Annotated in this window: 113 protein-coding genes, 2 tRNA genes and 2 riboswitches (1 of these 117 running past the window's edge); of the genes, 56 read left to right on the top strand and 59 right to left on the bottom strand. The window is 62.2% G+C overall.

Annotated elements, in window-relative coordinates:
- From KBX18_RS01655 to KBX18_RS01670, 4 genes are all read right to left on the bottom strand, one after another.
- The coding region (locus KBX18_RS01655; RefSeq protein WP_255994579.1) for a hypothetical protein at positions 1-223 on the bottom strand (223 nt) is incomplete at its 3' end.
- Between the two features lie 396 nt (positions 224-619).
- On the bottom strand, positions 620-1684 hold the full coding sequence (locus KBX18_RS01660; RefSeq protein ID WP_255994580.1) for a hypothetical protein: 1065 nt from the start codon (positions 1682-1684) through the stop codon (positions 620-622).
- 2 nt (positions 1685-1686) lie between these two features.
- Positions 1687-2511 (bottom strand): ABC transporter ATP-binding protein, encoded by an 825-nt coding sequence (locus KBX18_RS01665; protein WP_255994581.1) that lies wholly within the window; start codon positions 2509-2511, stop codon positions 1687-1689.
- A complete protein-coding gene (locus KBX18_RS01670; RefSeq protein WP_255994582.1) occupies positions 2508-2882 on the bottom strand; it encodes a GntR family transcriptional regulator in 375 nt (124 codons plus the stop codon). Before KBX18_RS01670 ends, KBX18_RS01665 begins: the two co-directional genes overlap by 4 nt.
- A 206-nt stretch (positions 2883-3088) precedes the next feature.
- Here KBX18_RS01670 and KBX18_RS01675 point away from each other — a divergent pair, with 206 nt between their 5' ends.
- Positions 3089-4297, top strand: coding sequence for an NYN domain-containing protein (locus KBX18_RS01675; RefSeq protein ID WP_255994583.1), 1209 nt, complete (start codon positions 3089-3091; stop codon positions 4295-4297).
- Between the two features lie 7 nt (positions 4298-4304).
- On the opposite strand, the gene KBX18_RS01680 is transcribed toward KBX18_RS01675, so the two are convergent.
- Both KBX18_RS01680 and KBX18_RS01685 read right to left on the bottom strand, forming a co-directional pair.
- Positions 4305-5165 (bottom strand): PspA/IM30 family protein, encoded by an 861-nt coding sequence (locus tag KBX18_RS01680; RefSeq protein ID WP_005287902.1) that lies wholly within the window; start codon positions 5163-5165, stop codon positions 4305-4307.
- A gap of 132 nt (positions 5166-5297) precedes the next feature.
- Positions 5298-5672: a co-chaperone YbbN gene (locus KBX18_RS01685; protein ID WP_255994584.1), complete on the bottom strand. Its 375-nt coding sequence runs from the start codon at positions 5670-5672 to the stop codon at positions 5298-5300.
- 95 nt (positions 5673-5767) lie between these two features.
- Here KBX18_RS01685 and KBX18_RS01690 point away from each other — a divergent pair, with 95 nt between their 5' ends.
- The 4 genes from KBX18_RS01690 to KBX18_RS01705 all read left to right on the top strand — a co-directional run bounded on the left by KBX18_RS01690 (position 5768) and on the right by KBX18_RS01705 (position 10130).
- Positions 5768-5971: a hypothetical protein gene (locus KBX18_RS01690; protein WP_005287897.1), complete on the top strand. Its 204-nt coding sequence runs from the start codon at positions 5768-5770 to the stop codon at positions 5969-5971.
- A gap of 66 nt (positions 5972-6037) precedes the next feature.
- The gene (locus tag KBX18_RS01695) at positions 6038-6235 is read left to right on the top strand and encodes a heavy-metal-associated domain-containing protein (RefSeq protein WP_255994586.1); all 198 of its coding nucleotides are present in this window, start codon (positions 6038-6040) and stop codon (positions 6233-6235) included.
- 319 nt (positions 6236-6554) lie between these two features.
- On the top strand, positions 6555-8765 hold the full coding sequence (locus tag KBX18_RS01700; RefSeq protein WP_255994736.1) for a cation-translocating P-type ATPase: 2211 nt from the start codon (positions 6555-6557) through the stop codon (positions 8763-8765).
- Positions 8766-8819: 54 nt separating this feature from the next.
- A complete protein-coding gene (locus tag KBX18_RS01705) occupies positions 8820-10130 on the top strand; it encodes an MFS transporter (protein ID WP_255994588.1) in 1311 nt (436 codons plus the stop codon).
- A gap of 5 nt (positions 10131-10135) precedes the next feature.
- Here KBX18_RS01705 and dnaB read toward each other — a convergent pair whose 3' ends face one another.
- Positions 10136-11608, bottom strand: a complete 1473-nt coding sequence (gene dnaB, locus KBX18_RS01710) for a replicative DNA helicase (protein WP_005287885.1) — start codon at positions 11606-11608, stop codon at positions 10136-10138.
- 424 nt (positions 11609-12032) lie between these two features.
- On the opposite strand from dnaB, the gene KBX18_RS01715 reads away from it, so the two are divergent.
- On the top strand, positions 12033-12809 hold the full coding sequence (locus tag KBX18_RS01715; RefSeq protein ID WP_005287883.1) for a hypothetical protein: 777 nt from the start codon (positions 12033-12035) through the stop codon (positions 12807-12809).
- 129 nt (positions 12810-12938) lie between these two features.
- On the opposite strand, the gene rplI is transcribed toward KBX18_RS01715, so the two are convergent.
- The 7 genes from rplI to KBX18_RS01750 all read right to left on the bottom strand — a co-directional run bounded on the left by rplI (position 12939) and on the right by KBX18_RS01750 (position 19500).
- Complete coding sequence (gene rplI / locus KBX18_RS01720; RefSeq protein ID WP_255994589.1) at positions 12939-13391, bottom strand: 50S ribosomal protein L9; 453 nt, start codon at positions 13389-13391, stop codon at positions 12939-12941.
- Between the two features lie 42 nt (positions 13392-13433).
- Positions 13434-14027, bottom strand: a complete 594-nt coding sequence (locus tag KBX18_RS01725) for a single-stranded DNA-binding protein (RefSeq protein WP_255994590.1) — start codon at positions 14025-14027, stop codon at positions 13434-13436.
- 125 nt (positions 14028-14152) lie between these two features.
- On the bottom strand, positions 14153-14443 hold the full coding sequence (gene rpsF, locus KBX18_RS01730) for a 30S ribosomal protein S6 (RefSeq protein ID WP_198002210.1): 291 nt from the start codon (positions 14441-14443) through the stop codon (positions 14153-14155).
- A 148-nt stretch (positions 14444-14591) separates the two neighbouring features.
- Positions 14592-15065 carry a hypothetical protein gene (locus KBX18_RS01735; RefSeq protein ID WP_156774794.1) on the bottom strand — a complete coding sequence of 158 codons (474 nt, stop codon included), beginning with the start codon at positions 15063-15065 and terminating at the stop codon, positions 14592-14594.
- 143 nt (positions 15066-15208) lie between these two features.
- Complete coding sequence (locus tag KBX18_RS01740) at positions 15209-16747, bottom strand: glycosyltransferase 87 family protein (protein ID WP_255994591.1); 1539 nt, start codon at positions 16745-16747, stop codon at positions 15209-15211.
- A gap of 10 nt (positions 16748-16757) precedes the next feature.
- The gene (locus tag KBX18_RS01745; protein ID WP_370686988.1) at positions 16758-18986 is read right to left on the bottom strand and encodes a transglycosylase domain-containing protein; all 2229 of its coding nucleotides are present in this window, start codon (positions 18984-18986) and stop codon (positions 16758-16760) included.
- 151 nt (positions 18987-19137) lie between these two features.
- Positions 19138-19500 carry a DUF5318 family protein gene (locus tag KBX18_RS01750; protein ID WP_255994593.1) on the bottom strand — a complete coding sequence of 121 codons (363 nt, stop codon included), beginning with the start codon at positions 19498-19500 and terminating at the stop codon, positions 19138-19140.
- Between the two features lie 109 nt (positions 19501-19609).
- On the opposite strand from KBX18_RS01750, the gene KBX18_RS01755 reads away from it, so the two are divergent.
- The 3 genes from KBX18_RS01755 to KBX18_RS01765 all read left to right on the top strand — a co-directional run bounded on the left by KBX18_RS01755 (position 19610) and on the right by KBX18_RS01765 (position 21655).
- On the top strand, positions 19610-20068 hold the full coding sequence (locus KBX18_RS01755; protein ID WP_005287862.1) for a MarR family winged helix-turn-helix transcriptional regulator: 459 nt from the start codon (positions 19610-19612) through the stop codon (positions 20066-20068).
- 157 nt (positions 20069-20225) lie between these two features.
- Positions 20226-21137 (top strand): universal stress protein, encoded by a 912-nt coding sequence (locus KBX18_RS01760; protein WP_050748772.1) that lies wholly within the window; start codon positions 20226-20228, stop codon positions 21135-21137.
- Positions 21138-21169: 32 nt separating this feature from the next.
- Positions 21170-21655 (top strand): hypothetical protein, encoded by a 486-nt coding sequence (locus KBX18_RS01765; protein WP_255994737.1) that lies wholly within the window; start codon positions 21170-21172, stop codon positions 21653-21655.
- Here the strand turns inward: KBX18_RS01765 and KBX18_RS01770 are convergent.
- The 7 genes from KBX18_RS01770 to KBX18_RS01800 all read right to left on the bottom strand — a co-directional run bounded on the left by KBX18_RS01770 (position 21643) and on the right by KBX18_RS01800 (position 28566).
- Positions 21643-22536 (bottom strand): rhodanese-related sulfurtransferase, encoded by an 894-nt coding sequence (locus KBX18_RS01770; RefSeq protein ID WP_005287854.1) that lies wholly within the window; start codon positions 22534-22536, stop codon positions 21643-21645. The genes KBX18_RS01765 and KBX18_RS01770 overlap by 13 nt on opposite strands.
- A 49-nt stretch (positions 22537-22585) precedes the next feature.
- Positions 22586-23263, bottom strand: a complete 678-nt coding sequence (locus KBX18_RS11845; RefSeq protein ID WP_255994594.1) for a response regulator transcription factor — start codon at positions 23261-23263, stop codon at positions 22586-22588.
- Positions 23264-23265: 2 nt separating this feature from the next.
- Positions 23266-24501 (bottom strand): histidine kinase, encoded by a 1236-nt coding sequence (locus KBX18_RS01780; RefSeq protein ID WP_255994595.1) that lies wholly within the window; start codon positions 24499-24501, stop codon positions 23266-23268.
- 22 nt (positions 24502-24523) lie between these two features.
- Positions 24524-25279, bottom strand: a complete 756-nt coding sequence (locus tag KBX18_RS01785) for an ABC transporter permease (protein ID WP_255994596.1) — start codon at positions 25277-25279, stop codon at positions 24524-24526.
- Positions 25272-26030 (bottom strand): hypothetical protein, encoded by a 759-nt coding sequence (locus tag KBX18_RS01790; RefSeq protein WP_255994597.1) that lies wholly within the window; start codon positions 26028-26030, stop codon positions 25272-25274. The genes KBX18_RS01785 and KBX18_RS01790 overlap by 8 nt, the downstream gene beginning before the upstream one ends.
- On the bottom strand, positions 26030-26956 hold the full coding sequence (locus tag KBX18_RS01795) for an ABC transporter ATP-binding protein (protein WP_255994598.1): 927 nt from the start codon (positions 26954-26956) through the stop codon (positions 26030-26032). Before KBX18_RS01795 ends, KBX18_RS01790 begins: the two co-directional genes overlap by 1 nt.
- A gap of 116 nt (positions 26957-27072) precedes the next feature.
- The gene (locus tag KBX18_RS01800) at positions 27073-28566 is read right to left on the bottom strand and encodes a DUF1846 domain-containing protein (RefSeq protein WP_255994599.1); all 1494 of its coding nucleotides are present in this window, start codon (positions 28564-28566) and stop codon (positions 27073-27075) included.
- A gap of 87 nt (positions 28567-28653) precedes the next feature.
- Here KBX18_RS01800 and relB point away from each other — a divergent pair, with 87 nt between their 5' ends.
- Both relB and KBX18_RS01810 read left to right on the top strand, forming a co-directional pair.
- The gene (gene relB / locus KBX18_RS01805; RefSeq protein WP_005287849.1) at positions 28654-28866 is read left to right on the top strand and encodes a type II toxin-antitoxin system RelB family antitoxin; all 213 of its coding nucleotides are present in this window, start codon (positions 28654-28656) and stop codon (positions 28864-28866) included.
- Between the two features lie 8 nt (positions 28867-28874).
- Entirely contained in the window at positions 28875-29144 is a 270-nt protein-coding gene (locus KBX18_RS01810; RefSeq protein ID WP_005287846.1) for a type II toxin-antitoxin system RelE/ParE family toxin, read from the top strand.
- Between the two features lie 50 nt (positions 29145-29194).
- Here KBX18_RS01810 and KBX18_RS01815 read toward each other — a convergent pair whose 3' ends face one another.
- On the bottom strand, positions 29195-31411 hold the full coding sequence (locus tag KBX18_RS01815) for a malate synthase G (protein ID WP_255994600.1): 2217 nt from the start codon (positions 31409-31411) through the stop codon (positions 29195-29197).
- Positions 31412-31781: 370 nt separating this feature from the next.
- Between KBX18_RS01815 and aceA the strand changes: the two genes are divergently transcribed.
- The 6 genes from aceA to KBX18_RS01845 all read left to right on the top strand — a co-directional run bounded on the left by aceA (position 31782) and on the right by KBX18_RS01845 (position 36833).
- The gene (gene aceA / locus KBX18_RS01820; RefSeq protein ID WP_005287840.1) at positions 31782-33074 is read left to right on the top strand and encodes an isocitrate lyase; all 1293 of its coding nucleotides are present in this window, start codon (positions 31782-31784) and stop codon (positions 33072-33074) included.
- A 123-nt stretch (positions 33075-33197) separates the two neighbouring features.
- On the top strand, positions 33198-33701 hold the full coding sequence (gene rraA, locus KBX18_RS01825; RefSeq protein ID WP_255994601.1) for a ribonuclease E activity regulator RraA: 504 nt from the start codon (positions 33198-33200) through the stop codon (positions 33699-33701).
- Between the two features lie 10 nt (positions 33702-33711).
- Complete coding sequence (locus KBX18_RS01830; protein ID WP_005287836.1) at positions 33712-34515, top strand: Fpg/Nei family DNA glycosylase; 804 nt, start codon at positions 33712-33714, stop codon at positions 34513-34515.
- 50 nt (positions 34516-34565) lie between these two features.
- Positions 34566-34808 carry a hypothetical protein gene (locus KBX18_RS01835; RefSeq protein ID WP_255994602.1) on the top strand — a complete coding sequence of 81 codons (243 nt, stop codon included), beginning with the start codon at positions 34566-34568 and terminating at the stop codon, positions 34806-34808.
- Complete coding sequence (locus tag KBX18_RS01840) at positions 34805-35242, top strand: type II toxin-antitoxin system VapC family toxin (RefSeq protein WP_255994603.1); 438 nt, start codon at positions 34805-34807, stop codon at positions 35240-35242. Before KBX18_RS01835 ends, KBX18_RS01840 begins: the two co-directional genes overlap by 4 nt.
- A 19-nt stretch (positions 35243-35261) precedes the next feature.
- On the top strand, positions 35262-36833 hold the full coding sequence (locus KBX18_RS01845) for a bifunctional ADP-dependent NAD(P)H-hydrate dehydratase/NAD(P)H-hydrate epimerase (RefSeq protein WP_255994604.1): 1572 nt from the start codon (positions 35262-35264) through the stop codon (positions 36831-36833).
- On the opposite strand, the gene KBX18_RS01850 is transcribed toward KBX18_RS01845, so the two are convergent.
- The gene (locus tag KBX18_RS01850) at positions 36781-37530 is read right to left on the bottom strand and encodes a TIGR02206 family membrane protein (protein WP_005287821.1); all 750 of its coding nucleotides are present in this window, start codon (positions 37528-37530) and stop codon (positions 36781-36783) included. The two genes, KBX18_RS01845 and KBX18_RS01850, sit on opposite strands and share 53 nt — an antisense overlap.
- 113 nt (positions 37531-37643) lie before the next feature.
- On the opposite strand from KBX18_RS01850, the gene KBX18_RS01855 reads away from it, so the two are divergent.
- The 3 genes from KBX18_RS01855 to KBX18_RS01865 are packed head-to-tail and all read left to right on the top strand — an operon-like array spanning position 37644 to position 40187.
- Positions 37644-38774 (top strand): MFS transporter, encoded by a 1131-nt coding sequence (locus KBX18_RS01855; protein WP_255994738.1) that lies wholly within the window; start codon positions 37644-37646, stop codon positions 38772-38774.
- 19 nt (positions 38775-38793) lie between these two features.
- Positions 38794-39381, top strand: coding sequence for a hypothetical protein (locus KBX18_RS01860; RefSeq protein ID WP_255994605.1), 588 nt, complete (start codon positions 38794-38796; stop codon positions 39379-39381).
- Positions 39378-40187, top strand: coding sequence for a plasmid pRiA4b ORF-3 family protein (locus KBX18_RS01865; RefSeq protein WP_255994606.1), 810 nt, complete (start codon positions 39378-39380; stop codon positions 40185-40187). Before KBX18_RS01860 ends, KBX18_RS01865 begins: the two co-directional genes overlap by 4 nt.
- Here the strand turns inward: KBX18_RS01865 and KBX18_RS01870 are convergent.
- Complete coding sequence (locus KBX18_RS01870; RefSeq protein ID WP_005287809.1) at positions 40184-40513, bottom strand: DUF202 domain-containing protein; 330 nt, start codon at positions 40511-40513, stop codon at positions 40184-40186. The genes KBX18_RS01865 and KBX18_RS01870 overlap by 4 nt on opposite strands.
- Positions 40513-40890: a YidH family protein gene (locus KBX18_RS01875; RefSeq protein WP_005287807.1), complete on the bottom strand. Its 378-nt coding sequence runs from the start codon at positions 40888-40890 to the stop codon at positions 40513-40515. The genes KBX18_RS01870 and KBX18_RS01875 overlap by 1 nt, the downstream gene beginning before the upstream one ends.
- Before the next feature lie 30 nt (positions 40891-40920).
- Between KBX18_RS01875 and KBX18_RS01880 the strand changes: the two genes are divergently transcribed.
- A complete protein-coding gene (locus KBX18_RS01880) occupies positions 40921-41868 on the top strand; it encodes an acryloyl-CoA reductase (protein ID WP_005287805.1) in 948 nt (315 codons plus the stop codon).
- Between the two features lie 107 nt (positions 41869-41975).
- Here KBX18_RS01880 and KBX18_RS01885 read toward each other — a convergent pair whose 3' ends face one another.
- The 7 genes from KBX18_RS01885 to KBX18_RS01915 form a co-directional block, all read right to left on the bottom strand.
- A complete protein-coding gene (locus KBX18_RS01885; RefSeq protein ID WP_255994607.1) occupies positions 41976-42659 on the bottom strand; it encodes a DUF3800 domain-containing protein in 684 nt (227 codons plus the stop codon).
- Entirely contained in the window at positions 42659-43195 is a 537-nt protein-coding gene (locus KBX18_RS01890) for a VanZ family protein (RefSeq protein WP_255994608.1), read from the bottom strand. Before KBX18_RS01890 ends, KBX18_RS01885 begins: the two co-directional genes overlap by 1 nt.
- Positions 43192-46038, bottom strand: coding sequence for a leucine--tRNA ligase (leuS, locus tag KBX18_RS01895; protein WP_255994609.1), 2847 nt, complete (start codon positions 46036-46038; stop codon positions 43192-43194). Before leuS ends, KBX18_RS01890 begins: the two co-directional genes overlap by 4 nt.
- Before the next feature lie 2 nt (positions 46039-46040).
- Positions 46041-47582, bottom strand: coding sequence for an HNH endonuclease signature motif containing protein (locus tag KBX18_RS01900; RefSeq protein ID WP_255994610.1), 1542 nt, complete (start codon positions 47580-47582; stop codon positions 46041-46043).
- 158 nt (positions 47583-47740) lie between these two features.
- On the bottom strand, positions 47741-48550 hold the full coding sequence (locus KBX18_RS01905) for a ketopantoate reductase family protein (protein WP_255994611.1): 810 nt from the start codon (positions 48548-48550) through the stop codon (positions 47741-47743).
- Positions 48551-49013: 463 nt separating this feature from the next.
- Positions 49014-49814, bottom strand: a complete 801-nt coding sequence (locus KBX18_RS01910) for an HTH domain-containing protein (RefSeq protein ID WP_255994612.1) — start codon at positions 49812-49814, stop codon at positions 49014-49016.
- Between the two features lie 93 nt (positions 49815-49907).
- A complete protein-coding gene (locus KBX18_RS01915; protein ID WP_255994613.1) occupies positions 49908-50141 on the bottom strand; it encodes a hypothetical protein in 234 nt (77 codons plus the stop codon).
- 417 nt (positions 50142-50558) lie between these two features.
- Between KBX18_RS01915 and KBX18_RS01920 the strand changes: the two genes are divergently transcribed.
- On the top strand, positions 50559-53021 hold the full coding sequence (locus tag KBX18_RS01920; RefSeq protein ID WP_255994739.1) for a PD-(D/E)XK nuclease family protein: 2463 nt from the start codon (positions 50559-50561) through the stop codon (positions 53019-53021).
- Positions 53018-56215: a UvrD-helicase domain-containing protein gene (locus KBX18_RS01925; protein WP_255994614.1), complete on the top strand. Its 3198-nt coding sequence runs from the start codon at positions 53018-53020 to the stop codon at positions 56213-56215. The genes KBX18_RS01920 and KBX18_RS01925 overlap by 4 nt, the downstream gene beginning before the upstream one ends.
- On the opposite strand, the gene KBX18_RS01930 is transcribed toward KBX18_RS01925, so the two are convergent.
- The 4 genes from KBX18_RS01930 to KBX18_RS01945 form a co-directional block, all read right to left on the bottom strand.
- Entirely contained in the window at positions 56161-58206 is a 2046-nt protein-coding gene (locus KBX18_RS01930) for a hypothetical protein (RefSeq protein WP_255994615.1), read from the bottom strand. The two genes, KBX18_RS01925 and KBX18_RS01930, sit on opposite strands and share 55 nt — an antisense overlap.
- A gap of 12 nt (positions 58207-58218) precedes the next feature.
- A complete protein-coding gene (locus tag KBX18_RS01935) occupies positions 58219-58959 on the bottom strand; it encodes a hypothetical protein (RefSeq protein ID WP_255994616.1) in 741 nt (246 codons plus the stop codon).
- 32 nt (positions 58960-58991) lie between these two features.
- Positions 58992-59189, bottom strand: a complete 198-nt coding sequence (locus KBX18_RS01940; protein ID WP_156774793.1) for a hypothetical protein — start codon at positions 59187-59189, stop codon at positions 58992-58994.
- Positions 59190-59261: 72 nt separating this feature from the next.
- Positions 59262-60470: a dicarboxylate/amino acid:cation symporter gene (locus KBX18_RS01945; protein ID WP_255994617.1), complete on the bottom strand. Its 1209-nt coding sequence runs from the start codon at positions 60468-60470 to the stop codon at positions 59262-59264.
- A gap of 61 nt (positions 60471-60531) precedes the next feature.
- Between KBX18_RS01945 and KBX18_RS01950 the strand changes: the two genes are divergently transcribed.
- The 9 genes from KBX18_RS01950 to KBX18_RS01990 all read left to right on the top strand — a co-directional run bounded on the left by KBX18_RS01950 (position 60532) and on the right by KBX18_RS01990 (position 69055).
- Positions 60532-60960 (top strand): SdpI family protein, encoded by a 429-nt coding sequence (locus KBX18_RS01950; RefSeq protein ID WP_255994618.1) that lies wholly within the window; start codon positions 60532-60534, stop codon positions 60958-60960.
- Positions 60961-61664: 704 nt separating this feature from the next.
- Positions 61665-63167, top strand: coding sequence for an anthranilate synthase component 1 (locus KBX18_RS01955; protein ID WP_255994619.1), 1503 nt, complete (start codon positions 61665-61667; stop codon positions 63165-63167).
- A complete protein-coding gene (locus KBX18_RS01960; RefSeq protein WP_255994620.1) occupies positions 63164-63805 on the top strand; it encodes a gamma-glutamyl-gamma-aminobutyrate hydrolase family protein in 642 nt (213 codons plus the stop codon). The genes KBX18_RS01955 and KBX18_RS01960 overlap by 4 nt, the downstream gene beginning before the upstream one ends.
- Entirely contained in the window at positions 63798-64826 is a 1029-nt protein-coding gene (trpD, locus tag KBX18_RS01965; protein WP_255994621.1) for an anthranilate phosphoribosyltransferase, read from the top strand. The genes KBX18_RS01960 and trpD overlap by 8 nt, the downstream gene beginning before the upstream one ends.
- On the top strand, positions 64816-66249 hold the full coding sequence (trpCF, locus tag KBX18_RS01970; protein ID WP_005287768.1) for a bifunctional indole-3-glycerol-phosphate synthase TrpC/phosphoribosylanthranilate isomerase TrpF: 1434 nt from the start codon (positions 64816-64818) through the stop codon (positions 66247-66249). The genes trpD and trpCF overlap by 11 nt, the downstream gene beginning before the upstream one ends.
- A 28-nt stretch (positions 66250-66277) precedes the next feature.
- Positions 66278-67519, top strand: coding sequence for a tryptophan synthase subunit beta (gene trpB, locus KBX18_RS01975; RefSeq protein ID WP_255994622.1), 1242 nt, complete (start codon positions 66278-66280; stop codon positions 67517-67519).
- A 2-nt stretch (positions 67520-67521) separates the two neighbouring features.
- Positions 67522-68364, top strand: a complete 843-nt coding sequence (trpA, locus tag KBX18_RS01980; protein WP_005287761.1) for a tryptophan synthase subunit alpha — start codon at positions 67522-67524, stop codon at positions 68362-68364.
- The gene (locus KBX18_RS01985) at positions 68361-68750 is read left to right on the top strand and encodes a Rieske (2Fe-2S) protein (RefSeq protein WP_005287758.1); all 390 of its coding nucleotides are present in this window, start codon (positions 68361-68363) and stop codon (positions 68748-68750) included. Before trpA ends, KBX18_RS01985 begins: the two co-directional genes overlap by 4 nt.
- The gene (locus tag KBX18_RS01990; protein WP_255994623.1) at positions 68750-69055 is read left to right on the top strand and encodes a hypothetical protein; all 306 of its coding nucleotides are present in this window, start codon (positions 68750-68752) and stop codon (positions 69053-69055) included. Before KBX18_RS01985 ends, KBX18_RS01990 begins: the two co-directional genes overlap by 1 nt.
- Before the next feature lie 8 nt (positions 69056-69063).
- On the opposite strand, the gene KBX18_RS01995 is transcribed toward KBX18_RS01990, so the two are convergent.
- From KBX18_RS01995 to KBX18_RS02020, 6 genes are all read right to left on the bottom strand, one after another.
- Positions 69064-70542: an HNH endonuclease signature motif containing protein gene (locus KBX18_RS01995; RefSeq protein ID WP_255994624.1), complete on the bottom strand. Its 1479-nt coding sequence runs from the start codon at positions 70540-70542 to the stop codon at positions 69064-69066.
- Between the two features lie 160 nt (positions 70543-70702).
- Positions 70703-71182 carry a hypothetical protein gene (locus KBX18_RS02000; protein ID WP_255994625.1) on the bottom strand — a complete coding sequence of 160 codons (480 nt, stop codon included), beginning with the start codon at positions 71180-71182 and terminating at the stop codon, positions 70703-70705.
- A 69-nt stretch (positions 71183-71251) separates the two neighbouring features.
- Positions 71252-71605, bottom strand: a complete 354-nt coding sequence (locus KBX18_RS02005; RefSeq protein ID WP_255994626.1) for a branched-chain amino acid transporter permease — start codon at positions 71603-71605, stop codon at positions 71252-71254.
- Positions 71605-72279 carry an AzlC family ABC transporter permease gene (locus KBX18_RS02010; protein WP_005287747.1) on the bottom strand — a complete coding sequence of 225 codons (675 nt, stop codon included), beginning with the start codon at positions 72277-72279 and terminating at the stop codon, positions 71605-71607. Before KBX18_RS02010 ends, KBX18_RS02005 begins: the two co-directional genes overlap by 1 nt.
- Positions 72280-72888, bottom strand: a complete 609-nt coding sequence (locus KBX18_RS02015; RefSeq protein WP_005287744.1) for a YqgE/AlgH family protein — start codon at positions 72886-72888, stop codon at positions 72280-72282.
- Entirely contained in the window at positions 72881-74404 is a 1524-nt protein-coding gene (locus KBX18_RS02020; protein ID WP_255994627.1) for a CCA tRNA nucleotidyltransferase, read from the bottom strand. Before KBX18_RS02020 ends, KBX18_RS02015 begins: the two co-directional genes overlap by 8 nt.
- Before the next feature lie 62 nt (positions 74405-74466).
- Between KBX18_RS02020 and KBX18_RS02025 the strand changes: the two genes are divergently transcribed.
- From KBX18_RS02025 to KBX18_RS02060, 8 genes are all read left to right on the top strand, one after another.
- The gene (locus KBX18_RS02025) at positions 74467-75186 is read left to right on the top strand and encodes an NUDIX hydrolase (protein WP_255994628.1); all 720 of its coding nucleotides are present in this window, start codon (positions 74467-74469) and stop codon (positions 75184-75186) included.
- On the top strand, positions 75186-77597 hold the full coding sequence (locus KBX18_RS02030; protein ID WP_255994629.1) for a DUF6049 family protein: 2412 nt from the start codon (positions 75186-75188) through the stop codon (positions 77595-77597). The genes KBX18_RS02025 and KBX18_RS02030 overlap by 1 nt, the downstream gene beginning before the upstream one ends.
- A 13-nt stretch (positions 77598-77610) precedes the next feature.
- Positions 77611-80529 carry a murein biosynthesis integral membrane protein MurJ gene (murJ, locus tag KBX18_RS02035; RefSeq protein WP_255994630.1) on the top strand — a complete coding sequence of 973 codons (2919 nt, stop codon included), beginning with the start codon at positions 77611-77613 and terminating at the stop codon, positions 80527-80529.
- 67 nt (positions 80530-80596) lie between these two features.
- Positions 80597-81169 carry a sigma-70 family RNA polymerase sigma factor gene (locus KBX18_RS02040; protein ID WP_255994631.1) on the top strand — a complete coding sequence of 191 codons (573 nt, stop codon included), beginning with the start codon at positions 80597-80599 and terminating at the stop codon, positions 81167-81169.
- 113 nt (positions 81170-81282) lie between these two features.
- On the top strand, positions 81283-82242 hold the full coding sequence (gene trxB, locus KBX18_RS02045) for a thioredoxin-disulfide reductase (RefSeq protein WP_255994740.1): 960 nt from the start codon (positions 81283-81285) through the stop codon (positions 82240-82242).
- Positions 82239-82559: a thioredoxin gene (trxA, locus tag KBX18_RS02050; protein ID WP_005287722.1), complete on the top strand. Its 321-nt coding sequence runs from the start codon at positions 82239-82241 to the stop codon at positions 82557-82559. The genes trxB and trxA overlap by 4 nt, the downstream gene beginning before the upstream one ends.
- A gap of 65 nt (positions 82560-82624) precedes the next feature.
- On the top strand, positions 82625-83803 hold the full coding sequence (locus tag KBX18_RS02055) for an N-acetylmuramoyl-L-alanine amidase (protein ID WP_255994632.1): 1179 nt from the start codon (positions 82625-82627) through the stop codon (positions 83801-83803).
- Positions 83800-84420 (top strand): alpha/beta fold hydrolase, encoded by a 621-nt coding sequence (locus KBX18_RS02060; RefSeq protein WP_255994633.1) that lies wholly within the window; start codon positions 83800-83802, stop codon positions 84418-84420. Before KBX18_RS02055 ends, KBX18_RS02060 begins: the two co-directional genes overlap by 4 nt.
- On the opposite strand, the gene KBX18_RS02065 is transcribed toward KBX18_RS02060, so the two are convergent.
- Genes KBX18_RS02065 through rpmH form a run of 8 tightly spaced genes read right to left on the bottom strand, consistent with a single transcriptional unit; the run spans position 84374 to position 89547 of the window.
- Positions 84374-85009, bottom strand: a complete 636-nt coding sequence (locus KBX18_RS02065) for a hypothetical protein (RefSeq protein ID WP_255994634.1) — start codon at positions 85007-85009, stop codon at positions 84374-84376. The genes KBX18_RS02060 and KBX18_RS02065 overlap by 47 nt on opposite strands.
- Positions 85006-86016, bottom strand: coding sequence for a ParB/RepB/Spo0J family partition protein (locus tag KBX18_RS02070; protein WP_255994636.1), 1011 nt, complete (start codon positions 86014-86016; stop codon positions 85006-85008). The genes KBX18_RS02065 and KBX18_RS02070 overlap by 4 nt, the downstream gene beginning before the upstream one ends.
- Before the next feature lie 3 nt (positions 86017-86019).
- Positions 86020-86952, bottom strand: a complete 933-nt coding sequence (locus KBX18_RS02075) for a ParA family protein (RefSeq protein ID WP_305082889.1) — start codon at positions 86950-86952, stop codon at positions 86020-86022.
- Between the two features lie 13 nt (positions 86953-86965).
- Positions 86966-87577, bottom strand: a complete 612-nt coding sequence (gene rsmG / locus KBX18_RS02080; protein WP_255994637.1) for a 16S rRNA (guanine(527)-N(7))-methyltransferase RsmG — start codon at positions 87575-87577, stop codon at positions 86966-86968.
- A 1-nt stretch (position 87578) separates the two neighbouring features.
- Complete coding sequence (gene yidC, locus KBX18_RS02085) at positions 87579-88742, bottom strand: membrane protein insertase YidC (RefSeq protein WP_255994638.1); 1164 nt, start codon at positions 88740-88742, stop codon at positions 87579-87581.
- A gap of 29 nt (positions 88743-88771) precedes the next feature.
- A complete protein-coding gene (yidD, locus tag KBX18_RS02090) occupies positions 88772-89041 on the bottom strand; it encodes a membrane protein insertion efficiency factor YidD (protein ID WP_156774791.1) in 270 nt (89 codons plus the stop codon).
- Positions 89038-89406: a ribonuclease P protein component gene (rnpA, locus tag KBX18_RS02095; protein ID WP_255994639.1), complete on the bottom strand. Its 369-nt coding sequence runs from the start codon at positions 89404-89406 to the stop codon at positions 89038-89040. Before rnpA ends, yidD begins: the two co-directional genes overlap by 4 nt.
- A gap of 3 nt (positions 89407-89409) precedes the next feature.
- The gene (gene rpmH, locus KBX18_RS02100; RefSeq protein ID WP_005287695.1) at positions 89410-89547 is read right to left on the bottom strand and encodes a 50S ribosomal protein L34; all 138 of its coding nucleotides are present in this window, start codon (positions 89545-89547) and stop codon (positions 89410-89412) included.
- A gap of 750 nt (positions 89548-90297) precedes the next feature.
- On the opposite strand from rpmH, the gene dnaA reads away from it, so the two are divergent.
- The 9 genes from dnaA (at position 90298) to KBX18_RS02145 (ending at position 101734) form a co-directional block, all read left to right on the top strand.
- Positions 90298-91899, top strand: coding sequence for a chromosomal replication initiator protein DnaA (dnaA, locus tag KBX18_RS02105; RefSeq protein ID WP_255994640.1), 1602 nt, complete (start codon positions 90298-90300; stop codon positions 91897-91899).
- 576 nt (positions 91900-92475) lie between these two features.
- Positions 92476-93675: a DNA polymerase III subunit beta gene (dnaN, locus tag KBX18_RS02110; protein ID WP_255994641.1), complete on the top strand. Its 1200-nt coding sequence runs from the start codon at positions 92476-92478 to the stop codon at positions 93673-93675.
- Positions 93676-93691: 16 nt separating this feature from the next.
- On the top strand, positions 93692-94870 hold the full coding sequence (recF, locus tag KBX18_RS02115; RefSeq protein WP_255994642.1) for a DNA replication/repair protein RecF: 1179 nt from the start codon (positions 93692-93694) through the stop codon (positions 94868-94870).
- Complete coding sequence (locus KBX18_RS02120) at positions 94867-95472, top strand: DciA family protein (RefSeq protein ID WP_255994643.1); 606 nt, start codon at positions 94867-94869, stop codon at positions 95470-95472. Before recF ends, KBX18_RS02120 begins: the two co-directional genes overlap by 4 nt.
- 186 nt (positions 95473-95658) lie before the next feature.
- Entirely contained in the window at positions 95659-97719 is a 2061-nt protein-coding gene (gene gyrB, locus KBX18_RS02125) for a DNA topoisomerase (ATP-hydrolyzing) subunit B (protein WP_255994644.1), read from the top strand.
- Between the two features lie 57 nt (positions 97720-97776).
- Complete coding sequence (locus KBX18_RS02130) at positions 97777-98655, top strand: alpha/beta fold hydrolase (RefSeq protein WP_255994645.1); 879 nt, start codon at positions 97777-97779, stop codon at positions 98653-98655.
- A gap of 392 nt (positions 98656-99047) precedes the next feature.
- A riboswitch (TPP riboswitch) is annotated at positions 99048-99141 on the top strand.
- Positions 99142-99203: 62 nt separating this feature from the next.
- Positions 99204-100244: an ABC transporter substrate-binding protein gene (locus KBX18_RS02135; protein ID WP_005287672.1), complete on the top strand. Its 1041-nt coding sequence runs from the start codon at positions 99204-99206 to the stop codon at positions 100242-100244.
- Positions 100225-100998 (top strand): ABC transporter permease, encoded by a 774-nt coding sequence (locus tag KBX18_RS02140; protein WP_005287669.1) that lies wholly within the window; start codon positions 100225-100227, stop codon positions 100996-100998. The genes KBX18_RS02135 and KBX18_RS02140 overlap by 20 nt, the downstream gene beginning before the upstream one ends.
- The gene (locus tag KBX18_RS02145; RefSeq protein ID WP_005287667.1) at positions 100991-101734 is read left to right on the top strand and encodes an ABC transporter ATP-binding protein; all 744 of its coding nucleotides are present in this window, start codon (positions 100991-100993) and stop codon (positions 101732-101734) included. Before KBX18_RS02140 ends, KBX18_RS02145 begins: the two co-directional genes overlap by 8 nt.
- On the opposite strand, the gene tenA is transcribed toward KBX18_RS02145, so the two are convergent.
- The 7 genes from tenA to KBX18_RS02180 form a co-directional block, all read right to left on the bottom strand.
- Positions 101731-102426 carry a thiaminase II gene (gene tenA / locus KBX18_RS02150; protein WP_255994646.1) on the bottom strand — a complete coding sequence of 232 codons (696 nt, stop codon included), beginning with the start codon at positions 102424-102426 and terminating at the stop codon, positions 101731-101733. The two genes, KBX18_RS02145 and tenA, sit on opposite strands and share 4 nt — an antisense overlap.
- 8 nt (positions 102427-102434) lie before the next feature.
- Complete coding sequence (locus tag KBX18_RS02155) at positions 102435-103103, bottom strand: TenA family protein (protein ID WP_255994647.1); 669 nt, start codon at positions 103101-103103, stop codon at positions 102435-102437.
- Positions 103094-103192, bottom strand: a riboswitch (TPP riboswitch). (Overlaps the previous gene by 10 nt.)
- Before the next feature lie 197 nt (positions 103193-103389).
- Complete coding sequence (locus KBX18_RS02160; RefSeq protein WP_005287657.1) at positions 103390-103716, bottom strand: hypothetical protein; 327 nt, start codon at positions 103714-103716, stop codon at positions 103390-103392.
- A gap of 2 nt (positions 103717-103718) precedes the next feature.
- Positions 103719-104162: a hypothetical protein gene (locus tag KBX18_RS02165; RefSeq protein WP_005287654.1), complete on the bottom strand. Its 444-nt coding sequence runs from the start codon at positions 104160-104162 to the stop codon at positions 103719-103721.
- A 76-nt stretch (positions 104163-104238) separates the two neighbouring features.
- The gene (locus tag KBX18_RS02170; RefSeq protein WP_005287651.1) at positions 104239-105360 is read right to left on the bottom strand and encodes a YPDG domain-containing protein; all 1122 of its coding nucleotides are present in this window, start codon (positions 105358-105360) and stop codon (positions 104239-104241) included.
- Positions 105361-105425: 65 nt separating this feature from the next.
- Positions 105426-105698 carry a TetR family transcriptional regulator gene (locus tag KBX18_RS02175; protein ID WP_255994648.1) on the bottom strand — a complete coding sequence of 91 codons (273 nt, stop codon included), beginning with the start codon at positions 105696-105698 and terminating at the stop codon, positions 105426-105428.
- A 355-nt stretch (positions 105699-106053) separates the two neighbouring features.
- A complete protein-coding gene (locus KBX18_RS02180) occupies positions 106054-106275 on the bottom strand; it encodes a CopG family transcriptional regulator (RefSeq protein WP_255994649.1) in 222 nt (73 codons plus the stop codon).
- Positions 106276-106375: 100 nt separating this feature from the next.
- Between KBX18_RS02180 and gyrA the strand changes: the two genes are divergently transcribed.
- The 4 genes from gyrA (at position 106376) to KBX18_RS02200 (ending at position 109598) form a co-directional block, all read left to right on the top strand.
- Positions 106376-109027: a DNA gyrase subunit A gene (gene gyrA / locus KBX18_RS02185; protein WP_255994650.1), complete on the top strand. Its 2652-nt coding sequence runs from the start codon at positions 106376-106378 to the stop codon at positions 109025-109027.
- Between the two features lie 3 nt (positions 109028-109030).
- Positions 109031-109372 carry a DUF3566 domain-containing protein gene (locus KBX18_RS02190; RefSeq protein WP_005287639.1) on the top strand — a complete coding sequence of 114 codons (342 nt, stop codon included), beginning with the start codon at positions 109031-109033 and terminating at the stop codon, positions 109370-109372.
- Between the two features lie 64 nt (positions 109373-109436).
- Positions 109437-109510: transfer RNA gene (locus KBX18_RS02195), tRNA-Ile, on the top strand.
- Positions 109511-109525: 15 nt separating this feature from the next.
- Positions 109526-109598, top strand: a tRNA-Ala gene (locus KBX18_RS02200).
- Between the two features lie 487 nt (positions 109599-110085).
- On the opposite strand, the gene KBX18_RS02205 is transcribed toward KBX18_RS02200, so the two are convergent.
- Together KBX18_RS02205 and KBX18_RS02210 are read right to left on the bottom strand one after the other, a co-directional pair.
- A complete protein-coding gene (locus KBX18_RS02205) occupies positions 110086-111198 on the bottom strand; it encodes an FAD-dependent monooxygenase (protein WP_255994651.1) in 1113 nt (370 codons plus the stop codon).
- Between the two features lie 43 nt (positions 111199-111241).
- Positions 111242-112222 (bottom strand): polysaccharide deacetylase family protein, encoded by a 981-nt coding sequence (locus KBX18_RS02210; RefSeq protein WP_255994652.1) that lies wholly within the window; start codon positions 112220-112222, stop codon positions 111242-111244.
- Between KBX18_RS02210 and KBX18_RS02215 the strand changes: the two genes are divergently transcribed.
- The 3 genes from KBX18_RS02215 to KBX18_RS02225 all read left to right on the top strand — a co-directional run.
- The gene (locus KBX18_RS02215; protein ID WP_083770232.1) at positions 112210-112878 is read left to right on the top strand and encodes a CPBP family intramembrane glutamic endopeptidase; all 669 of its coding nucleotides are present in this window, start codon (positions 112210-112212) and stop codon (positions 112876-112878) included. The two genes, KBX18_RS02210 and KBX18_RS02215, sit on opposite strands and share 13 nt — an antisense overlap.
- Positions 112875-113249 (top strand): hypothetical protein, encoded by a 375-nt coding sequence (locus KBX18_RS02220; protein WP_255994653.1) that lies wholly within the window; start codon positions 112875-112877, stop codon positions 113247-113249. The genes KBX18_RS02215 and KBX18_RS02220 overlap by 4 nt, the downstream gene beginning before the upstream one ends.
- Positions 113250-113470: 221 nt before the next feature.
- Positions 113471-113636: the start of a beta-galactosidase gene (locus tag KBX18_RS02225; protein ID WP_255994654.1), read on the top strand. It continues 1367 nt past the right edge of the window; only the first 166 of its 1533 coding nucleotides appear in the window; the start codon lies at positions 113471-113473; the stop codon falls past the right edge of the window.

Raw genomic sequence — 113636 nt, forward strand, 5'->3', positions numbered from 1 at the left:
ACAGTTTCAACAAAACACAGTGAAACAGGCCGTGAAAAGCCCAAAACCCAACCAAAACAAAACCACCCACACACAAACACACAACCAACAAAAGCCATGCGCCAGTGCGTGAACTGGCAATCCTAAAATTACTAGACAAACCATACGGTTCATCCAAAACAGCCGCCCCCACATCCGACGAGGAAGAACAGGGACGACAAAAAATATATTTCCAATCAGTCACACACGACCAACCAGCACAGTGACACCCCATCAATAGGTTCAGGCACCACCGACCAGCACACACCACACACAAACACGTGCAGGCATCAAGATCGCACACAACCAACCAAAAAACATTGGCACACTATCGAGTTCTCACACAACACACGCACACCCAAACACACCCGAAACCAATCGGACCTGCTTGAAGTAGCTTGGACGACCCTACACACCCACCACCACACCAAGCAAATCACTTGATACTCAGTGAAAGTGTTTCAGATCCCTGCCAACGATTGTTTTCCTACCGCCATCTCACCAAACCACACTGTCCGGCGGGGCGTTGTCGGTCACGCTGACTCACATAAAGCTACACACCAACCACCAACAACACAAACCCCCAGCACAAACACGGTTTCTAGCTATCTCCGCCAACGCTAGACATGCTGCGAATGTTGTCGTGGGTGAGGTTGATCTTGCCTGCGATGTAGAGCGCCATGAACACGCAGCCTACGAGCGCGACAGCAGCGGAAACGATAAGCAGTCCAAGTGGGACTCGCCCCGCAGCTTCCTCGAATCGCAGGAGGTCACGCACGCCGAACCAGAGTAAGAATCCTGCCGCCGGAAAGAGTGCCTTGGCTTTGGAGACGGTGCCTGCGGCGAATACTCCGAACGCCACAACTGTCACTGCCACCAGGATGAACATCTCCGGTTGAACATCGACGTGGTCAATGGGCAATAGAATGCTTCCGGCGCTTGCAATCACGCCGAGAATTGCTCCCGCACCCACACTGACTGCAAGCACGTGCACTGCCCACGCCTTTCGGGTGAATCCGTACGAATGCGCGACCAGTGGGCTCAGACCACTCATCACTGTCTCGGTGCCGAGCCACATGAAGAAGAACAGCACGGGCAAAGCTGCGACGATGGAAGAAAACGTATCGTTTTCGATGAAACCGGCAAGATAGATTGCCAGTGAGAGCCCGGCACCGGCAATGGCGGCGCCCAACAGCGTCGGCCACCACATAGCTTGGACCAGCAGCGAACCAGACGGCCGGATATGCGTGGACTCCACTTCGCCGTAACGCGCCTGATCACCGACAGCATCGTGGGTGGCTACGAACAACACTCCGCAGGTGGCTGCGATGAGCGCACCGGTTACCCCCTTCATGCCGGGCACAAAGAGAAGGTAGATCAATGCTGCGGCAATAACGACCGGCGCCGTCACCATGAGTAGCTGGCTGCGCGCTCTAGCCGCATTCATCCCCAACGCCCGGAAGATGTTCTTTTCTGGGTATAGGCCGTCCAGCAGGGTCAACGAGCCGATGAGACTACCTCCCACCACTGACGTCCAGCTGCCCACCCAGGCTCCACCGATGAGAAAGATGAACGCGATGGGCAGGAGCAGCAGGCGCCACCGTGACCCTGCCTTGAACTGGTGCCAGAAGAATGGGGCATCAAGGGCTGTCATCGTTACAGCCATGGTTAGCTCACCTCCAGGAGAGACTCGATAACGTCGCCGAGGTCGGCAGGCGCGGTGCGCGCCGAAAGGCCTGTGGCGCTTGTGGCGGGGAGGAGGGCGCGGGACCCGGCGTCGGTGCGTCGATAAGCGAGCGCGTGCTCGGGCTTGTCAAAGGAGCCGGTCGCCACGACGTAATCGTCGGCCTCCTCTGCGAGAATGTGCGCGGCGATGCGGCCGTCGCGGCCAAGAATGATCGCGGAATCGAGGAGCTTGGCGGCGTCCTCAATGTGGTGCGTTGCCATGATGAACGTTCGGCCATTCCCGGAAAGCTCGAGCAAATGGCGGTAGAAGACGTCGGTGTTGTGGATGTCGAGGCCGACGTAGGGTTCGTCGAGAAGCGTGAGCTCTGCGCCCGACGCGAGACCGACGATGTTGCCGACCATTGCTCGCTGACCACGCGACAGCTGGCTGTACGCCGTCGTCATTGCGTCGTCGAGAGCAAAATCAGCCACAAGATCGTCGGCGATTCCGCGATCCCACCCCGGGTACCGCAACTGCGCGCCGGTAAGGATGTCGCGGACGGACCATGCGCCCGGGTAGGCGACATCGACACCGGTCAGGGAGACGCGGTCCATGACGGTCGCGTTGTCGAACGGTTTCTGGTTGAAGACATCGAGCTCGCCATCAGAGGGCTTGAGCTGGCCGGCGATGAGCGAGAGCAGAGTGGACTTGCCCACGCCATTGCGGCCGAGCAGGCCGTGGATGCCGCCGGATTCTATCGCGAGGTCGAGCCGGTCCAGTACCGTCTCCCCGCCGAAGGTTTTTGTCAGTTCCTGTGCGATTATCACTTGTACATTCCTCTACTTTCTGCAACGCGGTCAATAAGGTCGTGGAGAGTGGGTAGGTCGTGGCCGAGGCGAAGTGCTTCGTCGATAAGCGGGGCGATGTACGCGCCCGCAAACTCCGCTTGGCGCTGCGCGAGGATGCGTTCGCGCGCGTCGGGCGTGACAAACATGCCGATCCCGCGCCGTTTTTCCAGCACCCCGCCATCCACAAGGAGCGTGAGCCCTTTGCGCGCGGTCGCGGGGTTGATCTCATGGAACGCCGCCAGCTCGTTGGTGCTCGGTGCGCGGGCCCCGGCCTCTAGGTGGCCATCCACTATCTGGTCTTGAATAAGGCGTGCGATCTGCATGAACAGCGGCTCTGTGTCGTTGCCCATCGCAACCTCCGGTTCGTCGGTTAGTTAGTGGTGTAGCTAACCGTACAACTATCGGGACAGAATGGCAACGGCTCCCATCAAGCAATTCCTGAATTCACAGATTCGTGCAGGTAGACGGCGCGCATCTGACAAGCTCATCCAAGTTAAGGCAGACTGGATACCGACAAAAGTTATTAGCTACATGAATAGATACGGATTTAGGAGCCATGCTTGAGCGCACAGTCGTTTTCGTTGATACGTCATATTTACTTGCGAGTTTCTACAACTCGTGGGAAACAGGCGCGAGATCACAATTAGAAATTGACCTCCCCGAGGTCGTTGCCAACCTCGGGACCATGATTACCCAGCAACTACACCAACCCATCCACCGCCAGTTCTGGTACGACGGCATCCCAGACTCTGGCCCCCACCGCTACCAGCGCGCTCTACGCACGTGCGACGGCGTGCAGTTGCGCACCGGCCAACTCATCGAATGGGGCGAGCGGCGCACCCAAAAAGGCGTGGACACCCGCCTTGTCGCCGACATCGTGGCCAACGCCATGCGCGGCCAGTACAGCGACTTCGTGCTGGTCAGCGGCGATGCCGACATGATCCCCGGCGTCGAGGAAGCTACCAACGCAGGCGTCCGCATGCACCTCTACGGCTTTGGCTGGGACTCTATGTCCTCAGCTCTGCGCCACGCGTGCGACTCCACCACCATCCTCGATCCGCGCGAGGATTTCGCCGAAGCAATGCAGCTCCAGGTGCTCGAGGGCCCGCTTCCACCGACCATTCGCGAGCGCCCGCTTGTCGACGCGATCGACGAGACCGACACCCAAGACGGCATGTGCGGCGTTCCCCGCCCCGACGGCGAACAGCCTCTTTCTTCCCACGTCGCGCAGGCGGAGGCGGATGCCGCCGCTGAGGAACTCGCGCAGCAAAAGGTGGAGCAGGCAGACCACGCCGAACCTGAACAGAAGCCCGAGCAGGGGCGCGGCAAGCGCGAGGCTGCCCACGAGTCAACGGACCACGTGGCACCCAACCCCTGCCCCACACCTGGCCCGCCATCGCCAGCCCAACTAGCAGCCAGCTCGCCGAAACCCTCGATGATGGCGCCGCGCCGGAAACTGCGCTCCCGCTACGTTCCGCTGCCGGAAGAAGTATGGACCTCCTCCGGGTTCCAAACCCCGTTCGATGTGGGCCAGCAGTACGCAACGTGGTGGTTCGACAATGCCGCCTCTTCCGAGCAGCGCGACAAAGCGCACATTCTCTCGGGAGGCGGCCTTCCCCCCGAAATCGACAGGCCGCTGCTGCAGTTCGCCTGCGAAACCCTTCATGAGTACACGCTCAGCGAGAGCCAGCGCGTCAACCTGCGAGACGGCTTCCACTCCGGGATCCGCGGAGTGCTGATCAACATCCGCCGGACCCAGAGCTAAGCACTCACTAGCGGTTGTCGGCCTCTTCCGCGTTGAGCGGAGCTTGTGGGGCTTCATCGTCGAAACGCTCGAGGGCCTCTTCGTGTTGCTCCGCATCATCGCTTGCAGCAGCCTGGGCCGACCCCTGGGTCAGCTCGCCAGCGGACTCTGCCTGCATCGACGCGCGGATCTCCGCAAGCTTGGATGATGCAGCGACATCGGTCTGGCCGGACTCGATCTCAGCCATCGCGGCACTCGCACCAGATTCAGCCAGTTCCTGCTGGCCGAGTGCCGTAGCGTAGCGCTTCTCAATCTTCTCGCGCACCCCATCCAACGTGGGTACGTTGTCGTTCTGGCTGAACTGCCCCATGGTGTCCATCGTCTGGGCAGTGTGCTCCTGCATCTTGGCCTGGTCGACCTGCTGGCGCAGGCGGTTGACCTCATTCATCTGCTCTTGCAGGCGGGCCTCGGACTGCTTCTGCTGCTGCTCGGCCTGTGCGGCCGCTTGCTCTGCGGCGCCGTACTGCGTGGTCAGCCCCTCGAGCTCCTGCTCCGTAGCCACCAGCTGAGCTGCGAGCGTCTCTGCGGTTGTGTTGAACTGTTGGGCCTTGGCGGTGTCACCCTCAGCGGTTGCCTGGTCAGCCATCTGCAACGCAGTCTTGGTCTTGTCCTGCAAAGACGCCTGCTGTTCGCGGACACGACCCAGCTTGATCTCCAGCTGCTTCTTCTGGCCAATGATCTCCGCGGCCTGCTGCGTGATAGCGCGGTGCTGCTCTCTAGCGGCGTTCGCAGCCTGTTCGATCTGGACCTTCGGGTCGGCGTTCTCATCGATCGCCGTGTCGAAGGATTGCATCAGGTAGTTCCAGCCCTTGCTGAACGGGTTAGCCATGGTGATTCCTTAGATTTTCGTCGGGAAAGTGTGCCCCGAGTCTACGCGAACGGTTCCCGGCTCACCCGGGCACGAAAAACCGCCCGGCCGTCTGCGGCGCGGGCGGTGTGACGGGAAGCCGTCGAAAAGCGACTAGCCCTCAGTCTTTTCGTTCTGCTCTGCGATGTCAGCGCGGACCTGCTCCATGTCAACGTCGCGCACAGCCTGGATGAACTCCTCCAGCCCAGCCGGCGGCATAGCGCCGGGGGTCTGCCCCAGCAAGATGCCCTCGCGGAACGCGAAGAGCGTCGGAATCGCCTGGATCTGCAGCGCAGAGGAAAGACCCTGGTTAGCCTCGGTGTCCAGCTTGGCAAAGGTCACGTCCTCGTGCTTCTCAGACGCAGCCTCGAAAGTCGGGGCGAACGCCTTGCACGGGCCACACCAGTCAGCCCACGCATCAACGATCACAATGTCGTTGTTCTCGACGGTCTCGGTGAACGTGTCCTCGGTTACATTGATGGTGCTCATTTTTATTCTCCTGAGTCTGCTCTAGTAACGTCTGTCGATGAGTACAACCTTATCAAGGGCGCGGACATTCCCCGCGAGCGAGAAAAGGAGCAAGCGTGACCAAGAACTACCGGTTCGAGGGCCCGACAGACACCAATTCCGTGGATACTCTGCAAGCTGAAGTGAGCCAGGTGCTGGGCACCCAAGGCGTCGACATCAATGCAGAAACAAAGGTCATGCGGGTCACAGGCGAAGGCTTCACCGACGAACAGATCGAGTACGCCGTCGAGTACGCAGGCTTTTCGCTTATCGACGCTTAATGCCAACCGTCCTACCATGGGAACCGTAAGAACAACCGAGTTCCTTTTTGGAAGGTGACTACTCCCATGGCACAGACATTCACCGTAGAAGGCATGACCTGCGAACACTGCGAAATGAGCGTGTCCGAAGAGGTCAGCGAAGTCGCCGGCGTGACCAGCGCAACCGCCGACCACAAAGCTGGCACCGTGACCGTTGAGGGCGAAGGCTTCGACCGCGACGCCGTCGCTGCCGCTGTTGCAGAGGCTGGTTACAAGCTGGTCTAGAGGCCCCCGCGGTATCCCTTGCGGAAAAGTTGACAAACTCGACACTGGTTTAACCGGCGAAAACTCGCCAACCTGCACGTTCAGGTCTAGAGCGAAATCGGGTTTGTCAACTTTTCTGCATTTGGACCGCTCTGGTGAGGTGCACCACGTTGCGCGCCTCTCGGAATATCTTCCCTTACCTCGCCGTTCCATAGGGTGAGAAAGGTTCAAGCCGCGCTACCCGGGAGGAGATACATCTACAGTGAGCGCCCCCGCACCCGCCCCCACACCACAGACAAGCACCAACTATTTGGAGCACCTCGAACTGGGTGTGACCGGGATGACCTGCACCTCGTGCTCCAACCGCATCCAACGCAAGCTGAACAAGCTTGACGGGGTGGAAGCCAACGTCAACTACTCCACTGAGACGGCGACGGTCGACTACGATCCGTCCAAAACTGACCGCGAGCAGCTCATCCAGGTTGTCAAAGACGCCGGGTACGACGCATTCGCGCTCGGCGGCGGCAGCGGCGATACCGCGGGCTCCGAAGGTACAGCCGACGGCGACGCTTCCGACACCGACCGCATTGAAGCCGCCCGCGAAGCTGAAGCAAGCGACCTCAAGTGGAAAGTCATCTGGTCAGCGATTCTCGCCGTGCCGGTGACGGTAATCTCGATGGTCCCGGCCCTCCAGTTCACGAACTGGCAGTGGCTCGTTTTCACGCTCACCACCTTGATCTACATCAATGGCGGCGCGCCGTTCCACAAGGCGACAATCGCGAACCTGCGCCACGGTGCCGTCACCATGGACACCCTGATCACCCTGGGCACGACGGCAGCGTACCTGTGGTCAGTGTGGGCGCTGTTCATCGGCAACGCCGGCGAACCCGGAATGACGATGGACATGAGCCTCTCCCCCGGTGCGAACGCTGGTCATGCGATGGATGAGATCTACCTGGAAACCATCGCCGTGGTGATCACGTTCTTGCTGCTGGGAAGGTGGTTCGAAACCAAGGCGAAGGGACGCAGCTCTGAAGCTCTGCGTGACCTCGCGACAATGGGCGCCAAAGACGCCGCTGTTATCCGTGACGGCCAAGAGATCCGCGTACCCACCTCCGAGATCGCTGTCGGTGACCGTTTCGTGGTCCGCCCCGGTGAGAAGATCGCCACGGACGGCATCGTGATCGACGGTGTATCCGCCGTGGATAACTCGATGATCACCGGCGAGTCCGTGCCTGTCGACGTCGCTCCCGGCGACACCGTCACGGGCGCCACGGTCAACCAGACTGGCCGCCTCATCGTCGAGGCCACGCGGGTGGGTTCCGAAACCACCCTGTCGCGGATGAGCGAACTGGTGCGGCAGGCGCAGGCAGGGCAAGCGCCCGTCGAAAAGCTTGTGGACCGTATTTCCCGCATTTTCGTCCCGACCGTCATCGTGGTTGCGCTGATCACGCTGGCCGTGCACATGGCGATCGGCCACGACGCGCCGGCGGCATTCTCCGCCGCAGTCGCCGTGCTCATCATCGCGTGCCCGTGCGCGCTCGGCCTGGCTACGCCCACGGCGATCCTCGTCGGCACCGGACGCGGCGCACAAATGGGTCTGCTGATCAAGGGCCCGGAAATCCTCGAGTCGACCCGGCGCGTGGACACGATTGTGCTGGACAAGACCGGCACCGTCACCACCGGTGAAATGGCGGTCGACGCCGTCGCGCCTGAATCCGGTTTCACCGAAGAGCAGGTCCTGTCGCTCGCCGCCGCTGTCGAGGCCGGCTCCGAGCACCCCATTGCACGCGCCATCGTCGCCGCCGCAGACGGCGACATCCCCGAGGCGACAGATTTCAGCAACGAGGCCGGCCAGGGCGTCCGCGCGCTTATCGACGGCACCTCCGTCACCATCGGCCGCGGCCGCGGACCCGAGGCGGAAGCCTTCGAGGCTGACGGCGCCACGGCTGTCACCGTGACCGTGGACGGCTCCCCCGCCGGCACGATCGCTGTGCGCGACACCGTCAAAGACACCTCTGCACAAGCCATTGAGGACTTGCGCGAGCTGGGGCTCACCCCGCACCTGCTCACCGGTGACAACGAAGGGGCTGCCCGCGCGGCAGCTACTGCGGTCTGCATCGATGCGGATAATGTCACGGCGGGGGTGCTGCCGGAGGACAAGGTGCGTGTCGTCGAAAAGCTGCAGGCAGAGGGCAACACTGTCGCGATGGTCGGCGACGGCGTGAACGATGCCGCTGCCTTGGCCACCGCGGACTTGGGCCTAGCCATGGGGTCGGGCACGGACGTGGCCATTGAGGCCGCCGACATCACCCTCATGGGCGGCGACCTGCGCTCTGCGGCAGACGCGATCCGCTTGTCGCGGCGCACCCTGAGCATCATCAAGGGCAACCTGTTCTGGGCTTTCGCCTACAACGTGCTGCTCATCCCGGTGGCGGCCATCGGCCTGCTCAACCCCATGTTCGCCGGCATCGCCATGGCGTTCAGCTCAGTGTTCGTGGTGAGCAACTCGCTACGGCTCAACCGGTTCACTTCGGTCAGCGAGCGCTAGAAAAGTGAATTTAAAGTAGTTGACCTGCCCGGGCAGGAGCTATGCTCACTGCCCATGGACAATACTCTGACCCGCAACGAGCGTCTCGACCGTCTCCCGGTCACTTCCCAGCACCGTCGGCTGCTCGTCGGCTCGGGCGTGGGCTGGGCGCTCGACGCGATGGACGTCGGCCTTGTGTCGTTCATCATCGCCGCGCTCGCCGTGCACTGGGACCTGGATAAGGGCACGACGTCATGGATCGCGTCGATTGGTTTCATCGGAATGGCCATCGGGGCATCTCTAGGCGGGCTGCTCGCGGACAAGATCGGGCGCAGGCAGGTCTTTGCGGCCACTTTGCTGGTCTACGGCTTAGCGACGGGTGCCTCCGCCCTCGCCTGGTCTGTCAGCTCCCTCATGGTGTTCCGGTTCCTCGTCGGCCTCGGCCTGGGTGCGGAGCTACCCGTGGCGTCCACCTTGGTCAGCGAGTTCGCGCCCCGTAAGAGCCGCGGGCGAATGGTCGTATTGCTCGAAGCGTTTTGGGCCGTGGGGTGGATCATGGCGGCCGTGATCGGAACCTTCGTAGTCAGCCAGGGTGACACCGGGTGGCGCTGGGGATTCGCCCTCGGATCTGTACCCGCACTCTATGCCATCTACGTGCGCATGGGCTTGCCCGAGTCAGTGCGGTTCCTTGAATCGAAAGGCCGCCACGATGAAGCCGAGGAGATCGTGCGGACCTTTGAGGCCGCCGCCGACACCTCTGAGATCGACCACTCCCCGCCCGGCGACCCAGAGCCGGAGGTCAGCGGCGGGATATGGGGGCCAGCGATGCGCAAGCGCACTGCCGCGTTCTGGCTCGTGTGGTTCGGGGTGTCGCTGTCGTACTACGGCGCGTTCATCTGGATTCCGTCGCTGCTGGTGGACCAAGGTTTCACCCTGGTGCGGTCGTTCACGTTCACCCTCATCATCACTATCGCGCAGCTTCCCGGTTATGCCGCGGCCGCGTGGCTTATTGAAGTCTGGGGCCGCCGCATCACTCTATCGGTCTTCCTCGCCGGGTCTGCTGGCGCCGCCGTTTTGTATGGTTTGGCAGGGGCTCCGTGGCAGATCATTGCCGCCGGCTGCTTACTGTCCTTTTTCAACCTGGGTGCGTGGGGTGCCCTCTACGCGATCGGTCCGGAGCTCTACCCAACCTCGATCCGCGCTACGGGCACAGGTGCCGGTGCGTCGTTCGGGCGAATCGGGTCGATCATCGCGCCTCTCATTGTGCCTCCGGTGCTCAGCTTCGGCGGGCCCACGGCTGTGTTCGGGGTGTTCGCAGCGGCCTTCGCCGTGGCGTGCATCGCTGCGCTCACCCTGCCCGAACAGCGCGGGAAAGTGCTGTCTTAACCGGCTTAACCCCGCGCCATGTTGACGAAGCGCGAGTAGTGCAACTGGTGCGCCACCGCGATCGTGTCGATCGGGCCACCACGGTGCTTAGCGATGATGATGTCCGCCTCACCCGCACGCTCGTTGTCGCGGTCCTGGGAGTCCGGACGGTACAGCAGCATGACAATGTCCGCGTCCTGCTCCAATGAACCCGATTCACGCAGGTCCGCCAACTGCGGGCGCTTGTCGGTGCGTGACTCCGGGCCACGGTTGAGCTGGGAGATGGCGATGACGGGCACTTCTAGCTCCTTGGCCAGCAACTTCAGCTGGCGGGAGAACTCGGAGACCTCTTGCTGGCGGGATTCGACCTTGCGGCCCGAACTCATCAGCTGCATATAGTCCAGCACCACGAGGTCTAGGCCGTGCTGCTGCTTGAGGCGGCGGGCTTTAGAGCGGATCTCCATCATCGTCAGGTTCGGAGAATCATCGACGAAGATCGGCGCCTGCTGGATCTCGCGGAGGCGTTTGGTGAGCTTCTCCCAGTCAGACTCCTCCATCTGGCCCGAACGCATCGCGGAGAGCTTGATCTCGGTCTCTGCAGACAGCAGGCGCATCACAATCTCGGAGGCGCTCATTTCCAGCGAGAAGATCACCGAGGTCAGGTCGTTGTGGATCGAGCACGACCGCACGAAATCCAGGGCGAGGGTCGACTTACCCACACCAGGACGGGCCGCGATAATGATCATCTGACCAGCATGGAGGCCGTTGGTCAGCCGGTCGAGATCGAGGAAGCCCGTTGGCACGCCGGCAGCGAGGCCGCCGTCTTTTTCATAAGCAGCAAGCTCGTCGACAGTAGGCTTGAGCAGCTCAGCGAGTGCCTGGTAGTCCTCCCCCGTCTTGGTCTGCGCGACGGCGAAGATCTCCTGTTGCGCGCGATCCACCAGAGCCTCGATCTCCATGCCCTCGCCGCCGTCGTAGCCGAGCTGGGCAACACGTGTTCCCGCGTCCACAAGCTGGCGCAACGTGGACTTCTCGGCAACTATGTCTGCGTAGTAGCGCGCGTTGGCAGAGGTGGGAACCTCGGAGATCAAGGTGTGCAGGTACGGCGCTCCCCCAGCACGCTCGAGCTGTCCCATCCGGTCAAGACGGCCGGAGACAATGAGGACGTCAATCTGCGAGCCTTGGGAGTACAGGTCCAGAATCGCCTGATAAATCAGTTGGTGGGCCGGGAAGTAGAAGTCCTCCTCCCGCAGCTCCTCAATCACATCGGTGACGGTATTGGGGCTGAGCAGCATCGCACCAATCACACCCTGCTCGGCTTTCCGGTCATGCGGGGGCTGGCGGTACTCGCTCAAGTCCTCGCGCTCAGACGTGAAGCCGCGGCCGTTGCGACGGTTGCTCCTGTACCCGCCGCCGTCCTCCGGCTCAGGCGGCGGAGGAACAAGGTCCTCAAACCGGTCGTCGAAGCTGTCCCCTCCAGCGACATTGCCTGCAGTCATCGTGAACTCCCTCCAGTCATCGAAGTGATGCTACCCCGCCGGGGCACGAGCGGACCACTCTTGTGGACTCATCACGCTGGAGTTATCCACAGGTCCTTGTGGAATAAGCCCGTTATTCCCTGATTCGTGACCCACATGCCTCCCACGGCTGTGGAATCTCTGTGGAATATTCAGTTACTTTTTCACAGATTCGCCCATCGTGACTGCTTAACCCCGATACATTCCGCGTCATGCGTCTTCCACGAACAGTGAATAACTCGACCACCAGCACATTTGACAAGGTAACCAAAGTGCTATAAACCGCTCTCCTCCGCGTAAATTTCTCTCATTGGACTGGACTTTTCCACTAGTTATCCACAGGCAGTGTGGACACCAGATTGTTATGCGGCGCTTGATTGCTGGAACCACCTGCTATTGTGCTGCTATGACCTCCCGTTTTTCCCGTTTCCGCCGCGCGGTAATCTCCGCGATGGCCACAGTGGTCGCCGTTGCGTGCGGCGTTGCCCCCGCCTCCGCAGCACCGGTTTATGCCGGCGATAAGATCGAGATCCATTACAGTAACGGGGCTAAAGCACTGTGCTCCCTCAACTCCGTGGCGCACCGGGACGGCGCGAAGTACGGGATCACGGCCGGGCATTGCCTCATGCCCATCGATGGTGGCCGTCCTATCCGTGTCTACTCATCCGACGGCGCAGTCATTGCCTCCAACATGGCGGATTCCGGGTATGTCTTCGATCAGGGCGGCCTGAACGTCGGGTTGAAGGGCTTCACATCCGACTCGTTCCGTGACTACAGCTGGTTCCGCCTCGACCCGCACGTTACTGATGCCGGCAAGACGCGCGGTGGGAACCTCACGTTGGGGCTCGACTCTGGCATGGACCACAACCTCACACAGTTCGCTCGGTCCATTAACCCGGATCGCGCCATCGGTGGACGCCTTCCGGTCAGCGCCGTGGCACCGGGCCAGATTGTCTGCAAGGATGGCGCGCGCTCTAGCAGGACCTGCGGTCCTGTGGTGTCCACCAACGTTCACACTGGTGAGATCGTGGCTCTCCTGCTGAACTTCACGGGCGATTCCGGTGCCCCGGTGTGGATCACCGGCCGCGACGGCCGCGCCTACATTGTGGGAGTCATCTCCGGCGGTGTTGGGCCGTTTGAGCTGATTGACGCCTCGCTGCCACTCCCAGCCGGGCTGCGCTAACCCGCGCACAAACAGAAACAAAGCAAGAAGAAGAAGGGCGCGGGCCCCACTCCTCACAAGCGGGGCCCGCGCCCTTCGTGCTGTTGTCGTTGGATTGCTTGTTATAGAGCAATCGCCGTTAGGCGTGTGTTACGCGCCCACGACCTCGAAGTTCACCTTGCCCTCCACGTCATCGTGGAGCTTGACCTTGACCTGGTAGCCGCCGGTGCTGGTGACCAGCCCCTTCGGCATGTCAACGCGGCGCTTGTCCAGCGCCGGGCCGCCTGCAGCCTCAACGGCATCGACGATGTCGGCCGGCTTGACCGAACCGAAGATCTTGCCGTTCTCAGCGGTGCGCACCTTCACGGTGACGCCCTGCAGCTGGTCGAGCTGGTCGCGCAGCTCCTTAGCGTGGTCCAGGTCGCGCACGGAACGCTGCTCCTGTGCGCGCTTGATGTCCTCAATCTGCTTCTCAGCGCCGCGGGAGGCCGGGATGGCCAGGCCGCGCGGAAGCAGAAGGTTACGTCCGTAGCCGTCCTTGACCTCGACAATATCGCCGGGCTCACCAAGGTTCTCAACGGCAGCGGTGAGGATCAGCTTCATAATCCTTACCTTTCGTTTGAAAGTTGATGTTTGTCGATTGCTTTAGAACGGGGGCTCATCGTCCATGTCGCCGAAACCGCCGGCGGGGGGAGCAGAATTCCACGGATCATTCGCGGGCTGGTTGTTGGACTGGCTGTTCTGGCCGCCCTGGTTGCCCTGGGAGTTACCAAAGCCACCGGTGTTCTGGGCGTTCTGGCCGCCCTGGGAGTTACCAAAGCTTCCGCCCTGGTTGCCGCCGAAGCCGCCGCCACCCTGGTTCCCGCCCTCACGCGGGTTACGGTTGACGCTGGCGCTGGCGTAGCGCAGGGACGGGCCGACTTCGTCGACCTCGACCTCGAACACGGTGCGGTTTTCACCTTCGCGGTTCTGGTAAGAACGCTGCTTGAGGCGGCCGTTGACGATCACGCGCATGCCCTTTGTCAGGGACTCAGCGACGTTCTCGGCGACGCTCCGCCACACGTTGCAGGTGAGGAACAAAGCTTCGCCGTCTTCCCACTGGTTCGTGTCCCTGTTGTAGGTACGCGGAGTGGATGCAATGCGGAAGTTGGCTACTGCCAAGCCCTGCGGGGTGAACCGCAGTTCAGGGTCCGCAACCAAGTTGCCAACGACGGTGATAGGAGTGTCGCCTTGTGCCATGTTCTTTCGTCCTTACCTTGAAACCTTGAATGAATGAGCGGGAATGGGTTGTCCTTGCACGAACCAGTCTATAGTCCGCCCCGGACACAAACCCTGAGCTGGGATTACCCGTTCACGTTCGGCGCTTACTTGCTATCGGTGCGCAGAACCTTGGTTCGCATAATGGTGTCGTTCAGGTTCAGACGGCGGTCGAGCTCCTGGACGGTCTCGGCTGCGCAGTCGAGGTTGACTACGACGTAGACGCCTTCTTCCTTCTTGTCGATGGGGTATGCAAGACGGCGCTTGCCCCATACATCGACGTTTTCCACCTTGCCGTTATCCTGGCGGACAATATCGAGGAACTTGTCCAGGGACGGGGCAACGGTGCGCTCATCCTGACTCGGGTCGAGAATGATCATTACTTCGTAGTGACGCACGGACCTCATCACCTCCTATGGTCGTTTCTATGGTTTCGGCCACCGTCCTTTAACGGTGGCAGGAGGGTCGTTGCGTCAAGCAACCTCACCAGCGTACCCCAGCAGCTCACCGCGAAGAAATCAGAATGCGGCGTATCTGCGGCGCTAACTAGTCGTCTTTGTCTACGTCGAGGACCAGACCCTGGGGGTCGATATCGATGTCGATCTCACCGGAGGCGATTTCCCAGAACCCGTCGTCTTCCCACCTGGTCTCCACACCGGGCTCATTATCGTTGGCGGCGGCGAGGGCACGCTCGACATCAGCTGCGCTGAGGCCTTCGTCAGCCATTTCAGACTCCGCCTCTGGGGTGTAACCAGTCACTTCCTTCGGCAGTTCACGACCAGCAGCGTCGTCACCATCATCGGCATCGTCTGCGTCGTCTGCGTCGTCCGCGTCATCATCGCCGGCTACGTCGTCTTGCTGAACTTGATCGTCGCCTTCGGTCTCAACCTCTTCGGCCACCGTGGATTCGGCTCCGGCGTCGGTACCGGTGGTGCCGTCGTCCGTCTCACCGCACGCAGTGAGCGCGGAGAGGGACAAAGCGGAGGCAGCGATGGCAGCGGAAACCCTCTTAATGTTCATGGTTTCCACCCTACAGAAGGTTTCTGGCAGTTAACTGCCAGCGTTGGGCGCTGCGATGAACACCGCCAGGAAGACCGGCACGAACGTCATGAAGATGAACGCCGCGAGACCTAAGGCGACAGAGAGCGCCATCGGCTTCTTCTTCACGACTGCGAAGAAACACCCTGCAAAGAGTCCGAACCCGATGAAGATCGAGCAGATTCCGAGGATTGTTGCGGTTCCCACGTCTTTTTCGCCTCCTCCCAGTCCGCGGGTGTGGTCAGCAGCGGGTCGCACCCGAAGTGGGCGTCGCGCACCTTGTCGCGGCGGCGACCGTACATCTGCATGACGGTGAGCACCATGATCGCGATGATCAGACCGTCGCGCGTGACCACAATGAGGTTGAGCATCCCACCGGGCAACCCGAGGTTGTCGGTGCCCATCATGTGCCACATGAGGATCGGCCAGACCAACATGTCCACCGTCATCCACGACAGCAACAGGCGCCAGTGGGGGAGTGCGAGCACTGCCGGAATGACAAGCCACAGCGAGTACTGGGGGCTCCACACCTTATTGAACAGCAGAAAGAAGCCAACGATGAGCACGAACAGTTCCGCGACGCGCGGAGTCTGTGGTGCCATTAATCCCGCGACGAGAACGAATAGACAGCCTGCTAGGAAAAGCACGAGGGTGACCGCGTTGAGGATCACCGGCGCGCCGTCGCCGGAATCGAAGCCGTTCCACCCGAAGGCGCGGGAGGCCACGGCGTAGATCGTGGTCCACTCCCAGCCGCGCTCGGTGTTCAGGCGCTGGAACTCGTGCCAGGCGTCGTAGTTGTACAGCATGATTGGCACGTTGACTACCAGCCACGACACCACCGTGGCTACCAGCATCTGCACGAACGGCATGGCCTTCTTCTTGCGTAGCGCAATGACCAGGTAGGCACCCAGCAGGAACAGCGGCCACATCTTGAACGCCGTGCCCAGCCCGATGAGCACTCCCGCGAGCCAGAACTTCTTGTTCCGGGCGGCCAGCAAGGCCCCGACCATGAACGCGATGGAGGGAATGTCCCAGTTGGTGAAGGCGTGCATGATGAGCAGGGGAGAGGCCACCACCAACATGGTGTCCCAAATGCGGTTACCTGCCAGCTCGGCCACCATGCGGGCGGTGAAGACCCAGATGACCGCCATGACGAATGCGGTGACGTAGAAGTACCAACCGGAATCCGGCAGTGCCCAGCTGACCAGGGGATAGGTGTTGCGAGAGAGCCAGCCCATCGCGCCTTGAAACAGTCCGCCCAGTACCGGGTACTCCATGTACCGGGTGAGGTCGCCTTCCTGCCAGGAGTAGTCGTAAACGAATCCTGGCTGGTCAAGGCCGCGCCCGCCGTAGAGGGGAACGATGTCGTTGTAGCAGAAAGAGGTGTATTGGCGGTTGCCGTCCCAGTTGAGTTGCAGGGAGCCGTCGACAAGCTTGCCGCGCGCACAGTTGGACTTGCTCAGTGCACCGAGCGCCATGAAAACCCAGGCCACCGACATGATGGCACGCAGGGGTGTCCACCAACGGCCACGGCCAATCTGCGCGAAACGGCCCATGGGGCCGCCCAAGGTTTCCACGACCCCGCGCGCAACCGGCTCCGTTTTTCCGGGTTGCACGCGGTCAGCGGCGTTCGCCCACACAGCGCGACGCTTATCGACGCTCACCTCGCCCCCCTTACTGGACCAGTTCGTCGAGAATCTCACCCAAGCTCGGCGGTGGCTCCGGTGCCGGTTCTGGCGCTTGCGGCGGGGCCGGGGCCGGTGCCGGGGCAGGCGGCGGGGCCGATGCCGCCGGGGCTTGTGGCTCGGGTGCAGCGGACCGCTGCTGCGAAGGCTGGCTGTAGTTGTACGAGGTATCCTGGCTGGAGTAGCCCTTTTGTCCGCCGTAGGTGCCGCCGGAGTAGGGGTCAACTCCCCAGTTGATTGGCTTGGCGTCGGGGAACTGGCCGTATTCTTTGCCGTCGAGCGCGCCGTCGAGCACGCCCTTCCAAATCTGGGCAGGGGCCTGCGCACCGAACATCGTGCCGCCGTAAGAGTTGTAGATGGCCGTGGTGTTGTCGGCTGTACCAACCCACACCGCGACGGAGAGTTCTGGGGTGCCGCCGACCATCCAGGCGTCCTTGGACAGGCCAGTGTTGCCCAGCTGGACGGTACCGGTCTTTGCCGCCGACGGGCGGCCGCCGGCCAGGGCCGCGTGGGACCAGCCAGCGACCGGCTGCATCGCCTGGACGACGTTGTCTGCCACCTGGGAGTTCACGCGGCGTTCTTTGTACTCCGGATCAAACTCGTAGAGCACTTCGCCATCGGCGGAGGTGACTTGCTGGACGAAGTGCGTCGGGTGCCACACACCACGGTTAATCAGAGTGGACACACCCGTGGCCATGTCCAGAACGCGGGACTGGTACTGGCCCAGAATGATGCCGTCGAGTGGTTGCTCACCGTGCTCGGTCAACGTTTCCGGGACATTCGGCAGCTGGCGGGCGACACCCAGCGCGTGCGCCATTTCCTTGGTGTCGTTGGTGGTGTCGTCCAGGTCGGACTGAATGCGGATGAAAGAGGTGTTGTAGGAGTTCTTCAGCGCGTCAGCCATGGAGGTCATGCCGCCGCCACCGCCACCGGAGTTGGTGATGTAGGCGCTACCGACGGTGACGGGGGAGGAGTCGTACGGCGCCGACAGCGGGATGCCCTGCTGCAGCGCAGCCGCAAGACCGAAGATCTTGAATGTCGAACCGGTCTGCAGGCCAGCGTCGGCATAGTCCCAACCGGATGGATCGTCGCCACCATAGTAGCCGCGCACTTCACCGTTCTTCGGGTCGATCGCCACGACACCGGTACGGGCATCCTCCTGCAGCGTCGCCATTTGCGTCTCAGCCGTATCGAGGATCTGCTGCTGGACATGCGGGTCGATGGTGGTCTTGATCTGCAGGCCGCGGTTGGTCACGTCCGCCTCAGAAATACCGATCTGCTCGAGCTCCCTGATCACCTGGTTCTTGATCAGACCGTTCGGGCCGGTGGCCTCCGTGTAGGCGGAGTACGTCTCCGGGTCGCGCGTGTCCGGGAACTGGGCCCCGGCGCGTTCGTCCGCGCTGAGCCAGCCCTGATCCACCATGCCGTCGAGCACGTAGTCCCAGCGGTTCTGCGCCTCGTCCGGGTTGTTCCACGGGTCAAGCTGGCTGGGCAGCTGAATCAGGCCAGCAAGCAAAGCGCCCTCTTCGACCGACAGTTCTGCGGCTGGTTTGCTGAAGTAGGCGTGGGCGGCGGCTTCAATACCGTAGGCGTTGCGGCCGAAGTAAATGGTGTTCAGGTACCCGGTGAGGATCTCTTCCTTGGACCAGTTCCTGGTCATCTTGATGGAGTAGACCAGCTCATTGAACTTACGGGTATAAGAACGCTCATTACCCACGATGGTGTTCTTGACGTACTGCTGGGTGATTGTTGAACCACCACCAGCAGAGTCATTACCCGTCAGCTGGCCGAGCAAGGCGCGGCCGAAACCGGTGAAGGAGAATCCGGAGTTGTCCCAGAAGTCGCGGTCCTCAGCGGCGAAGACAGCGTTCTGCACATGCTCCGGCACTTGGTCCAACGCGATCTGCTCACGGTTGCCTTCCGGCGGGACAAGGCGGGCCAGCTCTTTCTGGCCGTCGTTGTAGAAGATGGTGGAGATCTGGGGGGTGTCAATCTCGCCCGGCTGAGGCAGGTCCGCCTTGGCGTAGTTGACACCGAAGATCGTCAGCGGCACAAGCAGAAGCAACACAACGGCCAACGCCAGGGCTGCCAGCCACTGCCCGCGGCGACGCTTCTTCTTGGTCACACGGGTGCTGGAGTCTTTCTCGGACGGCTTCGTGCCCGTCTTAGCGCCGGCCTTACTACTCGCCTTATCTGCCGTCGCCTTATCGGCCGACATCTTCTGCGTCGGCTTCTTGGGCTCCGGCTTCTTACCGGTGGATTCAGTGTCTCGTGCCAATGGGGTGTCCCTGCCTAATCTTTAAACCTCTAGGACAGGGTACTTGCTCAACCAACAAAACACCCAGTATCCCCCCGTCTTCATTCGCGATTCACAGCTCGGGGACGGCCTGGGATTCGGTCAGCAAGTGGTTCCAACCGCAGCGCTCGCAGACCTCCACGCGGTGAACGGTGACGGGGCCGACCTCTGCGACTATGCCGTCAATCTCATCAATACTGCGTGCTGTTCCGGAGCGGCGACCCACGTTATCCCCGTAAATCCACAGGACATCCCGCATCACTGCTTCGCAGATAGGACACGGTCGGGCAGAGTCGACTCCGTGGTGTCGGCCGGCGGCCTTGAGGAGAAAATCGGCGTCGCAAAGCTCCTCGCGCTGCACGCGACCAGCCTGAAAGTCGCGCAGCACCGCGCGCCGCTCCCACTCGTGCGAGACCTCTCCTTCGAAACGGAACATTACGCTGAGTTTATCCGTCCCCACCGGCGGCGAAAATGTGACAGAGACAACAACCTTGAGGACGATCGGATATTCGTTTGTTTGTACAACTACCTCTACACTCGAGCGCATGTCACAAATTAATCCCGAAGACGCCTATGCAATCGCAAAGGATGTCCGCCCTTTTCTCACCAAGCTTTACGTCGCTTATTTCCGCATTTCCGAGCAGTCTGACCTGACCGGGCCGCAGCTTTCCATTTTGGAACGGCTCATCGAGTCCGGCCCGATGCGCATTAGTCAGCTCGCCGCCGACGAGGGAATCCGCATGCCGACGGCATCGAATACCCTGCACCAGCTGGAACAGCGCAACCTCATCCATCGCGTGCGCGACGAGAACGACCGCCGCGGTGTGCGTGTGGAGATGACCGATACAGGCATTAAGGAATACGAGCGCGTCTCCGACGAGCGCGTGAAGTACGTCGCGGAGATGATTGGCACGCTTGACAACGAGCTGCTTCCGCTGCTCCAGCAAGCCTCGCGCATCCTGGGCCCATTGGCCGACAGCTACAACACCGGCAACGTCGAGTAGCCGAACAGGCGCAACGGCGCGCGACACCCCCTCGCAGACATGTAAAGTTAGGGAACCGTTAGTATTCCGTTAACGGTATCCCTTTCTTTCGCGCGCCATTATGAATCCTTTACCCCTCACTCCTGAGCTCCTAACCTCTGTCGGTCCGGAGCGCCCTTTGCGCATCGCTGTGGGCTGGGATCAATCCGGGGAAGAGGCGGTGCACTTCGCTGGCTGGCTTGCGCGCACCATGCCTGCACAGATCCGGGTGATTTCCACCGAGAAGCAGCCCTGGTCGCATCTGCGCAACAAGACCAGCAAGAAGTACAAGAAGTGGCTTAAAGAGATTGAGGAGAAGCGCAGCGGTGCAATCCGGGAAGCGCTCAAGGAACACGTCCCGCGCGGTGCGTGGGACGAGGACTACGCAGTATTCCGCGACGGCTCCCCGCGCTACGAGCTGCTCACGCAAGAGGTCGAGCGTTTTCACGCCGATCTTGTTCTAGTCGGTTCCAAACCGAAGGCAGCCAAAGGACGGTTCAAGGCCACGTCCACCGCGGACGCGCTCATGCACTCGTCGCCGGTCTCCGTCGGGTTGGCGCCGCGCGCGGTGAAGTTGTCGAAGAAGGGCATCACGCGGGTCAACTTCGCGTTCCTCGATGAGAACGATGAAGCCGCGAACACCGGCATTGCCAGCGCCGCCGCCATCGCGATGATCCTCGACGTCGATCTGCGCATCATGGCGTTCTCCCCGGAGGAAACCTACGACTACAACGAGCAGATCGCACCCCACCGCGCGTTTATCGACGAATGGAACGAGACATCCTTGGCCCTCCTCGACCGGGCCCGTGATGTCGTCTCGGACATGGCCGAGAAGCTCGGCGTGCAGGGCCTGAAGAACTTCGAAGTGGAAACCCGGGTCAGCGCCGGCGACGGCTGGGACACCGTGGTGGACTCGCAGAAGTGGAAGAAGGGCGACGTGCTCTTCCTCGCGTCCCGGCCGGCCACAACCAACTGTGTTTTCGCTGGTCCGCGCGCGACCGACTTCTTGGAGCACGCTCCCGTGCCCGTCGTGATTTTTCCGCAGCGCTAGCAGGGGAGTCTAGGGTGGAGGCTATGCCTAGTATGCCCTCTGACCGCCCGGACCACCCGGAGAATGACCTGCATGGAGCGGCCGACTACTACAACAAGGTGCGCCCGGAACCGCGCTCTTTCGATGAGCTTGCAAGCGAACCCGATCCCGCCCAGCTCAACGAGCGCAACCAGGCGTCCACCCGCCAAGCCATCTGGTTCGGTGTCGCAGCAGTTGCAGGCACGTTCCTGATTGCGGGGATTCTGGCGCTGATCTTCCGCCTCGTCGGCGGTCCGTTGTGCGAAGCGGGGGAGGCCACGTGGCTGTGTTCCCAAGCCGCCCGCACGTGGTGGGCCGCCCTGAGCTCCATCTACCCAGTCGTCGCTCTGCTCAGCTGCGCGGTGATCATGGTGCGCAAGCTCAACCGTTATGAGCGATGGATGCCGTGGATGGGCGTGTTCTGGCTACCGCTGGTCCCGTTCACCATGCTGTGGCTCACGGTGACGGTTGGCATGCTCGCCGCCGATTACGCGCCCTGAGAGCACTCCGCACAGTACGGGTTCTCCGCCCGGCACGCTTCGCAGCTCAAGTACTGCTGCCGGCACTCCGGCTCATTCGCGCAGTTGTAGTGCTGGTTCGTCGGCGCGCCGCAGTGCACGCAGTGGCCGAGCTGCACAAACTCCGGGTCATCGTCCGCACCCGCGCCGAACTCTGTGTGCATGCGCTTGTCGAACACGTAGAGCGAGCCTTCCCACAGACCCGAGTTTCCGTACTTCTCCCCGTAGCGCACGATGCCGCCATCGATTTGGTAGACCTCTTCGAACCCGCGGTTCTTCATCAGCGACGAGAGGATTTCGCAGCGAATTCCGCCCGTGCAGTAGGACACGACTGGTTTGTCCTTCATCCAGTCGTATTTGCCTGACTCGAGCTCCGCGATGAAATCGTGGGTGGTCTCCACATCGGGCACGACAGCGCCTTTGAACTTGCCGATCTCCGCTTCGTACGCGTTGCGGCCGTCAAAGAACACGACATCGTCGCCACGCTTTTCGACGAGCTCATTGACCTCCTCCGGCTTCAAGTGCGTGCCTCCGCCGACGACCCCGTTGTCGTCGACACGCAATTCCTCGGGCACGCCGAAGGTGACAATTTCGTCGCGCACCTTGACCGACAGTTTGGGGAAGTCCTCCTTGCCGCCCTCGGACCACTTGAACTCGATGCCGCGGAAGTATTCCTTGGTTTTGCGGACGTACGCTTTGCACGCGTTGATGTCCCCGCCGACGGTGCCGTTGATGCCGTCAGGGGAGATGATGATCCGGCCGTTGAGGCCCAGCCCCTCGCACAGGTCGCGCTGCCAGAGCCGGATCGCCTCCGGGTCTGGGATCGGGCGGAACTGGTAGTAGAGCAGGATTTTGCTGGTCACACCACTAGTGTATGGAGTCAGCAGTGCAGGGAGAAATCACCCCGCCGGGTTATGTCGCCAGATCAGCTTCGTACCACAGCACAACGATTTGTGTTCTGTCGCGGAGGTCCATGCGCGAGAGGATTCGCGAGACGGTCTTCTTCACACTGTCCGGCTGAATCGTGAGGTGCTCGGCGATCTCGGCATTGTTCATGCCCCGGGCAACGAGGCTAGCTACTTCGAACTCTCGCGCAGACAAGGCCTCAAACGCTTCTCGTGCTCGGGCTTGGCGGCCCTGTGTTGGCCTGTGCGGCCGCTGACGCACAAGTTCTGCAGTGATCCTAGGGGTGAGAATCGCGTCGCCGTGCGCCACCGCAGACACTGCTCGATGCAGCTCATCAGCCCGAACATCTTTCAGGAGGTAACCAGTCGCACCTGCATCCAACGCGCCGAAAGCGTAGTCGTCCTCGTCGTAGGTTGTCATCACCAAAACCTTGATCCCCGGGTAGTGGCTCGTGATCTGCTTTGTAGCTTCAATGCCGTTCATCACCGGCATCCTGATATCCATCAGAACGACATGGGGCAGTTTCTTCCCCTCTGACCTGCACTCAGCCAACCACTCAACTGCCTCCTTCCCGTTCTCCACACAGGCAACGACCTCCATGTCCGGGAACCGGTCGACCATGAGGCTCAACCCCATCCTCGCGGGCCGATGATCGTCGACAATGAGCACCCTCGTGCGTCCCACGCTCACTGAGGATCACCGTCTTCGAGCGGAAGAGTGGCACGCACCTTCCATCCGTTTTCCGCCCAACCGGCGTTGAATGTCCCGCCTGCCTGTTGAACACGCATGGCCAGCCCGTCCAGCCCGACACCCGGCGCGGTGGATGGTGACAGCACGGTTCCATTGTCCGTGAGTGTCACCTCGACGCCGCACTGGGTGAACGCGAAAGTGATCGTCACCGCTGTGGCGTCCCGGGCATGCTGCATGACGTTCGTGAGGCTTTCCCGCACCACCCGATAAAGCGTGTCTTGAATGCGTGGATTCTCGGGGCGCTGTCCCCTCTCCGTCACCGCGATATCCAAGCCGGTGGAACGGACATTACCGATCAATTGGGATATGTCTTCCCACGTCCGAGCACTCTCGCTCGGGTGCAGCACGTCATGCTCCTCGGTTTCTGCGGACTTGATGGCACGGATGGCAGTCCGCGTTTCACCGAGCGCCTCCCGGGCTAACTCGTTGACCAGATCTACGACTCCATCAACTTGCTCGTTGCCAGACTGCTTCGAGATTCCCTCCGCGAGAGTGATGATGCCCGTGAGGTTGTGGCCCACGCTGTCGTGCAAGTTGGAGGCCACCCGTGACACCGACTCTGCTTTTCGTTGTCTGGCGGCAGCTTCACGTTCACGTTGTTCCGCCACGAGGCGCCTGTCCCGCTCCGCCAATGAGTTCAATCGCCCGCGCGCGAACGCCGTTAGAGCAATCGCGACTGCCAGATACCATAGGACAGGCAACATTGCTTCAAGTTGAGGGCCACGCCCTGAGTGCAACCCAGAAGTGCTGACCAGTGAACTAGCCACAGCCATGCCGATTCCAATGAGCACATTGCGCGACCTATCCCTCAGCACAACGCTTGCGACACAGATCAGAAACGGGACCAACGAATACGCCCCGGAACCAGTTAGCGTCTCTCCAAGAGCGAAAATCACCGACTGCCCCGCCAGCGCATACAGCGGCCAGCGGCGCCTTGCCACAAGAAGTGCAAACTGCACGGCGGTCACCAGCGCCCACATCACCCAAGAGGTTAAATAAGCCCTCAACGAGAACACGCTCAGCATGAGCTGGAATCCCAAACCGGCCAGTGCACCCAGCCACAACGTCTCGGTAGAAGAGTGCCACGCCTCCAGGAGCTTGTCCATAAAAGTCCTGGGGGACTTCAGTTCGTTCCTATTTGCGTCGTTCACAAACATGACTTTCTCGGGCATTGCTGGATCGTAGGGTTCCCGACTAACTCGCGCTGACCAACCGCTTGCGTGTCAACAGGATGAACACCCCTGACCACACTAACGCGATGAGCACCTTCAACAGCACCATCACCGGCGTTGAGGTCCCTGCTTCACGCACCAACGCAGTGGAAATGAGCTGGGTGGTCGGAAGCATCGATTCGATCGTGGTGGAGGAGGAGACGGCCACTTGCTCAAAGACCGCCAACGCCATGGAGGTCACGGTGAGCGCTATCCCGGCCGAGATCGTGCTGGCTGTGCCACGTAGGAATGTGCTGACCCACATGTAGAAGCTTCCTACCGCGAACACGCCGAAGGCGGTCGCCGCGGCGTAAACAACGAGGTTGCCGAACTGCGGAATCGAACTGTACCCCTGCCAGAACCCGAACGTGAGAATGACAACGATGTGGATGGCACCGAGGATGACGCTGATCAGGCCTAGAGCCGCCACTTTTTCCCTCAAGAGTAAGGATGCCCCGCGCGGTTGACTGCGCAACCACTGCATGTTTCCACGTTGGTGCTCGGGGGCCATGACCAGCGCTGCACAGCTGGCGACGAGAATGGGAAGCAAGATGCCGAAGTAGAGCCCACCAAGGTTGCTCCACACTGAGGTCACCGCATATGAAGGATCATCCTGCCACATCGTGTCGGGGACCATGTGCTGTCCGAAGATGACGGCGCCGACGAAGAGAAGACCTGTCGCAGCCAGGACAATGAGGGCACTCGGTGATTTCTTGAGGCCGATCAGGCTGTTAGTCATTGTGAACCCTCCTCGGGAAGAACGCGATTGAGACAGCGCAAACGATGACCGTGGCGGCGAGCACGATGATGGGCAATGCGACGGAGAAAGTCACGTCATGAATCCCGTCCTGGTTGATCCTCGCCGGAGTCAATGCACCTGCGAAGGTGAATGGTGTGAGTGCCGCTGCGTGTTGCGGCAAGAAGTGCCCGGCTGACCCCAGCAATGCTCCGCCGAGCGACAGGGCCAGGACAAACCCTTGGCCCCGTTTCCTCAACGCAATGTTGAGGAATGCGGGCACGAGGCAGACGATTTCCGCTGCCAGCGCGAAGAGCACGATGACCAAGGAGTTCCCAGGGGGAGTCATCCCTACGGCGTGCCCGGCAACGACCGTGCTCACGGTGATGGCCAGCAGTCCGCTGAACCCCGCGGCCAGGGCCCACAGTGCCTTCGCAAACCCGATTTCCGGCAGCGCGATGCCGAGGCTTTGCGCACGGGACGTCATATTCGTGTTCTTGTCTTCACCGACCAGGATGAGAACGCTCGAGCCGATGAGCAGCGGCAGCATGAGTCCGCCGAGCTGAACCAGGTTGATTATCGCAGCCCGATCGTCCGAACCGGAGTTGAACATGATCGCGACGCCCCACAACCCGAACAGCGCCACAACACCTAATGGCAGCAGCACGCTCGGTTTGCGCCGGTACTTCGACGGTTCCAGACCTGCCATCTGAAACGCCTTGGGGGTGACCCCCACGCTCTTCATCGCAGACATTATTTGCTCCCCACCTCGACATAGTCTTCCTCGGTGATCTCAAGGAAGGAGTCCTCCAACGTCCGCTCATTCACGCTGACCGACGCGATCTGCACACTCTGCCCAACGAGCCAGCTGACTAGCTGAGCAGTCTGGCTACGGCCGTGGTACGGCAAAGAGAAGCGCTCATGCGTGACAGCAGTGAAGGGGATGTTGCCCAGCGATAACACCTCGGTCGTCGCGGCACCGTCCATCGTGTCGAGGAGCAAGGATGGCGTGCCAGAAAGGTCGTGCAGATTGCCTTCGTAGCGCATGCGTCCGTGGTGGATGATCCCCACCGTGTCGGCGAGCTGCTCAATCTCCGAAAGAATGTGGCTGGAAACAACGACAGTCTTTCCCAGCTCCCTGGAGAAATAGCGGATGAGGTTGCGCATTTCCCGGATTCCTTCCGGGTCTAGGCCGTTCGTTGGCTCGTCGAGAAGCAGAAGCTGAGGGTCGCCGACAAGCGCAAGCGCAATACCGAGCCGCTGCTTCATCCCCAGCGAGTATTCTCCCGCTTTCTTGTTGGCTGCTTGCGAGCTCAGACCAACGAGGCCGAGAAGCTGGGTGTCCTGCGCCGTACTTTCCCGAAGTTTGCTGATGTAGCGGATATTTTCTGCCCCAGTGAGGTTCGGGTAGAAGGAAGGTTCTTCAATCAAACTTCCCACGCGGTCAAGGTACGACGCTGCGCCTGGGTCGATGATCCTGCCTTGAAAAGCAATCTGTCCCGATGCCGGTTTCAGAAGCCCGAGCAGAATCTTCATGACGGTGCTCTTACCAGCACCGTTTCTGCCAAGGAACCCATAGACCTGCCCGTGCGGGACTCTCATGGTCAGATCCTGGATGACTGGCGTATCGCCGTAGGAATAGTTCAAACCCGCTGCTTCCAGCTCGAAGGGCGTACTCATGTCCTGCCACCTGCCTTTTCCTCTCGTCGGATGCGGTTTCCACTTCCGACGATTCCAGCGGTGCAGAGGATGCGACAGAGAAAACGCGAGATTGTCCCCTCAGGGGGACAGGCATGTTAACGCCGGTGGTACAGGGCTTTGCGCCAGTACTCCGGCTCCGTTGTCGCCAGCACACCGAGTGAGCGGAAGATCCCCTCATCCACCGAGCCCAGGATGGTGGTGATGTGGGCATCGCAACCGCGCAGCGACTGCAGCTGCTCCAGCGCGAGCCGGGCGTTGTCGTCTTCCGAGGCGGAAGCGGACAGCGCGATGAGCACCTCGTCAGTGTGCAGGCGAGGGTTGCGCGAGCCAAGGTACGTCGTCTTCAGCGTCTGGATCGGCTCGATCGAGTCGGGGGAGAGCAGGTGCACTTCGTCGTCAATGCCGGCGAGCTTTTTCAGGGCGTTGAGCAGCACGGCTGCCGATGGTCCGAGCAGGTCAGAGGTCTTGCCGGTGACGATGGAACCGTCGGGAAGCTCCAGCGCCGCGCCGGGATTGCCCGTGGTGTCAGCAATCGCGAGCGCCGGGCCGACGACCGGGCGGTCTTCCACAGTCAGCCCTGCCTTGCGCATGACATTCGCGGCGCGCTCCGGCACGTTCTCAGCCACATCACCCCGGCGCGCGTCGACCTGAGCGGCAAGGAAGCGACGGATGATCTCCTGGTTGGCGGCGTACCGGCAGGCGGCGTCGTCGGAGATGCCGTAGCCTGCCATGTTCACGCCCATGTCGGTGGGGGACTGGTACGGCTGCGTCCCCGTCGCCTCGAGCAGCAACGCTTTGAGCAGAGGGAACGCGTCAACATCACGGTTGTAGCTGGAAACCTGCTCACCGTACGCGGCCAGGTGGTACTGGTCGATGACGTTGATGTCGTCGAGGTCGACCGTCGCTGCCTCATAGGCCAGGTTGATCGGGTGCTCGAGCGGCAGATTCCAGATAGGGAATGTCTCGAACTTTGCGTAGCCAGCGGAAATGCCGCGCCTGTTGTCGGCATACACCTGGCTGAGGCAGGTGGCCATCTTGCCAGATCCCGGGCCCGGCGCGGTCATGACCACCACGTCGCGGGTGGTCTCCACGTAGTCGTTGCGGCCGAAGCCCTCCTCCGAGACGATCCGCGAAATGTCATTCGGGTACCCGGGAATCACGCGGTGCAGATTGACCGTCAACCCCAGTTTCTCCAGCTTGTCCCGGAAGGCATCGGCTTGGTCAGGGCCGCTTTCGTACTGGGTGATCACGACGTTGTCCACGAGGAAGTTGCGCTCGCGGAAGCCGTCGATAAGCCTTAAAACCTCGTCCTCGTAGGTGATGCCGATGTCCGCGCGGACCTTTTGCCGGACCAGGTCAGGCGCGGCGACGCAGACGACGATCTCCACTTCGTCCTTGATCGCTTCGAGCATGGCGATCTTGTTGTCCGGGGTGAACCCGGGCAGGACGCGGGAGGCATGGTGGTCGTCGAAAAGCTTGCCGCCCATCTCGAGGTAGAGCTTTCCGCCGATTGCTTCACGACGCTTCGAAATCTGCTCCGACTGCATCGCAATGTACTTGTCGCGGTCGAATCCGACTGTGTACCCCATGTGCCCTCCTTAGCGCCGCACCCTAAAGAGAATACATAGAGCCCTGGGGAATCTTGTTCACGCAAGCCGAGTGAATACAATGTATTCATGGCCACGATGACAATCCGCATGAACGCAGAGGACGCCGAGCTGGTCCGCAAGTTCGCGAGCTTCTCCGGCGTCACGATCTCCGATTTCGCCCGCTCCGCCATTCTTGAAAAGATCGAAGATACTTATGACCTGCAGGAACTACGTGAGGCGATCGCCGACGATTCCGGCGAGCGCTTCACCATCGACGACGTGCTCACCGAGCTGCGCTAACGCTTCAAATGTCCTACAAAGTCGAACTCACCGCCAAGGCCCGTAAACAGCTCAAGAAGATGGACCGATTCGACGCCCGAATTCTTGCTACCTGGATCAAAAACAACCTCGACGGCTGCGCTGACCCGCGCGCATTCGGCAAATCATTGACAGCGAACCGCTCCGGGGAATGGCGCTACCGAGTTGGCTCTTACCGGATTCTCGCACTCATTAAGGACGAAACAGTCACCATTGAGGTCTTCACCGTCGGCCACAGAAGCGTGGTCTACGGAGACTAGAACGCCGCCACCGAAACGGTAGCGGCGCTAGCAATCGGATCTAGACCCGATTAATCAACCCCGTGGGCGGCCTTGAACTCGCGGCGCTTCGCGTGCAGGATCGGCTCGGTGTAGCCAGCCGGGGACTCGGTGCCCTTGAAGATCAGGTCCTTCGCGGCCTGGAAGCCGATAGAAGCGTCGTAATCGGCGGCCATCGGCAGGTAGTTGGCGTCCCCGGCGTTCTGCTCGTCGACCTTCTTCGCCATGCGCTCGAGAGACTCCACGACCTGTTCCTCGGTGATGACACCGTGGACCAGCCAGTTCGCAAGGAGCTGGGAAGAAATGCGCAGGGTGGCGCGGTCCTCCATGAGGTCCACGTCGTGGATGTCCGGCACCTTCGAGCAACCGACGCCCTGCTCAACCCAGCGGACCACGTAGCCCAGGATGGACTGGCAGTTGTTGTCCAGCTCCTGCTGCTTCTCCTCGTCGGACCAGGTGTCGCCGCCCGTGTTGACCGGAACGGTAAGCAGGTCAGCGTAGGCGTCGCGGCGGCCAGCGGCGCGCAGCTCGTCCTGCACCTCGTGGACATTGACCTGGTGGTAGTGGGTAGCGTGCAGGGTCGCACCGGTCGGGGAGGGGACCCATGCGGTGTTGGCACCCTCGCGCGGCTGGCCGATCTTCTTCTCCAGCATCGCGGCCATATGCTCGGTCTCTGCCCACATGCCCTTACCGATCTGTGCGCGGCCCGGCAGGTCATGCGCCAGACCTGCGTCGACGTTGTGGTTCTCGTACGCGAGCTTCCACGGCGCGGTCTGCAGGTCCGCCTTTCGGACCATCGGGCCGGCCTGCATGGAGGTGTGGATCTCATCGCCGGTGCGGTCCAGGAAGCCGGTGTTGATGAACACCAGGCGGTCCGCGGCCTCCATGATGCACGCGTCCAGGTTGACGGAGGTGCGGCGCTCCTCGTCCATGACACCGACCTTGACGGTGTTCTTCGGCAGGTTCAGGATCTCCTCGACGCGGTCGAAGATCTCGTTAGTGAAAGCGACCTCTTCCGGGCCGTGCTGCTTCGGCTTCACCACGTACACAGAACCCGTCCGGGAGTTACCGTGCGCGTTGTCCTTGCGCAGGCCCGGGATAGCGGAGGCAACAGTGATGATGCCGTCGAGCAGGCCCTCCGGGACTTCCTCGCCGTTAAAGAGAATGGCCGGGGTGGTCATCAGGTGGCCCACATTGCGGCACAGCATCATGGCGCGGCCGTGCAGGGTGGCCTCGGAGCCGTCCTTCGCGGTATAGGTCAGGTCGTCTTCCTGCTTGCGCTCGAAGGACTTGTCGCCCTTAGCGACAGTCTCAGAGATGTCGCCGCGGTTGAGACCGAACCAGGTCTGGTAAGCAGCGGCCTTGTCAGCACCGTCAACTGCGGCGGCAGAGTCCTCGAAGTCCATGATGGCGGTCACGGCGGACTCGAGCACGACGTCAGCAACACCAGCGCGGTCGGTCTTGCCCACCGGGTGCTCGCGGTCGAGCTGAATGATGATGTGCAGGCCATTGTGGCGCAGCACGATGCCGGTCGGAGCAGACTGCTCACCCTGGTAGCCGATGTATACCTCCGGCTCCTTCAGGGAGACCTCGTTGCCGTCAGCGGTGATCTTCACTTCGCCGGACTCGGTGATTTCGTAGGAGTCGACCTCGGCGTGGGATGCGCCCTCGAGCGGCACAGCCTCATCGAGGAAGTTTCGGGACCACTCGATCACGCGGTCGCCGCGAACCGGGTTGTACCCCTTGCCTGGCTCGGCACCACCGTCGGTCGGGATGGCATCGGTGCCGTACAGCGCGTCGTAGAGCGAACCGTAGCGCGCGTTCGCGGCGTTGATGGCAAAGCGAGCATTCGTAATCGGCACCACCAGCTGCGGGCCGGCGACGTTAGCGAACTCGTCGTCGACGTTCTCGGTGCGGATTGCACCGTCAGTCGGCTGGTCGACGATGTAGCCGATGGAACGCAGGAACTCCTCGTGCTCCTTCGGGTCCGGCTGGCCCGGGTTCTCGCGGTAGTAGTCATCCATGGTGGCCTGCAGCTCGTCGCGGCGGGCCAGCAACGCCTTGTTCTTCGGAGCCAGGTCCGCGAAGTACTGCGCGACATCGGCCCAGAACTTCTCCGCGTCCAGGTTCGTTTCGGGCTTGATCTCCGGCAGCAGAGTGTCGTTGACAAAGTCATAGAGCGGGCGGGCCACCTGCAGGCCAGCTACCTCGACGCGCTCCGTGCGGTCCTCGAATTGCGGCGTAGTCATAGGGCAGAGATCCTTTCAGCCAAGTAGACAGAAGATGTATGGCACCAGTCTAGGTTGCCTTAAATTGTTGCGTGCGCATTATGCGAAACATTAAGTGATTGCTGTCACGCTACCCCCGAAATTGTTAGTCAAAAGTCGGACGACTGTCAGGCTGGTCGCGCACGTCGATAAGCAAAAAGCTCTCAAGCTGCGACTTTCCCGTCATCCTGACCCCCGAGCCACGCCGCTAACCAACGCAAACCACGCCCCGTATTGACGGACTAGTGAGCGGATGGTGATACTAGTCGTTGAACGCCAACAGCGTGGCTCACTTCACTTTCGCTGGGTGAGCGGCTTCAAACAACAGATCCCATAGAAAGGGGACAGGTATATGACCACCACAGGACAGGCTCGTACCGCTGAGGAAATCCAGAAGGATTGGGACGAGAACCCCCGCTGGAAGGGCATCACCCGCGACTACACCGCACAGCAGGTTGCTGACCTGCAGGGCAACGTCGTCGAGGAGCAGACCCTCGCTCGCCGCGGTGCTGAGATCCTTTGGGACGGCATCACCAAGGGCGACGGCTCCTACATCCACGCCCTGGGTGCCCTGACCGGTAACCAGGCCGTTCAGCAGGTCCGTGCAGGCCTGCAGGCTGTGTACCTCTCCGGCTGGCAGGTCGCAGGTGACGCCAACCTCTCCGGCAACACCTACCCGGACCAGTCCCTGTACCCGGCTAACTCCGTGCCGAACGTTGTCCGCCGCATTAACAACGCCCTGACCCGCGCTGACCAGATCTCCCGCGTCGAGGGCGACACCTCCGTGGACAACTGGCTCGTCCCGATCGTCGCTGACGGTGAGGCTGGCTTCGGTGGCGCACTGAACGTTTACGAGCTGCAGCGCGCAATGATCCAGGCTGGTGCCGCTGGTACCCACTGGGAGGACCAGCTCGCTTCCGAGAAGAAGTGCGGCCACCTGGGCGGCAAGGTCCTCATCCCGACCCAGCAGCACATCCGCACTCTGTCCTCCGCTCGCTTGGCTGCAGACGTTCTCAACGTCCCGACTGTTGTCATCGGCCGCACCGACGCTGAGGCTGCAACCCTGCTGACCTCCGACGTCGACGAGCGCGACGCGAAGTTCCTCACCGGCGAGCGTTCCGCTGAGGGCTACTACTACGTCCAGAACGGCGTTGAGCCCTGCATCGCGCGCGCAAAGTCCTACGCTCCGTACGCTGACCTGATCTGGATGGAGACCGGCACTCCGGACCTCGAGCTGGCGAAGAAGTTCGCTGACGGTGTCCACGAGGAGTTCCCGGACCAGCTGCTGGCCTACAACTGCTCCCCGTCCTTCAACTGGTCCTCCCACCTGGACGAGGAAGAGATCGCCAAGTTCCAGAAGGAGCTGGGCAAGATGGGCTTCACCTTCCAGTTCATCACGCTGGCTGGCTTCCACGCCCTCAACTACTCCATGTTCGACCTGGCCTACGGCTACGCTCGCGAGGGCATGCCGGCCTTCGTCGACCTGCAGAACCGCGAGTTCCAGGCAGCATCCGACCGCGGCTTCACCGCTGTGAAGCACCAGCGCGAGGTCGGTGCCGGCTACTTCGACCGCGTTGCCACCACCGTCGACCCGAACTCCTCCACCACCGCCCTGAAGGGCTCCACCGAGGAGGGCCAGTTCTAAGCTGAAAGCTTGAACGGACTAAACCCGCACTGCCGCTGCGCAGTGCGGGTTTGTCGTCTTTTGCAGGATGACACCGCGTAAACTCGTAAACCAGAACCCACCAACCCGAAGGAGCATCCCGCCATGACTGACTCGAGCATCCAGTTCATCGCCACCGCTGACATCGCCGACATCCACGACAAGGATGTGCGCAGCTGCGACATCCAGTTCCGCAACTTCGGCGGGAGGATCGAGTTCTGCGGTGAGATCCACACGATTTCCTGCTTCCAAGACAACGGCTTGGTCAAGAAGACGCTGAACTCTCCCGGCGAGGGCAAGGTCCTCGTGGTGGACGGTCACGCGTCGATGCACACTGCTCTGATGGGCGACATGATCGCTGAGGCTGGCGTGAACAACGGCTGGGCCGGCGTGATCATCAACGGCCCGATCCGCGACTCCGCGGAGGTGGCCAAGATGGAGTTCGGCTGCATGGCTCTGGGCACCAACCCGCGTAAGTCCAACAAAGACGGCGTCGGCGAGGAGAACATCGTGCTCCGCCTGGGCGGCATCGACTTCATCCCCGGCCAGTACGTCTACGCGGACTCAGACGGCGTCGTCGTTTCGGAGAACCCGGTGGAGCCCGAGTAAACTCCGCTCAATGCCCGAAGGTCACGTTCTCCACCGTCTCGCCCGCGAACTCAACGCGAATTTCCGCAGCGCCCCGGTGGAGGTGACCAGTCCGCAGGGGCGCTTCACGCAAGCATCGCTTATCGACGGCTCACGTCTCACCCGCGCCACCGCCCACGGCAAGCACCTGTTCGTCGACTTCGACGCGCCCCACGTCGAGCACGTGGTCTACATTCACCTGGGCCTGATCGGCTCGTTGCGTTTCGAGCCCGCCGAGGACAACTGGGGCCAGATCCGTCTCCACATCTCCAACGGTACGATTGCCGCTAACCTGCGCGGACCGCAGTTCTGCAAGCTGCTCACCGACGATGAGGTCGACGCGATCATCGCCCGGTCTGGCTTCGATCCGATTGTGGAGGCGACCCCTCCGGACGCGCTCTACGCGAAAATCCACCGATCGAAGCGCTCCATCGGTTCGCTTCTGATGGACCAGAAGCTCTTCGCCGGTGTGGGCAATATCTACCGCGCGGAGGTGCTCTTCCGGCAAGGCATCGATCCGACGGTCCCCGGGACACTACTGAGCCGCGCTCAGTTCGACGCGATCTGGACCGATCTTGTAGAGCTCATGGCCTACGGTGTCGACAACGGGCGCATCGACACCGTCCGCCCCGACCACACCCCGGAGACCATGGGGCGCGACCCGCGCAAGGACGACCATGGCGGAGAGGTCTACGTCTACCGCCGGGCGGGCGACCCGTGCTACATCTGCGGCACACCGATCGAGATGAAGGTGAGCGAGGGCCGGAAACTCTACTGGTGCCCGGGCTGCCAGTAACTTAGAAACCGGTCTTGAACTGCGTCACCACTGGTGCTAGCGTCGGTTTCATGAGGCTCACGATCCGGCTCGATGAAGAGGTGTACACCGCCGCCCGCGCTATCGCAGCTGAGAAAGGCACCAGCGTGGGTGAAGCGGTCAATGATCTTGCACGCGCCGGATTGCCCCGAAAAGATAGTGCAGTGGACTATATCCCCATGTCGCAGCCGATGGGAATGAAGGTCGAGTGCATCAAAGTTAGTGAGATCTTGGATCTGGAAGATCGCGAAAGACTCGGCCGGCGCGTGCAATGATCATCGACGCAAACGTGCTTATCTACGCGTCTGATGAGAACGCGACGCATTTCGCTGAAGCCTCGTCATGGCTTGATAGTGCTCTGCGCGGCACTGAACGGGTCGGCTTCCCGTGGATTTGCTTGCTGGCGTTTCAAAGGATCACCACGAACCCTGCACTGTTCGCTATGCCGCTCACACCTTCTCGCGCGAGTGACTACATCGAGAACTGGTTGAAACACCCGAACTCCTGGGTGCCCCAACCTGGTCCGCAGCACGCGAGTATCCTGCGCACCCTCACCGTCGACAGTGACGCCCGTGGGACCCTTGTCACCGATGCTCATCTTGCCGCTCTCGCTATCGAGCACGGCACCTCCATCTGCTCTTTCGATAGCGACTTTGCTCGCTTTCAGGGCCTGCGTTGGTTTTCTCCACTCGACGCGCAAGACACGTAACGCACCTACGCTGGGGTGCATGCTGCACGCTTACACAGCCGAACAGATCCGCGCGGCAGAGCGCCCGCTGCTCGACGCGCAACGCGAACCCGACGAACTCATGAAATCGGCGGCCCACGCCGTCTTCCTGGCGGCAGAAACCATGCTGACCTGGCCGGACTTCTTGGAACACTACCGCGAGAACCCCCGCATTTTGCTCTTGGTGGGCAAGGGCGGCAACGGCGGCGACGCTCTCTACGCCGGTGCTGAACTGGCACTTGCCGGCCACACAGTAGATGCATGGCTGGCGTGGGGGAGCGCCCACGAACCTGCCTTGGAGGCCTTCCGCAACGCCGGCGGCACCGTCCTTGATAGTGCCCCGATGCAGGAGCAGAACTACCGCCTCGCCATCGACGGGCTCACTGGCCTCGGTGGCGCGGGCAGCCTGGGCGAGGAGGTCAAGCAGGTGCTCGACCACCTCACCGACTGGTACGCCCACGTGTTGGCGGTCGACGTGCCCTCGGGCATTGACGCGGATACAGGAGAGAAGGGCGAGGTCCACGTCATCGCCGACGCGACAGTCACGTTCGGCGGATGGCGCCGCGCGCACGGTCTCGCCCCGGAGTGCGGCATCCAGCTGCTCGCCCACCCGCACATTCATGACGGCCGCACGATCGCCGATGAACTTCGCGTTTGGGAGAGCGACACCCTCCTCTTCCGCTCCGTGCCGGGTGAGCTCCAGACCCCTGACGCGCTCGATCCGCTCCGCCCCGACAATGAGCCAGATACGGAACCGCGCCCGGGCGATGACAAGTACACCGGCGGTGTCGTCGGTATCCGCGCTGGTAGCGGTACTTATCCCGGCGCGGCGATCCTCGCCACTATTGGCGCTGTCAATGCGACACCGGCGATGGTTCGTTACGCCGGGCCTCAGGCGTTGGAGGTGGTGCGGGCGCTGCCGGAGGTCGTCGTCACGCACAAGCTCGAAGACGCCGGGCGCGTGCAGGCGTGGGTGTTCGGCCCGGGTGTTGGCACAGATTCCGCGGCCAGCAGCGAGCTCGCGCTGCTTCTCGGACGTGAGGAGCCGTTGCTTATCGACGCCGACGGCCTCACCCTCCTGACCCGCGACCCAGAACTACGCGACCTGCTGGAACAGAGAGAGGCAGAAACAGTGCTCACCCCGCACGACGGAGAGTTCGAGCGGCTGCGGGACGCGCTCGGAATCGCACCCGCTGACCGGCTCACCGAGACCAAAGCTCTTGCAACAACGTTGAACTGCGCTGTTGTGCGGAAAGGGCGGAGCACCATCGTCGCCAACCCGGAGCAGGACCACGCCATCGTTGTGGACTGCGGAACGTCGTGGGCGGCCACACCTGGATCAGGTGACGTGCTGGCCGGGCTGATGGGTGCACGGATGGCCCGCGACGGCATGCTCGGCATCTACCAATCGGTCACTGTTCACGCGGTGGCGGCGTGGATCTCGGCGCAGACGGAGTACGGGGCAGGGCCGACGCATGCGTCGAAAATTGCGCAGGCAATACCCGCCGCGACTGCGAACCTCAACGTGCTACAAGGAGTTCCCGCCGGTTACCGGGCCAGGCGATGGTCATAAGCGAGAAGACGACCGGCACACCGGGTACGCATATGAGCAGGTACCAGGGCCATGGGCCGAACCAGTGCAGCGGGGACCAGCCGCGCGGGTGGCCGGCACTGAAGAAGTAGTTGCCGCCGGTGAGCTTGTTGACAACGCCAGAGACGCCAGCCCACGCCATAGTGATGCCGGAAACCACACGCCAGTCCTTCCATGACGGCCGGTAGCCCAGCCCGAAGGTGAGCACGACGGGCACGATCGTCGCCGCGAGGTGGAAGTACCAGTAGCCGAGCTCTTGCAGGCGCCAGTTGTCCTGCACGTACGCCATGTCCGGGAAGAAAATGGCCATCGGGTTGAGGAAGAATCCCCAGTAGTATGACAGCGCTGTTGCGGTCGGGTTTTCGGTCCCCAAGGCCAGCGGCGTGATGTAGCGCAGCAGGTCGGTGACATGGAACGGAGCTGTCTCGTCCCACACGATGCGTGACGGACTGAGCACCCACACGAAGTACGCCGTGGAGATCAGCAGCATGATGGCGGAGGCCACCTTGCGAGAGGCCTTCACCACTGAGCCGGGAAGCTTCTTCACAGCCATGACCAGGATGCCGCAGAGGAAGATGAACAGCACCAGAATCGACAGGTGCTTCCGGTCGTACTGTGTGATCGTGGGGTACGACTGGCCTGTGTGGCGCGACTCCCAGTCTGGCGGCTGAATCGGCATGTTTAACGTTCTACCACCAAGTGTGGGGCTGAAAACATTGAACTGCGAAATTTATGGGAGAGGTTTAGCGTGGCCCTGTGCAACAACAATTTCCCGTGCTTCCGCTGTCGACGATGGGCTTCGCTGCCTTCGTGTACGTCACCTTCGAGATGTTCGCCGTCGGCCTCATCAGCCCGATGGCGGAGGACCTAGGGGTCACCGAGGGCCAAATCGGGCTGCTCATGACTGTGTACGCGGGTCTCGTCGCGGTGGTCACCATTCCGCTCATGGAAATCACCCGCAAACTGGACAGAAAACCAGTGTTCATGGCCACGCTGATCTGTCTGCTCGCCGGCATCGCGCTGCAGGCCACCGCGGCGAACTATTGGATGCTTGTCGCCGGGCGCGTGTGCGCTGCCTTCACGCACGGGTTGTTCTGGTCTCTCGTCAACCCCATGGCGGCCCGGCTCGCACCGAAGGGGATGACCGGCCGCGCGATAGGCGTTGTGTCGCTGGGTTCGACGATGGCACTGGTCATGGGCTCGCCGCTGACCACTCTCGTCGGCGGTGCGATCGGGTGGCGCAACGCTACCTGGCTGCTCGGAGTGCTTGTCGCAGGCTCGTTCGCGGCGCTGTTGTTCTTCCTGCCGTCCATGCCCGCCATCCCGCCCGCAGGCAAAAGCGGGGAAGCCAACCAGAAATCTGCGCTACCTGCCCTCGTGCTCTATTTAACGCTGGTGATCACGGCGCTGTTCTGCTCCTACACCTACCTGGGCCTGTTCGTCGAGCGCACGATCGGCGAGACCTTCGTGGCGCTCGGGCTCGCCGGTTACGGCCTCTTCGGCATCGTCGGTGTTCTTTCTGCGGGCCGCCGCTCCGACCGCCGCATGATCCGCATGAACTTCATCTTTTCGGGTCTCATTGTCGTTGCGGGCATCCTCGGTGCGCTCGCCCTGGGGCTGATCAGTGCTTCCCCCGCCCTCGCCCTCATCCCCGCCCTCCTCGTCGTCGTCTTTCTCGGTACTGCTGGCGGTGGGTTGCCTACTGCAGCGACGACAATCTTCCTCTTTGCGGGGGAGGACAACCAGAACCGCGCATCGTCTATCTACGTGGTCACGTTCCAAGTGGGCATTGCCAGCGGTTCGGCCGTGGGTGCCATCCCAGTGGATGCCGGGTTCTTCCCGGGCACCCTTCTAATCACCGCAGTGCTCGGCGCACTCGCAATGGCTGAACTCAGTTTGCGAGCTCGCCCGATCCTGCGCTAACACAGGTACCCTGAACTGCATGACGAGCATGGAATACGACAACGCCGCCGAGGTCGAGGTGCGCTCCCTGCCGCTTGCCATCGGGCCGTGGCGAGTGTCCCGCCCGGGAAAGACCAACAACCAGACCTTCACCTGGCTTTTTTCAGGCGAGGGTTCGGGGGACAACGGAGCTTTGTTCTCCGGCGCGCAGGACTTCACCCGCCGCGGCATCCAGCTCGCACTAGCACTGCCCGAGGATGAGCGTGCCCCGCGCCGTTTCGACAGCTTCGTCCCTGAACCGTTCACACTACTGAGCTTCTCCGGCAAGTCTGCAGGTGAAGCGCGCGTCTTCGTCGGCTCGCTTTTCGGACAAGACAGCCCCGTCGAGACCGCCTACCCGGCGGTCGGTGCCGAACTGCGCATCTACCCGGGTGCTGAGTTCGTGTTCATGGTCACCCCAGAGTTCGAGCACGCTGTCCTTGCTCTGTCGGACGGCCTTGTACTCGAGAACATTCCTTTGGAACCATCCACGATTGGTTGCACCCAGGACGGCGTGAAGACGCTCCACATCGTCAACGATTCCGATGAATCTGCGCTGGCTATCTTGCTTGGTGGGGATCCCCAATGATTGTCACGCTGTCCATGACGGTACAGGGTTCGCGCCCCGAAATCACGCGCGTCCTGAACGTCGAGGACGCTATTGACCTTTCCGGCATGGCCGCGCTCATTGATGCGGCATTCGGCTTCAGCGGCACGTCCGACCATTTCTTCGCCAGCGAGGACGGTGGCTCCCGCACCCTTTACACCGATGAACCGACCGACGGGGAACTGAGCGAGCACACCCTCACCGTCGCCGACATCGACGGCATGACGTACTTCTATGACCCAGCCGCGACCTGGGCGGTCAGCATCGATGTGCTGGGCACCACCGACGTCGACATGCCCTCGCCCATGCTTGTCGACGCCTTAGGCCCCGACGTCCTCGAAGCCTGCGGCAGCCCGGACATGATGTCGGCCTTCCACACCGAGGCTCTCCGGCTCGCCGCCGGTCTCGAACCGGACCTGAAGGTATCACCCCTGCTCCTGAGCTTCATGCCGGTGATGAGTCCGGAGCGCTTGGTCGAACGTCTCTCGCACGCCCATCACCCCTCCGTCGCTGAGCGCATCGCATACACCGCGGAGAACCTCTTCCTCACCAACGACGATGAGCTCATGGATGACCCCCGCGCCCCTGAGATCATCGAGGGGTTTGATTCCTTCGTGCAGTCCCGCCCTGACCTGCAGCAGATCCTCGACTTAGACCCCAATCCGGAGCGCAACCCCACCCTCATTGCCGCCATGTCGGAGTTCTTCGCCGACCAGGCGAGCGAACTGACGGAAGAGCCAGACGATGGGACCGACACCGACAGCGACGAGCGGGACGAGAAGGACTAAGCCTGTACCACTAGGTGTAGGCCCAGCCCGCCGAGCACAGTCATTCCTAGGGTGATGGTGAGGACGCCGAACACGTTGGCGTCGATACGCTCGTGGCTCAATCCCTCGGCCTCCGCACGATACTCGGCGCGGTTGCGCACGATGATGGCCATAGCCAGGAGGGCGAGCAGCCCCATAGCTCCGAACACGAGCGCGGAATACGGCCGCGACCAGCGTAAAAGGGTGAGCGAGCAGACTGCCATGGCCAACGCCGTGCGGGTCCACGACATCGCTGTGCGTTCGGGTTGGAGCCCTTCGTCTGCGACGGGGATGGGGGAAGGGGCCATCAGAACAGCCCGATCAGCACGACCAAGCTGGCCAACGCGATGCCGACTCCGAGCAGCGGAACCACCGCAGGCGCCGGCAACGGTTTCTTGTGGCGCAGCGCCCGCTCCAAGTGGACCCAACGCACCGCGGAGCCCAGCGCGATGAGCAATCCGACGAGAATGAGCACGATGGCCGCGATCTGGCGCCACTCCTCGTCAATTCCCGGTAGCGCGAAGGCCTCCAGAGCGATACCGCCCGCGAGGAATGCGAGCGCCGTGCGGGTCCAGGCCAGGAATGTTCGCTCGTTGGCCAGCGTGAAGCGCGGATCAGGCTCGTCCCCGTCGGGAAACACGGTGCGCGTGAACCATCCGCGCTGGTCCGGGTTCTTCTCGCTCATGGTGTCCAGTGTAGGGCTACCCTGGGGCGCATGAGCACTCTTCTCATTACTGACAATGGCCCCGAAATCGTCGACACCACCCCCGAGCATGCAGGGGAGGGCGACACGCTGCTCACCGTGTCCCACTCTTCCGTCAATTACAAGGACGGCATGGCGCTCGCGGGCGACAAAGCCATCGTGCGCGAGCTACCCATCGTTCCGGGCATCGACGCAGTGGGCACGCTTGACGACGGCTCCCTGGTCACCGTCAACGGCTGGGGCATTGGCGAGAAGCGCAACGGCGGCTACACCGAGCAGCTGCGTATCGACGCCGACAAGATCACCCGCGTGCCTGAGCGTTTCGACGCGTGGACCGCCGCCGCCATCGGCACCGCCGGCTACACCGCCGCGCTGTCCGTTGTGGCCTACGAGCGTTTCTCCGCCCACAACAACCCGTCCGGCCCGGTCCTTGTCACGGGGGCGACCGGCGGTGTTGGCTCCATCGCCATTCAGCTCCTAGCCTCACGCGGACACGAGGTCGTCGCGGCTACCGGGCGTGTCGACGAGTACGGCGATTACCTCCGCGGCCTCGGCGCCGCTGACATCATCGACCGCTTTGAGCTCTCTGAGCAGGGCAAACCTCTGCAGAAGGCACGCTTTGCGGGTGCGATCGACTCTGTCGGGTCCACACCGTTGGCCAATGTTCTCGCTCAGACCAAGTGGGGCGGCGTTGTCACTGCCTGCGGCCTGGCAGCCGGCGCGGACCTGGAGACGACGGTCATGCCGTTCATTCTCCGCGGAGTGAACCTTGTCGGCATCAACTCCGTTGACTCCCCATCCGAGCACCGCGAGGAAGCCTGGAACCTGCTTGCGGAGTCCCTCGACACCGACAAGCTGGCCACCTACACCGAGACCGTTGATCTCGAAGGCGCTATCCAGGCTGGTGCTGACCTGTTGGAGGGTAACGCCCGCCACGGCCGTACCGTTGTGAAGATCTAAATCAGCATGGACTCGGGCCTAAAGGCGAGTTAAACTGATCACAAAGGTTCCACCCCGCTAAGAAGAGCCCCTCGGCTCTCCGTCTTGGACGGTAGGCGGGGTGGTCGCTACTTTGTGGGTCTCCGCCAGTACACGCGGTCTCCCTTCTGGAATAGATTGAAGTCATCCCAGTGGACGGCCTCTTTAAGGCGATCTTCCGTGGCAGAATCCTGACGCTCTAACGTTCGGTATGCAGCCCAGGAGAAGTAGTCCGCGATCTGCCCGTTCAGATCCTGCTTGACTGGGTGGAAAAGCACCCTGTACTTCACCCCAAGTTCGCCCAGGATCGGCTTGATTTTCTTCAAGAATGCGTTGCGTTTCTTACCCGTGAGCACCGAATCGAAGATCATGATCACTTGCTGATCCCCGTCATCCACTAAGGCTTTGCCCACCCAGCGCCCCATAGCTGCGCCGAAGAGGCGAAATAACTCGATCTCATTCTGAAGATTAGGAGCAGCATAAGCCTTATTGATCCACACAGTGTGGACCCGTAGACCGTCAAGCCCACAAATCGTATCGACGACCCGCTTCCTTGTCCCTTTAGTGTTCTCCGTCGCGTGGAATTCTAGATCTTCGCTTCCCTCAGCCATCAGGTCATACTTCAATCGCTGCATGACAGACGCGGTGTAGACCGGATCACGCAGGCATACCGCGGACAACACGAAATGCTGCGAAGCCTTAGGGCCGAACTGCATATCCCCCGACTCGTCAATGAAAACGAAAAGAGTCGATGTGCTCGTACCTGAATCCATCAAACCTGCTTAGTTTTGTCCGAATCTCCAAAGCTCTCACCGGCGAGGACGAGGGAGATGAACAGGAAAACGACACCGTACGCGAGACCGATCCAGACCTTGTGCAGCCGTGGGCCGAACCACTGGGCGATCTTCGCGCCGATGAACGCGCCGAGGGTGTTCATGAGGAAGTCATCAATATCGGAGTACCCTAGCCCGAAAACGTACTGCGACACCTCGATGAGCAGGCTGAACCCGGCACCGAAGAGAGTCGCGGTGAGCACCGGACGGTGCTGGCGTTCGAAGAGAATGAATGCGAGTACGCCGACCGGAATGAAGAACGCTACGTTGCCTCCGTAGCCGAAAAGCGGCCCGAACCACGATTTCGCCTCAACAAGGTCCGAGAAGGGGACAAGCGAGACGCCCCTCCGCATCTGGTTCGCGGGATCCCAAAGGTACCCAATCCGGAAGAACGCCTTGAGCAGGGTCAGTGCTATGACCACACCCGAGTACGCTGCGAGCGCTCCGGCCGTTGCCCGGCGGCTTGTCACCGTCATCTCACCACGAGGTTGACCATTCGTCCCGGGACGACGATGGTTTTGACCACGTTCTTGCCGTCGATAAGCGATGCGACGCGCTCGTCCGCAACCGCGATCGCCTCGATGTCGTCCTTGGAGGCGTCGGTGGGGACGTCGACACGCGCGCGGACCTTGCCGTTGATCTGGACGGGGATCTCGACGGTGTCGTCAGTCAGCAAGCTCTCGTCGAATGTGGGGAAGGACTCGAACGTGATCGTGCCGGAGTGGCCGAGACGCGCCCAGAGCTCTTCGGCGATGTGCGGCGCGAGCGGGGAGACCATCTGCACGAGCGGCTCCACCGTTTCACGTGAAACATTCGCACCGGATTTCTCGCGTGCCTTGGTCAGGTAGTTGACGTACTCGATGAGCTTCGCCACGACCGTGTTGTCGCGCAAGTTCGCGTAATCGTCACGAACGCCGGCAATGGTGCGGTTGAGCTGCTTCGCGTCTTCGTCGGTCATCGGCTCATCGGAAACAGCGACTTCACCGGTCTCTTCATCGACCACGAGTCGCCACAGGCGCTGCAGGAAGCGGTGGGCACCTACGACATCCTTCGTCGCCCAGGGGCGGGAGGTGTCCAGCGGGCCCATCGACATCTCATAAACGCGCAGCGTATCGGCACCGAAATCGCGCGCGATCTCATCGGGAGCCACGGCATTCTTGAGGGACTTGCCCATCTTGCCGTACTCCTGCTTGACTTCTTCGCCCTGGTAGAAGAACTTTCCGTCCTTCTCCTCAACCTCGGCCGCTGGGACGTAGACACCGCGGGAATCCGTGTAGGCGTAGGCCTGGATGTAGCCCTGGTTGTACAGGCGGCGGTACGGCTCCTTGGAGGTCACGTGGCCCAGGTCGTAGAGCACCTTGTGCCAGAAACGCGAGTACAGCAGGTGCAACACGGCGTGCTCAACACCGCCGACGTAGAGGTCCACACCACCCGGATCATTCTCACCGTGCTTGGACGGCTGCGGTCCGGCCCAGTAGCGCTCGTTCTCGATGTCGCACAGCGCCTCATCATTCGTCGGGTCGATGTAGCGCAGCTGGTACCAGGACGACCCCGCCCACTGTGGCATGACGTTCGTGTCGCGAGTGTACTTCTGAGGGCCATTCCCAAGATCGAGCTCGATCTCGACCCACTCGGTCGCCTTCGCCAGTGGGGGAGAAGGCTCCGAATCAGCGTCATCCGGATCGAAGGAGACCGGGTTGTAATCCTCCACGTCCGGAAGCTCGACCGGCAGCATCGGTTCCGGCAGCGCGTGCGCGTCACCATTGTCGTCGTACACGATCGGGAACGGCTCGCCCCAGTAGCGCTGACGGGCGAAGAGCCAGTCGCGCAGCTTGTACTGGATGCGCTCAACACCAGAGCCCTGCTCAACCAACCAGTCAATCGCCTTCTCAATCGACTCCGTCTTGCCCAAGCCGTTGAGGTCCAGACCGGACTCATTGGCGGAGTTGATGTGCGGGCCGTCCTCGGTGAACGCGGCCTCCTCGATATTGCCGCCCTCGAGAACCGGGATGATCGGCAGGCCGAAGACGGTGGCGAATTCATAGTCGCGTTCATCGTGGGCCGGCACCGCCATGATGGCGCCGGTGCCGTAACCGGTGAGAACGTAATCCGCGATGAACACCGGCACCTGCTCGCCGTTGACCGGGTTCAGGGCATAGGAACCAAGGAAGACACCCGTCTTCTCTTTGTTCTCCTGTCGCTCCACGTCGGACTTCGCGGCGATGGCGCGCTTGTACGCTGCGACAGCCTCTGCAGGGGTTTGCTCTCCGTACGTCCAGCGGGAGTCCACGTTTGCGGGGTAGGAATCGGCCGTCAGTGCGTCGACAAGCTCATGCTCGGGCGCGAGCACCATATACGTCGCACCGAACAGCGTGTCGGGGCGGGTGGTGAACACCTCCAGCGGGCCAGCCTCAGACTGGAACGCGACCTCCGCACCGCGCGAACGACCGACCCAGTTGCGCTGCATCGCCTTGACCTTGTCGGGCCAATCCAACAGCTCAAGGTCATCGAGCAGGCGGTCCGAATACGCGGTGATGCGCATCATCCACTGGCGCAGGCGCTTACGGAACACCGGGTAGTTGCCGCGCTCCGACCGACCCTCGGCCGTGACCTCTTCGTTCGCCAGCACCGTTCCCAAGCCGGGGCACCAGTTCACCATCGAATCAGACAGGTACACCAGGCGGAACTCGTCAACGGCCTTCTGCTTTTCGACGTCATCCAGCCCGTTGTAGTCACGCCCATCCTTCGTGGTGCGCTTCCCGGAGGTGAGTTCGTCGATAAGCTCCGCGATGGGGCGTGCCTTCTGCTGATCCTCGTCGAACCACGAGTTGAAGATCTGCAAGAAGATCCACTGCGTCCAGCGGTAAAACTCCGGATCGGTCGTAGCGACGGAGCGACGGCGATCATGGCCGAGACCCAGCGCGTCCAGCTGGCGGGTCATGTTCTCGATATTCGCCATCGTGGTCGTGCGCGGGTGCGTGCCCGTCTGAATGGCGTACTGCTCCGCGGGCAGCCCGAAGGAGTCATAGCCCAGGGTGTGCAGGACGTTCTTGCCCAGCATGCGGTTATAGCGAGCGAACACGTCCGTGGCGATGTACCCCAGCGGGTGGCCGACGTGTAGACCGGCACCGGAGGGGTAGGGGAACATGTCCTGGACGTTGAGCTTGTCGGCGGGAAGTTCGCTACCGTCAGCGAGGGGGCCGACTGGGTTCGGGGCGTTGAAGGTCCCGTTGTCGATCCAGTACTTTTGCCACTTTTGTTCAATGTCGTTGGCAAGGCCCGCTGTGTAGCGGAACGCCGGTCCAGTCGCGCTAGTCATGGTTAGTCAGTGTAATAGGCGGCCTCCGTCTCTTCAGGCATCGTGTAGGCCTCCGGGTCAGGTGCATCAAGTTCATCATCTGGGATCCACCTCGGGGGCACGGGGTCGAAGGGGAACTTCAGGTCATACTGGGCCGCCAACTTCTCCAAATCTGCTTGGCACTGGCGGTATGCGGACCACGCAGCTTCCCGCTCCGCACCGAGATAGGGGTCATACGCCACCACCTTGTTTTCGTAACCGTCAAGAATGGTGTGACTTTTTGCGTGAAAGTGGGTCGCCTTCTTCCTCAACCGTTCTACGTCGTCGAGCGTGCGGCGCCACCGCGGGTTGGTGGGGGTGAGGTTCGCCCCGGTAATGGAGTCGGCGTCGATGCGCTGGTAGGTCCCGTCGTCGTACAACCAGATGATTTCTCCAGTCAGTGCGTCTTGGACATAGAAGGCGCCGCGATCGGTTTTGCAGTTGTGGTGGTGTTGGCACAGACAGAAGAGATTGCTCGCGGTGGTGGGGCCGCCTTCGTCCGAGGGGATCCGGTGGTCAAGCTGGCAGTTCGTCGCGGGCTGTGTGCATCCCGGGAAGATGCAGGTTCCGTCGCGCCCGCGGACAAACGCAGCCATATCCGCCGGTGCATCATGGCCCGCCACGACTTTCGTGGCTGCTCCGTCGAGGTCGATCACAGTTGTGCCGAACTTTTCGGCCAAAAGATGAAGCATGGCGCTTCCCGACGCCCCCGTGTACCCGAACCCCGGAATAAAGGAGGCCGAGGACTCGTCCACGCCGCCATCAGCACCTTTCGGCGTGTACGCGTAAATCGTCGCTGTCGCGGCTGGGGTGGTGTCACCGGTGAGCAGCTTGATTGCGGCCTCTGCTTGGGTGACCTTCTCTTTCCGTGCTGCTTCATTTATGTTGGAGCGGAGTGCTGCAATGGAGGCGTTGTCAGCGGAGAGCGTCATCCATGCTTCATCGGACCCAGCTGCTCCGGGCCCGAAGTCGATCTGAGGAGCGCCCGGCGTGGTGCGCTTTCGGTTCTTTTTCTTCGCCAGGTCGAATGCGGCCTCGGTGTCAAAGTCACCGATCATCTTGTTCAGCCGCAACGTGATGGTGTTGCGTGCCGGTAGCGCTTGCCGCGTCTTGACGGGCGTGAACATCTCCACAAGTGCATCGTCGAAGGCTTCGTACGCCTCGGCCGGGGCATCAGGTCCCAAGCATCCGATCGCGGCGGCTACAGCGGATAAGCGGTCCAGATCCAACCGCGCCGTTGCGAGTTGCATCTCTCGTAGACGGGGCAAGCGGCGCAGCGTCTGATACGCGTAGATCCCTTCTTCCGCCGCCCGCTTGTTGATCCCGGCCAGTTGGCTTAGACGAGCCGTCTCACGGTCGTGGTCACGGTTGCCGAGGATCTCTCCACCCTCGACTTCAGACGGGTCAAAGCAATACTGCTTGAAGATCTTGAGTTGACCAGCCCGCGCTTCCGCTCCGGCCAGCGCGACGTCATCATCGGGTTTCTCGGTCAGGAAATACGGTTCAGGTCTCGTTCGTGCAGCCATGGTTCCCCCAACAGGTGCGTTCAACGTCTATGCGAACATACTTGCACACGCACCCGACAACATCGGGCGTATTTACCCGCATGTTAGCCGATGTGTTCGATTCGGATGCCTATGAACGCTGGTCAGGGGGAGGGGGTTAGAACAGCGCCGATAAGCGGTTAAAGCGAACGCGCACGCACCACATCGCACAAAGCGGAGAGCACTGCGGTGGGCACTCCGTGCTTGCGACCGACGAGCTCAATAGCGCCGCCGATGGTTTCGATCTCGGTGGGCCGTCCGGCTTCGATATCCGCGGTCATGGAGGTCTTATGCTCGGGGATTGTGTCGAAGACTTTGTTCAGCGATGCCCGGATAAATTCTTCGCGAACATCAATACCTTCTGCGCGCGCCACAGCGAGGGATTCATTCAAGATCTGCTCCAGTAGGCGGCTGCCCGGCGCGGACTTGCCTGTTTGCCCCAGCGTCATTCCGGTGGAGCCGCCGATCGTGTTCACAGCCGTGTTGAAGATGAGCTTCTCCCAGATAGGGATGTGCACGTTCTCAAACAGCCCGATTTCGAATCCAGCACTCTTGAGCGCTTCAAACACCAAGTGCGCGGCCTCCGACGGCTTGCCGTCGCTAACGTAGTCACCCATCGCGATGTGCCCGTAGTCGGAAGACCTGATCGTTTGGCCATCGCGGTCGGCGGAGTAATCCGTCACGCCGACAAGCGTGCGTTCAGGACCGAAGACCTCTAACAGAGGATTCCCGTTGCCGAGGCCATTCTGCAGCGTCAACCCGATCGTCTCGTCGGTGAAAATGTGGTTTGCGCCAGCGAGAGCATCGCGCGTGTACATGCCCTTGGTGAACACCTGCACAAAATCGACCTTCTCCTTGAGGTCAGAGGCCTTGTAGGCCTTTGCGTCCTGGTGAGTGTCGAACACCTCTTGCCCCGCATGTTGCAAGCGTGCGCCAAACAGTTGCCCCATCACTCCCGCACCAATGACCGCAATCTTCTCCGTGATCGCCTTTCACGCTAGTTCGCCTCTCGACGTATCCACCCACGATCCTACGCCCAACCTTCCCCCTCTCTTCACGCAGATGCGCACATAGATACCGCTAGGCGAAGGACGTCAAAGTTCTGTTTCACATGAAACGCTGGCGAGCGAGAGAGCACTAGGAAGCAATACATAAAAATACAGAACGCTCGCGGTCGTCATGATTCTCTATCCAGTTCTAGTCAGCGCGCCATCCGCAACTGCCGCCGGAAAACAAGTTCCGGGCGCGCTCCGGCACGGCTAAATCCCCAGTCAAATCAGGGAACCATGGGCCGATCACCCTGACTCAGGCCCAGGCTCAAGAGCGCCTAGACAAAGACCTTCCTCACGGCCCGGGCCGGGGTCCGTACCACACGGCGGTGCGGACAATGATCCAGCCACTGATGCCCGCTTTTTAGGTCATCTTGATCCGGCCCATGACCTTTTCCATAAGGGCCTTCTCGCGGCTGGCCTGAATTGCAGGGTCGGTAGCTTGCATGTACTCGACGGTGGATACTTTGTCGCCGCCACGACGGTTCTGTGGAGGCTCCAACCCCTCGATCATCAGGGCCTCCATGGAGGCGAGGAGCGTGTCGAAGGACAAATTGGCTGGGTTGATTTCGCCGAGGCCGTCCTCGCGAACGGGACGTACACCAAACCAAGAGAAGCGGTCCCAGCGAGCTTTGGTGCGGTCGCGGGTGTGCTCGGAAAGCCGACTGCCCATGCGGCCATTCGTAGCGCGGCCGACGTACATCACTCGGTCACCGTTGTAGAGGATGTAAACGCCTGCCTGCTGAGAGAAGTCGATCGGATCTCCACCGTTCTCTCCGTAAAGCTTGGTGTTGCTTCCCTTCTTCCAATCCACCTCGCTGCGTAACCAGTACATTCCGAAGGCGTTGATCAGGCCCATCTCCTCATCGGGCTCATCGGCCTGCGGGGTTTCCGGGAGCTCGTCGGCGGTTGGTGTGGGTACGGGCACAGCGTCAGCGCCGTCACGCAGCTTGTACACACCAGGCTGCACCTTCACCACAGAGTCTTTGAGACTTGTGGACAGCAATGAGCCGACCGTGCCACTAGGCGTGTTACCCAAAGCGGACCGCAAATGACGATCACGGATCTCGGCGGCAATGGCGGTGTAGTGCATATCTTCACCGACGTCACGGAGCACGGTGAGTATGGCTTCTTTCCAGGGCATATCGTTCTGAGCTGCGTTCATGTTTTTCAATCTAGCGGTAAGTGGCCCACTTCACGACCGGAGCAAGCCGGTCGAGATCGACACGGTCAACGTCCTTGCCGTAAGTGTCGATCATCATTGCTCGTTGACGCTCTTCCCCGGCTTGAATTTGAGCTTGCCCACTAGGCCCTTCATTACGCGGCGATGGGCAGGGGAGAGCTCAGAATAGTTCAGGCGACCAGGCAGGTAGAAGCGTTCGACCGAGTCCGTTAGCTTGCCGAGGAGGCTGGCGGCGAGGTCTTGATCGGCGACGACGTCGTCAAGCGCCATGCCCCCCGAGACGAGGGAGACGGGGTGCGCAGCGAGCACCTCGTGTGGCAGGTCCTTGGTAATGCGACACCTAGGTGCGCGGGGCTGCGGATGGGGGAGAGGACGACGATGGGGCCGCCGCATTCCGCGACCGTTTAGACAGAGGGGAATTCACCGGCCCTGACGCCGAGGCGCAAGGCGAGCACTTCGGCGTCTTGCTGAGTGGATCTGTAGAAGGTGGCGTAGAGGCCGGCGGAGTCGTTGGCTCCATCGTTTCACGTGAAACTTTGGCAGACGGGCGGGTAGAAAAGGAAATAAGGTGGGGATATGCGGAACACTCCTCTTGCGTACAGGCTCGCAGATGCGATCGGAACTCAAAGCCAGCGAGTTACAGTCATTGCTGGACCTCATGCGAGGGTCGATACAATTGGGGCGCTCGCTGCCAAAGGCCCGTATGCCGGAGTAAATGTGACCACGATGGACGGCTTCCTGAGGAACGCGGCGAGAGCCCTCACTCCCAGAACTGCGCTACCGAAGGGGCGAATTCTCCGCGAGGTTTCACGCGTCCTCCTCGACGAAGACACCGCGTTCAAGGAAAAGAGCCTACACACGGAGAGCGCCACTCGCTCCTCGCTTTCGAACATTGTTGCGCGCTTGCTCGCATTGCCGCCCGAGAGCAGGCGTTTGGCCAGCTCGGGCCTACCGGGGGAATCTGCCCGCATTGCGGAGTGCGTTGCCCAGCGCATCGCTGCGGAGCACTTCACCGTCGCGGAGAACCACGACGAAGCGGTCCGTCAAAACACGGATGTGAAGGTCATCGCGGTGGGCAACGTCGCTCGAACGCCGCAAGAAGAGCGTCTGCTTGAGCGTATCGACGCCACATACGTCGACCCCGCAGTAGCGAATTCCGACAAAGTACCAGTCACCGCGTACCGCGACCCCTGCGAGGAAATCGCAGACGTCGTTTCGCTCATCCGCGAGAACAAGAGCGCCGATCCCAACACCCGTGTAGCGGTGGCAACGTGCGACCCCGGTTACGTCCCCGAGCTCGCCACCACTCTCACAGCGGCGGGAATCGGTATTACTGCCCCCAGCCACAAAGCACTCAAGGACGATCCTTATGTGCGCGCTATCTTGCAGGTTCTCGCACTCGATGCGCGGAGGTTCCCGCGCCGCGATGTCTCTGAGCTCCTCGGCACTGCGTGGTTGGAAGGGTTGCCGTCGCAGTACTCCTACGACCGCCTCACCCGTGGTCGGCGGGAAGAAGAGGAAACCGCGCAGTGGGCCAAGGACTTCCAGGAGCAGCTCCAGCGGGTCTGGGCAAGCCAGACATGGGAAGAGACCAGCCAAGCGCTCAAAGCGCTGCTCGGCACTACTACCCCTGCTGTCGATGCAGTCATCGACGACCTGGCCACCCTGGACAATCACCTTCCGCCGCCCACCCAGGAGATGGTCTACGACCTGGTCAACGATGCATTCTCGGGCCTGCAACGCTTCGAGCCGACCGGCGATGTCGTGATCGGCGACTTAAGCGATATCGTGGGCATGCAGCTGGACCACCTGTACATCGTCGGTGCCACCGACACGAACCTACCCGGCACGTTCACGGAGGATCCCGCGATCAAGGCTGCGCAGTCGGGAGTGGACTCCGTGTGGTTAAACAAACGCATGACCACGCTCTGGGAAGCGGCGCTGCGCTCGGCGGACAACGTGGCCATCTCCTACCCGCGCTCCAGCGTCATGGGCGACATCAGCGGCGAACCGTCCAGCTGGATCCTGGAGCAGCAGCCGGCGCGCCGCTTCGACTCGGGCACCTTGGTCCCGCCTACCGACAAGCACCTGGCGGTTCTCAAAGCTGCCGTGGATACCGAGGAAACACCGTTCACGCGCGTGCGCGGTTACCGCGAAACCGGGCAGCGCAACGCATACAACGGCTTCATTCACTCGCCGATTGGGCAACGCTACCTGCGCAATCCGCTGTCCCCGACCTCCATGGAGAAATTCTCCGACGAACCCCAGCAGTTCTTCGTGGAGAAAGTACTCCAGCGCTCGCTTCTCGACGACAAACCCCCCGCCACCAGCGTCGACTCCGCCGAAAGGGGAACAATCTTCCACGAGATTTTCGAGGAATGGGCCCTTGAGAACCGGCTCGGCCCCAATCTCGGCGCAGACATGAATGAGGAGAAATGGCGGGCGAGCATGGCCGCGATCGTCGATAAGCATGTGGGTGACGCGCGCGAATACTCGCCCATGGTGTGGCAGGCGTTCGCGAGCGAAGTCCGTTCCCAGACGAAAGCTTGGCTCGAGCGCGAGATCCAAGACTCGCAGGACGGTTGGATCGCTGTTGGCGCGGAGGTCAATTTTGGTGACGCTGCGCCTTTCAAGATCGACCTGGGCAATGGCGCCACGATCTTCGTCCACGGTTCCATCGACCGCGTGGACGTGCGCGGCGACGAGGTGCGCGTGACGGATTACAAGTCGGGTAAGTCAAAGACCTACATCGACAAGCTCAAGGCAAACCAGTTCATCGGTGGCCCCCGCGACCACGTGGAGGGCAAAGGCGGCTACGTGCTGCAGCTCGCGGTCTACGGCGAGGTGGTGCACGGGGTGCTCGAGGGGCAACGCGACGCCGCGCCAGAGCTCGCCGCAGTGCTGGACCGCTTCCTGGAGCCCGGCGAAGGGGCGACCGTGAACTCACGCTACTGGATGTTCCGCGACGAAGCTCAGCAAGAAGTAGACGTCGCGGTGAATGAGGAAGCACGCAAGGTGCTCCGCGAATACCTGCGCGAGGCACACCGCGCAATCACCGCCGGTGAGTTCCCGCCGACGTACAGCAAGAAAAACCACATGTTCGGCTATTCCAGCTACGCCGTGGCGTTCGGGCCGAACCGCAACAACGCAGTCGCACTCGCCGTGGCGGAAACGGAGCTTGACCAGTGATACCCAAAGACCAGGCACAACGCGATGCCATCGTGCACGCCACAGGCATCTCCCACTTTGTGGAGGCAGGCGCAGGTTCAGGCAAGACGGCCCTGCTGGTGGAGCGCATGCTCACTTTGCTTATCGACGAAGGCGTCCCCCTAACCCGCCTCGCCGCCATCACCTTCACAGTGAAGGCCGCCGAGGAATTGGTGAACCGTCTGCGCAAGGCCTTGACCAGTGTGCAGAAGACCCGTCAGTTCACCACCCCAAGCAGGGCCGTCCGCGAGTTCACCGCGCCGGAAGCCCAGGAGCGCGCACTCCAGGCGCTCGCCGATCTACCCGGCGCGGCGATTGAGACGCTGCACTCCTTCTGCCTCCGCCTCATCCGCATGTACCCGCTCGAACTGGGTGTGCCGCCGGAGGTGACCAAGGCAGACGAGCTCGAGGCCGGTTTCGCCTCCGTCCTGCGTGCCGAGGGAGTGATGAGCTACATCGACTCCATCATCACCGGCGATGCCACCGAAAAGGACCCGCAGGTGGTCGAGGCCGTCACCGAGCTGATTCTGGAGGGCTACGCGCCCCGGAACATCGAGTCGATCGTCCTCTTCATGGATGCGCACTGGGGCGAGCTCGGCCCGACTTTAAATGCGCCGATCTCCGCTATCGATCCGCTTACCCGCGAGGACCTGGAAGCTGCCAAGCGCACCATGCTGGGATGGATCGATGCCGGCGACCCTCAGACGGTGAAGACTGACTCCTGGTGTGTGAAGAAGGTCCAGCCTTTCATCGACGCCATCGATACCGAGCTGAAGACTGACGCCACCGAGTTCACTGACTTCCCGTCTGAGCACCTCATCGGCCGCGGCACAGGCGGTGCGAAGGGCAAGTGGCGTGTCGACGATGTGTGCACCCTCAAAGATGAGCTCGAAGAAATTCAGGCAACTTTCAAGACCAAACTGCGCAGCCGGAAAGTCCATAACGTCTGCGTTCTGCGCCGTCTCATCGCCGAGCTGACCTTGGACAACGCGCTGAAGCGCCGTCGCGCCGGCAAGCTCGAGTACCACGACATGATCTACCTGGCGGCGGAGCTCATGGGCAACGAGGCGGCGCTAGCTGAACTGCAGGATCGGTTCCGCATGATCGCTGTGGACGAGTTCCAGGACACCGACCCGAACCAGCTCGACATCGTCGATGCTCTCACCGCGCACAGCACCCGCTTCACGGTGGGGGACCCGAAGCAGTCGATCTACCGCTTCCGCCGTGCAGACCTAGACACCTACCTCAGCGCCCGCCAGGGTGCCGAGGAACGCGGCGAACTGCTGAACCTGACCGCCAATTTCCGTTCCGACGATGCGATCGTCAACACCGTCAATTCGCTGTTTGCCACGATGTTTGAACAGGCCCCCGGCGACGTTCCTTTCGAAGCGATGGAAGCGTGGCGCGGCAAGCCCGGCCACGTGGCAATCGTCAGGCACCAGGAGGTCGAAATCGAGGAGGCCGAGTCCGAGCAGGAGCTGGAATTCGACGATGTCCTCGCCGCTGTCCGTGGGGCTGACGTGAAGCTCAGCGATATTGCCGTTCTTGTTCCCACGCAGCAGGACGCGCTCTACATCCAACGGGGTCTGCTCGAAAACGGCATTCCAGCCCGCACCGAGGGTTCCACAAAGATCTACGCCGACCCGGACGTGGAAGAGCTCATCTCTGTGCTGCGCGCCATCGCCGACCCAGCCAACGGGTTCGCAGAGATCATCGCGCTGCGCGGTCTGCACATCGGTGTGAGCGACGAGGAGCTCGCGGAAGGCCACTTGGCTTTCTTGGACTCGGCCGAGCTGTCCCCCGATCACCCTTACGAACGGGCCCGCTCGCTTCTGAAGGAGCTGCGTAAAGAATCGGCGGGGCGGACGGTTGCCGGGGTGGTTGAGTTGGCCGTCGATAAGCTCAATGTGTTCGCGAACCTCGCGCGACCAGCGACTGTAGAGAAGTCGCGCATGGTGCAGCGCGTGATCGAAGACGCGCGTGCGTTCACTGCCGCGACCACCGCGGGCCTGCCGTCCTTCATCCGCTGGGCTGAAGAACAGGCGGAGAGCAGGGATGGCGTCGGGGAGCCCGTGCTTGACGACGGCACCTCCGCCGTCCGCATCATGACCATCCACGCCTCGAAAGGCCGCGAGTTCCCCGTGGTTATCCTCGCGGGCCTCACCCGCCAACCGAGCAACCGCTTCACCATCGGTTTCGAACCGAATGAGCGGACCATCGAATTCAACTTCAACGACGCTCCCACCCCGCAGTTCGAGGCGACGAAGGAATTCGAGAGCGACGCGGCAGAAGCTGAAGCCGTGCGCCAGCTCTACGTCGCGGCAACGCGTGCCGAGCACTCCCTGGTCATTCCCCTCGAAATGAGCCGCACCAGCAGCGGGTCCTTCAAAGTCTCGCGCGGCAGGCCGTTCGCAAAAGCCCTTGAGGGCTCCGAACGCATCCAGCTTCCGCACGACGCCATTGCCCAACCCGTGGCGCGCGAGGACGTGCCGCATGCGGTTCCCGACATCGACGCTATCCAGTTGCTTTACGACGCACGCGCCCAACACCTCAACACCGACACCCTCAGCGGAAAATTCAGCGCGACCATGATATCCCACCTGCCTGACGGTGAAACCGGTGCCGACCACGCCCTGCTGACTGAACTGCTCGACAAAGGCGCCAACGAAGGATGGCTACGCACAGCTGACGAGCCCTACTTCAAGGCCAACCGCGAATCCCGCGGCATGACCTTCGGCACCGTTGTCCACGAGTCGATGGAAATGATTGCTCTCGACGGCTCCGTCGATGACGTCGTGGAGACCGTCGCCAGCATCAACGAGCTCGAGCCCGAGCTGATCGAGGAGGCCACCGCCGCCGTAAACAACTACCTCGCCTCCGATGTCGTACGAGCAGCGCTGCGCGGTATGCATGAGCGCGAGCTTCCCATCATCGGCGCGATCGACGGAACACCTATCGACGGTGTCATCGACCTCCTCTACCAAGACAGCACAACAGGGGAGTGGGTCATCGGCGACTACAAGACGGATGCCTACTGCTCCCCTAAGCGCATCAGGGGGTACTTCGTGCAACTCCAGCTCTACGCGAAGCTCCTCGACAGAGACGTCTCCCGGATCGAGCTCTACTTCCTGGGTGACTCTGGGGTGGAGGTGCGGTCTTTGGAGCTGAACAGCTGACGTGTTCGGGCTAGCCACGGCTTGAATTTCAGGAAGACGTAAGCAATGGCCATAAAGATCGCGATACCGAACACCCCGTACCAGAAATAGGTGACCGAGGGTGCGCCCGGGAGAAGTTGAATGACGCCAGGTACAGCGAACGCAATGCCTGCGATAGCTAGCAGGAAGTTCTGACGATCCTGGCGTATTGCCGTCATTCGATCCACGTGAATGCGGGCGTTGTCGGAACGCGTCGCGTAAACGTCCTTTCGCAGCTCGATTTCGCTGACAATGTCTTCGTACTGGTCCCGGGCACCCGTCTGGATCAAAATGTGGTCAAGAAGTTCAGAGTCGGCCACCTTCCCCGAAACTGTCTCGTACCAGAGATGGTCCCGCAGTCGAACCAGATCCATCTGGATCTTCTCGAAGTCCTGGAGACTATCCTGCAGAGACCGGTTGACGATGTCAATTTCTTCTTCGGTCAGTGTATCTTTCCGGACAAGTTGATCAAGTTCCTCCGACCCGAAAGCCATTCTTCTGAGCTGGTTACTGATCTCGCTGATGTAGTTGGAGGCTCTACGCGCCAAGATCGCCAAGTCCACGTACCGCGTGGCGGATAGCATCGAGAAGCCCCAGTCACCGCAATCACGCGGGGTTCTGCGCACAATCGCTAGACCACGTTCCGCTGAGTGCATCGTCCAGTTCTGGAACACGTCAACCCGGGAAGTTTCGAGTACCGCTCCATTCATCGACGGAATCCCGGAGGTGTACTCATCTGCACGCGAAGCAAGTGCCCACGCCCATCGGTCGTGACTCGTCCAACCGCCGGAAGACTCACCATCTTCAGAACGTAGGAGCGCCGGGGGCTTCAAATCTTCTACACCAGGCACCGCTGTGGCCACCGTGTACGTCGATCGCGTGTGAGGCCTGAAGTACTCCTGGTCCTTTTTGCTCTTATCGGTGCCCTCACTAGAACTCTTGTCTTTCTTGACGCTGAGGAATCCACCGTCAGCGATTATCCAGTGATCTTCAGGCTTGACCTCCTTGAAAAGAAGCGAAGAAGCTATTTCAACGAATAGTCGTAGGGGGTTGACTTCAGCCCGCCCATCTCGCTTCCAATCGTTCTCCTTGTAACGCTCCCCGTACAAAGTGAAGTACTGCTGCAGCCAGCCTTTCATCGGATCGGTCCACACGACCTCGAGGTTGGATGCCTCAAAATCTAGCTCCCCGACAAGACTCCCCGGATAAAGCCAGACTTTCTCGCGCGGTTTGTGCAATGACCTGGAAACACGATCCATCATCGCGCTTGAGCAGTTCTCAACAACCACCTGAAACACTAGGAATGAGTTCTTGAACTCGGTGTCTTTTTCTGGCCTTATGGAGCCCAACCGGTGGACATCCGGACCGCGATACTCGAGATACTCAATGCACATCAATCCGAGGCTCGCGAAGGGGTGGCCGGGGTCTACCAACGCGAATCGCGCCCTGGGTTCACTCGGCTGATCGGGCATGGGGGGAAGCTTCCGATACTTCTTGCCGTCTTCCTGGGTGATATCAGCCTCGAACAGATACCTTCTCGCAGTGACGTGCTCACTGTCGCCGGAAGCAAAAGCATCCACAGACTGATGCCCCATGGATTCTTTAAGTGGGGACCGGAAATGAGAAGTCACTCCCTCGTGGAATTTGCGGGGAACGAAATCGAAATCGTCGTTATCCGTGTCTCCCCATGTCATTCTGACGATCTGACCGGAACCATCGTCGTCGGGAAACTGGACACTTTTCACTCCGCGGAATCGGCCGCGCGTCCAACCCTCAAACCCAGTCGGCTCTGCAGCCCCCAAACGCCCCGAAACTGGAACGATGACGGAGAACAGTCCCATCCGCCAATCTGGGGCGGTGTCGACCGCGAAATCTTTCGGGAGCATGAGCTTTGCGCCTTGGGCGGAGTAAAAGTCCCGGTGCATAGCGTCATTAGCCTGCTCCTGCTCGGTATAGACCTTCTCACTACCCATCACAATCACTCCTTAGAACGGCAGCACCTCTACCCGCGCCAACACAGCCTTCTCACCCACATCTTCCTGCAGGACAGCGTTGATCTCTTCGTCCGACGCGCTGGTGAAGATGTGTCCCACCCACGCATCCTTGCCGGGGGAGTACCAGCCGTCGCCGCCTCCGGACACGTTGAGCGCAGCGTCGCGCACCCACAGGGGTCCGATGGCGCCAGGGTTGGACAGAACGTCAAAGGGCTCTAACTGTGTGTGAGCGGCTGGGTCGAGTCGCTCGATCGCACCTTGGTACAACGCGGCCACTCGACGCTCGTTGTCGGACCGCGACAAGAAGTACACGTTGGCCACGCGCATCCCGTCGGCCGGCGCATGGCGCAGTGTCAGCGGCTCGAACCCGTCAAGGGTGCTGGGGTAGGGGTCATTGTCCTCAAGATCGCTGAGGAAGAAATGGTTGGCCAGCTGCTCCGAGGCCTCTTCGTCGTCGTCAATAGTTGGGTCCACGCGCACAATTGTGCGCAGCTGGTAGAGGTCCATGCCCTCCGGGTCGCTCTGGCCCTCGTACGCGGCCTCCGTCCGCAGGTTCCACAGCTCGAACGCGCGGTCAGCGTCGGCGCATGGGCGCGGTGCGAGCGAATGCGTGACGACGCTCTCACCCAACCCCTCAACCCTCTCGCAGTAACGCCGGAACGCCGTGTCGAGATCCTCCGCCCTGCAAATGAATGTGGTGGTGACAAGGCGGACGTCGGTTTGGCTGGCCATTTTTCTTCCAAGGTTCTTGTGACAAGTGTGCTTTAGAATCTCGACGAACTTCCAGCAGACGAGAATCCGGACGAAGAAACGCCCGGGGTCGTGCTTGAGGACTCACCGACGGAAACGGCGGCGTCGGATTGGGTGGGTACGTCGACCGTCGAAAAGCCGAATGCTGCACCTGCAGCACCCAGAAGGAGCGCAACTGCGGTAGCGACGGCGGCGCGCTTTGATATGGCCATGACTGCATCGTAATCCGAAAATGAAAAAGGCCGACGTTTCACGTGAAACATCGGCCTCAAGGCGGGGGAGGGCTAGGCGAGCTCTTTGACCTCTTCATCCCTGGACTCAAACTGGCCCTTGGCGAAGCGATCGACCACGAGGGCAATGGCGCCGTCGCCGGTGACGTTCGCGGCGGTACCGAAGGAGTCGATGACGATGTAGGCCGCGATCATGAGGCCGACCATGTTCTCGTCGAAACCAAGCATGGAGGCGAGCAGGCCAGTGGCTGCCATGATAGCGCCACCCGGGACGCCCGGCGCAGCGATCATCATGACGCCCAGCAGGAGGATGAAGCCGAGATAGAGGCCCGGGTTGACATCCATTCCCGCCATGTAGATGACGGCGAAGGCGTAGAGCGCGATCTTCATCATCGAGCCGGACAGGTGGATCGTCGCGCACAGCGGCACGACGAAACCGGCGACGTTCTCATCGACTTTGTTGTTCAACGTGGATTTCAGCGTGATCGGAATAGTCGCCGCAGACGAGGAAGTACCCAGGGCGGTGAAGTACGCGGGCAGCATGTTGCGCAGAGCGGTGAACGGATTGACGCCCGCGACGACTCCGGCGACCAAGTACTGGAGCACCAGCAAGACGATGGTCATGATGACGGACAGCACCAGCACCTTGCCGAAAGCCGCCATGGTGGAGGCCATGTTCTCGTTCATGCCCAAGTTCAAGAACATGCCGAAGATGAAGACCGGCAGCAGCGGAATGACAAAGGACGTGACCACCTTCATGATCACGCGCTCAAGATCCTTGGTGAAGGAGTAGAGAGTGTCGGACTTCACCGCAGCCATAGCCAAGCCCACGCAGAACGACAGGACCAGAGCGGTCATCACTGCGAACGGAGGATCGATCTCCACCTCGAAGAAGGGGGAGAGGGCGCCTTCATCAACGTCTTCAATATCGGTCTGCAACGACTGGCCGCCCAGCAGCCACGGGTACAGGACAGCGGAGACCCCCCAGGCAGTAAGCCCTGAGATCACCGTGGAGCTGTACGCGATACCGGCCGTGATGCCGAGCCACTTACCGGCACCTTGGCCGAGGCTAGCGATCGCGGGCGTGATCAGCGCGAAGATCAGCACTGGAACGAAGAAGCCCAGGAAGTTGGAGAAGAGCCCGTTGAAGGTGACAAAAATGCGGGCGAGCCATTCGGGAAAGAAGAAGCTGCAGGCGATGCCGGCCACGATGGCCACGACAATCCAGAACAGCAGCGACCTCGTGATCGACTTTGTGTTCATGCCTTCATTCTCCACCACCCGGACCACGAGAAAAAATCGCGTCCCGGTAAACTATGCAAGCATGTCAGCTGGCGTAATCATCGGAATTCTGCTCATCATCGCGGCCCTCGCCCTCCTCATTCCCGGAGTACTGGCGACAGCGGGCCGCCTGCCCGGCAACTCGGTCGTCGGGCTGCGCGTGCCAGAGGTCCGCAAGGATGAAGAGGTCTGGGACACCGCGCACAAAGTCGTGGGCCCGTTCCTCATTCTCGCCGGTGTGGCGCTCGCCTTCGGGGCCGCGTTCTCGTTCATCGCGCACGGGTGGCTGTGGGCCGCTCCGGTTCTGTTGATCATCGCCGCGGTGGTTGCGGTTGCCGTCGGCGGCAATCAGGGCGCGCGTACAGCCCAACTTGTCGACGAAGCCCGCACCCAAACCCCCGAGCCCGAACCCACCCCGAACGTCAACCTCGACGCACTGCGCAATGCCGCTAAGCAAGCCGACGAGAATTAGACGAGTTCCACTCCCGCGACTCAAGCTCGCGGAGCGCACCGTTGAGCGGCGATCCCGTTAACGGCAGTGCAGACAAATCGATTTCAGCCGCTGCTTTTAGAGCTATCTGGTTGGCGCTGTGCGCCGCCTTGAGCGGAAGGCCGATAGAATCCGCGAAGTCGTCCTAGTGCCGCTACCTTGACCATCGACCTCCGTCATCGCCGCCCGGAAATCGAGTTCCTCCAAGTTCCCGCGCAGAAGGGGCGGGGCAACAGACGGCGCTGTTTCACGTGAAACAACTTGAACGTCACCGGGGAGATCGTTACCGATGGCGAGGAGGAGGGAGAGCTCGTCGTCAAGGGAAGTCTTTATGGCCTTCCAATCCTTCCGAAACTCGGTGTTCTAGCGGCAAGCATATACCCCGCAGTACCAATTCGGAAATATCTGTCGGAATCTGGCGCTGTGCGAGACTAATGCGTCCGAATACACCGGTTTTCCGAAACATCGTTCCGAAACGAGCAATATTCCTAAATCAGTTGCAGCCGGCCCGCCCCTGCCTTAGCCTGAATCTTGTGACTTCCTTCAACGCCCAGAATCAGTGGTGGTGGCGCGCATAGCTGCGCGCCGTAGTCAGTCACCCCTCTCGGCCCGCAAGCTTGACCCTCCAAGCGCAGCGGGCCTTTTTGTATCCAGCACAACCACCACAGAGAGTCAGAAACACCCCCATGAGCACATCCCCTCCACGCGTGACGCACATTGACGTCCGGTACCACGAGGACGCCTCCGTCCTCTTCCAGCACATCGGCGGCACCGAACTGTCAGACACGGTGCTGCTGGAGAGCGCCGACATCACCACGAAGTCGGGGTTGCAGTCGATGGCGGTGCTCGCGGCTTCACTGCGCGTCACGTGTAACGACTACAACGTCGTGGTGGAACCGCTGAGCCCGGAAGGGGAGAGGATCGCCGCCGACCTGGGCGAACAGTTGGCGGAGTTTGCTAGCGGGGACAACACGTTCACGTTCCCGCCGTCGTCAGCTGACGACGAGCGCGAGCGTCTCACCGCCCCCAGCACCGTCGAGGTTCTGCGCGCGCTGACACAACACCCGGAGTCGATGCTCGTTGGCGGGTTCGCCTTCGACTACCTGGCCACGTTCGAGACAGTGCCTGAGGTAGGGGAGAGCACGAACACCTACCCCGATTTCCAGTTCATTCTCGCGGAGATTGTCCTCACGATTGACCACAGGAATCAGACGGCGAAGCTGACGGGGATGGAGGACGTCGATAAGCAACTGCGGAAGTACGAAGAGCTGATCCGCGCCGCCTCCACCGAGAGATCCAAGATCGCCGGTGAAGAGAAAACGCTCACGGTGACGACGAGCTTGGATGACGCGGAATTCCGCCGCGATGTGGACAAGCTGAAGGACAATATCTACAACGGCGACATCTATCAGGTCGTGCCGGCTCGCGCGTTCACGGCGAAGTGCCCGGACGCGTTCGCTGCGTATCAGTGCCTGCGCGAGACGAACCCGTCGCCGTACATGTTTTACGTGCGCGGCTTCGACCGCAACCGCGAGCCGTACGAACTCTTCGGCGCCTCGCCCGAGTCCAACCTGAAGTTCTCGGCCGCGACGCGCGAGGTGCAGCTCTACCCGATCGCGGGCACGCGGCCGCGCGGGGCAACCCACGAGCTGGACACGCGCATGGAGCTTGAGCTGCGTACCGACGCAAAGGAGATCGCCGAGCACACCATGCTCGTCGACCTGGCCCGCAACGACATGGCCCGCGTAGCTGAGCCCGGCACCCGCCGCGTCCGCGAGCTGTTGCAAGTGGACCGCTACTCGCGCGTGATGCACCTTGTTTCACGTGTAACGGCGACTCTCGCGCAGGACCTCGACGCGCTCGATGCGTACCGCGCGTCCATGAACATGGGAACACTAACCGGTGCGCCGAAGCTTCGCGCGACGGAGCTCATCCGCGAGATGGAGGGAACTCGCCGAGGTTCCTACGGTGGCGCTGTCGGGTACCTGCGTGGGGACGGGGAGTTCGACACCTGCATCGTCATCCGCTCTGCCTACGTCCGAGACGGGGTTGCCACCGTCCAGGCGGGTGCTGGCGTCGTCCGCGACTCGAACCCTCAGGCCGAAGCCGATGAGACGCTCCACAAGGCCTATGCCGTCCTCAACTCGATTGGTCTCGCGCAGAACGCCCGATTGGAGGTCATCCGATGAGCAAGCTCGTTCTCCTGGATAATCAGGACTCCTTCGTCTACAACCTGGTCGACGCGCTCTCCGGCTTCGACGCAACGGTCTTCCGCAACACCGTGTCCGTCGACGCGGTGTTGGGCGCCGACCCGGACGTCATCATCCTCTCGCCCGGCCCCGGCTACCCGGCCGACGCTGGGTGCATGATGGAGCTCATCGAACGCGCACTAGGACGCATCCCGATTCTCGGCATTTGCCTCGGCTACCAGGCACTCATCGAGCACTTCGGCGGCACCGTCTCGCCGTGCGGACCCGTCCACGGTGTGTCCATTCCCATGCGGCTCACGGATGACGGGCTGCAGAGTTCGCTTTTCGACGGTCTCGTCATCGACGGCGGACCCGAGCACCTCGAAGAGGGCCGCCTCGTCCCCGTAGCGCGGTACCACTCCCTTGGGACGGTAGATATCCCGGACGGGTTAGTCGCCCTGGCGCGCACGGAAACACAGGTCGGCGACGTCGTCATGGCAGCGGAGTCGGAGGACGGTATGTCGATCGGGCTGCAGTTCCACCCCGAGTCGATTCTTACTCTCGGTGGACCGATCCTGCTGGAACGGTGTGTGAAACAATTGTTGGGCAAATCCAAGAAAGGTGGCAATGATGGCTAGTGACAAGGCATTGGAGACGTTCCGCTCCTTCATCGATAAGAAGGACCCGACCTTGGAGGAGGCTGTAGCCGTCTTCACCCCGTTGACCGTCGGCGACTACGACGATGTGCACATTGCCGCGCTGCTGGCAGCGGTGCGCACCCGCGGCGAGACGTTCGCCGACATTGCCGGTGCCGCCAAGGCCTTCCTCGCGGCCGGCCGTCCGTTCCCGATCACGGGGGAGGGACTCATGGACTCTGCCGGCACGGGTGGCGACGGCAAGAACACCATCAACATCTCCACCGCCGCCTCTCTGGTCGCCGCCGCCGGAGGCATCAAGATGATCAAGTGCGGCAACCGTTCAGTGTCGTCCAAGTCCGGCTCGGCCGACGCGCTCGAAGCGCTGAACATCCCCCTCGACCTCGACCCGGAGCGCGCTGTCCGCCAGTTCGAAGCGTCCAACTTCACCTTCCTGTTCGCCCCTGCGTACAACCCGGCGATCGCGCACGTCCAGCCGGTGCGCAAGTCGCTGGGCATTTCCACGCTGTTCAACACGCTCGGCCCGCTGCTCTCTCCCGGCCGTCCGGAGTACCAGATCATGGGCATCGCTAACCCTGCGCTCGGCCAGACGATCGCGGAGACGATGCGCGAGCTGGGCCGCGGCCGCGCCATGATCGTCCACGGTTCCGGCACAGATGAGATCGCCGTCCACGGACCCACCGAAATCTGGGAGCTCGACCGCCAGGGCAACATCGAGCACTACACCGTCGAACCGTCCGACTTCGGCCTGCCCACCTACACCCTCACCGATCTCGAGGGCGGCAACGGTGACGAGAACGCTGCCGCGATCCGGGCGATCTTCGACGGCACTGCCCCCGATGCTCACCGCGACGCTGTCGCCGCCACCGCAGGCGCCATGTTCTACCTCTATGGGGAAGCCCCAGATTTCAAGGCAGGAACCGAGCGCGCACTGCAGTTGCTTAACGACGGCACAGTCCGCGACTGGCTCTCCACCCACGAAGGTGCAAACTATGCCCTCTGACCTGCAACAACGCGATCCTAGCCAATCTGACGGTCTTCCGACCGTTCTCGAGGGGATTGTAGAGGGTAGAAAACGTCACCTTGACGATATTCGCGGCCGCATCGCTCACGTCGATCCCGCCTCCCTTCCCCGCTCCGAGCGCTCTCTTTACGATTCGCTCGCCCGCCCGGGCGCTCAGTTCATCATGGAGTGCAAGGCGTCCTCGCCCTCGCTCGGTACGATCCGCGCGCATTACGAGCCGGGTGCTATCGCCTCGATCTACTCCCGTTACGCCGCGGGTATTTCCGTACTGTGCGAGCCAGACCGGTTCGGGGGAGACTACGACCATTTGGCCACCGTCGCTTCGACCACGCACCTGCCAGTGCTGTGCAAGGACTTCATCATCGACGAGTGCCAGATCCACGCCGCGCGCTATTTCGGCGCCGACGCGATCCTGCTCATGCTCAGCGTGCTAGACGGCGACACCTACGCCCGCCTCCACGCTGAGGCAGATCGCCTCAACCTTGACGTTCTCACTGAAGTCATCGATGAGGAGGAAGCTGCCCGCGCCACCAAGCTCGGTGCGAAAATCTTCGGCATTAACCACCGAAACCTGCACGATCTCTCGATTGACCTTGGCCGCTCGGCCCGCCTGGCTCCGCTCGCGCCCGAAGGTGCCCTCGTCGTCTCCGAGTCGGGCATCCGTAATGTCGAGACGGTGCGCCAGCTCGGTGGACACTCGGACGGATTCCTCGTAGGATCCCAGCTCACGGGCGAACCAGACATTGACTGGGCTGCCCGCATGCTCGTGTACGGCCCCAATAAGGTCTGCGGCCTTACCTCGTGGTCGGCCGCCCAGGCTGCCCGTGCGGCTGGCGCTGTCTACGGCGGCCTCATTTTCGAGGAAGCATCGCCGCGAAATGTTTCACGTGAAACAGCGGAAGACATCATTTGCCACGAACCCGGTCTGCACTATGTGGCCGTGAGCCGCCGTACCGAGAACTGGGCGGAACTCGTCTTTCCGGGCATCCACGCCGTGCAGATCCATGCGCCTTACCAGGGGAGTGTCGAGGCAGAACTCGACCTGATCGAGCGCGTCCGTACTGAATGCCACTCAATTGACCCGGAGCTTCAGATCTGGCGCGCTGTCTCCATGACGGATGGAAACCCAGAGTGGGCGCAAGGGATCGTCGATAAGCTTGATGCGCTCGTGCTTGACGCTGGCGCCGGTGGCAGCGGAACCACCTTCGACTGGGGCCAGATCCCCGCAGGAATCAAGTCTCGCTCGCTCCTCGCCGGCGGAATCGGCCTGGATAATCTCGAGGATGCGCTGGCTGTGGGCTGCGCGGGGGTCGACCTGAACTCCGGGGTAGAGTGGTCCGGCAAGAAGGATGCGGGCAAGATCCGTCAAGCGTTCACCACAATCAGGAATTTCCATTACTGAGTTTGACTCAATACGAAAGGGAACACCCATGAGCACACTCCTACCCGCGTATTTCGGTGAGTTTGGCGGACAGTTCGTCGCCGAATCGCTGCTCCCGGCGCTGGACCAGCTGGAGCAGGCGTTTGTCGACGCGTGGAACGACGAGGAGTTCATGACCGAGTACCGCGCTCTGCTGCGCGACTACCTCGGCCGCCCGACGCCGCTGACGGAAGCGAAGAACCTCACCGCGGGCAACGACTATGCGCGCATCTTCCTCAAGCGCGAGGACCTCGTTCACGGCGGTGCTCACAAGACCAACCAGGTGATTGGGCAGACCTTGCTGGCGAAGAAGATGGGGAAGACCCGGGTCATCGCCGAAACGGGCGCCGGTCAGCACGGCACCGCGACCGCGCTGGCTGCCGCGCTCATGGATTTGGACTGCACCATCTACATGGGCACGAAGGACATGGAGCGCCAGGCGCCGAATGTGTGGCGTATGCGTCTCATGGGAGCGGAGGTCGTCGGAGTCGACTCTGGTTCTGGCACGCTCAAGGACGCGGTCAACGAGGCACTGCGCGACTGGACCGCAACGTTCCACAACACTCACTACTTGCTGGGCACCGCTGCTGGCCCGCACCCGTTCCCGACGATCGTGCGCGAGTTCCACAAGGTGATCTCGGTGGAGGCGAAGCAGCAGATGCTCGAGCGCACTGGCAAGCTGCCGGATGTGGTCACGGCGTGTGTCGGCGGCGGTTCCAACGCGATCGGCATGTTCGCCGATTTCATTGAGGAAGACGGCGTCGAGCTCGTCGGCGCTGAGCCTGGCGGCGAGGGCATGGATACCGGCCGCCATGGCGCGGCCATCAACGCAGGCACGATCGGCATCCTGCACGGCTCCAAGTCCTACGTCATGCGCGATGAGGACGGCCAGATCACCGACTCCCTGTCCATCTCCGCTGGCCTGGACTACCCGGCTGTCGGCGCGCAGCACTCGCACCTCGCCCAGACGGGCCGCGCGTCCTACATCGCCGTTCCCGACAACGAGGCCGTCGCGGCGTTCCAGATCCTCTCCCGCAAGGAAGGCATCATTCCCGCGCTCGAGTCTTCCCACGCGCTCGCCTACGCTTTACGACGCGCCGACGAAGCCGCCAGCACCCGCACCCCCACAGACATCCTCGTCTCCCTGTCCGGCCGCGGCGACAAGGATGTCACGCATGTGCAGCAGACCCTGGAAGACAACCCGGATCTCGTTGCCGATTTCACCACCGATGCAGCCACGGAGGGCAAATAACCATGTCGCGTTTTGAACAACTCTTCGCTGACCTCGAGGCGAAAAACGAGGGCGCGTTCGTCCCCTTCGTGATGCTCGGCGACCCGAACCCGGAAGATGCCATCGACATCATCTCTGCCGTCATCGAGGGCGGCGCCGACGCACTTGAGCTGGGCGTTCCCTTCTCCGACCCGGTTGCCGACGGCCCGACGATCCAGAACGCGCACCACCGCGCGCTTGTCTCCGGCGCGACCGTGGCCAAGGCGCTCGACCAGCTTCGTGAGGTCCGCCGCCGCTACCCGGACGTGCCGATCAGCATGCTCATGTACTCCAACGTCGCCTACGTCCGCGGGTACGAGCAGTTCTACCGCGAGTTCAAGGAGGCAGGCGCCGACGCCATTTTGCTTCCCGACGTCCCCGTCCGCGAATCCGCACCCTTCGTCGCCGCCGCGACCACGGTTGGTGTTGACCCGGTCTTCATTGCCCCGGCGAGGGCAACCCCGGAGGTTCTCGAGGGCATCGCCGCGAATTCCCGCGGTTATATCTACGGCGCGTCCCGCGACGGTGTGACCGGCACCGAGCGGGAGTCCCAGACCCTCGGTCTGTCCGACGTGGTCAACAACGTGGCGATGTATGGCGGCGCTCCGATCCTGCTGGGCTTCGGCATTTCCGAGCCGCACCACGTGTCCGACGCGATCGCAGCGGGTGCTGCCGGCGCCATCACCGGCTCCGCCATCGCCAAGATCATTGACGAGTGGGTGGGCGGCGACCACGACGAACCCGTCCACATCACCGACATGGATGGCCTCCGCGCCGAGCTGAAGGACTACGTCGCCTCCATGAAGGCAGCTACTGTTAAGGCATGACCGAGAACTCCCAGACCCCCCGTTGCTCACGCCGTCTGTTCCTCGTCGGCTCCGCCACTACCGTCGCGGGCGCGTTCCTCGCCGCGTGCGGCAAGCCCGCCACGGCTGAGATCGCGGCGACGCAGGTTCCGGTGGGGAGCGCTGTGATCGTCGATAAGCTCATCATCGCGCAGCCGACGGAGGGCGAATTCCTCGCGTATTCGACGGTCTGCCCGCACCAGGGAAACCCGATTTCGCAGGTCAATGGCGATACCGTGCGCTGCCCGGCGCACGGGTCCAGCTTCGACATCGCCACCGGAGAGCCTGTCGAGGGCCCGGCCCAATCGGGTATGACCCCCGCGCCCGTCCGCCAAGAAGGCGACACTGTCGTGGCGGGCGGGGAATAATGGCGATCTACGTCCGCACCACCTTGACCGTCCTGGGCGCGGGATCCGTGGTCAACGTTGCTGAACTTGCCGAGCTCAACGACCACGAGTGCCGCATGGTGCGCATGATCGAGCTCACCCCAGACCACGTGATCATGGGCGCATTTATCGACGGCAAGATCGCCGGGCAGGCCAACGAACCCCTCGACACCGTCCCTCACCCGGACACCTACGACCAGTACGAAGGACTGGAGGCGGAGAGACTTCCCGCCGAGCACTTCGAGGGTCTGTGGGCCGAAGCGCGGGCCAAGTTCCCAGAGCTTTAGAACCAGCGTTAGAACGGTGGCGCGTCCTCCGCATGAACTTGGGCCGATTCTTTGAGTGTGTCTTTGTGCGCTTCCTTAGGTCGGAACGGGAACTCCCGGCCGAACTCTTTCTCCAAACCGGCGATGGCAGTGAGGCACTCGTCGAGGGTTGAGGTTCCGGTGTCGTAGTCGTCGATAAGCTTGTGCCCGAGTGCGAAAAAACGGGTCTTTTTTCGGTGCAACCCCAAGATGTCTTCTAGCGAGTGCTGCCACTTTGGGGCCGTTGGCGTGACTTGAGAGTGAATGAAGCCTTCGGGGTCGGTGCGCTGGTACGTCCCGTCGGGGAAAAGCCAGACAAGCTCGCCGGTCACGGGATCGGGGATGTAATACGCCCTGCGGTCAGTTTTCATGTTGTGGTGGTGCGCGCAGAGGCTGAAAAGGTTCGATGCAGTGGTTTCCCCGCCTAAATCGAAGGGAACGCGGTGGTCGATCTGGCACTTCCAGGCCGACACCGTGCAACCGGGGAAGCGGCACGTGCCGTCGCGGCCGCGGACGTATGCCTTGATGTCCTCCGGTGGGGAGTAGCTGTTCACGGTGCGGGTGGCGGCTTCGTCGAGATTCACAACTTTGACCGAGTTCTTGTCGGCGCTAGACAGCATGTGGTTGAACATCTCTGTGCCGGGCACTGTGGTCCAGCCGAATCCGGGGAAGTAGGCAGGGGCCGCCGAGTTCAACGAACCGTCCTCGGTCAGGGGAGTGTACGCGTAGATCTTGGCCCCGGGAGCCGGGGTGATCTCACCATTCAGGAGCTTGAGGGCCGCATCGGATTGGGTCAGGCCGTGGGCGCGGGCGGTCTCGTCGATAGATGCTTTGGTGGCGGCGATGGTCGCATTGTCGCCGACCATGGTGAGGCCCGCAGTGCCCGTGCCTGCCATCGCTTCTTGAAAAGAGATCTCGCATTCACCGGGCGGGGGAGGATCCTTCTCCTCGCGTTTTTTACGCTTCTTCTCGTTGTATGCCACCCTGGAATCGAGCTCCGCGATGAGTTCGCGCAGACGTCGGGTGATGGTTGCACGAGTGGGGAGGGGCTGATTCATCCGTGTCGGGGTGAATAGGGTGACCAACAGCTCGTCGATAGTGGAATAGACCTCTTCCGTGGCGTTGATACCGAGCTCCGCTATGCGGACGGCAATCGCATCGAGACGATCAATGTCCAGCAGTTTGGTCTCCTTCTGGAGCGCGCGGAGGCGGGGCAGATCCCGCAAGCTCATGTAACCCACCACGGCCCTCTCGGCCGGCGCCCGGCGCAGGCCCGTGTACGTGCACAGGACCGCAATCTCCCGGTCGAAGTCCTTCGAGCAGACCGGCCCCTCCTCACCGTCACTGGACGCGTACCTGCCGAACATCGCGTACTCGCCCTCCCGGAACTGCCTCCCCGCAGCGGCGAGTGGATCGCTCGGATTGTCGGTTGCAAAAAAGGCCGACTTCTTCTTGCGCTCCTTCGTCATTGTTCCCCCTTAGCAGTTGTGTTCGAATGCTATGCACACATCATTGCATATGGGGTGGACACTCACGCTTAACTTGCATGAACCATTAGCCTCTGTGTTCGAACGCTCACGCTAACGAGCAGGTCAGCTGGCTCAAAAAGTACATTCTCCGAACGGTGCCTTAACCGAAGACACCTGACGTGTAGGCAGCAACGGCGCCGCCGACCGCAGCCGTGATAACGCCAAGCGCGATCAACCAGTTCAGCGTGTTGCCCAGCTCGTAACCGCGAGCAGCGTCCCATTTCATAGAGCTGCCGAGCACGGCATTTGCGGAGTGGTTTTGCTCGAACTTGCCGGCGTTGGCGGCTACGCGGTCCTCAAGAAACTGATCGTCGTTGATGTCCAGGCCGTAAATCGCCTCGATGAGGGGAGCGATGTGCCCCATGCGCACGGCCTCCTCCCATTTCTGCCGCAGTTCCTCGTCGGTCGCGGTGCTGGAGTTCTCCTGGATGTAGGACGGCGAGCTGAACTCCAACATCGGCTTGATGGAACTCGTGTCGTCAACGGGGCGGTTGACCTGGGCGTCGGCAGGCGTAGCAAGGCTAAGCGTGAGAGAGACGGCGGCGGCGGATGCGATAGCTGTGCGGAGGATGCGCTTCATACTGCGAAGCCTAAAACCCCACAGGCTTTTCAGCAGCGCATTAACGCGTTGTTCACCCGAGCACCAGGTTCAGCCGACCACCACATTCACCAGCAGCATGTACACGGCGGTGCCGGTGAGGATGGAGAGGCCGGCACTGCGCCTCCACACGTGGAGAAAAAGGGTGACCACTCCAGCAATGAGGGCTGGGACCAGTCCACCTGGGGCATCCAGCGCGCTAGCCAGCGTGTACACGACAAGCACGGTCATGACGCCGACCGGCATCGTCGCACCGAGGAACTCAATCAGCGCGCTGCCCTTGAGCACGCGCAGAAACGCGAAGGGGAGCGCGCGCAGCAACACCGTCACCACTGCGACGGGCACCAGGACGGCTGCGACCATGGTGAGGGTCACGCCGTCGGGAAGCCCCAAAGAATCACCCATTATGTGTTCCCTCGCAGCTCAAGGCGCTTATCGACGCCCGGAAACCCGTACCGCAGCAACAGCACCACGAAGTAGGCTGACAACCCCGCCATGAGAATCGCCGACGGGGCGAGCACGGCCACGAGCACTGCGATCCCGGCGGCGGTCAGAGGCAGGGAGAAGTCGCGGTTGGATTGGAACGCCTCGTACGTCAACACGATGAACAGGGCGGTCAGGGCGAAGTCCATTCCCTGCACGCTGTCCGGAATGACCTGCCCGACGAGCGCGCCAATGATGCCGGGGATGACCCACATCGCTTGGCAGCAGGCTTGGATGGCCAGGACGTGCCGGCCGGTGAGTTCGGAGTGGGGGGTGGTGGAGGTGATGGCGTAGGACTCGTCGGTAAGCGAATAGGTGCTGTAGGCCTTGCCGGCGGGACTGTCGATGAGATGGCGGGGGAACGTGAGGCCGTAGAAAATGTGCCGGAAGTTCACCATGAAGCCGGTGACTGTGGCTGAGAGCGGCCCAACGCCACTGGCGACCATCTGCACGGCGAGAAATTCCATCGAGCCGGCGTAAATGACGATGGAGAAGATCGGCGTCCACCACCAGGCGAAACCGGCCTGTGTCATGACCAGGCCGAATGCGAGACCGAGCGGAATGAGCCCAAGGCCCACTACCCACAGATTGCGCATCTAGTTGTCTTCTGGGTTCGCGGGGAACGTGGAGAACAATGGCAGCGGCATCGGCTGGCGGCGCATGACATCGCTGTACAGGTCGGTGTTCGCGGGGGCGATGACGTCGCTCGGCAGGGCGGGCGCGACGTACCAGTCGCCGCGTTCGATCTCCTCGTCGAGCTGGCCGGGCTCCCACTCGGCGTAACCGGCGAAAAGGCGCATGCCCTCAAGCAAACCCTCGACGGTTTCCGGCTCTGTGCGCAGGTCAACGTGCACGAGGCGGTTGGCCAGGCGGGTGAACTCGGGGTGATCGTCGATCACCGTGCCGGACTTGGTCACGCCGACACCGATCGCCGCCTGCGGGCCGACGGGGCCGCCGATGTAGAGCGCCTGCGGATTGGCCACCTCGGGAAGCCATTCGGGCAGGACATTGTGGACGGCGACGTCGCTGCGCCGGTTGAGCACCGCGCCGAAGGAGTGGGTCGCGGTGTGCTCGATGACAAGGACGATGGAGCGGACGAATTCGTCGGAAAGCATGCCCGGCGCCGCGACCAGCAACATGCCCGGCCCCGGCTCTTCGCGCTCGAGGGCGGTGAACAATCTATCCGCGTAGAAAAACTCAGCCATTTTCTGCCTCCCACCACGCCTTGAGCTTTGCGACGGCCTCATCACGGCCCAGTTCACCGTGTTCCAAGCGGAGATCCTTCATGTATTTCCACGCCTTGCCCACCTGCGGGCCGGGTTCGAGGCCCAAGATCTCCATGATCTCATTGCCGTCCAGGTCCGGGCGCACGCGAGCGAGATCCTCCTTGGCAGCGAGGTCCGCGATGCGCTCCTCGAGATGGTCGTAGGTGCGCTGGAGACGCGCCGCCTTCTTCGGGTTACGCGTCGTGCAGTCCGCTCGGACGAGTTTGTGCAGGCGGGGGAGAAGGTCTCCCGCATCGGTCACGTAGCGGCGCACGGCGGAATCGGTCCACTGACCTTCCCCGAAACCGTGGAAGCGCATGTGCAGGTAGACCAGCTGACCCACGTCCTCGATGACGTGCTTCGGGTACTTCAGTTTGCGCATCCGCTTGCGCGTCAGCTTCGCACCGACAACCTCGTGGTGGTGGAAGGACACCCCTCCGCCCGGCTTGGCCTCGCGGGTGTCCGGCTTGCCGATGTCATGCATGAGCGCCGCCCAACGCAGCTTCAGGTCCGGTCCTTCTTCTTCCAGCTCGGTGGCCTGGCGCAGCACAGTCAGCGAGTGAGCGTAGACGTCTTTGTGCTGCATGTGCTCGTCGCGCTCGAGCTTGAGCGCCGGGATCTCCGGCAGCACGTGGTCGGCCAGGCCCGTCTCCACGAGCAGGTCAATGCCCTCCCACGGCTGCACGCCGAGCATGAGCTTGTCCAGTTCCGCCTGCACGCGCTCGACGGTGATGCGGCCTATTTCTTCCGCCATGTCCGTCATCGCACGCTTCACCCGCGGCGAGACGTGAAACCCCAGCTGGGAGACGAACCGGGCCGCCCGGAGCATGCGCAGCGGGTCATCGCGGAAGCTGACCTCCGGCTCCTGCGGGGTGTCCAGGACGTGGTTCAGCAGGTCTTTCAGGCCGTCGACGGGGTCGTGGAAATCCAGCGCGAGTGAATCCTCGCCGTCGGCGACAAGGAGCTCGATCGCCATTGCATTCACGCGAAAGTCGCGGCGCACCAGATCGTCGTCAATCGCGTCGCCGAAGGTGACTTCGGGGTTGCGTGTGACGCCGTCGTACAGATCAGCGCGGAAGGTGGTGATCTCCACCTGCTGGCCGTCCTTGACTGTCGACACGGTTCCGAATTCGATACCGGTGTCCCACACGGCCTCGCCCCAGCCGCTCAAGATGGCTTTGATGACGTCGGGGCGTGCGGACGTCGTAAAGTCCAGGTCATTGCCGAGTCGGCCGAGCATCGCGTCGCGCACCGGGCCGCCGACCAAGTAAAGGGACTCGCCCCGGTCGTGGAATTCCCGCACCAGCGATGTGAGCAGGCCTTCAAGCTCGCGCACCGCTGTTTCCGCCCGGGCGAGCAGCCCGATGAAGGCTGTGGAATCGCCCTTCTCGGGAAAATTGAAAAGCCCGGCAGGGTCGGTGTGGTTCTCGCTCGCGGTCCTCGGGGTCACGGCCATAACCATACTTGGGGTGGTCTCAAGTTCCATATATAAGTCGTGGGCGGATACGATCTGATCTCATGGCTGACTCTCCGAATCCCCCGAAGCGCAGGCGGCGCCGGCGCGGGTCGAGTCATGCCCAAAAGGGGGAGCAGAAGCAATCCCAAAAACGACAACAAAAGCACCAGAAGCAACCCCAAAAATCCCAGAAACAACAGCCGAACAAGCGTCGCCGCAAGCAGCGCCCCCAGAACTACCGCAAGCCGCACACCAGCCAGTACACGACGGACCACAAGATGGAGACCCGGGACGAAACGTCCGCGGGCGGTTTGGTGGTCTCCGGCATGGCGGAAGCAGTGGCTGCGGACGGCAGTGTGGACCTGAGCAGGATTTATGTCGCGCTGATCGGGCGCCTTGACCGCCGCGGCCGCCTGCTGTGGTCGATGCCGAAGGGCCATGTGGAGCCCGGTGAGCACCAGTGGGACACGGCCCGCCGCGAGGTGTGGGAAGAAACCGGCATTTACGGCGAGCCCTTCGAGGACCTCGGCCTGATCGATTACTGGTTCGTGTCTGACGGCGTGCGCATTCACAAGACCGTGCACCATAACTTGTTGCGCTATGTCGACGGGGTGCTTAACGACGAAGACCCAGAAGTCACCGAAGTCGCCTGGGTCCCCGTCAGCGAGCTGATGGAGCACCTGGCGTATGCCGACGAACGCAAGCTGGCCCGCATCGCCTTCGACAAAATGCCAGCATTAGCGCGTGCCGAGAAACGTGCCGGAAGGATCACGCCGCGGTGATGAAGGCACGGATCTGCGCAGTCGTGGCAGCAGCAGTGGTGGCAGTCTGTGCTTCCCCCGCGCACGCCGACCTGCCGGTGCCGATGGATCCGCAAAACTCGGCCGTGGCCTCGCAGTGGGTCAATCCGCAGATTCGCGCGAGCGACGGCAGCGAGAACATCACGCTCTCGCTTGTCGACGCTCCCTCTACCGCCGATTCCGGCTCCACCGTCGACGCGATTGTGCGGGTGCGTAACGACGGCGATGAGCAGATGGACAACCTCACGGTGACTCCCCGGCGCGGACCTGTCTCCGGGTCTGTCTCCGATGCCCAGGTAGCAACGATTGCGGCGCCGGGGGAGTACACGGTCGCCGGTGACACGGTCGAGGTGCCGAACCTGTCCGCAGGGGAGGAAGCCGAAATCACCGTGCAGGTGGATGTCTCGGACCAACCGCTCGCGGCGACGTTCCCGATCATGGTCGTGCTGGAGCAGGAAGGCACCCACTTAGATAGCGAGCGCTGGCACATGGCCGTGCGGGGTGATCTGCCCGAGGAGCAGACTCCCGCGGGTGTCTCGGTGCTCTACCCGGTGAGCGCACCGGTGGACATTGTGCCGGGGGAGACCGGCGAAGCTCCGAACAGCCCGCCGTTGATTCTGGCCTCCGAGCAGCTCGCGGATCAGCTCGAACCTGGGGGGCGCCTGGATCAGTTGATCGAGACGTACGCGGAGACCACCGACGACACTGGCGTCGCTGACGCCACGTGTCTCGCTCTCGACCCCGCGCTGGTGGACACAGTGGACCGAATGGCGCAGGGGTACAAGGTCGACGACGATCGCCCATCCCCGGGCCGCCAACGCCAGCGCCTGCGCGATTCTTGGGGCCGTGAGGACGCGGCCTTCATGGATGCCGCGCCGGGCCGGGGCGCAGAGGATGCTGCTGCCTGGCTAGAGAAGGTCAAGGCCGCGAGCGCGTCTGGCTGCACGGTGGCACTGCCCTGGGCGAATGCTGACTTGAACGCCATCGCCCGCACCGGTGATAGGTGGCTCATGCGCGAGGCCGTCGAGCGCGGGCCCTTCACCTTGGGCCGCGTGCTGGGTACTCCCATCGTGCAGAACATAGTGGTGCCTGGCGCGGGCTACCTCACCCCGGAGTCTGCGCCGGCGATGGGCTGGGCGGACCACAGCAGGTCGACGGTGCCGCAGGTCGGCATGCAGAGCGCGTGGGAAAACGAGCAGGCTGAAACGCAAGACGGGCCCGGCGGCAAGATCGAGGGCGACCAGCAGACCACGCTGGACACCCCGACGTTGCCCAGCACTGAGGATGTCGCGGCGCCGGAACCGTCCAAGCCGGTGCGCGTGCTCGTGGCGGACAACACCGTGCCGGGGGAGCGCTTCGCCACCGCCACACCCGGTGTGGTGACGGTGGGCTTTGATGATGCGCTGGCCAGTACGCTTGCTGCGACCGGCAGCCACCCGGAGACCACCGGTTACTCCCAGGAGAAGCTGCGCTACGACTACTCGATGGATTCGGTGGCGGCGCGCGATCTCACTGCGGCATCGGCTATCGCGACGGCAGCGCGCACGGCGGGGGAGGAGCCGGTGCTCGTCAATCCGCCGGCGGCGTGGGATGCGTCGACAGCACAGCAAGTCATGGGTACCGTGGGGGAGCTGATGAGCTCCCGCATAGCCGAGCCGATGCCACTCGAGGAGTACACGCGCCCTCCGGAGCAGATTGATCAGGCGGGCCTGGAGGCACTCGGCACGCCGTACAACGACCCGACTGTGTACTCCGACACGGAGATCCTCAACGCGGGCCAGCAGGCGCGCTACATCGACGACCTCACATCCATCCTGGCCAACGAGAACAACATCGCTCTGACCCGCTACGGTTACACCCTCCCGCTGCGGTTGGATCTGCTCGCCGCGCTGCCGGTCACGCACCGCCGTTCTCTGACCTACTACTCGGATGCGGAGTTGCGCACCCGCACGCGGCTCAATGGGGGGCGGGATACGTTGGGGGCGATCAAGTCGTCGATAAGCTTGATCCCGCCGGGGAATGTGTACACGCGCACGTCGGAATCCTCGCCGCTGCTCATTGTCGCGGAGAACGGGCTGCCGCTGCCTGTCGACGCGTCGATTCTGTATCAGGGGCCCCCCGACGCGAAGCTGAATACTCCGGCGGAGTTCCGCATCCCGGCGCGCGGTTCGCTCACCCTCCAGATGACGGCGGACCTGCCGCAGAACAATAAGCGCACTGACCTGCAGCTGTACCTCTCCACGCCGGATAATCGGCCGATTTCTCAGCCGGTGAACATCGCTGTGCAGACGGCCGGCGGGGCGCTTGCCACCCGGATCCTCGTCGCCGGGCTGGCGGTGCTGTTCGCGTTGGCGGTTCTTTTCCAACTCGGGAAACGGCGGAGAGAGCACTAGGATTGAGACCCCTATGGAGAAAGCTGAAACTTCGGACCGCTCCGTCGTAAGGTCCACTGGCTCAATGGCAGTGGCGACGCTGATGTCGCGCATCACCGGCTTCATCCGCACGGTGATGATCACATCGGCGCTCGGCGGCGCGGTGGCGTCGGCATTCATCTCGGCGAACACGCTGCCGAACATGGTCACGGAGATTGTGCTCGGCTCGGTGCTCACCGCCTTGGTGGTGCCGGTGCTGGTGCGCGCGGAGAAAGAGGATCCGGACCACGGCGCCTCCTTCATCCGGCGGCTGTTCACGCTGACGTTCACGCTCGTGACTGTCGCCACGGTAATCACGCTCGTCGGTGCACCACTGCTGACACGGCTGATGCTCGATGGCGACGGCCAGGTCAACGTCGTTCAGGCCACCTCGTTCGCGTATCTGCTCTTGCCGCAGATCATGTTCTACGGCTTGTTCTCACTGTTCATGGCGGTGTTGAACACGAAGGAAGTGTTCCGCCCCGGCGCGTGGGCGCCGGTGGCGAACAACGTGGTGACCATCACAGTCATGGCGCTCTACATGCTGGTGCCGGGGTCCATTCACCCGGACGACCCGACACCTGTCACCGATCCGCACGTATTGTTGTTAGGCCTCGGCACCACGTTCGGCGTGGTGGTCCAGTGCCTGATCATGCTGCCGGCGCTCAGGCGCACCGGCGTCGACCTGCGGCTCGAGTGGGGCATCGACGACAGGTTGAAGCAGTTCGGCGGGATGGCGTTGGCCATCATCACCTACGTGGCCATTTCGCAGCTCGGCTACATCATCAATAACCGCATCGCCTCGAGCGTCCACGAATCCGCGCCGATCATTTACGCGAACCACTGGCTGCTGCTGCAAGTGCCCTACGGCATCATCGGTGTGACGCTGCTGACGGCGATCATGCCGCGGCTGAGCCGCAACGCCGCCGACGGCGATGACCAAGCCGTCGTCCGCGACCTGACACTCGGCACGAAGCTGACGTTCATCGCGATCATCCCGATCATCATGTTCATGACGGCGCTGGGCCCCGACATCGGCACCGCCCTGTTCCGTTACGGCAACTTCAGTTCCGAGGACGCCCGCACCCTGGGCCTGACGCTGAGTTTCTCCGCGTTCGCCCTCATCCCGTACGCGCTGGTGATGCTGCACCTGCGCGTTTTCTACGCCCGCGAGGAGGCGTGGACGCCGACGTTCATCATCGCCGGCATCACCTTCACCAAGGTGGTTCTGGCGTTGCTGGCTCCGTTCGCGGCGACGCGCCCCGATCAGGTGGTGGTGCTGCTCGGCGCCGCCAACGGCTTCGGCTTTGTCGCTGGCGCTGTCATTGGCTCTTTCCTGCTGCGCAGCAAGCTCGGATCGCTGGGCACAGGAGAAGTCCTCAAGACCTCCGCATGGGCAGCGGCTGCTGGGCTGGTCGGTGTCGGGGCGGTCTTCGCCGTGCGCTCGGTAGTGCGCATGGTCTCGCCCGAGCGCAGCTCCGTGGGCATGCTCATCGAGATCGCCGTTCTGGGCATCATCTTCGTCGCCGTCACCGCTGTGGTCCTGTCCTTCTCCAACCTGCCGGAGGTAGAGACGGTCATGCAGCGCTTCAAGCGCAGCACTCCGGTGGAGGAGTCCGCGCCGGCTCTATCCACCTTCATGCTGGAGGACACTTTCAATGCGTCCCCGGTCCCGCCGCCGATGTCCGCCGGTGTCGTCCGCGGGCCGCGCCTGATCCCGGGTGCCGCGGTGTCCGACGGGCGTTTCCGTCTGCTGAAGGACCACGGTGCCGCCACCGGCGCCCGCTTCTGGCAGGCCCGGGAGCAACGGACCGGCCGGATGGTGGCGCTGACGTTCGTGGACACGTGCGGTGCGGCACCGCTTGCTCCTGTCGCTCCGCGCCAGGCTGCTATCGACGCCGCCGGTGTCTCCCACCGCACCCACCGCCTGCGCGAACTCCAGCTGCCCGGTGTGGCACCGATCATGGAGGCGATTCCGTACCGCATGGGCTGCCTTGTGGTCTCGGACTGGGTACCGGGGTCGTCCCTCAAGGCCGTGGCCGAGTCGGGCGCCCCGCTGCTCGAGCAGGCAGTCGACGACGCAATGGTGCCGCTGAATCAGTCCGTGGCCTTCGCGCACCAGCACGGCGTCCCCCTTGGCCTGGACAACCGCGACCGCATGCGCGTGACTGAAGACGGCGCCATCGTCCTAGCGTTCCCCGCCGTCCTGCCGGGCGCGGACCTTGATTCCGATAACGCCGCCCTGGGCTTCGCGGAGGACCTGCTGCACAACCTCTCTGGCGAGGGACCTGGCGAGACCGTGCAGGTGCCAGTGGAGCAAGAGATCGATACACCACCGGTGCGCGGTTTCGGCGAGCGCGGTCTCGGCGCATTCGGCATCACGGCTCTGGTGGCGGTAGCAATCAGCGCGGTCCTCATCGTCGCCCTGTTGACCACGTACATCCTCAGCCAGTTCCGCGACGAGCCGGACAACCCGGTGCGCGACGTGGCTACCGAGTCCGGCCCGGTAAGCCAGGCGCAGTCGCTTCCGGTTTTCATCGCCCCGCTGACGGTGGAGCCGGAGAATTTCGCCCCGCTTGTCGACGGCGACGGCGCCACCACCGCCACCGTCACCCCCGGACAGAAGTTCACGATCACCACGGATGGCCCCTTCATCGCCGATCAGCTGATCTTCCACACCGAGCCCGGCCCTGGGCTGGAGTACACCATCTACGGTCTTGCCGGAGGCAACCGCGAGGTTCTCGCAGAGGGCACGCTCACCAGTGGCCCGCAGCATACCGTCGACATCACCGACAACCCGACGCTCAACGGGCTGGAGATCGCTTTCACGGGTGCGGATGGCACGGCGGTTGCGGTGCAGGAGGTCAGCGTCGTCGGCAAGCGTGCGTTGCACACTGGAGTGCGCAACAACTAAGTGCGTACAGGTGCGCGCGCGTGCCACAATCGGGGTGCAGCACAGGGGGATCAATCGGGGGGACACCATGCATGCACAGCACTACAGCGACAAAGCGCTGGTGGCGGCCTATCTTGCGGGGGATCAGCGCGCGTTCACGATGATCGTGCAGCGCCACCGCCGCCAAATGTGGGCGCTCGCGCTGCGCTACACCCGCAATGAGCATGACGCGCAGGATGTCATGCAGGACGCACTGCTCAAAGCAGCAGTGAAGATGGAGACGTACCGCGGCGAATCGGGCCTGGGGACGTGGCTGTGCCGCCTCGTGCTCAACGCAGGCTACGACCATTTCAAGCGCGCGGACAACAAGCGCCGCCACGTGAGCATCGACGACGACGAGAAGATCAGCCCCGACACCAACCGGGCTCTGTCCCATGAACCGCTGACGCACCTCGACCGCAGGCTCGCGCTCATGCAGGTGCTGGGCAAGCTTCCTGCCGCGAACCGTTCTGCGCTGCTGCTTATCGACGTCGCAGGCCTGTCCATCAACCACGCCGCCCGCGAGCTCGGCGTGCGCCCCGGGACAGTGAAGTCCCGCAGGTACCGTGCCCGGGACATGCTGCTGCAGATGATCGATGAGGACGTGAATCTTGTTAGTTAGGATCACTTGACCTAAGCACTACACTGACAGCCATGACTGAGCCGCAGATCCCCAACATTCCCTCCGCCAACGCGCTTGGCGCGTTCGCTCCGGAGACCGCGACGACTGAGCCGATGCAGGAGGCCGCTGCCACGTCTGCCAACCCGGACGAGGTGCAGGAGGTCATTGTCATCGGATCCGGCCCGGCCGGGTACACCGCTGCGCTGTACACCGCCCGCGCCGACCTGAAACCGCTGGTCTTTGAAGGCTACGAGTTCGGCGGTGAGCTGATGAACACCACCGAGGTGGAGAACTACCCCGGTTTTGAAAACGGCATCATGGGCCCGGACCTGATGATGGAAATGCGTGCACAGGCAGAGCGCTTCGGCGCGGATCTGCGCGCTGAGATGGTTGACCGCGTCGAGCTGGACGGCGACATCAAGAAGGTCCACGTGGCCGATGAGGTCTACTCCGCCAAGGCCATCATCTTGGCCACCGGCGCGGCTCCGCGCCACCTGGGCATCCCGGGTGAGCAGGAGCTAACCGGCCGCGGCGTGTCCACGTGCGCGACGTGCGACGGCTTCTTCTTCAAGGACCAGCACATTGCTGTCGTCGGCGGCGGCGACTCGGCAATGGAGGAGGCGACCTTCCTCACCCGCTTCGGCTCGAAGGTGACCATCATTCACCGCCGCGAGGAGTTTCGCGCCTCCCAGATCATGCTCGACCGTGCGAAGGAGAATGAGAAGATCGAGTTCCTCCTCAACTCCGTCGTGGAAGAGGTCATTGAGGACGGCGGCAAGGTCGCTGGCCTGCGCATCAAGGACACTGTCACCGGCGAGGAGTCCACGTTGGACGCCACCGCGATGTTCGTCGCGATCGGCCACGACCCGCGCTCCGGTTTCCTGAACGGCCAGGTGGATACCGACGAGGGCGGGTACGTCATCGTCGATCAGCCGAGCACCAAGACGTCGGTGCCGGGCGTGTTCGCCGCCGGCGACTTGGTGGACAACTACTACCGTCAGGCCATCACCGCCGCCGGCTCCGGCTGCCGCGCGGCGATCGACGCCGAGCACTACTTGGAGGCCCTCTCATGACAGCGATCAACGTCACACAATCCACGTTCAAGTCTGAGGTCGTCGAGTCCGACATCCCGGTCCTGGTGGACTTTTGGGCCGAATGGTGCGGCCCGTGCAAGAAATTGTCTCCGCTTCTCGATGAGATCGCAGAAGAGATGGACGGGCAGATCAAGGTGGCCAAAGTCAACGTCGATCAGGAGCGTCTCCTGGGGGCGATGTTCCAGGTCATGTCCATCCCTAACGTCATGATCTTCTCCGGCGGCGAGAAGGTCGACGAGTTCGTCGGCCTGGTACCGAAGCAAGAGATCGTATCCCGGGTGCGCAACCACCTCTGAGCCATTCCGGACCAATAGCAGTACTATGAGACTGTCCATTTGGCCGACTGTCTGAAAGGTGAGAAGTGTTGCGTATTTATCGGGTGGGTGACTCCAGCGCGCGCGTCGCCGAAGTCCGCTCGACCCTCGCACGCTTGGGGTTGCTCCCCGGCTTTGAGGGTGACGTGGGCGAGTGGAATCGCCGCAGCTTCTCCCAGGCAGAGATGCTTTTCGACGATGAATTGGCCCAAACCCTCAAAGCCTTCCAGCAATCCCGCGGCATTTTGCCCTCCGGTGAGATCGACGAGATCACACTGCGGGAGCTGCGCCACGCCTCCTACACGCTGGGCGCGCGCGTCCTGTCGTACCAGCCGACCCAGATCATGGTCGGCGACGATGTCGGCCAACTGCAGAAGCAGCTGCAGGAGTTGGGCTTCTACTCGGGGCGTATCGACGGTCACTTCGGCCCCGACACCCACGCGGCCCTGCAGGATTACCAAATCAACTACGGCATTCAGGACGACGGGATCTGCGGCCCGGAGACCATGCATGCCCTGAGCTTGCTCGGCCGCCGCATCACCGGCGGGTCCACCCAGGCCATCCGCGAGCGCGAGGTGGTCCGCCTTGCCGGTCCGCGTTTGGCGGGGAAGAGGGTGGTGATCGACCCGGATATAGACGTCGATAAGCATGCCGTCGTGCAGGGGCCCTACGGTGAGATCTCTGAAGAGGACATTCTCTGGGACCTGGCGTCGCGCGTGGAGGCGCGGATGATCGCCGCCGGCATGGAGACGATCATGTCGCGCCCGCGCGGGGACAACCCGTCGCCGAAGGCGCGCGCGGACCTGGCCAACAGTTTCGACGCTGACCTGGTGATCTCGCTGCAGCTGGACCGCTACCAGAACGAGAAGGCCAATGGTGTGGCCACGTTCTACTTCGGTTCGGAGCTGGGCGCCTCGTCGATGACGGGGGAGACCCTGTCTGGCTACATCCAGCGCGAGATTGTCGCCCGCACCCCGCTGGGCAACTGCTTCAACCACGGACGCACGTGGGAGCTGCTGCGCATGACGCAGATGCCGTCCGTCGCCGTGGTGGCGGGCTACCTGACCAACCCGCACGACGTGGCCGTGGTGACGGACCCGACGCAGCGCGACGCGATCGCCGAGGCCATCGTTGTCGCCGTGAAGCGCCTTTACCTGCTGGAACAGGATACCCAGCCGACGGGCACCTTCACGTTCACGGAACTGCTGCGTCAGGAACGCGCGTGAGCATCCGCGACGAGGTCGAGGATGTCTTCGATGATGTGATCGAAGAGATCCATCCGGAGATCTTCAACGACCCCGATTTTCTGCCGGGGCTATACGGAGTGGGCCCGTTCCTCGACCTCGTTGCGGAGCTGTCCGACAACATTGACACGGTGCTCGAGGCGACCGGGGCGAAACAGGTCGATCTCATCGCGCACTCGCAGGGCGGCAACGTCGCGGCGCATTACGTGTCCAACAACCGGCACGAGGAGCACATCAAGGTCCGCCGCGTGGTCACCATGGGCACGCCCTTTTACGGCACGGACTTCAGTGGCTGGGTGCCGCGCGTGCCGTGGTGGATTATCAACCTGCTCGGCGGCCCGGGCGCGAAGGAGCAGCTGCAAGGCGTCAACGCTCCGGTGACGGATCCGCGGGTGGTGTACACCTCGCTGTACTCCCGGGCGGACACGTGGGCGACGCCACACAGTTCGTCTTTCCTGACGTCCGACAACGGGGCAGATGTCGCAGTCAAAGCCATTCCCAGCGGCCCGAAGCACCCGCTCATGCCGCGGGATATGGAGATCGCGGAGCTGACTAAATGGGGGCTTGAGCGAGAAGCTCAGCAATCTCGGCCTCACTGAGCAGCCCCTGTTCCGGCGGCAGCTCTAGGCGCAGCCGCGGAATGACAGGGTGGTCGGCGACGATCTTGAACCCTGCCGACTCGAGCACCTCCACCGGCATCAGACCGATCTGCTCCGCGTGCTCGACGATAGTCTTGCACATCCCGGTCAGTTCGTGCGTGAAATCCGCCTTCACCCCGAATGCTTCGACCGCGGGGAGGCCGCGGGAAGTGAGGGCGACCACTGCGGCGTCGACAAGCACTGCCTCCCAGCCGATGCCCGCGAAGGCTGCGTCGATATGCAAGCTGGTCAGGCAGTACGCGTCGGCGGAGACAGGCGCGGTGGGTAGGCGCACAGCCCCAGGAGCGGCCGAAGGCGGGCACATCAGCAAGGTGGCATGCGCCCGCTTATCGACGATCGAAAACCCAGCCGTCTTATGCTCGTACACCAACGCGAGCAACCAGGCCGACTTGTCCATCTGGGAGTCGATGCCCTGGTAGTTCTCGCTGAGCGGGTCGAGTTCCCAGAACACGCTGCGCGCGGCCTGCGGATGCAGGTTACTCAGCGTGGACGAGGTGAGCGCGACAACGCTGGCCCGGGGCAGGCTCATGCTCCCTCGATAAGCCCCATAATGCGCTCGAAGTCATCGCGGTCGCCGAACTCGACGACGATCTTGCCTTTCCGCTTGCCCATGGTGACGGAGACTTTGGTGTCCCATTCGTCAGCAAGGCGCTCGGCGGCCTGGGAGAGGAACTCCGGCTGCGGTGCTGGCTCGCGCTTGGTCTTTTCGGGCATCACGCCGTTCTTGTTCAACAGCGTGACGGCTTCCTCCGTGGCGCGGACGGACAGACCTTCAGCAACGATGCGGTCGGCGAGCTGCTCCTGAGCCTCCGGGCCCACCTTGACGCCCAGCAGCGCGCGGGCGTGGCCGGCGCTCAACACACCGGCGGCGACGCGGCGCTGCACCGGCACCGGCAGGTTGAGCAAACGGATCGAGTTGGTGATCACGGGGCGGGAACGGCCCAGCCGATCAGCGAGCTGCTCCTGGGTGACACCGAACTCCTCGAGCAACTGCTGGTAGGCAGCGGCCTCTTCCAGCGGGTTGAGCTGAACACGGTGAATGTTCTCCAGGAGAGCGTCGCGCAGCATGTCCTGATCGGACGTGTCGCGCACAATCGCGGGGATGCGCTTAAGCCCCGCCTTGGAGGAGGCGCGCCAGCGGCGCTCACCCATGATGAGCTCATAACCGTCCGACGCCGGACGGACGACGATCGGCTGCAGCAGGCCGAACTCCTTGATGGAGTGAACCAGCTCGGCGAGCTCATCCTCGTCGAAGACGCTGCGGGGCTGCTTCGCGTTGGGGAAGATGTCCCCGATGGGGATCTCCTGGTAGCTCGCACCGATCGAGTCAGCCACCGTCGCCGTCGGGGCGACTTGGGCGGGGATGCTCGGCGCACCCTTGACCTTCTTCGGGGCGGGCTTCTTGCCGATGATCACATCGGCCGCACCGTCACCCAGCGGACCGGTCTTCTGGTGGTGGTCCGCGTTAGACGGGATGAGCGCGGCGAGGCCTTTGCCCAGACCGCCCTTGTTGTTCTTCTTCGGTTGCTCTGCCATGGTTTAGTCCTCCTCACCCAACTCCGCGGCAATTTCCGGGCTGACACCAATCGGGCCCGTGCTGGAATGCGGCTGGTAGTCGCCGCGGGTGGCCAGCTCCATCGCCGCGTCGAAATAGGCCAACGCTCCACGTGAACCAGGGTCGTATTCAATGACCGACTGGCCGAAGCCGGGCGCCTCCGACACCTTCACCGAGCGCGGGATGACATTGCGCAGCACCACATCGCCGAACTGGCCGCGGACTTCATCCACCACCTGCTCTGCGAGCTTCGTGCGCCCGTCGTACATAGTCAGCAGCACCGCTGAGATGTGCAGGTTCGGGTTGAGCGCCTGGCGGATCATTGAGATGTTGTTCAGCAGCTGACCCACGCCCTCGAGCGCGTAGTACTCGCACTGGATCGGGATGAGCACCTCGTCGACCGCGTTCATCGCGTTGATGGTCAGCAGGCCCAGCGACGGCGGGCAGTCCACGAAGACGTAGTCGAAGTCATGCTCCTCCAGGAAGCCTCCGCGCAACGCATCTGCCAAGCGGTACTCGCGGCGAACCAGGCTGACCAGCTCGATTTCGGCGCCGGCTAAGTCAATGGTCGCCGGGATGCACCACAGGTTCTCGTTGTCACTGGAACGCTGCAGAGCTTCCTCCGCAGGCGCATCGCCAATGAGGAGCTCGTAGCTGGAGGTCTCACCATCGCGGTGCGCAGCCCCGAGCGCGGTGGACGCGTTGCCCTGCGGGTCCAAATCAATCACCAGCACCTTGCGGCCCATCCGCGCCAACGAGGCAGCCAGATTCACCGAGGTGGTGGTTTTACCCACCCCGCCCTTCTGGTTGGCCACGGTGAACACGCGCGGGCGCTCCGGCTTCGGCACGGAGGCGCTGTTCGAGTTCATCTGCGCGGCGCGCTGAGCGGCTGCGCCGATCGGAGTGTCATCCCACATGCTTGACAGAGTACTAACTGGACCGGACAATGCGGATCATGGTTGTGGGTTGCTCCAGAACACCCTCACCAACAGTGAAAATATCGGCATCCACGCCGCCGGCTTTCGCGATCTGTTTCGCGTCGCGTTCGAGTTCCTCGCTTACCGACGCCCCCTTCATCGCCACCATCGCACCTCCCGGGCACACCAACGGAAGCGACCAGGACGCCAATTTGCCCAGGGGGGCGACAGCGCGGGATGTCACAGCGTCGAAAAGCATCTTTTTCTGCTCTTCTGCACGACCGCGAATGACCGTGACGTTGGTCAGATCGAGCTCCGCAACGACCTCGCTGAGGTAGCTGGAGCGCTTCAGTAGCGGCTCGATCAGGGTGATGTCCAAATCGGGGCGCGCAATGGCCAGCGGGATGCCGGGAAGGCCGGCACCAGAGCCGATGTCCGCGATGCGCTGGCCTTCCTTGAAGGCCTCGCCAATCACGGCGCAGTTGAAGATGTGCCGGTCCCACAGACGGGGAACTTCCTTCGGGCCAATGAAGCCGCGCTCCGCGGCAGTCGTGGCCAGCGAGTCGTGGTACGCCTGCGCCAACGGCAGACGGTCCCCGAAGATCTCCGCTGCGACGTCAGGCACCCTACTTCCCCTTCTTCTTTTTCTTCTTGCTCTTGTTGTTCTTGCTCAGCTCGTTCTGGATTTGCTGGCGGGTCTTCTGTTCCGACTGTGGTTCCGGTTGCTCTTCCGGCTCAGTCACACCTTCCGGGTGGTTCGTGTTCGCGTTGGTGCGCGCCTGGTTCTGTGCGTCCTTGGCGCGCTGCTTCTTGGAACGGTTATCCACCTTGCGCGCGCCGACCTGCGGGGCAGAAGCACGACGCGCTTCGCGCTTGGCCTCTTCCTCAGCAGCCTCTTCTTTGTCCATCTTGTCGAAGACGAGCTTGGTCTGCACCAGCGTCCACACGTTGTTGGACACCATGTAGGTCAGCAGACCGATGTGCCACAGGAAGCCGGTGAACAGCAGGGTTGCCGGCAGGAACCACAGCATCATGCCGTTCATGGTCTTCATCTGCGTCTCCATCATCTCCGGAGACAGCGGGCCGTCCTGGGACGGCTTCTTGCCGCGCAGCTCATCCTCGGCCTTCTTCTTGGCCATGCGCTTGCGCTGACGGGACATGCTCAGACGGGCGTTGAGGTGGGTCATCACCACACAGATGAGCACCAGCGGCAGAGCCACCATGATGATGTTCATGCGGGTGAAGTCCACCGGGGCGAAGGCCGCGAACTGCTCCTCCGGCATGGACATGTAAGACGACAGCGGGATACCGAAGATGCGGGCATCCAGGAAGGACTGCACGTCTTCGGGGGAGAAGATGTAGTTCGCCGTGTTGCGGTTCTGCTCGATGGACATGCCCAGACCGCCGGCACCAGTACCGGTGCGGTTGAACGAGCGCAGCACGTGGAACAGACCAATGAACACCGGCAGCTGAACCAGCGGAACAATGCAGCTGGCCAGCGGGTTCATCTTGGCTTCCTTGTAGACCTTCTGGGTCTCCATAGCCATCTTCTGCTGGTCGTTTTTGTACTTCGCGCGGATCTCTTGCAGCTGCGGCTGCAGCTCCTGCATCTTCCGGCCGGCGCGCAGCTGGTTGACCATCGGCTTGACCAGGAAGATACGGATGGTGAACGTCAGGAAGACAATGGCCAGCAGCCACGAGGCGCCCGAGTCCGGCGAGAAGATGTATCCGAAAATCTTGTGCCAGAACCACAGCACCGCTGAGATAGGCCAATAAATGAAATTCAGCACAGGTCCAACTAACTCCTGGATCTCAAAAACTACGTCAGCGGTACGGGGTCGTATCCGCCCGGGTGCCACGGCCCGCACTTGCACACACGGGCAACGGCCAGCAAACTCCCTCTGCCTGCTCCATGCCGCGACACCGCCTCTAAGGCGTAGGCGCTGCACGTCGGCTCGAAGCGGCACGTCGAAACCATCTTAAGGGGAGAAACCCACTTTTGGTAAAGCCGCACCGCGCCCACGAGTGCGGAACCCACAGGTCCGCGGGGGGCCGGAATGGCTTCGCCATCGGTGTTGTAGTAGCTCACGTCAGGCGCCCCCGCTTAGATTTCTTGTGCGCGCGGGGGAGGGCGGAGGAGACGTCATCAAGCAACTGCTTGCTCGTGGCCTCCGCTGCTGGCGGCAGGGCGCGCACCACAATGTCCACCTCGCGCGGGAGCTCACTGATGAACCCCGCCAGCACGTGGCGCAGACGCCGCGAAACGCTATGGCGCGTGACCGCGTTGCCCACTTGTTTAGAAACAACTAACCCGAACCGCGGCCCGCCAGTGATGACAGGATCGGTTCGGGTGTAGTAGTGCACCACCACGGTGCGGGTACCAGCGCGCCCGGCTTTGCGCATGACCGTGCGGAAGTCCGCCGATGATGCGAGTTTGTGGGCGCGCGGGAGCACGGTTTACGCGCTGAGCTTGGAACGGCCCTTCTTGCGGCGTGCGGAAACGATGGCGCGGCCGGCGCGGGTGTTCATGCGGGTACGGAAGCCGTGCTTGCGTGCACGACGACGGTTGTTGGGCTGGAAAGTCCGCTTAGGCACGGGTTTACTCCTTGACGTTGCGGCCGCGGGCCCACCGGGGAAGAAGCGGCCAAAGATGGAACTTCAGTGAGAGCGTGCGCATGAAACCCGGTGGTGGAAGCGCAGTGGTCCTCTCACGCACATCCGTCGGGCAACGCCCTGGATGCGACAGACCTAAACAGGATACGGCAGCTGCACGGGGTGACACAAATCGCTGTAGACACAGCTAATTCCCAGCAAACAGGGGTTTTCAGCGGGGGTGACGCTTCCCGCTTCAAGCTACCCCCGAAATAACATGGCTGTAGTTATCCACAGGGGAGCTGGCGACACGCCGACGCTTACTGCGGAAGAGGAGAAGCGAACGTAACGCTGCACCCCGGATCGCCCGATGTAGAAAGTAAACGATTGGGCCATTTGTAGACATCGGGGCTGAACGGAGGGTAAACAGTTCTATCGCCACAACTTCATTGAACAGGAAGCTTCTCCCTGTGGATAAATCTCAAGGAAACCTTAAGGTTCAACGCGGTAACTTATGTTTCTGGCAGGTCAAACCATATTTCTCTTAGGAAAGTGAATTCCACAGCGAGGAGCCTAACTTGTGGAAAAGCTCCGTTGGGGCAAATCCCACACCTGTGGATAACGTTGTGGAGTACAAGGTAGAAGCGATGTTCATATCTGAACGGGATGTGAATAGGCCAGTGGATGATATGCAGTCCAATCATCCATCATCATTCATTGGCTGAGGCATATTTAAGGGAGAAGTAGGCGAGCATGGCATTCGATCAGCAGGCGCTCGACGCGCTGTGGCAAGACGTTGTCAACGAACTTCTCAACCTTTCAGAGCGACCCAACTCACCCGTACCCACATTCACACCGGGCGACCGAGCGTATCTGCGCCTCGTGCGCCCCGTCATGCTTGTCGACGGCTACTGCATCCTCTCCGTCCCGCACTCCGCAGCGAAAAACGTGGTGGAAAATCAGCTCGGCCCTTATATTGTCGAGATTCTCACCCACCACTTGAACCGGCCGTGCAATATTGCGGTCTCCGTCGACGCAGCGGCTCCAGAGCCTGCACCCGAGCCTGAACCGCCTGTGCAGCACACGGCACCGAACCCGACGCCGTGGTTCCCGACCTATTCTGAGCAGGCACGACAATTCCCAGCTCCGATAGCAGGGGAGCAGTTGCCGATGGGCCTGGACGAGCTGGCGCGCATCCACGCGCAGCAGCAAGAACAGCACGCCATTGAAGAATCGGCGCGCCAACAGGCTGCACACCCGGTTGTGGAGGTGCCGCAGCGCATTCAACGCGAAAAGCCCGCGCACGATCCGAACCGCGAGACATCGCTGAACCCGAAGTACACCTTCGAGAACTTCGTCATCGGTTCTTCCAACCGTTTCGCCAACGGCGCCGCTGTCGCCGTCGCCGAGAATCCGGCCCGTGCCTACAACCCGCTGTTCATCTGGGGCGGTTCCGGCCTGGGCAAGACGCACCTGCTGCACGCCGCCGGAAACTATTCGCGCGTGCTGCAACCTGACTTGCGCATTAAATACGTCTCATCGGAAGAGTTCACCAACGACTACATCAACTCTGTCCGCGATGACCGCCAAGAATCGTTCAAGCGCCGGTACCGCGATCTGGACATCCTCATGGTCGATGACATCCAGTTCTTGGAAGGTAAGGAAGGTACTCAGGAAGAGTTCTTCCACACCTTCAATGCGCTGCACCAAGCGAACAAGCAGATCATTTTGTCGTCTGACCGTCCGCCGAAGCAGTTGACCACGCTGGAAGACCGTTTGCGCACGCGCTTTGAGGGCGGTCTGATTACAGATGTCCAGCCACCGGACCTGGAAACGCGCATTGCCATTCTGATGAAGAAGGCAGCTGCCGACGGCACCCAGGTCGACGATGAAGTACTGGAGCTCATCGCGTCGAAGTTCGAGTCGTCGATCCGCGAGCTCGAAGGTGCGCTGATTAGGGTGTCGGCGTACTCCTCACTGATCAAGGAGCCGATCACGCTCGACGTTGCCCAGATCGCCCTGCGTGACATCCTCCCGGATGAAGGCGACATCAAGATCACTGCCACCACCATCAAAGAGGTAGCCGCGGAGTACTTCCGTGTGTCCTTGGACAAGCTCACCGGCGCCGGCAAAACTCGCACGGTCGCGCATGCCCGCCAGCTAGCTATGTATCTGTGCCGAGAGCTGACTGATTTGTCACTACCGAAGATCGGCCAAGAGTTCGGCGGCAAGGACCACACGACAGTGATGTACGCCGACCGGAAGATCCGGAAAGAAATGACGGAGAACCGCGAGACGTACGACGAAATCCAGGAGCTCACGCAGATCATCAAGACGCGAGTCCGCTCACAATAAACTTTCCACACAGTTTTCCACCCCAGTTTGCACCCGCAAGCTGGGGTCTTTCTTTTATCCACAGAGTTATTCACAGCTGTGTAATTCCATGGGTGTAATTAGCCCGGGCGCCCGTGTGATGTTGGTCTCCAATGCTCAATTCACAGGCCTCGACCGAATCACACGCCCCGGTGGATAACGTGTGGGATATCAGGGGCGAAGCGGTGGAAAACGTGTGGTTCGCTGTGCACACAAAAAGCGGCCGATCTTTTGTCCACAAGGAATCGGGGTTTCCCACACGAATTCCACACCCGTCACCCACACGCCGATTCGGCCGACATTCTTGGCATTTGCCCGTTCATCCACAGACTGCACAACACTTACTGTTCTTCCCGGGTTTTTTCTTAGTACTTAAACCAAGAGAAAGAGAGGGTGTGCACAACGCCCGCCGCCGCCCCGCACGACCTGCTTTCACGAATCACAAAAGCCCGTGCCCTTTTTGTTGCAGCGGGCAGGTCAGTCGGTAGGCTGAATGACCAGTTGGCACTCAAGGCCCTAACGCGGCCCGAACGCAGCAGCAACAAGGAGCAGGCAAGCATGGACACCCAGGCAGACGTGAACGTGTCATTCCGCGTCCACAAAGATGACCTCTCGGATGCGGTGGCATGGGTTGCACGCAACCTGCCCACGAAAAACACCCAGCCTGTGCTGCGCGCTGTCGTGATCACAGCGGATGACAATGGTTTGGAATTCGCCGGCTTCGACTACGAGGTTTCTACCCGCGTGCGCATCGCCGCAGAGGTGGACCAGCCTGGTCGCGTCGCCGTAGCCGGCAAGCTCATGGCCGACATTGTTTCCAACATGCCGGCGAAGCCGCTCGATGTTTCTGTTGCCGATAACCAGCGTCTTCTTCTCCAGGGCGGCTCCGCCCGCTTCGAGCTGCCGCTGATGCCGCTCGACGATTACCCGCAGCTGCCGGTCCTGCCCGAGGTCACTGGAACCTTGGACACCACTACGTTTGTCGATGCCATCACCCAGGTCGCTTCTGCTGCCGGCCGCGATGACACGCTGCCGATGCTCACCGGTGTCCACATGGAGGTCTCCGGCAACCGCGTGCAGCTGGCTGCCACCGACCGTTTCCGTTTGGCTTTGCGCTCGCTTGAGTGGGAGCCGAAGGCACCGAACGTCGAGGCGAAGCTGCTCATCCCGGCCAAGACTCTGCTGGATAACGCGCGCACCCTGGACACTCACCTGGAAGAGCCGGTCGAAATCGCCGTCGGCTCGGGCGAGAACGTCGGCGGCGACGGCCTGTTCGGCCTGCACTCTGGCAACCGTGAGACGACCACGCGCATGCTCGACGCCGAGTTCCCGAACATTCAGCCGCTGCTGCCGAAGACCCACACCTCGATGGCTAGTGTCGAGATCGCTCCGCTCATGGAAGCAATCCGCCGCGTCAGCCTGGTCGCCGACCGCAATGCGCAGCTGCGGATGCACTTCCAGCCGGGCGAGGTCACGCTCTTCGCCTCTGGCGCTGAGTCCGGTGAGGCGAGCGAGAGCCTGCAGTGCGCGTTCACCGGTGCAGACGAGCTGCTCATCGCTTTCAACTCCGGCTACCTGCGCGACGGCTTGAACGTCATCCACACCGATCGCGTCGTCTTCGGGTTCACGGAAGCATCCCGCCCGGCGATCATGGTCCCGGAGCCGGATGAGCTGCCGGAAGCTGGCCCGGACGGATCCTTCGAGACTCCAGCGACGAACTTCACGTACCTGCTCATGCCGGTCCGCCTGCCGGGCTAAACCAGGTCCATCACCCGTGTATCTCCGTGAGCTCGACCTACGGGATTTCCGTTCCTGGCCTGAGCTGAACTTGGCGCTCGAGCCTGGGGTCACGGTCTTCTCCGGCCGCAACGGCCACGGCAAGACGAACATCGTCGAGGCCGCGATCTACACCGCGACGCTGGCCAGCCACCGCGTGTCCCAGGATCAGCCGCTCATCCGCACCGGCGCCAACAATGCGCGCATCTCGGCGACTACGGTCAACGACGGCCGCGAACTGACCACCCATCTGCTGATCAAAGCCCGCGAGCAGAACCAGGCGCAGATCAACCGGACCCGTCTGAAGTCCCCGCGCGAGATGCTCGGCGTGCTGCGCACGGTGGTCTTCGCGCCGGAGGATCTTGCCCTGGTCAACGGTGAGCCCGCGGAACGCCGTCGATTCTTAGACACGCTCGCCAGCATCCGCACCCCGCGCTTCGGCGGGGCGAAAGCCGACTACGACAAAGTTCTGCGCCAGCGCAACGCTCTTCTGCGTTCGTCGAATATGGCGCTGCGCCGCGGCTACAACGACGATTCCGGTGCCGCCGCGCTGAGCACCCTGGACGCGTGGGATGCGCAGTTGGCAGCGTTCGGCGCGCAGGTCGTCGCAGGCAGGCGCGTGCTTATCGACGCCCTCAGCAACCCCGTCCACACCTCCTATTCCTCCGTCGCACCCGAATCCCGACCAGCCGCGATCGAGTACTCCTCCACACTGGACAAGGCCGTCACCGAGTTGGCCGGCGAACCCTCCAACGACCCGGCGATCCTGGAGGCTGCCTTTCTCACCGAGCTCGCTCGCCGGCGCCGTGATGAAATCGATCGCGGGACCACGCTCGTTGGCCCGCACCGCGACGACCTGTTGCTCACGCTCGGCGACCAACCGGCGAAGGGATACGCTTCCCACGGCGAGACCTGGTCGTTCGCCCTCGCACTGCACCTGGCTGAGTACGCGTTGCTGTCGGAAGACGGCGTGGATCCCGTGCTCATTCTCGACGACGTTTTCGCTGAGCTGGACGCGAAGCGCCGTGAACGGTTGGTGGCTGTCGCACAGCAAGCGGAGCAAGTGCTCATTACCGCTGCGGTCGGCGATGACCTGCCCGACAACCTCGATGAGCATGTCGCCGCCCGCTACTCGGTGGTGATGGAAGACGGGATCTCGCGGTTGGAGGAGTCGTGACCGACAACCAGGAACCAGTCGACTTGGTCACTGCGACGTTCCAGAACCTGCGCGCTACGGCTAAGCGCCGCAACGGAAAGGTCCCCAATCTGGCGAAGGCGCAGAAGGTGGTGCCGACGCGCTCACTCGGCAAGGGTGACGGGCCCACACCAGTCGTCCCCGGATTAGACCTGACACACGAGACCAGGAAACCGCGGAGTTTTCGCGGCCGGCCCACCGGTGCGGATGGTCGCGCGCTGCCGCGGTCGTATGAGGTGTCGGGGTTCGCGTCGTTAGTAAAAAAGGAGATTGAGCAGCGCGATTGGACGGAATCCATCGCGCACGGCTGGGTGATGGGCAATTGGGAGGAGCTCGTCGGCGCGAAGATCGCGCAGCACACCGAGGTCACCATGATCAAAGACGGCGAAGTCTTCGTCGCGTGCGACCAAACGGCGTGGGCGACGAACCTGAAGTACATGCAGTCGACGGTCCTGGCCAAGATCGCAGAGAAGATCGGGCCGGGTGTGGTGACCAAACTGCATGTGTTCCCTCCGAAGACGAAGAACTGGCGCTACGGGCCGCTGCATGTCAAGGGCCGCGGTCCAAGAGATACCTATGGATAAGTGTGAACGATTCGGTGCCCCGTTTTTCGCCACCTGGGGTTTCTCCGACGCATTCCCTCTGGGAGGTTGAATCGTTCACACGCTGCCCGGATCAGGCCCCACACGCTCGGCCGCTACCAGGAATGTCTGCAGCAGCATGTAAAATAACCACGGTTAAGCAAGCTTTTTCCAAGGAGAGTCGTTCACGTGGCTGAGCAACAACCGAACTACGACGCGTCATCGATCACCATCCTCGAGGGGCTGGAGGCCGTCCGCAAGCGTCCCGGTATGTACATCGGTTCCACCGGCAGTCGCGGCCTACACCACCTCGTGTGGGAGGTCGTGGACAACTCCGTCGATGAGGCAATGGCAGGTCACGCGGACAAGGTCGAGGTCACGCTGCTTGCCGACGGCGGAGTTCAGGTCGTGGACAACGGCCGCGGCATCCCCGTGGAAATGCACCCGTCGGGCGCGCCGACAGTCCAGGTGGTCATGACCCAACTGCACGCCGGCGGCAAATTCGACTCCGAGTCTTATGCTGTTTCCGGTGGTCTCCACGGTGTGGGTATCTCTGTGGTGAATGCGCTGTCCACCCGCGTTGAAGCGGACATCAAGCGCGATGGCAAGCACTGGTACCAGAACTTCACCAACGCGATCCCGGACGACCTGGTCGAGGGCGATAACGCCCGCGGCACTGGAACGTCGATCCGGTTTTGGCCGGACGCGGAGATCTTCGAGACTGTCGAGTTCGACTACGACACCATTTCCCGCCGCCTGCAGGAAATGGCCTTCCTGAACAAGGGTCTGACCATCACCCTGAAGGACGAGCGCGTCTCCGATGAAGAGCTCGAGCTTGAGGCGATCGCCGAAGAAGGCGACACGGCTCAGGTTGTGGAGGGGGATTCGTTTGCGGATGAGGATGTCGTCGATAAGCACGAAGACGGCGACGTCGCTCCGACCTCGAAGAAGAAGCGCGAGAAGAAAGTCACCTACCACTACCCGAACGGGCTGGTGGATTACGTGAACTACCTCAACCGCACGAAGACGGCGATTCACCCGACCATCGTCGGTTTTGAGGCGAAGGGTACTGACCACGAGCTCGAGATTGCGATGCAGTGGAACGGCGGCTTCAAGGAGTCTGTCCACACCTTTGCCAACACGATCAACACGCACGAGGGCGGCACGCACGAGGAGGGCTTCCGCGCGGCACTGACCTCCCTGATGAACCGGTACGCGCGCGAGCACAAGCTGATCAAGGACAAGGACCCGAACCTCACCGGCGACGACTGTCGCGAGGGCCTGGCCGCCGTGATCTCTGTGCGCGTGGGCGACCCGCAGTTCGAGGGCCAGACCAAGACCAAGCTGGGCAACTCCGAAATCAAGGGCTTTGTGCAGCGTGCGGTGAACGAGCACCTCAACGACTGGTTCGATGCAAACCCGGCGGAGGCAAAAGTCATCATCAAAAAGGCCGTGTCTTCCTCTCAGGCTCGTGAGGCTGCGCGCAAGGCCCGTGAGTCGGTGCGCCGCAAGTCCGCAACCGATCTGGGCGGTTTGCCCGGCAAGCTCGCCGACTGCCGCTCGAAGGACCCGGTGGCCTCGGAGCTGTTCATTGTGGAGGGCGACTCCGCGGGCGGTTCGGCCAAGCAGGGCCGCGACTCGATGTACCAGGCCATTCTCCCTCTGCGCGGCAAGATTCTGAATGTGGAGAAGGCGCGCCTTGACCGCGTGCTGAGCAACAATGAGGTCCAGGCGATCATCACGGCGCTGGGCACGGGCATCAACGACGAATTCGACATCTCCAAGCTGCGCTACCACAAGATCGTGCTCATGGCCGACGCCGATGTGGACGGCCAGCACATTGCGACGTTGCTGCTCACGCTGCTCTACCGCCTCATGCCGGAGCTCATCGGCGATGGCCACGTGTTTTTGGCCAACCCGCCGCTGTACAAGCTGAAGTGGCATAAGGGCGAGCCGGGTTACGCCTACTCCGATGCGGAGCGCGACGCTGAGCTGGAAGAGGGCCTCAACGAGGGCCGCAAGATCAACACCGACGACGGTATTCAGCGCTACAAGGGTCTCGGCGAGATGAACCCGGGCGAGCTGTGGGAGACCACCCTCGATCCGGAGAACCGCATCTTGCGCCGCGTCGAGCTTGAGGATGCCCAGCGCGCCGACGAACTCTTCTCTATCCTCATGGGCGATGATGTCGCTGCCCGCCGGTCCTTCATTACCCGCAAGGCGAAGGACGTGCGCTTTCTCGACGTTTAGGAGGTTTTCCCCTCAAACTTGGGCGCTCTCCCCGCCAGTGCTGGCACAATAGCCTGCATGACGTCCGTGGATGAGCATTACACCTTGTCGTACCTGCCGGATCACTCTGTGAGCACGGTTTATTGTTTCGAGCCGAAAGAGCCGCGCGCCGGCGCGCCGCTGGTGATGATGTGGCCCGGGTTCGGCATGGGTGCGCGGTATTACCGTCCGTTGGCGAAGGAACTGGCGTCGCGCGGGTACTACGTGGCTATCGGTGAGTTGCGCGGCCAGGGCACGAACACCACGAAAGCGATGCCGGATAACCAGTGGGGCTACCACAACTTGGCATCGGAGGATTACCCGGAGGGCATCAAGGCGGCGAAGAAGGAGCTCTCGCTTCAGCCCAACCATCCCACTTATCTGCTGACACACTCCATGGGCGGCCAGGTGGGCTCGATGTTCCTGGCACGGCCGGAGGCTAAAGAGCTCAACGTCCAGGGTCTGATGGGAGTCGGTTCCGGCAGCCCCTACCACCGCGGTTTCACCGGGAAGGACCACGTGCGCGCTCTGCTTGGCGGGCAGATGATGGGCCAGGTGGCCAAGCTGCGCGGCGTGTGGCCGGGCGGCGCATTAGACATCGCCGGCTATGGTCGCCAGTCGGGTCGGCATGTGTACGAGTGGTCGCGCTTTAGCCGCATGAACACTATCGCGGATCTTCAGGGTCAGGACATCAACTACGCCGAGGAAATCAAGAACGTCCGCGTCCCGGTGCTGCTGACCCGGTTTGCGAACGATTCCGAGTGCACCCTTGAATCCTGCGAGTACCTTCTCGAGCACCTAGAGAAAGCACCACGTAAGGCCGAGGAGCTTCCCGGCCGACTGGGCCACAACCGCTGGGCTCGTGAGCCGAGAATCGTGGCGGACCGTTTCGAGGAGTTCGTCGCGCAGCAAATCTAGTCCCACGAAACCCCGTCGCTGAAGGCAGTTACCGTCCCGATACCGCCTGAGGTTTTAGCCGAAAAACTGGTGAATGCTTAAGCCCGTTCTAAGCTTCACCCGGTTCCGTAGCGTCACCTGTTTATACACGTAAACCGAGCTAGTAGTTACGTACCGATTGTGCAAAAGTATCGTCTGGATCCTCCGGTTCCTCAGGTTCTTCCGACCGGGGCAGCTCCGGTTCCAGCGCGGGCACGGTCCCTGCGCCGGAGGCTGAGCCAGCAGCGCCCGGCTCCGAGTAACCGAAGATAACGCTAAGGCGGTCACCCTTTTCGGTGGCCGCCTTTCGCCTTCCCTGGGGATGTTTTCAACGATTCTCCCTCGGCGGTCACTCCCGGCTGGTATAAAAAGAGACACGTGACACGGGGTGCCCTCTGGGGGCTGAGATAAGACCCGTTGAACCTGATCCAGTTTGGACTGGCGGAGGGAATGTCACGGGGACGCTCCTGCGCACCAGTGCGCGTGCACCCGTGGGCCTTTCGCCAGGAGGAAAGAAACGCCCGAGGACAATGAAGATCTCCAAAAAGCTCGCAGTGTTCATGGCTGCGTTGGCGGGAGTGTTCATGCTCACCGCATGCGCGGACAGTGCAGACCAGGCAGGCGGTGGTGCCGGCGGCGCTGGCGGCGACAAGATCCGCATCGCGCTGGACTGGACGCCGAACACGAACCACACTGGCCTGTACGTGGCCATCAACAAGGGCTACTTCAAAGACGCCGGTTTGGATGTGGAGGTTCTGCCGTACAACGACTCCAACCCGGATCTCATGGTCGATGCCGGGCAGGCGGAGTTCGGCGTGAGCTTCCAGGACACCGCTACGATCACTATGGCTGCTGGGGCAGACGTGCGCTCGGTCCTCGCGGTCCAGCAGACCTGGTCCACTGAGGTCTCCGTTTTGGCGGACCGCGACGAGATCAAGAGCCCGGCTGACCTGGACGGCCTGACCTACGGCGGCTTCGCTAACCCGTCGGAGGAAGCCACCATGCGCGGCGTCATCCAGGCCGCCGGCGGCAAGGGCGACATCGAGACCGTCACCCTGGGCACCAGCGCGTATGAGGCGCTGTACAACGGCGACGTGGACTTTACCGTCCCCTTCGTCGCCTGGGAGGGCATTGAGGCCGCAGATCGCGGCGTCGAGCTGAAGAACTTCGCCTACACCGACTACGGCTTCCCGGACTGCTACAACGTGATCATCCTGGGCAACGGCACCTGGCTGGAGAAGAACCCGGAGCAGGCGAAGAAGTTCGTCCAGGCACTCCAGCGCGGCTACCAAGACTCGGTCGATGACCCGGATGCTGCAGCCCAGATCCTGCACGAGGAGAACTCGGACCTGCTGACGGACGTGGACTTCCTCAAGCGCAGCCAGCGCATGCTCGCCGAGAAGTACATGCTCGATGAGGGCGGCAAGTTCGGCCGCCAAACCGAGGAGCACTGGGCTGAGCTGGGCACGTTCCTGGGGGAGCAGGGCCTGCTTGTGGATGCCAACAACAAGCCGCTGACCGAGGACCCGGACTGGTCGACCTACTTCACCAATGAATACCTCGCGGATTAGCGTCGTCACGCCGGTCGTCTTCCTCACCGCCCTCATTGCGGTGTGGGAGGCTGCCGTGCGCCTGACCGGGGTCCGCCCGCAGATCCTCCCGGCGCCCAGCCGGGTGGTCACCGCCGGGTGGGAGCAGCGCGAGGTCATTGCCGGCCACGCCGCGTCCACGCTGGGCGTCACGCTCGCTGGCTTCGCGCTGTCTATGGTGTGCGCGTGGTTCATTGCCATCGCGGTGGACTTCTCGCCCACACTCAAGCGCGGCCTCATCCCGCTGCTGGTGGCCTCGCAGACGATCCCCGTGATCGCCATCGCTCCGCTGATGATCATTTGGTTCGGCTTCGGCATGCTGCCGAAGATGCTCGTGGTCGCTCTGGTCACGTTCTTCCCGGTGGCCATCGGGCTGATCGAGGGTTTTGACCGCACTGACCGCGAAGCGTCGAACCTGTTGCGTTCCATGGGGGCCAGCCGCTGGCAGGAATTCAGTTTGGTGAGGTTGCCGTCGGCTCTCCCGTCGTTCTTCACGTCCTTACGCATTGGCATCACCTACGCCGTGACGGGCGCGATTTTCGCTGAGTACGTTGGTGCGCGCCAGGGCTTGGGCATTTACATGAGCGTGCAGAAGAACGCGTTCCGGACGGACCTCGTGCTCGCGGCGGTGGCCGTGACGGCGGTGCTCAGCATCGCGCTGTACCTTTCCACGTACCTCATTGAGCGTGCCGTCATTCCGTGGCACGCGGCCGAAAGGAGGGCGCGCCGTGGCTGAAACACCCCGCCTCTCACTCCAGTCCGTCAGCCGCACATTCGGGGCGTTGCACGTGCTTGACGGTGTCTCCTTCGACGTCGCGCCGGGGGAGTTCGTCTCCCTCGTCGGGCCATCGGGCGCGGGCAAATCAACGCTGTTCAACATCATCGCAGGCCTCGACGCGCCCGGCGCAGGCACAGTGCTTTTCGACGGCACCCCCGCCGCCGGCCGCCGCGACCTCACCGCCTACATGCCCCAAAAGGACTTGCTCTTCCCATGGCGCAGCATCTTGGCGAACGCGGCACTCGGGTTGGAAGTCCAAGGCGTGCCGCGGAAGGAAGCGCGCGCCCGGGCCCGCGCATGGTTCCCCCGCTTCGGCCTGGACGGTTTCGAGGACTCGTTGCCCTTCGAGTTGTCCGGCGGCATGCGCCAACGTGCCGCGCTGCTGCGCACGGTGGTGCAGGAGCGCAGCACCCTGCTTCTTGATGAGCCGTTCGGCGCCCTCGACTACCTCACCCGTCAAGAACTCCAAACGTGGATGCAGCAGGTGTGGGCCGACAACTCGTGGACGGCGCTGCTGATCACCCACGACGTGCGCGAGGCCGTCATGCTGTCTGACCGCGTGGTCGTGTTCAGCCCGCGGCCGGCCACGGTGCGCGAGATCGTGGAGATCGACTTGCCTCGCCCCCGCGGGATCGATGTGCTCGCATCCCCGGAGTTCGGTGAATACGAACGGCAGATCCTGTCGCTGCTTTAACTTTCTTTGATTCCGTGGGCTGACCCCACGGAATCGAGCGCCTGCTGCCAAAAGTCGCGCTCGAGGCGCGATGCGGTGCGGAAGATGTCCAGCAGGCGCTCAAACCGCGGTGTCCCCACGAGGTCCTCGGCGGGCATCTCGGCAAGCCGGTCCAGCGTCTCGATGGATGCCTGGCCCATGCCTTGGAAGTCCTCGGCGGCGTAGGTGGTGATCCAGTCGCTGTACGGGTGATCCTTGCGGCCCTCCAGGCGCGGGGCAAGGTATGTGCCGATCTCGGCGTACCCGATCTGGCACGGAGCCAACGCAATCTGCAGCTCCAGCACGTCACCGGCCAGACCCGTGTCGATCACGTAGCGGGTGTAAGCCACGGTGCCCATCTTCTCCGGGGCGCGGTCGAGCTCGTCTTCGGAAATGCCCCACTCGGCGGTGAGCTTCCGGTGCAGCTTCGTCTCGTCGATAATGCCGGACATCGCGGTGCTCACGGCTTCAATCTCCGACAGACGACGGCTCTTGAACGCGGCCAGGGCATGCGCCCGGGCGAAGTGCACGAGGAAGAGGTAATCCTGCACGAGGTAGTCTTGGAAAGCTTCGAGGGGCAGTGTGCCGTCGCCAAGCTTTTCCACGAACTCGTGCTTCGTGTATTCCTCCCACTCCGGCGCGCGGGACTTCAGTTCTTCATACAGCGTGGTCATGGTTGCTCCTAGTTAGTGTTGATCGGCTCGGCGTAGGCGGCGTCGAAGAAGTCGAGCTCAAGTGCCACCGCGCGGCCGAAGAAGTCGCTGAGAACCTGGCGGGTCTCCTCGTCCTTCTCGCCGAGGCGGTCGACCTCGCTACGCAGGAACTCCACCAGGGTGTGGAATTCGGGGTAGTCGTGCAGCTCAATCCACTCGTTGTGGACGAAGCTCTCCGGGCGATCCTCCGGGGCCTTGACGGCCCAGTCGAGGTAGAGCCACTCGGCGACGACCAGCACACCGAGCGCCGCCGCGTAGGAGCGCGTCTCCGCCGCCTCACGCATCAGGCCGGTGAAGCCTGCCGTGGCGTCCGAGTCCGGGATCTCCTTGCGCTGCTGCTCGCTCACGCCCAGCTCGTCGAAAGAGCGCAGGAAGTAGGTGTTCTCATCGCCTGCGACCTCGCCGATGAACTGGGCCAAGCGCAGGCGCGGCGCCAGATCGTCCGCAGTGGACATAGCCGCGCCGAGCAACTGCAGGAAGCTGTCCACGAACCGGTAGTCCTGGACCAAGTAGGAGGCCATGACGCCGGGGTCAATGGTGCCGTCGAAAAGCTCCTGCACAAAGCGGTGATTGACTGCTGCATCCCACGTTTCTCGGTGGGTGTTGCGCAGCTCGTCGGTAAATCGTGCATCAGTCATAAGGACATTCCTCCGCGAATTCGAATTCGATCAGGTTCAGCGGGTGTGATCTCAGCCGGACTAGTTGCCCGGCACCCCGTGTCGTATGAGTCCACGCTACCGGAAACGCGGACTCCCCGCGGCGCCGTTTTCACGGCCTCCGCGGGGAGTCGGTACAGGTTCAAGTTGCAGTCCTTCCGCCACAGCGCCTCGTAATCACATCAGTCACTGCAACCACAACGGTTCACAACTTTAACATCAGTGGGGGAGGGGCGCCACTTTCCGCGTTGAAAAGTTTCTCAGCGGCCTAAAACTGCAGGTTTTTGGTGAAATCCTGGATAGCCTGCTGCACCTGCGGCAGCTTGAGAATGGCCCCGGCAAGGACAGCCAGTGCCGCGAAACCCAGCCCGACCGAGATCGGCGCGAAGCCGGTGTACGCGCTGCCGAGCGGTGGTTCTTTCGGCGTTTCCCAGCCATCCGGGATCTTGTCGGCGTTGTCCTTTTGCGAGGATGCTGAGCTGAACGCCTGCAGCGCCGATCCGCTGCCACTGGAATCAGCCGCCTGAGCAGCCGGAACCGAGAGCAGCGACGCCGACAACGCAGCCGCAGCGAAAGCAGTGGTGAGCTTCTTCATAGTTAGCTCTTGGCGTGGCGTTCAACGATGTCGCCGAACTCAGGCAAAACCGGGGCCACGATCTTGCCCACCTTGCCGCGTAGCGACGAATACACCTTCCCCACAGCCGCCGGCGCCCGATCCGCGAACGAATCGCCGATTTTCAGCACCGAATCGGTGACCTCGTCCTCATTGGCGGCGAGGTAGGCGCCGAACGAGTCCTTGTCACCGCCGGACTGGTACTTGTCCCAGTGCGGAGTCAGCTCCTCGACGATGTTGGGCAGGAGCTGGTTGATGCCTTTGCGGAGGGCGTCGTCGTCGACACGCGTGGCAGCGCCAACCGCTCCCTTGATTGCCATGCCAGTCACACCGGACTGGTTGGACACAGTTTCGTTGGCCAGATTGGTCAGGTCGCCCACGACAGCGTCGCGGGTGGGGTCGTTGAGAATTGCTTTCAAGTCACTCATGCCAGCTATCGTATGCAGAACTGCACAGCTCGCGCACAGCAAGGGTCGAGGTGGGGTCTTGCTGGCGTGCGTGAGTTTAGAACGGCAGGCGGAATCCGCCGTTGTTCTGCATGAACGCGAAGATGGCCGCGCCGGCGGCACCCAGCAGCGCCAAGGCACCGAGCAGGATTCCGGCACCCGATGAGCCGTTGCCAAGGGTTGGGCCGGTCTGATTCGGGGTAGTCCGGCTGGACTCACCGACGGTGAACCTGATCTGGGACGCCTTCTTCGAATTATCAGGGAAAGTGGCCATCACCGAAAATTTCACCCTTGCGCCCCGGCCGGAGTTGGCGGGAGCCTTGGCGGTCACCACGCCAGTGCTGCGATCCACCGAGGCAGTCCAGCCGCTAGGGACCTCCCCCAATGCGAAGGTGGTGCCGGCAGGAACGTTCTTCTTGGTTGGAGCAGCGCTACCAGCCTTGTTGGCCGGGATTGTCACGGTCGGGTACGTGATCGTGGCGTTGTCTCGCTGCCACTGTCCCTGCTCGGAGATGGTGAAGTACAGCGTCTCCAGCTGGGTATTGCCGTTCGGGAACCAGACTTCGACGGCTACGGTGAACCGACCCGGCAGAAGATTGCCCTTCGGCTTAACGGTCACGTCGCCCTTGTGATTTATAGTCGCTTCCACGGTGTTGCGAAGCTGCGGGTTCAGGTCGTGGCGGATCTTGAAACTCGTGCCTGCAGGCAGGGACGCGGTCTGGCGGGCGGTGGCTGTCTCATTGCCGCGCATGGTCACCGATTCCCACACCGCTTTGTGCTCGTTCAGCTTTTGCTGCGCAGTGACCGTGGCTTGGTAAAACCCAACGTGGCGGCCTGCGCGCGTTTTCACGGTCACGGGGAACTCGATCCGCTTCTGGGAATTGTTCTCCTTGTTCACCGGTGCCTTAACGGTGACGACACCTGCCGAGTCAACGGAAAATTTAAAGCCTGCATACTCAGGCTGCACGGAGAACTGGTAATCACCCTCGGGGGTGCCCTGCGGGACAATGCGCACTTCGCCGCCGAAGCCTGTCTCGGCATCGGGCCAGGTCAGGCCTCCAACGGGTGCTTTTCCCGCAGTGGTCTGGGCGGTGGCAATCGGGGCGGTGGGTGCGCTAATGCCTGCACCGACGAGCGCGGTAGCGCTAACCAGCGCGATGGCCCGCATTGTGATCTTCATGGTTGTGGTCTCCAGGCAGTCTGATTCTTATACTTAAAATTGACTGCCAGAAGAGTAGCAAAACGTCATGAAATAGTTTCAGCCCAACGTACATAGACATCCCGGGCGGTCGACGCGAAAGCGCTATTGTCCCCACGCAGCGGCTCAAGCTTGACGACGCCCCGAGCCAAAGCCTCACCCGCCGCCACCGGCGAGTCGAAAACCGGGATGCCCTCGATCCGAGCACCGGGGATCGCGGCCGCAGCGCACAGGGCGGAGTAGCTGCGGATGGCGCCGCCGTGGTGGGCGCAGAACTCGTCAGCGATGATGAGCAGTTGTTCAGGCGTGAGCGGTTTCATGAGCGGTTCAAGGGTGCTGCGGTTTCAGGTCGCTGCGGAAAAGTTTACAAACTGGATTTCTGTCTGGAACTGTTGGTGCAGGTCAGAGCGTTTCGTTGGTCTAGATCGACGACAAGCTTGTCGAGTAATCCGCACGACGCCTCCGGCGAGTCTTCTATCGGTTAGTTCTGGCGTCCGGTCCCGGTTTTATGGCCTTCGAGGGGCCTTGCCAAACCCGCTCCTGCAATCGAGTTTGTCATCGTTTGCAGGAGGCCCGGCGGCGAAGGGTTTAGGAGCGGAAAGCAGGGCCCGGCGGCCAGGGGAGGGCAGGGCCGGCGGGCGAGGGGCGAGCGAAGGCCCACCCCGAGACGCACCTCTACCCCTCACCTGGCCGGGCGCGACGGATCCGGGCTTCCATCCCGGTGTATCCGGGGATGGTGTCGCGGGCGAGCTGGGTGACGGTGGCGTCGTCAAGCATGCGAGCTGCTGCGATGGCGACCGCTCTTTTGACTGCTTCCTGTTTTGAGCACCCCCATGCGGAGGCGAGCACAGTGAGCGCGCGGTCTTCCTCGGTGGACAGTCTGAGCGTCATTGCCATGCGTGAATGGTATCAAACTGATACCGCACGCCATCTCGGGAATGGCCTCAGTGGTGCGTAGACTGACCACTGACATGTCCAGAGATAGAAAGGTCTCACATTGAGTGACGACACTTTGAGCGGTGACACCTACGACCGCATTCTCCCCATCGATATCAATGAGGAGATGCAGACCAGCTACATCGATTACGCGATGAGCGTGATCGTCGGCCGCGCGCTGCCTGATGTGCGCGACGGCATGAAGCCGGTGCACCGCCGCATTATTTACGCGATGTATGACTCGGGGTACCGTCCGGAGCGCAGCTACGTGAAGTCCGCGCGCCCGGTGTCGGACACGATGGGTCAGTTCCACCCGCACGGTGACTCCGCGATTTATGACACGCTTGTGCGCCTCGCGCAGCCGTGGGTCATGCGGTATCCGCTTGTTGACGGCCAAGGTAACTTCGGCTCCCGCGGCAACGACGGCCCGGCGGCCATGCGTTATACCGAGTGCAAGATGACGCCGCTGGCGATGGAAATGGTCCGCGATATCCGTGAGAACGCGGTCGATTTCTCCCCGAACTACGACGGCAAGGCTCAGGAGCCGGACGTTTTGCCGTCGCGTGTGCCGAACCTGCTGCTCAACGGCTCGTCCGGTATCGCCGTTGGTATGGCCACGAACATCCCGCCGCACAACCTCGGTGAGCTGGCGGAGGCCATTTACTGGATCCTGGACAACCACGACGCGGACGAGAAGACCACCCTCGACGCCTGCATGGAGCGTGTGAAGGGCCCGGACTTCCCGACGGCCGGCATGATCGTCGGCGACTCCGGCATCCGCGACGCGTACACCACCGGCCGCGGCTCGATCCGCATGCGCGGTGTGACCGAGATTGAAGAGGTGGGCACGCGCCAGGTCATCGTGATCACGGAGCTGCCGTACAACGTCAACCCGGACAACTTCATCTCCGGCATCGCCGAGCAGGTCGCTGCGGGCAAGATGACCGGCATCTCGAAGATCGAGGACGAGTCCTCTGACCGCGTGGGCATGCGTATCGTGGTCACGCTCAAGCGCGATGCGGTACCGCGCGTGGTGCTGAATAACCTGTACAAGCACTCGCCGCTGGAGACGAACTTCAGCGCCAACATGCTCTCGCTTGTCGACGGCGTACCCCGCACCCTTCGCCTGGACCAGATGCTGCGCTACTACGTGGCGCACCAGATCGAGGTCATTGTTAGGCGCACCCAGTTCCGCCTCGACGAGGCCGAAAAGCGCGCCCACATCCTGCGCGGCCTGGTCAAGGCGCTGGACATGCTCGACGAGGTCATCGCGCTGATCCGCCGTTCCCCGACGGTCGACGAAGCGCGCGAAGGCCTGATGTCGCTTCTCGACGTCGACGAGGTCCAGGCCGACGCCATCCTGGCGATGCAGCTGCGCCGTCTGGCAGCCCTCGAGCGCCAGAAGATTGTCGACGATCTCGCTGCCATCGAGGCCGAGATTGCTGACTACAAGGACATCCTGGCCAAGCCGGAGCGCCAGCGTGCGATTGTGGCTGACGAGCTGCGCGAGGTCGTCGATAAGCACGGCGATGAACGCCGCACCAAACTCGTCGCCGCTACCGGCGACGTGACCGAGGAAGACCTCATTGCCCGTGAGAACGTCGTGGTCACCATCACTGCGACCGGCTACGCCAAGCGCACCAAGGTGGACGCCTACAAGTCGCAGAAGCGCGGCGGCAAGGGCGTGCGCGGTGCCGAGCTGAAGCAGGACGACGTGGTGAAGAACTTCTTCGTCTGCTCCACGCACGACTGGATCCTCTTTTTCACCAACTTCGGCCGCGTCTACCGGTTGAAGGCCTACGAGCTGCCGGAGGCGGGCCGCGCCGCCCGCGGCCAGCACGTGGCCAACCTGCTGGAATTCCAGCCGGAGGAGAAGATCGCCCAGGTCATCCAGATCCAGACCTACCAGGACGCCCCGTACCTGGTGCTGGCTACCCGCGACGGCCGCGTGAAGAAGTCCCGCCTGACCGATTACGAGTCCGCTCGTTCCGCCGGCTTGATCGCCATCAACCTCAACGAGGGCGACACCCTGATCGGCGCGTCCTTGGTGGGCGATGACGACGACATTCTGCTCGTCTCCGAGCAGGGCCAGTCCATCCGCTTCACCGCCGACGACGAGCAGCTGCGCCCGATGGGCCGCGCCACCGCCGGTGTGAAGGGGATGCGCTTCCGCGGCGACGACCAGCTGTTGGCCATGACCACCGTGTCCGACGGCCAGTACCTGCTGGTGGCCACCTCCGGCGGCTACGGCAAGCGCACCCCGATCGCGGAGTACAACCCGCAGGGCCGTGGCGGCATGGGCGTGATGACGTTCAAGTACACCCCGAAGCGCGGCAAGCTCATCGGTGCCCTGGCAGTGGAGGAGGATGACCAGATCTTCGCCATCACGTCAGCTGGTGGGGTGATTCGTACGGAGGTGAACCAGATTCGGCCGTCGTCACGCGCGACGATGGGAGTGCGCCTGGTGGACCTCGGTGACGACGTTGAGCTGCTTGCTATCGACGTCAACGTCGAGGACGAAGGCGAGCAGGAAGCCACCGCAGTGGCCAAGGGTGAGAAGACCCTCGAGGAGGTCTCTGACACCGTCTCCAGCGCCGCCTCCACCGAAGTCTCCGGCACGGCGGTGAACGTGAACTCCGTGGAGACCGACGAGGTCGGGGAGTCGCACGACTACGAGGATGACTCTGAGGACGACTCTGAGGGTGAGGAGTAGGCCATGGCCGCACGCAACGTGACCCTCACCCGGATTCGGCCGGGCAGCGCCTTCAAGATCGGCATCCTGCTGTCGCTGATCGGCTTCGCAGCATGGCTGCTCGCCGTGACGGTCCTGTACTTCGTCATCGATGCAGCAGGTGTCGTGGACTCGATGAACTCGCTGATCGGCGGCGTCGGCGGCGAGACCGCGATCGATTTCCCGCTCGTGCTGGCCCTGGCCGGTCTGAGCGGGGCGACCGGTGTCGTCTTCGTCGCTCTCATGGCTCCGCTGACCGCGTTCATCTACAATGCGTTGGCAGACCTTGTTGGTGGCCTAGCCATCGAACTAACCGACCAGCAATAGGGCATGTGACCAGGCGATTTGGTTCTATCAAAGCGTCTGGGTAATGTTCTAGAAGTTCCGAGCGGGGCCTATAGCTCAGTCGGTTAGAGCGCATCGCTGATAACGATGAGGTCGCAAGTTCGATTCTTGCTAGGCCCACAAGTTCGGAACAAAGGGGCATTAGCTCAATTGGTAGAGCGCCTCCCTTGCAAGGAGGAGGTCAGGAGTTCGATTCTCCTATGCTCCACAGCCCAGACCCTCTAGCTTCGGCTAGGGGGTCTTCTTGCTGTGTGCGACGTCCGTAGGAGAAAGGCGGGTTAAACGACAAAATGTGTGTCTGGCTCGGCGTGTCGTGGGGGTTAGATCTGGCCTTTTTGGATGCCGAGCTCCGGGTCTCAAACTCATAAATCGAAGTGCGAAACTGCTAACTCCTGGCGGAGGGATACGTGGTCATGGTCGGGGGTCAGGGGAGAAAGGCCACGGTCTACAGCCGCGCTTAGAGGTTGGAATCTAAGAGTCAATGAAACTATGAAATGAATGGCTGAAATTCGCACTTTCATTCGCAGTTTGACACTTTGATTCTCAGTCTGATGCAAAGTGGGAATCTCAGAGACATGAACTAGACCCTTATCGTTCTTCCGGCCTGCAGTTACATCCGCGGTCCACGGGGATCATCAACCTGCCCAAAGTCGCCCGCGCGGTTTTTGGTGGCTTGGCATTCGGTGCCGGTAGTTCTAGAGGGTTGGCATTTCCCAGCTAGTCACCGCCTGAACTAGTCGGTTCGTCGCTGCATCCGGCATACGTTTGAGCATCCAGTTGCGCGCTGCCGCTATGCGAGCACCGCCGGTGTGCACAGAGCGCCCAACAAGCCTGGATTGACGCGCAATCTGCTGGCTTCGGCGCAGACGGTGCTCGTCGTAAGCGCTCAAATCCACAGTGCCCTTCTGGAGAAGCCCGGCAAGAACTGCAGCATCTTCTAGGCCCTGGCACGCGCCCTGACCGAGGTTCGGGGTCATGGCGTGGGCCGCATCGCCCACCAACACCACCTTGCCGGAGTGGTAACTCGGCAGGGGAGACGCCAACTCCTGGATGGGCAGGTACTGGATCGACTCATCCGGCGTTGAGCGAAGCAAAGCAGGAATGGGCTCATGCCACTGACCGAAGGCGTCCCTCAACTGGCTCAGGCCGGTCTCGCCGGGTTGAGCTTCCGGGCCGGTGCGGACAGCGAACCAGTAGACGCGGCCGTCGTGAAGCGGAACGGCGCCGAATCGAGCGCCTGCGCCCCAGGTTTCGAAGCCGGCGTCGAGTACCGGGCCCTCGGTGATTGCCCGCCACGCGCTGTAGCCTGCGTAACTGATTTCTGGGCCGTCAAAGCAGCTGCGGCGCACCGCGCTGCGGATCCCGTCTGCACCGACGACCACGTCGAACTGTTCCACCGCGCCGTTGGCGAAGGTGACAACGCCGGAGCTAGCGTCAACGGCCAAAGCCTCGGCGGAGGTGTGAATGCGCGCCTCAGGGATGTCGTCGATAAGCAGCGCGTGGAGCTCGGAGCGACCGAGCGCGAGTGAAGCTTTGGTGACCTCAGCTGGGATATGCGTCAGCCAATTCCCCTGGGGGTTGCGAATTCCACCCCGTAGAGGGACTTGGTTCTGTTGCAGCTCACGGAAGCGAGCGCCGATGCCTAAAGCATCGAGGGCGGCCAGACCGTTCGGGGCGAGGGTGATACCGGATCCACCGCCGCGCACCTGTGAATGACTCTCGTGAATCTGCACGTCCATGCCGTTGCGGTGAAGTGCCGCGCCCAGTGCAAGACCCGAAATGCCAGCGCCGATGATGCCTACTCTCATGGCCTCGAGCTTACTGGCCAGCGTGAACGGCTCCCCAGCCTGACTATCTCGCGTCAGGCACTGACCCGTCGACGAACACGAAGCGGGCATCGCTCATCTCCTCCAGGGCGGCGCGTACACCCGCGGCGGTTCCGGACTCGGGGTGGTTCATATGGGCCAGCACAATCGCGCCGTCAGGCGCGTCCTGGATGCGGGCGGCGACCTGACTTGCGGAAGCTTTGGCTCCGTCATCACCATTGACTGAGAACCCGGCGATGCTCACGCCGAGGTCGCGGGCAATCTGCACGGCGACATCGTCGTAGTGGGCAGTTCCGGAACGGAACCAGGTCGAATCGGCACCGAAAGAACGCAGCAACTCGCGGTTGACTTCGATCTCGTCAATAACCTCGGCGGGAGAGCTCGTACCGGCGATGCCGTAGGCGGATTGGCCATTCACCGACAAGGGTGCGTGGAGGGTGCCGTGGTTTTCGAGGCGGAAGAGGGGGTCGCTGTGAAGCGTGCGCGTCATGTCAGGGTTCTCCTCGATCCAGCGGTGGTTGAGGAAGAGCGTCGCGGGAACGCTGAACTCCCGAAGCGTATCGACGAGCGCCTCATCTACCCCCATCCCCGTCGGGCCGCCGCACGCGTCAAAGGTCAGGGCGATCGTGTGCGCGCCGGGCGTGGTGGGGACAGTGTCGGTGATGCCGTCCATGTGCAGATCGAACGTAGTGGGGGTAAGGGTCGCGTAGGTCTCAGCCGACGGCGGGGCAGTGGTGCTCGGTGTCGTGCTGGTCGGGGTGACTGCGGTGGTGCGCGTGCCGCTGGCCTGCGTGTTCCCCTCCAGATTGGCGCACCCGCCGAGCACGGCGGCACCGGCGGCGATGAGAGTGCCGGTGAGGAATTGTGCGCGACTGAACTGCTGATCCATTCCGCTTATCGTCATGGGCCGGCGGGCGGTGCGCAACAATGGCCTCCGAATTGTCCCCATCTGGGGGACGCGGCGGCGACGGGGAAGCGCGTTGACTACCAGGTATGCGTAGTTCAACGTTCATGTCTTTCAAGATCACCCCCGCGATGTGGCTGTTCGCCGCCGTGTATGTCGCCTGGGGAGTGCGGGGTTTCTTCATTCGTTTCGACGCGCCCGTGGCGATAGCGGCCAACGCCGTGCTCGCTGCCGTTGGCGTGTGGGCATTCCGGGGCGTCCTCCTGGACCATGCGCTCGGCTTGGCAGAGAATCTCCGCCAGCCTCTGCGCGTTCTCGGTGTGCTGGGCTTGTTCTTTGGGTGTCTGATTGCCGGAAGCGTCATCTTCAGTATCGCTATCAACCTGACGGGGTTGGCGGATTATGAATTGGAGAATGATGTGGCGGTGGGGGAGATCGTCGTCAAGCAATCGGCGTTGGTGAGCGTTGCGTGGATGGCTGTGCTCGGCCCGGCCGGGGAGGAGCTGTTCTTCCGCGGGTTCCTCATCCGGTTTCTCGGGCAATGGTTCGCGCCGGGATGGGCGATCGTCGCGTCGGCGTTCATCTTCGGGCTGGTGCACGCCAGCGGTGTCAGCGCGGCGGAGATGATCTTCGTCCTGCCGCACATTTTCGCAGGCCTCGGCTTCGGGCTGGTGACGTGGAAGGGTGGTATCGTGCTGTCATTCCTGCTGCATGCGGCGGTGAATACTCTGTCGCTGCTCCCGATGCTGATCCCATGATGCGAACACGTCTGACGTTTCTCACCGACATTGCGGTCCCATGCTTGATTATGGCGCTGCTGTGGATCCCGCGGCCGGAGCACGTCGCGTCCACGGCTGATGCGGCCACCGGCGCGGTCTTGTGCGTTCTCGCGGTTGCCGCTACGGCGTTGAGCAGGCGGTTTCCCGTTGTCATGCCGGTGGAGCTGCTCGTTACGACCATCGCGGGGTGGGCTCTGGAGCTGATCCGGGATCCGTTCATCGCATTGGTCGTGGAGCCCGAGACCGTGCGAACGTACCTCAAGCGCATCTTTGCCAAAACGGGGATGACGAACCGGACAATGCTGGCCGTCGCCGCCATTGAGGCGGGACTGGCGGCGCCAGGCCGTTAGGTGCGGCGTTTGGGCAGCGCGCCATGAGGACCTCACTGGCTGGCTTGCACCGGAAGGAGTGGCGTGCAGGTTATCGGCGTAGCTGAGGGTGCGTCGCGTCGACAGTGTTGGCCGCTTTCGATGTAGCTGTCCGCAGACTGTTTCTTAGTTTATCTTTACGTTATACTCATGAAACGATTTTGCAATCATTCCAGAGCGGATCTTGAGGCGGTCTACGGAACATGGATTCACGCACTAGCGGTTTCGCACGATTCACCCAGTTTCTTCAGGCACTTTTCCCGCAACGCAACGCTCGTAACGCGTCGCTCGCAACCTGCGTGATCACAGCGCTGACGGCTTCCTTCTTGGTGGCTCCGCAGGCACAGGCGGAAGATACGACGACCTACC

It is taken from the genome of Corynebacterium sp. CCUG 69979 (genome assembly GCF_024454095.1).
Classification (GTDB): Bacteria; Actinomycetota; Actinomycetes; order Mycobacteriales; family Mycobacteriaceae; genus Corynebacterium; species Corynebacterium genitalium.

Coding starts and splice junctions, on each gene's coding strand:
- KBX18_RS01660 (WP_255994580.1), bottom strand. CDS start 1,684: ATGGCTGTAACGATGACAGCCCTTGATGCCCCATTCTTCTGGCACCAG.
- KBX18_RS01670 (WP_255994582.1), bottom strand. CDS start 2,882: ATGGGCAACGACACAGAGCCGCTGTTCATGCAGATCGCACGCCTTATT.
- KBX18_RS01675 (WP_255994583.1), top strand. CDS start 3,089: ATGCTTGAGCGCACAGTCGTTTTCGTTGATACGTCATATTTACTTGCG.
- KBX18_RS01680 (WP_005287902.1), bottom strand. CDS start 5,165: ATGGCTAACCCGTTCAGCAAGGGCTGGAACTACCTGATGCAATCCTTC.
- KBX18_RS01685 (WP_255994584.1), bottom strand. CDS start 5,672: ATGAGCACCATCAATGTAACCGAGGACACGTTCACCGAGACCGTCGAG.
- KBX18_RS01695 (WP_255994586.1), top strand. CDS start 6,038: ATGGCACAGACATTCACCGTAGAAGGCATGACCTGCGAACACTGCGAA.
- KBX18_RS01700 (WP_255994736.1), top strand. CDS start 6,555: ATGACCTGCACCTCGTGCTCCAACCGCATCCAACGCAAGCTGAACAAG.
- KBX18_RS01705 (WP_255994588.1), top strand. CDS start 8,820: ATGGACAATACTCTGACCCGCAACGAGCGTCTCGACCGTCTCCCGGTC.
- dnaB (WP_005287885.1), bottom strand. CDS start 11,608: ATGACTGCAGGCAATGTCGCTGGAGGGGACAGCTTCGACGACCGGTTT.
- KBX18_RS01715 (WP_005287883.1), top strand. CDS start 12,033: ATGACCTCCCGTTTTTCCCGTTTCCGCCGCGCGGTAATCTCCGCGATG.
- rplI (WP_255994589.1), bottom strand. CDS start 13,391: ATGAAGCTGATCCTCACCGCTGCCGTTGAGAACCTTGGTGAGCCCGGC.
- KBX18_RS01725 (WP_255994590.1), bottom strand. CDS start 14,027: ATGGCACAAGGCGACACTCCTATCACCGTCGTTGGCAACTTGGTTGCG.
- KBX18_RS01735 (WP_156774794.1), bottom strand. CDS start 15,065: ATGAACATTAAGAGGGTTTCCGCTGCCATCGCTGCCTCCGCTTTGTCC.
- KBX18_RS01745 (WP_370686988.1), bottom strand. CDS start 18,986: ATGTCGGCCGATAAGGCGACGGCAGATAAGGCGAGTAGTAAGGCCGGC.
- KBX18_RS01750 (WP_255994593.1), bottom strand. CDS start 19,500: ATGTTCCGTTTCGAAGGAGAGGTCTCGCACGAGTGGGAGCGGCGCGCG.
- KBX18_RS01755 (WP_005287862.1), top strand. CDS start 19,610: ATGTCACAAATTAATCCCGAAGACGCCTATGCAATCGCAAAGGATGTC.
- KBX18_RS01765 (WP_255994737.1), top strand. CDS start 21,170: ATGCCCTCTGACCGCCCGGACCACCCGGAGAATGACCTGCATGGAGCG.
- KBX18_RS01780 (WP_255994595.1), bottom strand. CDS start 24,501: ATGCCCGAGAAAGTCATGTTTGTGAACGACGCAAATAGGAACGAACTG.
- KBX18_RS01785 (WP_255994596.1), bottom strand. CDS start 25,279: ATGACTAACAGCCTGATCGGCCTCAAGAAATCACCGAGTGCCCTCATT.
- KBX18_RS01790 (WP_255994597.1), bottom strand. CDS start 26,030: ATGTCTGCGATGAAGAGCGTGGGGGTCACCCCCAAGGCGTTTCAGATG.
- KBX18_RS01795 (WP_255994598.1), bottom strand. CDS start 26,956: ATGAGTACGCCCTTCGAGCTGGAAGCAGCGGGTTTGAACTATTCCTAC.
- KBX18_RS01800 (WP_255994599.1), bottom strand. CDS start 28,566: ATGGGGTACACAGTCGGATTCGACCGCGACAAGTACATTGCGATGCAG.
- relB (WP_005287849.1), top strand. CDS start 28,654: ATGGCCACGATGACAATCCGCATGAACGCAGAGGACGCCGAGCTGGTC.
- KBX18_RS01810 (WP_005287846.1), top strand. CDS start 28,875: ATGTCCTACAAAGTCGAACTCACCGCCAAGGCCCGTAAACAGCTCAAG.
- KBX18_RS01815 (WP_255994600.1), bottom strand. CDS start 31,411: ATGACTACGCCGCAATTCGAGGACCGCACGGAGCGCGTCGAGGTAGCT.
- aceA (WP_005287840.1), top strand. CDS start 31,782: ATGACCACCACAGGACAGGCTCGTACCGCTGAGGAAATCCAGAAGGAT.
- rraA (WP_255994601.1), top strand. CDS start 33,198: ATGACTGACTCGAGCATCCAGTTCATCGCCACCGCTGACATCGCCGAC.
- KBX18_RS01830 (WP_005287836.1), top strand. CDS start 33,712: ATGCCCGAAGGTCACGTTCTCCACCGTCTCGCCCGCGAACTCAACGCG.
- KBX18_RS01835 (WP_255994602.1), top strand. CDS start 34,566: ATGAGGCTCACGATCCGGCTCGATGAAGAGGTGTACACCGCCGCCCGC.
- KBX18_RS01840 (WP_255994603.1), top strand. CDS start 34,805: ATGATCATCGACGCAAACGTGCTTATCTACGCGTCTGATGAGAACGCG.
- KBX18_RS01845 (WP_255994604.1), top strand. CDS start 35,262: ATGCTGCACGCTTACACAGCCGAACAGATCCGCGCGGCAGAGCGCCCG.
- KBX18_RS01850 (WP_005287821.1), bottom strand. CDS start 37,530: ATGCCGATTCAGCCGCCAGACTGGGAGTCGCGCCACACAGGCCAGTCG.
- KBX18_RS01855 (WP_255994738.1), top strand. CDS start 37,644: ATGGGCTTCGCTGCCTTCGTGTACGTCACCTTCGAGATGTTCGCCGTC.
- KBX18_RS01860 (WP_255994605.1), top strand. CDS start 38,794: ATGACGAGCATGGAATACGACAACGCCGCCGAGGTCGAGGTGCGCTCC.
- KBX18_RS01865 (WP_255994606.1), top strand. CDS start 39,378: ATGATTGTCACGCTGTCCATGACGGTACAGGGTTCGCGCCCCGAAATC.
- KBX18_RS01870 (WP_005287809.1), bottom strand. CDS start 40,513: ATGGCCCCTTCCCCCATCCCCGTCGCAGACGAAGGGCTCCAACCCGAA.
- KBX18_RS01875 (WP_005287807.1), bottom strand. CDS start 40,890: ATGAGCGAGAAGAACCCGGACCAGCGCGGATGGTTCACGCGCACCGTG.
- KBX18_RS01880 (WP_005287805.1), top strand. CDS start 40,921: ATGAGCACTCTTCTCATTACTGACAATGGCCCCGAAATCGTCGACACC.
- KBX18_RS01885 (WP_255994607.1), bottom strand. CDS start 42,659: ATGGATTCAGGTACGAGCACATCGACTCTTTTCGTTTTCATTGACGAG.
- KBX18_RS01890 (WP_255994608.1), bottom strand. CDS start 43,195: ATGACGGTGACAAGCCGCCGGGCAACGGCCGGAGCGCTCGCAGCGTAC.
- leuS (WP_255994609.1), bottom strand. CDS start 46,038: ATGACTAGCGCGACTGGACCGGCGTTCCGCTACACAGCGGGCCTTGCC.
- KBX18_RS01900 (WP_255994610.1), bottom strand. CDS start 47,582: ATGGCTGCACGAACGAGACCTGAACCGTATTTCCTGACCGAGAAACCC.
- KBX18_RS01905 (WP_255994611.1), bottom strand. CDS start 48,550: ATGGGGCAACTGTTTGGCGCACGCTTGCAACATGCGGGGCAAGAGGTG.
- KBX18_RS01910 (WP_255994612.1), bottom strand. CDS start 49,814: ATGAACGCAGCTCAGAACGATATGCCCTGGAAAGAAGCCATACTCACC.
- KBX18_RS01920 (WP_255994739.1), top strand. CDS start 50,559: ATGGACGGCTTCCTGAGGAACGCGGCGAGAGCCCTCACTCCCAGAACT.
- KBX18_RS01930 (WP_255994615.1), bottom strand. CDS start 58,206: ATGGGTAGTGAGAAGGTCTATACCGAGCAGGAGCAGGCTAATGACGCT.
- KBX18_RS01935 (WP_255994616.1), bottom strand. CDS start 58,959: ATGGCCAGCCAAACCGACGTCCGCCTTGTCACCACCACATTCATTTGC.
- KBX18_RS01940 (WP_156774793.1), bottom strand. CDS start 59,189: ATGGCCATATCAAAGCGCGCCGCCGTCGCTACCGCAGTTGCGCTCCTT.
- KBX18_RS01945 (WP_255994617.1), bottom strand. CDS start 60,470: ATGAACACAAAGTCGATCACGAGGTCGCTGCTGTTCTGGATTGTCGTG.
- KBX18_RS01950 (WP_255994618.1), top strand. CDS start 60,532: ATGTCAGCTGGCGTAATCATCGGAATTCTGCTCATCATCGCGGCCCTC.
- KBX18_RS01955 (WP_255994619.1), top strand. CDS start 61,665: ATGAGCACATCCCCTCCACGCGTGACGCACATTGACGTCCGGTACCAC.
- KBX18_RS01960 (WP_255994620.1), top strand. CDS start 63,164: ATGAGCAAGCTCGTTCTCCTGGATAATCAGGACTCCTTCGTCTACAAC.
- trpD (WP_255994621.1), top strand. CDS start 63,798: ATGGCTAGTGACAAGGCATTGGAGACGTTCCGCTCCTTCATCGATAAG.
- trpCF (WP_005287768.1), top strand. CDS start 64,816: ATGCCCTCTGACCTGCAACAACGCGATCCTAGCCAATCTGACGGTCTT.
- trpB (WP_255994622.1), top strand. CDS start 66,278: ATGAGCACACTCCTACCCGCGTATTTCGGTGAGTTTGGCGGACAGTTC.
- trpA (WP_005287761.1), top strand. CDS start 67,522: ATGTCGCGTTTTGAACAACTCTTCGCTGACCTCGAGGCGAAAAACGAG.
- KBX18_RS01985 (WP_005287758.1), top strand. CDS start 68,361: ATGACCGAGAACTCCCAGACCCCCCGTTGCTCACGCCGTCTGTTCCTC.
- KBX18_RS01990 (WP_255994623.1), top strand. CDS start 68,750: ATGGCGATCTACGTCCGCACCACCTTGACCGTCCTGGGCGCGGGATCC.
- KBX18_RS01995 (WP_255994624.1), bottom strand. CDS start 70,542: ATGACGAAGGAGCGCAAGAAGAAGTCGGCCTTTTTTGCAACCGACAAT.
- KBX18_RS02000 (WP_255994625.1), bottom strand. CDS start 71,182: ATGAAGCGCATCCTCCGCACAGCTATCGCATCCGCCGCCGCCGTCTCT.
- KBX18_RS02005 (WP_255994626.1), bottom strand. CDS start 71,605: ATGGGTGATTCTTTGGGGCTTCCCGACGGCGTGACCCTCACCATGGTC.
- KBX18_RS02010 (WP_005287747.1), bottom strand. CDS start 72,279: ATGCGCAATCTGTGGGTAGTGGGCCTTGGGCTCATTCCGCTCGGTCTC.
- KBX18_RS02015 (WP_005287744.1), bottom strand. CDS start 72,888: ATGGCTGAGTTTTTCTACGCGGATAGATTGTTCACCGCCCTCGAGCGC.
- KBX18_RS02020 (WP_255994627.1), bottom strand. CDS start 74,404: ATGGCCGTGACCCCGAGGACCGCGAGCGAGAACCACACCGACCCTGCC.
- KBX18_RS02025 (WP_255994628.1), top strand. CDS start 74,467: ATGGCTGACTCTCCGAATCCCCCGAAGCGCAGGCGGCGCCGGCGCGGG.
- KBX18_RS02030 (WP_255994629.1), top strand. CDS start 75,186: ATGAAGGCACGGATCTGCGCAGTCGTGGCAGCAGCAGTGGTGGCAGTC.
- murJ (WP_255994630.1), top strand. CDS start 77,611: ATGGAGAAAGCTGAAACTTCGGACCGCTCCGTCGTAAGGTCCACTGGC.
- KBX18_RS02040 (WP_255994631.1), top strand. CDS start 80,597: ATGCATGCACAGCACTACAGCGACAAAGCGCTGGTGGCGGCCTATCTT.
- trxB (WP_255994740.1), top strand. CDS start 81,283: ATGCAGGAGGCCGCTGCCACGTCTGCCAACCCGGACGAGGTGCAGGAG.
- trxA (WP_005287722.1), top strand. CDS start 82,239: ATGACAGCGATCAACGTCACACAATCCACGTTCAAGTCTGAGGTCGTC.
- KBX18_RS02065 (WP_255994634.1), bottom strand. CDS start 85,009: ATGAGCCTGCCCCGGGCCAGCGTTGTCGCGCTCACCTCGTCCACGCTG.
- KBX18_RS02070 (WP_255994636.1), bottom strand. CDS start 86,016: ATGGCAGAGCAACCGAAGAAGAACAACAAGGGCGGTCTGGGCAAAGGC.
- KBX18_RS02075 (WP_305082889.1), bottom strand. CDS start 86,952: ATGTGGGATGACACTCCGATCGGCGCAGCCGCTCAGCGCGCCGCGCAG.
- dnaA (WP_255994640.1), top strand. CDS start 90,298: ATGGCATTCGATCAGCAGGCGCTCGACGCGCTGTGGCAAGACGTTGTC.
- dnaN (WP_255994641.1), top strand. CDS start 92,476: ATGGACACCCAGGCAGACGTGAACGTGTCATTCCGCGTCCACAAAGAT.
- KBX18_RS02130 (WP_255994645.1), top strand. CDS start 97,777: ATGACGTCCGTGGATGAGCATTACACCTTGTCGTACCTGCCGGATCAC.
- KBX18_RS02135 (WP_005287672.1), top strand. CDS start 99,204: ATGAAGATCTCCAAAAAGCTCGCAGTGTTCATGGCTGCGTTGGCGGGA.
- KBX18_RS02140 (WP_005287669.1), top strand. CDS start 100,225: ATGAATACCTCGCGGATTAGCGTCGTCACGCCGGTCGTCTTCCTCACC.
- tenA (WP_255994646.1), bottom strand. CDS start 102,426: ATGACCACGCTGTATGAAGAACTGAAGTCCCGCGCGCCGGAGTGGGAG.
- KBX18_RS02155 (WP_255994647.1), bottom strand. CDS start 103,103: ATGACTGATGCACGATTTACCGACGAGCTGCGCAACACCCACCGAGAA.
- KBX18_RS02160 (WP_005287657.1), bottom strand. CDS start 103,716: ATGAAGAAGCTCACCACTGCTTTCGCTGCGGCTGCGTTGTCGGCGTCG.
- KBX18_RS02165 (WP_005287654.1), bottom strand. CDS start 104,162: ATGAGTGACTTGAAAGCAATTCTCAACGACCCCACCCGCGACGCTGTC.
- KBX18_RS02170 (WP_005287651.1), bottom strand. CDS start 105,360: ATGAAGATCACAATGCGGGCCATCGCGCTGGTTAGCGCTACCGCGCTC.
- KBX18_RS02175 (WP_255994648.1), bottom strand. CDS start 105,698: ATGAAACCGCTCACGCCTGAACAACTGCTCATCATCGCTGACGAGTTC.
- KBX18_RS02180 (WP_255994649.1), bottom strand. CDS start 106,275: ATGGCAATGACGCTCAGACTGTCCACCGAGGAAGACCGCGCGCTCACT.
- KBX18_RS02190 (WP_005287639.1), top strand. CDS start 109,031: ATGGCCGCACGCAACGTGACCCTCACCCGGATTCGGCCGGGCAGCGCC.
- KBX18_RS02205 (WP_255994651.1), bottom strand. CDS start 111,198: ATGAGAGTAGGCATCATCGGCGCTGGCATTTCGGGTCTTGCACTGGGC.
- KBX18_RS02215 (WP_083770232.1), top strand. CDS start 112,210: ATGCGTAGTTCAACGTTCATGTCTTTCAAGATCACCCCCGCGATGTGG.
- KBX18_RS02220 (WP_255994653.1), top strand. CDS start 112,875: ATGATGCGAACACGTCTGACGTTTCTCACCGACATTGCGGTCCCATGC.